Source organism: Butyrivibrio sp. (assembly GCF_017635265.1).
In the GTDB taxonomy this organism is placed as follows: domain Bacteria; phylum Bacillota; class Clostridia; order Lachnospirales; family Lachnospiraceae; genus Butyrivibrio.
The window spans coordinates 1-91,462 of the sequence record NZ_JAGBLU010000001.1 but is presented as its reverse complement, the minus strand read 5'-3'; the positions used below and the strand labels follow the sequence as shown (position 1 = coordinate 91,462).

Below are 91,462 nucleotides of genomic sequence, written 5' to 3'. Positions count from 1 at the left end.
CAAGAATGCATCAACCAAGCCATTTTAAATCGACTTCGTCGATGAGGCTTGGTTGACTCTTCACTCATATTCTCACGAAATCCGCAGTATATGCGGATTTCTGAAATTCAGTTCAAGAAGTCATACTTTTTTGCAATAACCCAATAAAATCCAATGATACCCATAGATTTGGACAGAGCGATTTAGTAGGAGCAATAGAGACAGTTAATACAAAATAAGAGCCACATTTCCTGTTTTGAATAAGCATGAAAGGAAATGTGGCGAATTATTTTGTATTTACTGTCTCTTTGCGAATACTACCCGAGCTCTGTCCAAATCTATGGGTATCATTGGATTTTTTTCTACTGCACAGATAATGTTTTATGTCCAATTTATCACATTGAAAAATACCCGAGTGAACAGAACTGTGCTTATGCTGTAGATTCATCTGCGTACGATTACAAGAAAGTGCAGTATTAAATGAAAAATACAGCAATTTTTGCAATGTGGATAAGGGGGAAATGTGATAGAATGTAAGAAATATGAAAGCTCTTACATCAGGTCAAGATTTGCAACTTTTCTGTTTAAAAATGAACTGACAAAGAATAAGTTATACCGTATTATGATATTGCGTGAATAAATGGGGTTTGTCCCATATATGATAGTAAAGTTGGAACGGAGGCAGATATGGAACTTAGAACAGCAAGTTCACCAAGAGATGCTAAGCTTTATGATACTCAGAGATTAAGAGAAGAGTATCTTATCGATGATCTGTTTAAACCGGATGAGATCAAGCTTGTCTACAGTCATATAGACAGAATTATCACCGGTTCAGCAGTACCTGTTAAAGAGGAGCTTAAGCTTACAGCTGGAGATGAACTTAGAGCAGATTATTTTTTACAGAGACGTGAGATGGGCGTTATAAATATCGGTGGAGCCGGAGTTATCACCATCGATGGAAAAAAATATGATGTTGATTACAAGCAGGGCATGTATATTGGAATGGGTGCAAAGGATGTTTCTTTTGCAAGCTGTGATGCTGCAAAGCCTGCTAAATTTTACATCAACAGTGCTCCGGCACACAAGACATACCCTACAGTCCTTATTAAGAGAGAGGGAACTCCTTCAGAGGGAGTTGTCATAATAAAGGATGAAAATAAGAAAGAACTTGGATCTCTGGAACAGGCTAATCACAGAGTTATAAATAAATACATTCTTCCGGGGCAGGTTGAGACTTGTCAGCTTGAAATGGGCATGACAGAGCTTAAGCCGGGAAGCGTATGGAATACAATGCCATGTCATACACATGACAGACGTATGGAAGTATATCTTTATTTTGATATTCCTGAGGATGCACTTGTAATGCACTTCATGGGAGAGCCTACAGAGACAAGGCATATAGTTATGAGAAATGAGCAGGCTGTCATCAGCCCCAGCTGGTCAATCCATTCAGGATGCGGAACACAGGCATATACATTCATCTGGGGAATGGTCGGAGAGAATCAGGACTTCGATGATATGGATGATTGTGCTATGCAGGAACTTAAGTAATTTCCTTACGATGTTTTATCGGATTTGGCGTATTTATTAAGTTTTGCAGGCGCGATGCATGGGAGCAGAATTTCATTGTTGTTTCAATAATCAAAACAAAATTTTAGGAGGGTATTAAAATGCAGGATTTTTTAAAGAATTTTTCACTTGAAGGTAAGATTGCCTGGGTTACAGGTGCTTCTTATGGTCTTGGACTTGCTTATGCTGTAGCATTTGCAGAGAGCGGAGCAAGAGTAGTATTCAACGATATCAATCAGGAACTTGTTGACAAGGGAATGGCTGAGTACAAAAAGCTTGGTATCGATGCTTTCGGAGCTGTTTGTGACGTAACAAAAGAAGATCAGGTTCAGAACTTCGTTGCTGATGTTGAAAAGAACGTAGGAACAATTGATATTCTTGTTAACAATGCAGGCATCATCAAGAGAATTCCTATGATAGATATGACAGTAGATCAGTGGCAGCAGGTTATCGATGTTGACCTTACAGGTCCTTTCATCTGCTCAAAGGCTGTACTTCCAGCTATGATCAAGAAAGGAAGCGGAAAGATCATCAACGCTTGCTCAATGATGTCTGAGTTTGGTCGTGAGACAGTATCTGCTTATGCAGCAGCTAAGGGCGGACTTAAGATGCTCACAAGAAACATCTGCTCAGAGTATGGTCAGTTCAATATCCAGTGTAACGCTATTGGACCTGGTTACATTGCAACTCCTCAGACAGCACCTCTTCGTGAGAAACAGCCTGATGGATCAATGCATCCATTTGACAGATTTATCCGTTCAAAGACACCTGCTCAGAGATGGGGCAAGACAGAAGACCTTATGGGACTTGCTGTATTCCTTGCATCACCTGCTTCTGACTTTATCAACGGTCAGGTTGTATATATTGATGGTGGTATTTCAGCATACATCGGACAGGATCCAAGTAACCTCGATCCTTCAAAGTTCCAGGATGTTGACTAACAGCAGATAAAAGTTACAGATGCATTTGCGCTTGCGCAGTAATGCATCTGCAACTTTGAGATGCGCCATCAATGAGGAAAAAAGATAAACGAATGAATATGAGTTTATCGATTTCCGAATTGATGGAGCGATTACGCGAACGAAGTGAAGTAATCGCGGTGTTAGTCAAATGAATATATTAAATTTTTTTTAAAATAGAAAGGCAATAAAATGGATAAGATTTGTGAAGAACTTTACAGAATTGGTATTGTACCAGTAATCGCTATCGACGATGCAAAGGATGCTGAGCCTCTTGCAGAAGCTCTTATAAAGGGAGGACTTCCTGCTGCTGAGGTTACATTCCGTACAGCAGCTGCTGAGGAAGCTATCAGGATCATCTCTCAGAAATTCCCTGAGATGATCGTTGGTGCAGGCACAGTACTTAATGCTGAGCAGGCTGACAGAGCAAAGGCTGCAGGAGCTAAGTTTATTGTAAGCCCTGGATTTAACAGATCAAACATTGAGTACATTCAGTCAATCGGAGTACCTGTTGTTCCCGGAACAGCAACACCTGGCGAAGTTGAGCAAGCTATCGAACTTGGTCTTGATTGTGTTAAGTTCTTCCCTGCTGAGCAGAACGGTGGAATTGCAAAGATCAAAGCTATGGCAGCACCTTACACAAAGATGCACTTCATGCCTACTGGCGGAGTCAATAAGAACAACCTTAACGATTACCTCAGCTTCAACAAAGTATTCTGCTGTGGTGGTAGCTGGATGGTTAAGAAGGACCTCATTTCTGCAGGTAAGTTTGATGAGATCGAAGCTATGACAAGAGACGCTGTAAATGCTATGCTTGGCTTCAAGCTTAAGCACATCGGAATCAACCAGGATAGCGCTGAGGCTGCTGAGGCTGTTGCAGATAAGTTTGATGCTCTCTTTGGCCTTACAAAGAAAGTTGGCAATTCTTCTGTATTTGCTGGATCAGCTGTAGAAGTTATGAAGTCTAAGGGCCGTGGAACATGCGGACACATTGCTATTGGATGCAATAACATCGACAGAGCTGTATATCATCTTTCTAAGCAGGGCGTTAAATTTGATGAGTCTTCATTCTCATATGATGCAGACAATCATCTTAAGGTTGCTTATCTTGCTGATGATTTCGGCGGATTTGCTGTTCACCTTGGCAAGAATGAGTAATTTTGTTACTAAAACATTTAACACATATATCTAATCTACACTTTAGCGCAGTAATGAAAGGAATTAATTATTATGTCAAAGAAAGTTGTTACATTTGGTGAGATCATGCTTCGTCTTCAGCCTGATAACTATTTAAGATTCGTTCAGGTTGATCATCTTGAGGCTACATTTGGTGGCGGAGAGGCAAACGTTTCTGTTTCTCTTGCAAACTACGGACTTGATTCAGTTTACGTTACAAAGCTTCCTAAGCACGAAATTGGACAGGCTGCAGTTAACTCACTTAGAAAATATGGCGTAGATACATCTAAGATCACAAGAGGTGGCGACAGAGTAGGTATCTACTACAACGAGAAAGGTGCTTCACAGAGAGGCTCAAAGTGCATCTATGATAGAGCACATTCAGCAATTGCTGAGGCTGTTCCTGCAGACTTCAATTGGGATGAGATCTTCGAAGGTGCTGAGTGGTTCCACTTCACAGGAATTACTCCAGCTGTAAGTGATTCACTTGCTGAGATCACTCTTGAGGCTGCTAAGAAGGCTAAAGAGCACGGACTTACAGTTTCATGTGACCTTAACTACAGAGGTAAGCTCTGGAGCAAGGAAAAAGCCGGAAAGGTTATGGGCGAGATCTGTAAGTATGTTGACGTTTGTATCGCAAACGAAGAGGATGCTGCTGATGTATTTGGAATCGCTGCTTCTTCTACAGACGTTACAACAGGTAAGCTCAACAGAGAGGGCTACATCGAAGTTGCTCAGAAGCTCACAGATAGATTTGGATTCAAGAAAGTTGCTATTACACTTCGTGAGTCAATCTCAGCTAATGATAACAACTGGAGCGCAATGCTTTACACAGATGGACAGGCTTATTTCTCAAAGAAATATGCTCTTCGTATCGTTGACCGTGTTGGTGGCGGTGATTCATTCGGTGGCGGACTTATCTACAGCTGCGTAAATGAGTTCGATCCTCAGGCAACAATCGAATTCGCTGTAGCTGCTTCAGCTCTTAAGCACACAATCGAAGGTGACTTCAACCTTGTAACTGTTGACGAAGTTAACAAGCTTGCAGGTGGAGACGGGTCAGGACGTATCCAGAGATAATTATTATTCTTGTGATAAAAGCCTTTTTAGTGAAAAAGAAATTCTTTTTCCTAAAAAGGCTTTTTCTGTTGAAACTAAATTGCCAAAAAACATAAAAATTCTATAAATTATCACAAAGAAATGGACCCTATTTAGTATAATGAAGTCGTAGTAAAGGTAGAAGATTAGGCGATAAAGGGGCTTTATTTTTGGCTATTTCAGGTTGGATAATTTTAAATTTTTACACGGCACTTTTATTGGTTCTTGTTCTTATATTTCAGGGAAAAACCAATAATACAAAGTCGGCGGAACGTTTTGTTCAACTGGTTGTTATGACCTTAATACTGGTCATAGCAGAAACTATTGGACATATCGGGGAACTATACCCTGAAAAATATGCAATAGGGATGAAGATTGGATACTATATTATTTATGCGTTGGATCCGGCAGATTATCTTTTTGCTATTTTATATATCAATTGCTGGCTTGATGAATCAAAAGCTAAATGTCAAAAAGAAGTTACATATATATACAGAGCATTTATGGGAATAAATTTTGTTTTGGTTACAGTATCTGTTCTGTTTAATTTGGATTGGTTCTATTATTTTGATGGTATTAACTATTTAAGAGGACCGTTCTTCCTTGTGAGAGGTATTCTTATTTTAGTGTTCTGTGTTTTGTTATCGGTATACGTGATACTTAACTTTAATGCAATTTATTCCGGATATCAGAAACCTATTTTGGCGCTGCCGCTGATTGCTTTGGCGGGCGGATGCCTGCAGGTTTTTTTCACAGAAATGAATATGACATATGGTTCGATAGCTATAGGGATTCTGATTCTCTTTTTCTACCTTCAAAGCAAAAACCTTGATATAGATTATCTTACAGGAGCACTTAACAGAAGAGGAATAGATATTGTTATGGAAAACAATATAAAAACCTCATTGTCCACAGGGCATCGGTTTTCCGCTATAATGCTGGATTTGGACAGGTTTAAAGAAATTAATGATACATATGGTCACAATGAAGGCGACTATGCTCTTAAGATAGTATCAACAATATTGTTTAAGGTTTTTTCTAACGAGGCTGCAATAGGAAGATTTGGCGGTGATGAGTTCTGTGTTATTTGCAGCATAGATTCTCAGGATGAATTGGAAGATCGAATAGAATTAATAGATGATGAGTTGGATAAATGGAATTACAGAGGTGAAAAACCATATAAACTTGAAGTTAGCATGGGAAGTATGATTTATAATCCTGCTGAGTCCATGTCAGTAAAACAGTTTCAGATAGCTATAGACGAGCTCATGTATATCCAAAAAAGAAAGCATCATTTAGCTGACAATAGAAGGTGATAAGGCATGAAATTAGGTAAAACAACAAAACTGGTGATTGTTTTTCTGTCGCTGTTTGTTATTCTGTTTGTCGCATATTATACCGTTGACATCATTGCGAACAACTACGTATCTGCTTCTTATGAAGAAAACATAAGTCTTACCGGTGCCAGATTGTCTGATGAGTTCTATTCAAGTATGACAAAGGCTGCTACCTGGGAGAGCGCGACGGGGTATGCTTCACAATTTGATTTTGAGGTATATAACACGGGAAATAGTAATCTGTCAAATTGGATAATTAAGATTGAGCTGCCAAGTGGTTCCAAACTCGAAAACTATTGGGGAGTTGAAGCGGCTTTTGACGAGAGCAGTTGTTTTTTGTATCTGAAGCCAACATACTACAACAATGTTATTTATTCAGGTGAGAATATTGTTTTTGGAATAATAGTAACGATGGATGAGGTGTTTACACCTACGGAGATCAGTATAAAGGGATATAAGATATCTTCAGAGCTGACGGATATGATAAAGAGAATTATATTGCTGCTCATTATAGTTCTTATTATCGTATTTGTCGGGCTTTTGGTTACAAGGGTCAATGTCAGAAACTACAAAGAAAGACAGAGAAATGATGTAAAAATTATTCTGCAATCAATGAATACCTTCATTAATTTCATTGATGCAAAAGATCCCTATACAAGAGGCCATTCCAGAAGAGTTGCCATGTATGCCGCTGAAATTGCCAAAAGAATGGGACTTTCAGAGGATGAGATTCAAAATATATATTATGCAGGGCTCTTGCATGATGCAGGAAAAATTAGTGTTCCCGATGCGGTGCTCAATAAACCCGGTAAGCTCTCTGATGAGGAGAGAAAAGCTATTCAGAATCATACGGTAGCAGGCGGTAAAATGCTGCTTCAGTTGTCATCTCTTAGAGGGGTAAGGGAAACAGCTCTTTATCACCATGAGAGATATGATGGAACAGGATATCCGGATGGTCTTAAAGGCGATATTATTCCTTTATATGCCAGAATAGTCGGAGTTGCTGATTCTTATGACGCTATGTCGAGTAACCGTGTGTATAGAAGGCATTTGAACAAGGATGAGATAATAGAAGAGATTCAAAAGGGTGCAGGAACGCAGTTTGATCCATCTATAGTTAAATACATGGTTGATATGATCAATGACGGATATGTAAACGTAGTTAAGATGGAAACGGCGGAAGCGGATGACGATCATGAAAAATTCCACCTTACTGAGGATGATATCCCAGGCGTATATATGGGCTTTCAGCAATGAGCTGAGAGCCCATTTTTTTGCTAAAGTACTGAGAGCCCATTTTTTGCTAAAGTAGTTGACAATAAAAAGCATATTTCGTAATATTAATTTTGAAATCGGTTTCAGACAGTCCCCAAGACGGAGTTTCTTATGGAAAAAGAAAAGCTGAATACCGCAAAAACCATAACAATCTATGATATTGCCAAGGAGGCAGGAGTTTCTGCGTCCACTGTTTCTCGCGTACTTACAGGAAGCGCGTCTGTCCGCAAGGAAAAGAAAGAAAGAATCCAAAAGATAATTGAAAAGTACAATTTTAAGCCCAATGCACTGGCAAAAGGGCTATCTGATACATCAACAAAAACTATCGGAGTAATAGCGGCAGATATCAGGAACCCTTTTTATGCAAGCTTGTTTGTCTCATGTGAGTTGGCCGCAGAAGCTGCGGGGTACAGTGTTGTTCTTGCCAATTCATTAGGTGTTAAAGAAAGAGAAGTCAATCAGCTTGACTATTTGATGCAGCAGAGAGTGGATGCCATCATTCAGATAGGCGGAAGAGTAGATGACCTTGTTACCGATGATTCTTACGCTGAAAAGCTTAGGGATATATGCAAAACTACACCTGTTGTAGTTACAGGAAAGATAGATAAAGCTCCCGTATACAGCGTCTCAATTAATCAGACAAAGGCCATGGATATTATCATGGAACACCTGATAGGACTTGGACATGAGAAGATAGCAATGGTTGGCGGACTTATGAGAGTTGTGTCAACATATAATAAGTATAACAGCTACGTGGAAAATCTAAAAAAGCATGGCATTGCTGTAAAAGGAGAGTATGTCATTAATGGAAATTACGATCCTGTTTCCGGATATGAAGGTACGAACAAGCTGCTTGAATTAAGTGAACAGCCTACAGCCATAGTTGCCATAAATGACTTTGCTGCTTCCGGAGCTCTCAGGAGTATAAGAGAACATGGACTTAGAGTGCCTGAGGATATATCAGTAGTAAGCTTTGATAATACTTACACAGCAGATATTCTCTCACCAAAGCTTACAAGTATTGATTATGATTATGACCATTTTGGAAAAATGCTGGTAGATACAGCCATTGCAGTAATCAAAGGACAAAAAACAGATGATAATCAGATGGTTGAGCCCAGGCTGGTATTTAGAGAAAGTACAGGAAAGGCACCTGATTAATCATTTTCAACAAAAAACAGGCGGAGTTATTAAAATAACTCCGTTTTTTTGTTGCATATTGCCAAAAGTGCAATCGGTTTCAAAAAATGCATTGAAATAATATGTCAATTATGATTAAATATTATTATGAAATCGGTTGCATAAGGTAAAAATGCACAATATGGGGACTGTGCCGTGATGATTGCAACCAAAAAGTTTTTTAGTAGGAGGATATTATGTTAAAAAGAAGCAAGACAACTTCTACAGGAGTCAGGAAACGCGGTGTTTTGGAAACACTATGGAGATACAGAGTTCTGGAACTTATGTGTTTGCCGGCAGTAGTATTTTTCTTTTTGTTCAGTTACATGCCTATGCCGGGCATATGGGTGGCTTTTGTAAAATACAATTATCGTAAAGGAATTTTCGGAAGTAAATTTGTAGGACTTCAGAATTTTGAATTCCTTGCAGAGTCGGGAAAGCTCTTTTCCCTGACAAGAAACACAGTACTTTACAACCTGGCGTTTATTATTCTTGGTAATCTTGTTGCGGTTCTTATCGCTATATTGTTAAATGAGATCAGAGCCAAGATGTTTAAGAAGGTATCACAGACACTTATGTTTTTACCTTACTTTATTTCTCAGGTTTTGGTTGGTCTTTTGGTTTATTCCCTTTTGAACTATGATACAGGATTTGTAAATGAAATCCTTACTGCACTTGGAAAAGCAAAGTGGCAGCCATATTCAGATCCAAGCGTATGGCCATGGCTCATTGTCCTGATCCACTTGTGGCAGCAGACAGGTTACAATTCAGTTGTTTACTTTGCTGCTATTTGCGGAATTGATGCAGAGATCATTGAGGCTTCAAAGGTTGATGGTGCTAATGCTTTCCAGCGTATCAGATACATTATCCTTCCATCACTTCGTCCTACAATTGTTATTTTGCTTTTGTTTGCTCTGGGTGGAATTGTAAGAGGTAACTTCGGACTGTTCTGGAACATAATCGGTTCTAACTCAGTTCTTTATGAGACAACGGATATTATTGAGACTTTCGTATATAGAGCTACAATGTCAGATTTCAATTTCTCAACTGCTTCAGCGGTTGGTTTCTACCAGTCAATAGTTGGCTTTATTATAGTAATGCTTGCTAACTTTGCGGTTAAGAAGATAGATCCTGACTACTCTTTATTCTAAAAAAGAAGGAGAAATTGAGAAATGGCAAAAAGTAAAGATATGGAGTTTGAAGTAGGAAACTCCAAGATTAAACTTGGAAAATCGGATTACGTTGTAAGAGGACTCGGTTATGTGCTTGTTACTCTTTATGCAATAGCTTGCGTATTTCCTTTCCTCATTATTATTGGAACATCATTTACAAGTGAATCATATATAAGAGCTCACGGAGTTCAGCTCATTCCAAGAGATGTAACTTTGAAAGCTTACGAGATGGTAATTGTCAGCGGAAATATCTGGAAGTCATATGGTCTTACAATCATGATGACTCTGGTAGGAACAGTTTGCGGTCTTCTTATTATCGCCATGACCGGTTATGCACTTCAGAGAAAAGACTTCCCGCTTAGAAATGCAATTTCTTTCTACATTTATTTCACAAGTCTTTTTAGTGCCGGACTTGCACCATATTACCTTTTGATGACACAGACATATAAGCTTCTCGACAGCTATCTTGCGGTTTTACTTCCGCTTATGATGTCACCTTGGCTTATTATTCTTATGAAGAATTTCATCAAACAGATTCCTCATGAGATTACAGAGTCGGGAAAAATTGACGGAGCAGGAGATATGACAGTTTTTATTTATCTTATCTTGCCTATGATTAAGCCTGCACTTGCTACAATAGGTCTTTTCCTTGCTCTTGGTTATTGGAATGAGTGGTATCAGTCATCACTTTTCCTTACAGCTAAAGTAACAGTTAAGCCGCTTCAGTACACACTTTATGAAATTGTCAATAAGCTTGATGCACTTCGTAATTCAGTTGCCGGACAGTACGTAACACTTACAGATATTCCTGAGCAGAGTGTAAAGATGGCTAACGCAGTTTTGGCAACAGGACCTATCGTACTTCTTTATCCATTCGTTCAGAAGTATTTCATTGGTGGTATTACGGTTGGTGCTGTTAAGGGCTAACGCATTTTTTATTACATAACCATTTTGCGGACGCTTTCGCTCCGTAGAATACGCAGCAGTACTAAGCCTGTAAAAAACACAGGCTAAGTACCGGCGTATTCTAAGGCTCGCAAAATTGCTTATGCAAAAATAAATGCTCGCCGTTAACTGCCACATGATTTTATGTGAATGAACTCTGCATTTTGCGGATTCAGATACTTATTTTCTTATTATCAAGAAGGAGGAAAAAAATGAAGAAAAAGTTATTAGCAACATTACTTAGCGCAAGCCTGGTAATGGGAGTTGCTGCTTGTGGCTCATCTACAGCAGAGAACACAACAACTGGTAGTGACACAACTGCTACACAGACAGAGTCAACAACAAGCACAGAGAGCACAGATTCATCTGCAAGCGCAGACGCTGCTGCAATCGACACATCTGAACACGTTGTTATCAATTACATGACAACAGGAGATCCGCCGGAGGCAGGAAGCGAGAAGGAAGCTAACCTTAATGAGATGCTTGATCAGCTCAATGCGATCCTTACAGAAAAGGTTAATGCAGAACTTCAGATTTACTATATTCCTTGGACAGATTATCTTTCAAACTACAACCTTACACTTGCTCGTATGGACGGTAGTGTAGACCTTGTAGGAACAGCATCTGACTGGCTTGATGCTTGGCCAAATGCTAAGAATGGTGCTTTCCTTGAGCTCTCAGAGGATATGCTTAAGACATATGCACCTCAGACATGGGCAAGCGTTCCTGCAGATCACTGGGAACTTTGCAAATACAATGGTGAGATCTATCTTATCCCTGAAGACAATTATGCACAGTGGACAAACCACGGCTGGATCTATCGTCTTGACTGGGCTAAGGAAGCTGGTCTTGCAAATGGCGTTCACAGCTGGGAAGACATGACAACATATGTTATGTGGTGCAAAGAAAACAAGCCAGATCTTAAGTATGTTTGGGATTCAGACGGAACACAGTATTCACAGATGGCTAACGGCTGGATCGCATCACATACAAACTTCGTAGCAGTTGATGGTATCTGCTCAGGTGCTCTTTGGGGTGGTACAAAGGATGACCTTTACACAATCACAACACCTGTAATGACAGAGACAGAGTCACTTGTTGAGTATGCAAAGCTTATGAAGGAATGGGCTCAGGCTGGTATCTGGCCAACAGACGTACTTAACAACACATCAGGAAGTAACCGTGATGAGTTCCGTGTAGGCGATGTTGCTGTAGAGCAGCACCATACACAGACATGGACAGATCTTTGCTCAGCAACTCCTGCAAACACAATTTTCCAGGATGATCCGGAAGCTGAAGTAGGATTCTTCTATTGGGGCGAAGAGACTCAGAACGTTGTAGCTCTTTCAATTACACACGGTGCTATGGCTGTTTCTGCAGGAAGTGCAAACCCAGAGCGTGCTCTTATGGTTTATGACCTTTTAAGAAACGATCCTGAGTGCTACAAGCTCTTCTGCTATGGTATTGAAGGAAAGTCATGGGAACTTGATTCTAACGGACTTCGTACAACACCTGCTTCATACAACTCAGAAACTGAGAACATCAACGGTATGACAAACTACTGGTGGGGCAGAAACGACGACCTTGAGATCAAGGACGCTACAAGAAACTGGGATGCTATCGATGCACTCTATGCTGAATATGACAAGATCAAGATTGACTATCCATATGGTCAGTTCGTTCCTGAAGTAGACAGCATCCAGGGCAAGATTGATAACTGTAACGAACAGTATACAAACTACATGAAGCAGATTTCTTTCGGCCTTTACAATGGAAGTGCTGAGGATATCGTAGCTGAAATGCAGGCAGCTCTTAAGACTGCAGGTATTGATGATGTTACAGCAGAACTTCAGGCTCAGTTCGATGCTCTTTATAAGTAATCATTAGGAGCAGACCTAAAAACATTAAAAAAGGGAATACTGTTGATTTAACAGTATTCCCTTTTATACTACAAGGAATGAATTTTTATGATATAATGAACGCTCCGCATTATGATTTTATTTTTATATATTTATATTTTGATGAAAAAAATGTGGGTATATAAGGATAAAAACTTAATTATAGGAGATTGTTATGGGAAAATTTGAAATCAAAGATACGTTTATTCTTGACGGTGAACCTTTTAAGGTTATATCCGGTTCTTTTCATTATTTCAGGACTGTTCCTGAGTACTGGAGAGACAGGCTTGAAAAGCTTAAAGCTCTCGGCTGCAATACGGTGGAGACATATATACCATGGAATCTTACTGAGCCTAAAAAAGGTGAGTTTAATTTTGAAGGACTCTGTGATGTGGAAAAATTCATCCAGACTGCCACAGAGCTTGGACTTTATATTATAATAAGACCTTCACCATATATCTGCGCAGAGTGGGAATTTGGCGGTCTTCCGGCATGGCTTTTAAAGGACAGAAATATGCGCCTTCGTGTAAGTTATAAGCCATTTTTGGATGCTGTGGAGGATTATTATAAGGTTCTTTTACCCAAAATCACAAAGTACCAGATTGACAATGGCGGAAATATTATTCTCATGCAGATTGAGAATGAGTATGGATATTATGCCAATGATCATGAATACATGAAATTTATGTCAGATCTTATGAAAAAATATGGTGTAACAGTGCCGCTTATTACATCTGACGGACCATATCATGAAAGCTATCGAGGCGGATTTGCCGAAGGTGCGCATCCTACAGGGAATTTTGGCTCCAAAACGGAAGAGAGATTTAATGTAATAAAGGAATACACAAAGGGTGGACCGCTTATGTGTGCTGAATTCTGGGTAGGCTGGTTTGATCATTGGGGCAACGGCGGTCATATGAAGGGAAATCTTGTACAGAGTACTGAGGATCTTGACAAAATGCTCGAACTTGGTAATGTTAGTATTTACATGTTCCAGGGAGGCACTAACTTTGGATTTATGAATGGCTCCAATTACTACGACGAGCTTACTCCCGATGTTACGAGCTATGACTATGATGGGATTCTTACAGAGGATGGCCAAATTACTGAGAAATACAAAAAATATAAAGAGGTCATTTCAAAGTACGTGGATGTTCCTGATGTTAAGCTTTCAATGGATATTAAGAGAAAGAGCTATGGCAAACTTACTTGCTCGGAAAAGGTAAGTCTTTTCTCAGTAGTTGATGATCTTAGCACTCCGGTACACCTGCCATATACTGTAAACATGGAGGAACTTGACCAGAGCTACGGCTATATTCTTTACAGATCAAGACTTCATTCAGAAGCCGGCATAGCAAAGCTTAAATTGTGGGAAACTGCAGACAGAGCCAATGTATTTGTGGATGAAAATCCTCTTATTACGCTTTATGACCATGAACTTGATGAAGAACATAATATTCCTATGGAGAAATACCTTGCCTGCAGTCAACCGGCGCAGATGCTTGCCGGAAAGTTCATGATGGAGAATGGACTAACTCCCGAAACTGCAGCAGCCGCAATCGGTGAGGCAGGGCTTTCTACAGGAACACTTGAAGGTCTTAATGAGAAATTTGATGTCCTGGTTGAAAATATGGGAAGAGTAAACTTTGGACCTCGTATGGAGACACAGAGAAAAGGAATCGGAAGATGCGTTCAGATCAATGGACATATCCACAATGACTGGGACATTTATACACTTCCTCTTGATAATATAGAAAAAGTTGACTTTACCAAGGAGTACAAAGAGGGAACTCCGGCCTTTTATCGCTTTACTTTAGATGTAAAAGATAAAGCAGATACATTTTTGGACTTTGAAGGATGGGGAAAAGGTGTTATATTCTTAAATGGGTTTAATCTCGGAAGATTTTGGGAAATTGGTCCGCAGAAGAGATTATATATACCTGCACCGCTTCTTAAAGATGGTGAGAATGAGATCATTATCTTTGAGACAGATGGCAAACATACAGATACTATAGAATTAAAGGATGAGCCATCCTTATAATCCCAGAGAGGACATATGGATACAAAAAGAATAACACTAACTAATAATTGGAAATTTCACTACGGAGAGTGCGAAGATGCCTGGTATAAAGGCTATGATGACAGCAGCTGGGAGGATGTAACGGTTCCCCACGACTTTTCTGTAACTTCACCTTTTTCCAAGGATTATTCAAGCGGCACAGGCTATCTTCGTGGAGGAATAGCATGGTACAGGATAAGTATCCGTATTCCGGAGGAATACAGAGGGAAAAAGATAACCCTTATATTTGATGGTATATATAAAAACAGCTATGTATGGGTCAACAGCTATTTTATGGGTAAAAGACCTTATGGCTATTCTGAGATAGCTTATGACATTTCAGGACAGGCCAGCTTTGGTGAAGAACTTACACAGGTAAGTGTAAAAGTTGTTCACACAGATATAGCTGATTCCAGATGGTTTACGGGAAGCGGTATAACACGTAAGGTTACTCTTATGATTTCAGAGCAGGTAGCTCCTGTAGTTGGCGGAATTTTCTTTAAGTGTGACAGTGTTGAAAAAGACGGCAAGAAAACAATTGCCAAAGTTTCTGTCAGAAATGAGATATATTGTGGTGTGTCGGGGATTGGCAAAAAAAAGAAGACCAAGGTCATTTCTCAGAGTACGCTCCTTGACAACGATGGGAAAATAGCCCTTGTGATGCAGGGAGAGTTGTCTGCATCAGAGGGAAAAACAGAAATAATAGGTTTATCGGGGTCTTTTAAAAGCCCAAAGCTCTGGGCTCCGGATTCACCATATCTTTATACCCTGGAAACCAGATTGTCAGTGGACGGAAAGAGCTATCTTGTTGATACCAGAAAAGTAGGCATAAGAACCTTTTCTTTTGACCCTAATAAGGGATTTTCATTAAATGGAAAGAGCATGAAGTTTAAAGGTGTCTGTGTTCATCATGATGGCGGATGTTTGGGCGCTGCCATGAAAAAAGAAGTGTGGAGAAGACGACTTGAACTTTTGAAAAAATCAGGTTGTAATGCCATAAGATGCAGCCATAATCCTCATATGCCGGAACTTTATGATTTATGTGATGAAATTGGTTTTATGATGATGGATGAGGCTTTTGATGAATGGGAGAACCCCAAGAATAAGTGGTCAACGGGGCATAACGTTTATCCGCCAAAGCATCAGGGCTACTATGAAGACTTCCCTATGTGGCATGAAATTGATCTCAGAACCATGATAAGAAGAGATAGAAATCACCCATCAGTGATTCTGTACAGCATAGGTAATGAGATAGATTATCCCAATGATCCGTATTGTCACCCTATGTTTTCTGAAATGACCGGAAACAATGACAACAATAAGCCTGCAGCCGAGAGGCAGTATGATGTAAATAAGCCAAACATGGAGCGCCTTTCAGTTATTGCCAAAGAGCTTGTTTCAATAGTTAAGGATGAGGATTCAACAAGACCTGTAACCGTTGCGGCAGCATTTCCTGAGCTTTCCACAAGGATAGGCTTTATTGATGAACTTGATGTAGTTGGTTATAACTATAAAGAGCATTTATATGAGCAGGATCATAAACGTTTCCCAAAAAAGACATTTTTGGGAAGTGAAAACGGACATAGTCCTGAAGCATGGAAAGTTGTCAAGGACAATGATTATGTGTGTGGACAGTTCTTATGGACGGGAATTGATTATCTGGGAGAGGCTTTGGGATGGCCTGTAAGAGGATCATCTGCCGGATTTATTACGACTGCCGGTTTTGCCAAAGAAGAGTTTTATGAGAGAAGCAAACTTTGGGGTGGCGTAGGACTTACCAAAAAGCAATCCGATGAAGTTACTGTAGAACTTTGGAAACCTGAACTATGTTGTGATATGAATCTAAAGTCGGAATTCATAGAAAATCACAAAGAGATAGGATACATTTATCAGGTTCTTGTAAAGGTTCCTGAGAATCTTCCTGAAAAGGATATTCTTGTTCAGGTAACGGGAGCCGGAGAACTTGCAGGAATTGATAATGGTGATTTATCAGATCTTACACCGTACACAGCCAATTACAGAAAGACACTTGGCGGAGAACTTGTAATCTATATTAAGAGACTTGCTACAGGCAAAATAAATGTTGCTGTCAGAGAGGTTATGGAAGAAAAGTCGAGTGTTCTTGCCAAAATAAATATTTGAATTAAAAAGCTCACGCAAGGCACAAGCCGCGTGAGCTTTTTCAGTAGTCTACCTTCATCATGCAAAGACCTTGAGGCGGAGCTGTGGGACCGGCTTTTTGGCGGTCACAGGCACTAAGAATTTCTTTTACGGAATCAACGGGGATACTGCCGTATCCGACCTCTAAAAGAGTCCCTGTAAGAATCCGTACCATGTTCTGAAGAAAACCATTGCCATGGAAATAAATACGGATGTAATTGCCGCTTTCTTCGATGTTTATGGTATCTACACATCTGACTGTAGATTTTTTCATTTTACTGTTACCGCAAAAACTTTTAAAATCATGGGTGCCCACAAGAAATTCAGCGGCTTTTCTCATTTTTTCAACATCCGGTTTGCTATCAAGGATAGTTACATACTTTCTGTCAAAAACGGGCTTTGAATTACCGCACCAGCATGTGTATCTGTAAGTTTTTCCGAGAGCATTATATCTGGCATGAAATCTGTCTGAACAGGCCTTTACTTCGTTTACGCTTATATCTTCAGGAAGATATTTGTTCATATAGTTTTTGATTTCTTCTTCGGTAAGATCGGTGTCAAGAAAAGCATTGGCACAGGTTGCTCTGGCATGGACTCCAGCATCTGTTCGACCGGCGCCTATCAGATTTACCGGTTCATTTTCTGAATTCGTCATTCTTGTTAGTACAGATTCTATCTTGCCCTGAATGGTCATTTCTTTATTTGGCTGCCTTTCCCATCCATAGAATCTTGTTCCATCATAACTTATGATAAATTTGTAGTTTCTTTTCATAAAAAAACCTCGTAAAATAGTGGTGGACAATAGCAAAAACTAATGCTATTATAACATACGTTGCACTAAAAAATGTCAGTTCGAGACCTTCCTGACATAAAACAAAACTAAAGGAGAATTTTATATGCGTAACACAAAGGTATTATTTATCACTCAGGCTGCAGTGATTGCGGCTCTCTATGTCGTTTTGACATTACTTGCCAATGCACTGGGACTTGCCAATCAGGCTGTTCAGGTGCGCTTTTCGGAGGCACTTACCATTCTGCCTTACTTCACGCCGGCTGCTATTCCGGGACTTTTCATTGGATGTATTCTCAGTAACACGCTTACCGGATGTATGTTCCTTGATACTGTATTTGGCTCACTTGCTACTTTGGCTGGTGCTGTTGTTACATATTTTATCGCAAAGAAAGTTAAAAATCCGGTTGCCAAGTGGCTTTGCCCGATTCCACCGATTGTTGCAAATATGATTGTGGTTCCTCAGGTTCTTATACATGTTTATGAGGCACCGGGAACACTTTTGTTCTTTACACTCACTGTTGGAGCAGGAGAGATAATATCATGTTATGTTCTGGGAATGATGCTTCTTTTGGCTCTTGAGCCCAGAAAAAGCGTTATTTTTAAAGAGAATGATTTAGCTGCATAATAGATTTGAAAGAAATTGTTTACTACGCTATAATCTATAATTGTAACAGATATTTTCTGTTCAAAAATTGTATTGTGAGGTCGTTATGTCATCAATTATTCAGAATAATCAGGTCTTTAATAATGAGATACCATTTTGCAGAGTTTATAGCGTAGAGAGCAAAAAGCAACTTGAAGAGAGATTCCTTGCACACAGAATTTCTTATTTTATAGAGTGGCAGGATAAATCTTTTTTCCAGAGATTGTTTGATAGAAGCGGTAGTAAGATCGTATGTACTTTTAAGATCAACAGGGGAGAGATAGCTCGTGCCAAGGCTCTTGCTCAGGGAATAGAAGGAATTAAGTTCAAGGACTATGGTGAGGAGAAAAATACTGAGCGCATTCGCAAGAGAAGCGATTCAGTTGTTAAAGAGAGCGATGGACTTGAGATGCCTGAACTGAAGTTTGAGACCAGTCAGGATGATTATGAAGAGTGAGATAGTTGAAAAGGGGATTAAATAATCCCTTTTTCTTTTGCTTAAAAGTAGGAGAAAATATGGCTGAGAAGAAATTTTGCGGAAATAATAAAAAATCATTATCGGGAAAAGAGGGTGGAAATAGAAAGAAACCGGCCTTCAAGAGGGATAATGAGATAAGAGAAAAATCATCGGTTAAAAGAAGCAGTCCGGAAAGAAAAAATGTATCGGCAAATGGCAGAACGACCAAGGCAGTAAGATCAGGAAAAACGGATACCGGGCGAAATAATGAAGCTCATTCTGTAAGTCGTTGCCCGTATTTTAAGAAGTGCGGTGCATGCCAGATGATTGACACTCCGTATGATAAGCAGCTGAGGCAGAAGCATGCTCATGTAAAGGAACTTCTTGAGCCATATACTAAAGTGGCTTCTTTTGTTGGAATGGAAGAGCCTGAGCATTACAGATGCAAGGTTCATGCTGTTTTCACTCATGATAAAAAGGGTAATCCGCTCTCTGGCATATATAGAGAGGGAACTCACGAGGTAGTGCCTATTGATTCATGTCTTTTGGAAGATCAGAAAGCAGATGCTATTATAGCGACTATTCGCGGAATGCTTAAATCCTTTAAGATCAAGACATATGATGAGGATAATGGTTTTGGACTTCTTCGCCATGTGCTTATCAGAATTGGGAAGAACACCGGAGAGATTATGGTAGTTCTGGTTACGGTTTCTCCTATTTTTCCTTCAAAGAATAACTTTGTAAAAGCTCTTAGAAAGGCTCATCCTGAGATTACAACAATTGTTCTTAATGTAAATGATAAGCAGACCAGCATGATCCTTGGTGACAAGGAAAAGCCTATGTATGGGCCGGGATTTATCTATGATATCTGTTGTGGAATGAAGTTCAAGATAAGTCCCAAGTCTTTTTACCAGGTGAATCCCGTTCAGCAGGAAGTTTTGTATAAAACAGCGATTGAAATGGCTGAACTTAAAGGTGATGAGGTGGCACTTGACTGCTATTGCGGCGTAGGAACCATTGGAATAATCGCAAGTTCTCACGTAAAAGAGGTAATAGGAGTTGAACTTAATAAAGATGCTGTTAAGGATGCTAACCTCAATGCCAAAATAAATAATGTTGATAATATAACATTTTATAACAATGATGCCACGATATTTATGCAGCAAATGGCAGCATCAGGAGATAAGGTTGATGTAGTGTTCATGGATCCGCCAAGATCAGGCTCTACACCGGAATTCATTGAATCACTTAAAATCCTGTCGCCTAAAAAGGTGGTATATATCTCCTGCAGCCCTGACTCCCTTGCCAGAGATCTTGGTGTTTTGAAAAAGAATGGATTTAAGGCTGAAAAAGCCATTCCGGTGGATATGTTCCCTTTTACAAGGTCGATAGAGACAGTGGTTTTGTTGACTAATCAAATATAATAAAAAAGCATTCCGTTTTTTTATATGTGTCCTGAATTTTGGGTACATATCATTTCCGGAATGCTTTTTGTGTTTTATTATTTTATGCTAACGTTTCAAAAGATGGTGCTTCCTGAATCTGAAGGTGTGCGGTTTTATCATAGTAGTATGCAGATTGCTTAAACATATATGCTGTGTTTGATGACTGAATAGTGTTTATCTTGCTGTAAAGTGTTGATATCTGTTGCCTTAAAGCTGCAGCTGCTGCTTGAGAAGATGTAGTATTGCTCTTTGTAAGAGCGTTTACCTTTGTGCTTATTGACTGAAGCTGCATCTGATATGTACTTAATCCTTGAATTCCTGAAGTCATAAATAATCCTTTCCTTGCTACGATACAAGGAAAGGATAATAAACAAAACTTAAAATAACTTAAAAAAATAATTAACTTCGTAAAGAAATGAAAGACTTCCTGAACTTAATTTCAGAAATCCGCGTATACGACGGGATGTATGCATTCTTGAATGTTACAAGCATTTCTATGAGCTTTTTATACTAAAGTTCCGTATAGATGTCCGTCAAATTCTTTGAAGTATGTTTCTTCAATTTTTCGCATGAATACTGTTATGTCTTTATCGCCAAAATATAGCTCCATACGAATTGAACCAACGCTTTCGCCGATCAGATGGAAACGGATATACAGCACGTTTTCACGAAGGAAAATACCGCCTGAGACATATGGATTGTTGTAAATTGGGAACATTCCTTCTTCCATATGTTCAAGGCCAAAATCCAGTTTGATGCTCTCAATATCGCTGCCATTATTTGGCCTTCTCGTAAATAGTAAATAAGATTTGCCATCCCTTGAAAGATTGATGGAAAGATTTTCAAATCCCTGCTTATTTTGGGATAGAATATATTTTTTATCTTCACCAGTATTTATATTAAAAAAGTGATTGAGCAGCAATTCACTACTTATTGAAGGATTGCCGATTTTTCTTCCGACAGGTAGTCGCGGCGGTGCAATTGAAAGTTTATCTGCGTAATCCAAAAGGTTTTGATAATCTTTAAGAGTATCGTTATCGGTTTTTGATCTTTCGCATTCAACTCCAGGTAAAAGAAACTGATATATGCCATCGTAAATAATCTGATTGCCACCTTGGATTCCCTGCGTATCAGCGGTAGTGATTATCAGAAGATTTTTGTCGGGAATACTAATTCCCAGCTGACCACCCATACCATACAGTAGGTATCCGCCTTTTTCGTTTTGCCAAATTTGCATTCCATAGCCCTGAGCTTCACCGGGAATTGGAGCAGTCATGACAGTGTCGTTTAGGTTTGATGTTGCGAGTTCTATAAGGTTAGAAGGCAAAAGATTCCTTTTTTGCCCATCATTGCAGATGACAGTACCTTTTCTTTCAACAAGGTAAAGGATTTTCAAAAAATCCATAGGAGTTGCCATAAGGCCGCTTCCGCCCATTGATACTCCAAAGGGATCTTTTACCATGTACGAATCGCTGCTAAAATCCATGTAGTCAAATACGTTTTCTTTTAAATAATCCAGCATTGGCATCTGCGTTATTTTTTCAACCAGAGCGCACAGGACATGGGCTGCTGACGTGTCGTAATGGAAAACAGTACCGGGCTTGTGAGTCGGCTCTACTGTGAAAAAGCTCTTTACCCAGTCTGATTTCATATCTACCTTATAAGTAGTTGAAGCATGACAGGTTCTCATTTCAAGCATATTTCTTATGGTTGTGTCTTTTATCCATTGATGAGTATTTTTATCTGTATATTCAGGGAAATAGTCAGTTATTGAGTTGTCTAAACCAATCAGTCCTTTGTCGATCAAAAGAAATATGGCAAGTGCAGTCATACTCTTACTGATTGAAAACATGCGATGAAGTGTATCCGCTTTGTATGGCGCATAATACTTTTCAAATATGAGCTTGTCATTTCTCATTATTAAAAGAGAGTGCATGGGGATTTCTTTTTGGTCAAGAAATTCCAAAAGTTCTTTTATGGATGAAGATGTAACATCTACATCTTCGGGATGTGCTCTGTCAAATGAAAACATACGATTACTCCTGTAATGTTTGATTATGTTGTGAACACTTACATATTATCACGTAAATTGATAAGTAGAAATAAATAATAAGAGCAAATTACAAAGTGGATTTAAAAACATTATTTTTTAGAAAAGAGAAACAACAATACATACTATCTTGTGCAATCAAAAAAATACCTTGTATGAAAGTGAGTGTTTTGTAATTAAAAAATCCTTTCTCTTTGTATGAGGGTAAGTATCCTGCATTTGCAAAAAAAAATCGTGTTGTATGAACGTAAGTGATTTGCTTTTGTTAAAATACTATTGTTTTCCGTGAGCAACAGAAAATAAAATAGAATTGATTATAGTTACGAAGGCTTACGCTGGATGCGTAAGCCTTCTGCTTTTAACAATTTAATTATGATCATCCATTTTTATGATATAGCCATAGGACCTGGCAACGTCCGCCACCCTGACTGAACCTGATGGAAACGCCGTCTATTTCTTGCCGACGGTGAGGATGATGGGAACAGTAGATTATCACTCACCGCCCTGCACAACATTGTAGCGTTTCCATCAGAACCCGTAAAGGGCAAGCACCTAGCGGTGTGGCTGGTTATTATGCCTCAGGCTCCGAATCCAGGAACAGTAAAGGATAGATGATAATTTGCAAGTTCGATATGAGGAGCTTATCTCTTCAATTTAACATACATTGCCTTACTGCCTAAAAGATAGATGTATGATCAAGCATGCAAAACAAAGAGGTATAAGCGACTATGCGTTGCAATGTCTATGGCCAGCTGTGCATATAAGATAACTCTATTATAAACAGCCTGATTTAGCTTATAAAACAGGACTTGACCCATTTTATATAGAGCATTGCGGGTAAAAAAAGCAAAATCCAAGTATTTACCCATGATTTAGTGTAAACTACTACCCATGTCAAGGACAGTATTTGAAATTTACACCCATTTTTTAGACCAGCATCTTCTTTGGATATTCTCCGGTTTTTATGTATCTGTAGTATTCATTTGGGGATAGTTTATTAAGACTAAGTTTATATCGGTCATTGTTGTAGTAGTCAATCCAATCATCTATGGCATTTCTTATGTCATTTACAGAATTCCATTTACGTGATTTTATGCCAAGCTCCTGTTTCATATGTCCAAAAAAACTTTCCTGTGGTGCGTTATCCCAACAGTTACCCCGGCGAGACATTGATTGACGTAAACCATAATCATTGACTATTTCCCTAAATGGAACGCTTGTGTAGTGGCAGCCTTGATCACTATGTATAAGCGATGTGGCTCCTATTGTTGAACCATGTTTTTTAAACAATAATTCTACAGTCATAAGTACAAAATCTACTTCAAGGCTTTCACTCAATACATGCGACAATACCTGATCTGTGTATGCATCAATGATTACTGACAAATATACAAAGCTGTTATTAAAAGAAATATATGTTATATCAGTAAGAAATATCTTGCGAGGACCATGGATTCTGAATTCTCGCTTTAGCAGGTTATCAGCGATGGCATTTGTTTTAATTGCTTTTGCCATACGTCTGTAAGGATTTGCTTTTCTTATAGGACAGAAAAGTCCATACTTTCGCATGAGACGTCTTATTTTTTTATGATTCATTCTTATTCCCATGTGCAGCAGACGCATGTGTATGCCCATGACACCTTTGTTATATCCTCTATAGTCATAAGCCTTCTTTATCAATTGGAAATCCCTATAATCTCTGATTTCTTTGCTGGTTCGCTGGTCCTTGTTTTTACACCAACTATAGTATCCAGATCTTGATACTCCTGCCCACTTACATAGTTTACTGACTGAGATACAGCAGTCTTCCTCGTGCGTGGCATTATATATTAACTTGAATTGTCTGACGGCAGATGATACTTGCCTTCCCGGATCATTTGGCTTTTTTTTAAAAAATCAAGTTGCTGTTCTAATAGGGTTACTCTTTTTTCAAGTTTTCTATACTCCGATTCTGTGTGTAGTTTTTTTGAATCAGAGCTAGCTTTTTTGGGGAGTTTGGGCTCAATCAATCCCCCTTTAGATGCAGCTTCTGTACGAAATCTTTTAATGGCAGATTTGCGTATATCACGAGTAAAGATATTCTTTCTATATCCAGCGGCTTCAAAAACTTTAACGCTGGTCATACCTGGTTTATCAATGTTCTCTAATACAAACTTTTTAAAAGCCAATGTAAACCTTATTGAAGTATCAGTAACTCGAAAAGTGTATGGATTGCTAAGTAATTCTGCTTTTTCAGCTTCAGTATAGTGATGTTTTGAACTCATAATAGTTATGCTCCTAATAATGAAAGGATAACATCCTGATGTGGTCATTAACAATAACACAATTGTCCGAAAACACGGTATTGCCTTCAAAAAAATGTATAAAACAGATTTTAGGCTGTATTTTAAATGGGTATTACCACATGAAAGTGGGTCTAAAGTGAATTGGTATGTGTCCACTCTATAGGTAGTAGTTTAGTGAATGATTTGGGTAAAGGAATAAAAAGAGTTATTTTTACCCGAGAATTATTTAAAAAGCTTGGGCAAATATGAAAAAAATAATAGATTTACCCAATGAATGTTTGATAACTCGGGTAAAAGTCAGAGAAAATTAAATATTGCCCATGGGCACTAATAAAACACGGGTAAAAGGTCAGAAAATTAAAAAATTACCCGTAGGTAGAAAAGTGTCCGCCCCAACTGTTCCCATCATCCTCACCGTCGGCAAGACAAGTGCCAGCGTTTCCATCAGAACCAGTAAAGGGTGGCGCACGCAGTCAATCCACTTACGCACATGCAAAGGGAGAGTACTTCCTGTATTTACAAAATTTTTTTGATTTACCATAAACTATATTGACATACTACGACAGACGTTGTATATTTACTGTGACAGACATACTACGACTGACATAGCATGACTGACGTAGTACGACTATCGTATAGAATCTGAGTAAGGAGGGAGAGGTAGATGAAATGACAGAAATCAGTAGTGATGTCATCAGAGGGTACAATGACACGATTATTCTTTTTATTCTGCTGGATGAACCTTCCTATGGGTATGAGATATCAAAGAGAATAAGGGCTCTTTCGGATGATAAATATATTATAAAAGAGACCACGCTGTACTCTGCTTTTACCAGAATGGAGAAAAACGGTTATATCGAATCTTATGTCAAGAGTGCTGAAAATGGTAAGAAGCGCACTTATTACAGAATCACAGAAAACGGAAAAAAGTATTATAAGGAAAAATGTGAGGAATGGAATCTCACAAAAGAAGTTATAGAGCGATTTGTTAAAGAAACAGATTAAGTATATATGGGGAGAAAAGAATGGATACTATAAAAAAATACCTTGAAAGCATGTTTGAACATCTTCCAAAGACAATTGAGGTAATGAGAGCTAAAGACGAACTTTATTCAATGATGGAAGATAAATATAATGAACTCATAAGTGAGGGTAAAAAAGAGAATGAGGCTATCGGAATAGTTATTTCCGAATTTGGAAATCTGGATGAACTTGCAGAAGGACTTGGTCTTAACAAGGTACTTGATGATCTTGTTTCATCTGACAGAAGATATGTTTCACGTCAGGAAGCGGATGATTATGTTGACGCAGCCGTATCCAGGAGATTTCTTCTTTCACTTGGAATACTGCTGTGCATTCTTTCACCTGCGGGACCGATTCTTTTAGATTCCATAGCAACAGCTACAGGTTTGTCTTTTTTTACAGGAATAGGAGTAGCATTCTTGTTCCTTTGTGCGGCAATAGGTGTTGGATTCATTGTTTTTTCGAATTATTCAACCAAAAGCTGGAGCTTTTTGAACAGACAGCCTTGCTATATTGATGATGAGACTATTGACTATCTGAAAAGCGAAAAAGAAGAAAGTCAGACTGTTAAGGGGATGATATTGGCGGTTGGAATCATGTTATGTATTGTGAGTGTCATACCGGTTATAGTTCTTGATTCTGCACTTAATATACCAATCATTTCAGATGGAGTGGGACCATCTATGATGTTTACCCTTGCCGGTGTGGGCGTGTTTCTCATAGTGTTTTCAAGTGGCAGAAATATGGCTTATAAAAAGCTTCTTTCACTTAATAAAAAGGTATTTCCTCAGGAAATATTCAGGGCGTTCTCTGAAGCGTCGAGCAAGTCATCAGATGAAAACTCCTATGTGCATTCAAGCAAGTCTTCGGATGAAAGATATTATGCACATTCAAACAAATCTTCCGGCAGCTCTGACAAAACCGTTCATATTGAAAGAGTTTCAGGTGAAGTGGTTGAGAATGTTGATAAGAACAAAACTTATAATTCACATAAGATGCCCGAAAAACCTGAGGATCCAACTGAGAAAAAAGTAAAGAATTTTATCAGAGCAATGGTTGCTGATTATTGGAAATCAGTCCTTTGCATATACATTATTTGGAGTTTCTTTACTTTTAGCTGGGGATCATCATGGATAATCTGGCCATTGGCAGCTATACTCAGAAAACCGATTGAGAATTATTTTTTTAACGATAAGCATTAAAGCCTGAAGAAATGATGAAAAGAAATATTTGCCATAAAAATAGCTTTACCTTATTATTAATATTGCGTTAATCGCAAAAACGAAATAAAATGTGGGGTTATTTATGACAAAGAAAATCTTTTCATCATTTCTTCGGGCGCTTTTATGTGCTTTTTTTGTACCGGGTGTCTTTTCTTTCTTTTTTATTTCTGCAGATGCTGCGGGAACAGGGAATGTTTCTATCGGCTCTGTAACAATTTCGGGTTCTAATGTAAATATTTCCGTATCGGCATCAGATCTGCCGGATTCTGACGATGGAAAATTTTATCTTTTTGCTGAGAAACCTTACCAGGGGACAGTGGCAGGGGCTCCTTTAGCATCGGCAGCTATTGGAACATCAGTATCTTTTCAGGTTCCGCTTAATATCAAAAGTGAAAATTGTCATTTGTATGATAAGTTTCAGGTGGCTGTCTTACAAGGCGGACAATACATAGCTGTGGCAGGTGCCAAATATATAACAAATCCCGAGGCACTTGCAACATCATCTCCTGCAAGAAAGAATAATGGAAAAAAGGGGCTTATTCTGGATGGAGCAAAGATCGGAAATGGTAATACCGAAAGCGCACAGCTGGGAGTTCAGCAGGCTGCTTATAATATAAATCTTGAAGATGTTATTGGCGGAAATGGACAGGTTGTTTATGTGTATAATGGAAAAACATATAATTTTGATTCATCTTACCTAAGCCAGTATGATCATTGCATAAGAACCTGTACAGCGCAGGGGATGGGAGTGACGATAGTTCTTTTGAATCCCAGGTCTTCAGGTGAGGAGTTTATGATAGCGCCAACTTCAAGAGGCGGCAAAGCTCTTCATTACATGATGAATACCTCTGAAGATAAGGGGCTTGAATATCTTGAAGCAGTGGTTTCATACCTTGCTTACAGATATAATGGGCAGAATGGTTTTGGACAGGTGGATAACTGGGTTATCGGCAATGAAGTTAATGCCAAAAATGTCTGGAATTATTCTTCTGTAAATGATCTTATGACTTATGCGCAGCTTTACGCTGATGAACTCAGGATTTGTTATAATGCAATCAAAAGCAGGAATGCCAATGCGTATGTCTGCATAAGTCTTGATCAGAACTGGACTCAGATCCACAATGCAGGTTCATACTATTCTGCAAGGGCTACCCTTGAAGCTATAAATGCCTGTATAACCGCTCAGGGCAATATTGACTGGGGCCTTGCTGAACATCCTTATAACTATCCTATGACATGGACTACGTTTTGGTCTCCCAAAGATGAAACTGCACAGGCAATGATCAGGCATGACGTAAACACTCCGTATCTTTCTATGGAGAATATAGAACAGCTGACTGATTACATGTGTCAGCCTGCCATGCGAAATTCCAAAGGTGCTGTAAGACCTATACTTTTAACCGAAATCGGATATACTTCAACACAAGGAGAAGAGGCTCAGGCAGCAGCTATTGTGTATGCTTATCAGAGAGTAGCTGCAAATCAGTATATTAAACTTATTGCATTTAACAGACAGACAGATTATCCTTTAGAAGTATCACAGGGATTGTCTGTTGGACTCACCAGACAGGATGGAACCCCAAAGCTTGCTTTTGAGTTTTTTCAGCAGATGAATGGTCCGAATGCCAATGCTTATATACAAAGATCAGCAGCAATTATGGGAATTTCCGACTGGAATGCTGCTATGAATGCGAGATAAAAATGAGAATAATTGATTATTACAATTATATAATGACGGCTGCATACGTTTGTTTTGGCGTAGCAGCTGTTGTTATTTACAAAAACAGAACATCAAAGAATAATTGTGAAATAAAGGATTTGACTGCAGGGACGACCAATATTCTTTTTGCGCTGACAATGATAATTGCTTCGGCTTTAAGATTGTTTATGCTGGGAAGCGTGCCTTATGGCCTGCAGCAGGATGAAGCGTCAATAGGATATGAAGCGTTTGCTCTTGCCCGTTATGGCATAGACAGAAATGGCTATGCATACCCTGTTCATCCCCTCGCTTTTGGAAGCGGCGGAAACAGCGAGCTTATGATTTATCTTAATATGATATCGGTAAAGCTCTTTGGCACAGGAGTTGTCAAACTAAGACTCCTTCCGGCAATACTGGGAATCCTTACGGTTTTTGTTTTTTTCTTTGTGTTAAAAGAAATCTTTTCATATTCGGGTTTTGATGGGAAAAAGAACGTGTTGGCTCTTATGGGAACAGCTTTTTTGGCACTATGCCCATGGCATGTGATATTAAGCAGATGGAGCCTTGACAGCAATATAATGCCCTTCCTTCAGATAATAGGACTTTACTCATTTCTTGTAGCACTCAGGAAAAAAACGATAAAGAGTTTTGCTTTTTGCGCAGGGCTTCTGGCAGTGGGAATGTATGGCTATGGCGCAGGAACAATGATAATTCCGATGTTTATCTTGATTGCGTGTGTATATGCACTTATCAAAGGAGTGTTAGGTGTAAAGGAGGTCATTGTTTCAGGAGTTGTCTTTATGATGATTTTTATGCCCCTCTTTTTATTTTATGCAGTTAACTATCTGGGGCTGCCTGAAATTGTGACTGATTATTTTTGCATAAACAAACTTACTGCAACCAGAAGCGGAGAGGTATTTCTTACATTGGATTCTTCGCTTCCCGGAAAGCTCTTAAACAATATTAAAGTATTGGGACTTGTGCTTACGGTCGGAAATGATGAAGATATGCTATGTCATTTTTATCCGGGCTATGCGACTTTATTCGAGTTTACTTTTCCTGTTATTTTCATTGGCATTTTTATAATTTTTAAGGACTTTATAAAGGGACTTAATAAGAAAATCACAGAAAAAGAGAAGTGTGAATATTATTGTAAAAACGCTGCATTTGCGGCATTTATAGTTGCCAATGTCATTTTATCCGTTGCTGTTGAAACAGATATAAGCCGAATGGTTACATTTTTTATTCCGCTTATTTATGCCTTTGTGAGAGGCTTTGACTTTATCTATTCAAACAGCAGGAAAATCGCAATTATTATTTTGAGCACTTTACTGCTTGCCGATGTTTCGTTTGTAAAAGACTATTTTACGGATTATAACAGCAAGACCATCAGCATATTTATGCCTACCTACGGAGATGCTGTAAAAAGAGCTTATGAAGTGGCAGGGGATGAGAGACAGATATACTCAACATATGATGGTTTATCGGCACCGTTTATCATAGCACTTTACTATACTGACTATGATCCGCACCTTTTTAATGACACGGTTGTTTATTATGATGACAGTGCAATGTTCAGAACTGCAAAGAGCTTTGGAAACTTCATATTTGCGGATCTTCCGGAGGATGTAACTGCAAAAGAGTACGAAGAAACAGTGTTTGTTGTATCAAGTGCTGAAGTGTCACTTTTTGAAAATGAAGACAATTATATTGTGGAAAATCTTGGAGCATATTCTGTGGTTTATATGAACTGAATATACCAAATCTAGAGCGCATAAAATGGCGGTTTATAGATAATTTATAAAGGTTAAAAAAGGATTAAAAATGCCTCCGGGTACTCGAAAAAAATCTGGTTTTCAATGATAATTATTACTATCAAAAAAATAATTTTGATGGAGGAAATGGCTATGAAAAAACAGATTTTTTCTATTATTATCACTTGTGGAATGTCTTTTTTTACTCTTTTTGGTGTTAATCAGTGTATATTTCCTTCAAATGTTGCATATGCGGCAACAGAAATTGAGAACGGCATAACTATTGAAAATGAGTATGTTATTCCGGATGAATTTGACTGGTGTACATATTATGTTCTGGTGGCAACCAATAATACAGGAAAAGATGTACGGATAAGTGCGGATTTTACCGCCATCAATCCTGATGGGGAAGAGGTTTCGCTTGTTCATGACAGAGCTGATGCTGTTAAGGATGGACAGAAATTTATTCTATACGGTCAGTTTTTGAACGAGAATATAAAGAATGCGTCAACCTATAAATACAATCTTGATTTAACCGAAACTGATAATTGTACATATACTTTGGTTGATGTTGATACAAGTACCAAAGAAAAATGTATTGAGATAAGCGCTACAAACTATTCGGAAAAAGATATTCAGGGAGTCGGAATCAGAACTCTTTTCACTAAAAACGGAAAGGCAGTAGCGTTTGACACGGTTAATATTGCGGATGTCGGATATACATTCCACGGTGGAAGCACCAATTCTCAGATGATTGGACTTAATGCCTCAGACTATGATAATTATATAATCACGTATATATCAGCAGGTTTTGAGACTGCTCAAACCTTTTAAGTATTTTGTATAACAAGCCCGGTCGGAACGCCGGGCTTTTTTCGTGCGCAAAAACATCTTTTTGACTTGATAAAACTATGCTATACTATACGTTGGTTATATATAATTACAGAAAGAGATATTAGTTTGGAATGGGTTTCAATGAACCTAAAAAGAAGTACAGTAAAAGAATACAGAATCTGCGTCGAATGATACTTATTTCTGTTGCTGCTGCATGTCTTATTCCGACTTGTTTTTGTGTGATACTGGCCATTCGGTTTGACAGATTAAAAACGGCCTATGATCAGAATTTGGCTGATCTTGAATGGTACAGAGGCAGATTTGGAGACGAGATCACTCTTTTATCTCAGGACAGTGAAGATGTTGAGGACTCCGGAGATGTTCAAAATGAAGCATCACCTGTGACGGAGGAATTTGAGGCTGATTATTCAAATGTTTATGTCAGTGGGGCTCAGAATCCTGAGGATATAGAGGGGACAAGATATGTTTATCTCACTTTTGATGACGGGCCAAGTTCTTCCACCGGTGAGATATTGGACATTTTAGAGGAGTATAACGTCAAAGCCACGTTTTTTGTATGTGGCAAGCCTGATACGAAATACACAGATATTTACAAGCGGATAGTTGATGACGGACACACATTGGGTATGCATTCATACAGCCACAAGTACAGCGAACTATATGCTTCACTTGATTCCTTTAAAGAGGATTTTAAAAAGTTAAGGATATTTTTGTATCAGACAACGGGAGTCTGGTCGGAGTTTTACAGGTTTCCGGGGGGCAGCTCCAATGATGTCAGCAAGGTTAAAATGAGTGAACTTGTGGAATATCTTGACCAGCAGGAAGTGACTTTTTTTGACTGGAATGTATCTGCCGGAGATGATAAAGCAGGAGCAACAAGCGATACGGTATACGCCAATATAGTAAATAATATTCCCAAGTTTAAACACTGCGTTGTGCTTATGCATGATGCGACAGATAAAAAATATACCGTAGAGGCATTGCCTGAGATTATAGAAGCAATTCAGGCAATGGATGACACAGTGATAGTACCGATAACTGAGGATACGTTACCGGTTCAACATATCAAAAAATAATATTAGAAAATTGAAAACGGAGGATATCAGGATGGGATTTTTTTCTGAGCTTAAGAGCGATCTTTCTCAGGCAGTGAACACACTGATGCCGGAAGATAAGCCCTATGAGGCAGCAGGTCTTGATAATGAAAACGGGGCAGGGAATCAGCCTGTAAAGGCAGCTGATCGTGAAAAAGTTGATATCAGCAGTATGTTGGATCGTATTGATGATATCAAACTGGATGAAGCAGATTCTGAGGAAGAAACAAAAGAGGCTGTGGAGAAAGCCGGTGAAGCTTTTGAACCGGTTGAAGCACCAAAAGAGCCGGAAGCAGTCATTGAAAAAAGGGTTGCACCTGAAAAAGTTTCTGCAGATGAGGAAGTTGTTGAACTTGAGCAGAAAATCGAAGAGCAGACAGCTGCTGAAGTTAAGGGAGAAGAACCAAAAAGCGCCATAGAAATGGTGGCTTCATCAAATGTTAATGAGTATATTGCAGAGACGAACGTTTCTGAAAATAATACAAATAATGGGGGAAATGGAATGATGGATTTTGAACAGCAGACACCAACAGATGAAACAGCTAGTATTACCGAGGGTATGGTCATTACAGGTGACTTACAGACAACAGGATCTCTTGATCTTATCGGAAGAGTTACAGGCAATATTAAATGTCTTGGCAAGCTCAATATAACAGGTGAGATCACAGGTGATTCAGATGCTGCAGAAATCTATGCGGAATCAGCAAGAATTACCGGTGAAGTAAAAAGTAAAGGCAGCGTAAAGGTAGGACAGAGTACGGTTATCGTCGGTAATATCTTCGGATCCAGTGCAGTTATTGCAGGTGCTGTAAAGGGCGACATCGATGTACATGGTCCTGTTGTTCTTGACACAACAGCAATTGTTATGGGCAATATCAAGTCTCAGTCAGTACAGATCAACAATGGTGCGGTTATTGAAGGTATGTGCTCACAGGCTTATGCTGATGTTAATCCATCAGAGTTCTTTGAGGGACTTAAAAACAGATAATAGGTTAATTAAATGGAGAAATTATGAGAATATTATTAAAGCTCAGCGGTGAAGCACTTGCTGGGGACAAAAAAACCGGTTTTGATGAGAATACAGTAAGAAAAGTTGCTTTGCAGGTTAAACAGCTTTCCGATAAGGGAGTAGAAGTAGGAATTGTTATCGGAGGAGGTAATTTCTGGAGAGGCAGAAGCAGTGAGAGTATTGACAGAGTTAAGGCTGACCAGATTGGAATGCTTGCAACAATAATGAACTGCATTTATGTATCTGAGATTTTCAGAAGTGAGGGAATGATGACCAACATTCTTACACCTTTTGAGTGCGGCTCATTTACCAAACTCTTTTCCAAGGACAGAGCCAATAAATACTTTGCGAAGGGAATGGTTGTATTTTTTGCAGGAGGAACCGGACATCCATATTTCTCAACAGATACAGGTGTGGTACTCAGAGCCGTAGAGGTAGAAGCGGATTATATTCTTCTTGCCAAGGCTGTTGACGGAGTTTATGATTCTGATCCGGCGAAAAACCCTGATGCTAAGAGATATGATACAGTTACAATTGACGAGGTTATTGCCAGGAACCTTCAGGTTGTGGATATGACAGCTTCAATACTTGCAAGGGACAACAAGGTGGCTATGAGGGTGTTTGCTCTTCAGGAAGAAAACAGCATCGTCAAGGCAGCAGATGGTAATTTTAATGGAACAACAGTTACTGTTGATTGATATCACAGAATAAGGAGTGAAGGTATGAACGAAAAGTTAAGAGAATATAATGACAAAATGCAGAAGTCATTCGACTTTTTGAAAGAGGATCTTGCTTCTATCCGTGCAGGTAGAGCTAATCCACATGTTTTAGACAAGATTAAAGTTGATTATTACGGAACACCGACACCTATTAACCAGGTGGGCAATGTTTCGGTTCCTGAGGCCAGAATTATTCAGATTGCTCCATGGGACAAGGCACTTATTAAAGACATTGAGAAGGCACTTATGACTTCTGATCTTGGAATCACACCAAGCAATGATGGTGCAATTATCAGACTTGTTTTCCCTGAACTCACAGAGGAAAGAAGAAAACAGCTCGCCAAAGACATCAAGAAAAAAGGTGAAGATGCTAAAGTTGCTGTTCGTAATGTCAGACGTGACGGCAATGATGCTCTTAAAAAGCTTAAGGGTTCAGAAGTATCAGAGGATGAGATCAATGATCTCAACGATGAGCTTCAGAAGATCACAGATAAGTTTATCAAGGATATTGATGGAGCTGTAGAAGAAAAGAATAAAGAAATCATGACGGTATAAGGTTATGGAAGAAGAAAAGAAAATTCCCGCCCATGTGGCTATAATCCTTGACGGAAACGGAAGATGGGCTAAAGCAAAAGGCATGCCCAGAAATTATGGTCATATGCAGGGAGCAAAAGCTGTTGAGGATATTCTGGTAGTTGCCAGAGATATGGGCATAAAGTATCTTACGGTGTATGCTTTTTCAACAGAAAACTGGAGTCGTCCTGAAGCGGAGGTATCCGCTCTCATGACGATTTTGCGAAATTATCTTAAAACAAGTATAAAAAAATCCATGAAAAACAACGTTCGCTGTCGGGTCATTGGTGAAAGAAAGGCGCTTTCTGAGGATATTCAGGAGGCTATCAGTGAACTTGAGCAGGCAACAGCTGGAAACACAGGTCTGACATTTACCATTGCTATAAATTATGGCAGCAGGGATGAAATAAGACGAGCTGTTAAGAAAATTGCTGAAAAAGTTAAGGATGGAGAAATTAATCCCGAGGACATTACAGAAGAGATGATAAGTCGAAATCTTGACACTGATTTTCTCCCGGATCCTGACCTTATGATCAGGACATGTAATGAACAGAGAATCTCTAATTTCCTTCTTTGGCAGTGCGCTTACACCGAGTTTTATTATACACCTGTGGCCTGGCCTGATTTTGATAAGGAGCAGCTGCAAATGGCTGTGGATTCTTATGGAACGCGCAATCGTAAGTTTGGCGGACTTAAAAACTGATCAAGGTATAGGCTGGTGTAGAAATTGAAAACAAGGGTTTTAAGTGGTGTTGTTATAGGTTTGGTACTCGCCGGTGTACTTATTCCCGGTGGAATAGTTTTGGCGGCGGTTCTGTTTGCAGTTTCCCTCATAAGTTTTTATGAGCTTACTTTAGCAACGGGAATCCATCAGGAAAACAGCAAGTTAAATGCATTGGAAATCTGCGGATATATTGCAATAACAGTTCATTATGTCCAGATGCTTTTAGTCAGCAGCCATAAATATTTTATTTTTTCCATTATGTTTGCATTCTTTTTATTAATGGTCTGCTATGTTGTCAGCTTTCCAAAGTTTAAATCCATGCAGGCAATGGCGGCTTTCTTTTGCTTTGTATATGCTCCGGTAAATATGTCTTTTGTCTATTTGCTCAGGCTTCGCCCATATGGACAATATCTTGCCTGGGTTCCATTTATTGCCTGGGTATGTGATACGTGTGCGTATTTTGCAGGGAGGGCTTTTGGAAAGCATAAGCTGGTTCCGGTTCTTTCTCCCAAGAAAACTGTGGAAGGAGCTGTAGGCGGTGTACTTGGTTCAGTGGCGGTAGGAGCTGTATTTGGATATCTGCTCTACAAAAATGAAGTTCAGAATATTAATATAGTTTATATGCTTATGCTGATTACTTTTATAGGCAGCATAATTGCTCAATTGGGAGACCTTTTGGCATCCGGCATAAAAAGAGATCATAATATTAAAGACTATGGGAAGATTATTCCCGGGCATGGCGGAATAATGGACAGGTTTGATAGTGTGATTTTTGTTATTCCATGCATTTATTTTTTGTCAGTAATTATGGTTTCACATTTCTAATAAATATTCGTATATTAAACGCTGTATTAGAGAATTTACTCTAATACGGCGTATAGTTTTTTAATGCTATTTGTTTTACAGAGGTGACAAACTTATGAGAAAGATTGTTTTACTTGGAAGTACCGGTTCTATTGGAACCCAGACTCTGGATGTTGTAAGGAATAATAACGAAGAGCTTGAGGTTATAGGACTTGCGGCTAACACCAGAGTAGAAATGGTAGAAAAACAGGTCAGGGAGTTTAAGCCCAAATATGCGTGCATGTTTGACGAAGATTCAGCCAAGAAGCTCCGGGAAAGACTCTCAGATGTTGATATAGAGATATTTAGCGGAATGGAAGGACTTCTTGAAATTGTATCCGTTCCTGAAGCTGATACAGTTCTTACAGCTGTTGTTGGAATGATAGGAATAAGGCCTACCATAAAAGCTATTGAAAGCGGAAAAGACATTGCACTTGCTAATAAAGAGACACTTGTTTGCGCAGGGCATATTATTATGCCGCTTGCTGCCAAAAAAGGAGTTAAGATTCTTCCTGTAGACAGTGAGCATAGCGCAATTTTTCAGTCTTTAAACGGTGAACCCAAGGGAAGGCTTGAGAAGATTCTTTTAACGGCAAGTGGCGGACCTTTTAGAGGGAAAAAGAAATCGGAACTGGAAAGCATGACTGCTGCGGATGCTCTGAAACATCCTAACTGGGATATGGGACCAAAGGTTACTATTGACTCGTCCTCTCTGGTAAATAAAGGACTTGAAGTGATGGAGGCCAGATGGCTTTTTGATGTGAGTCTTGATAATATTCAGGTTCTGGTTCATCCTCAGAGCATAGTACACAGTGCTGTTCAATTTGTAGACGGCGCTGTTATAGCACAGCTGGGGGTTCCGGATATGAAATTACCTATTCAGTATGCGCTGTTCTATCCGGACAGAAGACCTATGAATGAGAAGAGGCTTGACCTTTTTGAGCTTGGAAGTCTGACATTTGAAAAGCCTGATATCGATACCTTCAGAGGATTGAAGCTTGCTTATGATGCAGCCTACGAAGGCGGCAGCATGCCGACGGTATTTAACGCAGCCAATGAAATGGCAGTTCGCAGATTCTTAAAAGGTGATATAAAATATCTTGAAATCTATGACATGATAGAAGAGGCTATGGAACACCACAGGAGAATAGATAACCCTGACGTTGATGCTATTCTTGCAGCAGAAAAGGAAACCTATGAGTTTCTTGGAGGCAAATATAATTTATGATTATCAGCATTATAATTTTCTTTATAATCTTCGGAATACTTGTGACTTCTCATGAGTTTGGGCATTTTATTATAGCCAAAGCCGGTGGAATAAGGGTCAATGAGTTTTTTGTGGGAATGGGTCCCACTCTATGGAAAAAACAAAAAGGAGAGACACTTTACAGCATTAAGCTTTTGCCTATTGGTGGAGCCTGTGTATTTGATGGAATGGATCCGGTTGAAGAGGAAAAAGAGGGATACGATGAACATTCATTTTTGAATGCACCGGTGTGGAGAAGAATAGCAACACTTTTTGCAGGACCATTTGCCAATTTTATAATTGCATATTTATTGGCGGTTATTCTTGTTAGCTTTTCTGCATGGAATTTCCCTGTTATCAATCAGCTGACCGAAGATTCTGCTGCTGCTGAAGCAGGAATGCAGGCAGGAGACAAGATAATAAGTGTAGATGGCGAAAAAGTATATATGGCCGGTGAAGTGACACTTATTTCACAGTTTGCTGAAGGTTCTCCTATGGAAATTGTGTATGAGAGAGATGGGCAGCAGTATGAGACTACACTTGTTCCCAAGTATAGTGAAGAAGCCGGAAGATATTACATGGGTGTTTATCTTGGAGAGTATGGCGAGATAAAGGGCGCTGCAGCACTTAAGTATGCGTGGTATGAAGTGCGCTATTATTTTAAGACTACTTACAGAAGTCTTGCTCTTTTAGTGAAAGGAAAACTTTCTGCAGATGATGTGTCTGGACCTGTTGGAATGGTAAAGATTGTTGATGACGCCTATGAGGAAGTAAGGCCCTTTGGACTGTCAGCTGTCATACTTACGATGATGTCCCTGACTGTTCTTTTGTCAGTCAATCTTGGAGTTATGAATTTACTTCCGCTTCCTGCTCTTGATGGCGGAAGACTGGTATTCCAGTTTATTGAGGTTATATTTGGAAAGCCTGTGCCTCCTAAAAAAGAAGGTTTTGTTCATATGATCGGTATGGTAGCACTTTTGGGATTGATGGTTTTTGTGCTTTTCAATGATATAACCAAGTTTACAAGGTGATAATTCAGCGCAGTTTAATCAAAAATCACCATTTCAGTAAACAAAAAAATGTAGTAAATTAACTGCTGTTTCGTTGCATTTCTATAATAAAACGGAATAGAAAGGATAAAATGTATGGCATATAGAGATAATACAAAAGTTGTGCATATAGGCGACAGAGTTATCGGTGGAGGCAATCCTATCCTTATTCAGTCTATGACCAACACCAGAACTGAGGATGTAGAAGGTACTGTTGCGCAGATAAAACGCCTTGAAGAAGCAGGCTGTGACATCATCAGGTGTACAGTTCCAAATCTTGAGGCTGCAAAGGCTCTTGGAGAAATAAAAAAACAAATACATATTCCGCTTGTCGCAGATATTCACTTTGATTATAAGATGGCTATTGCCGCCATGGAAAACGGTGCTGATAAGATCAGAATAAATCCCGGCAACATTGGATCAAAGGACAGAATTGCGGCAGTAGTTTCATGCGCAAAAGAGAGAAACATCCCTATCCGTGTAGGTGTAAACAGTGGTTCTCTTGAGAAAAATCTCGTGGAAAAGTACCATGGAGTGACAGCTGAGGGACTTGTTGAGAGCGCTATAGACAAGATAGGTATAATAGAAGATCTTGGCTATGACAATATGGTAATCAGTATTAAGTCATCCAATGTCATGTTGTGTGTTAAAGCCCATGAGCTTTTGGCAAAACAGTGCAAATATCCCCTTCATGTAGGAATTACTGAGGCAGGAACTGTGTATGGAGGTAATATTAAGTCTTCAGTTGGACTTGGAATTATCTTAAATGAAGGTATCGGAGATACTATAAGAGTCTCTCTTTCAGGTGATCCTGTAGAAGAGATCAAGACAGCCAAGATGATCCTCAGAACTCTTGATATCAGAAAAGGCGGAATAGAAGTTGTATCATGCCCAACCTGTGGAAGAACAAAGATTGATCTTATCGGACTTGCCAATCAGGTAGAGACAATGGTTCAAAAGTATCCTCTTGATATCAAGGTTGCAGTAATGGGATGTGCTGTAAATGGCCCCGGAGAAGCAAAAGAGGCTGATATCGGAATTGCAGGCGGTGATGGAGAAGGCCTTCTTATAAAGCATGGCGAGATTATCAAAAAAGTGCCTGAGGATCAGCTACTTGCCGTTCTTAAAGAAGAGCTTGATAATTGGGCTGTGAGAACCTAAAGAGGTATTTCAAAGTCTGGTTCGAACGTGTTCCGTACATGTAATATTTAGGAGTTTTAATGGGGAAGAAGTTTTTCGAAGTTTTTCCTGGTCTTAAGCTTGATGACCGAACTCAAGAGATAATGGAGCAAACTGAGGTTGTTAAGGTCTCGACCACAAGAAAACAGGATTTTATCAGAATATATATATGCAGCAATGCTCTTATCGATAAGGCAGATATTTATAAGACAGAGCAGGGGATAAAAAAGCAGCTCTTTAACGGACAGGATCTGACTATAAAGATCTATGAGAAGTTCAGTCTGTCTGCTCAGTATACACCGCAGAATCTCTTTGATATCTACAGAGAGAGCATAGAGATGGAATTAAAAGACTATGACCATATGGAGTATAGTCTTTTTCGTGCTGCAGATTTTGAGTATCCCAATGATGGAAATGTAATCATCAGGCTTGAAAACAGCGTGGTTGGCAAAAAGAAGGCTCCCGATCTTATCAGAGTTTTATCAAAAATCGTAAATGAAAGATGTGGTTTGTCCGTAGCTATTTCTCCTGAGTTTGTGGAAACTCAGAAGGAGACAAAAGAGCCTGATTATACTGACGAGTCAGCCAAAATGGCTAAAAAACTGGAAGATTTTGAGCAGAAGTCCGAGGAAAAGAAGAAACAGGCTGCTGAGAAAAAAGCTCAAAAGGCTGCTGAAGAAAAAGTTCAGAAAAATGAGGAACCTCAAAAGAGTGCAGCAGAAGGGACAAAGGCTGGATTTTCAAAAGGCAAGTGGACTCCAAAGAGAGACTTTGGCGGAAGCTACAAACGAAGTGATAATCCTGATGTTGTATTTGGACGAGACTTTGATGATGAAACAATGAAGCTTTCTGAGCTAATAGGAGAGCTTGGCGAAGTTACAGTTCACGGTAAAGTAACAGCTTATGATCAGAGAGATATCAGAAATGAAAAGAGTATCATGATCTTTGACATAACTGATTTTACAGACTCTATCACTGTAAAGATGTTTGTAAAGACAGAGGATGTTCCTGATATCACAAAGGATATTAAACCCGGAGCTTTCCTTAAGATCAAAGGTATCGCTGCTGTTGATAAGTTTGACCATGAGTTGTCACTTCAGTCTATTGTGGGAGTAAAAAAGATCCCTGATTTTACTACGAAGAGAGTAGACAGGGCAGAAGTAAAAAGAGTAGAACTTCATTGCCATACCAAGATGAGTGATATGGATGGCGTTTCTGAAGTTAAGGATATAGTTAAACAGGCCTATAAGTGGGGAATGCCAGGTATTGCCATAACAGACCACGGCGTTGTTCAGGCTCTTACAGATGCAAACCATGTCTGGGAAGACCTCTTTAACGATGAGAAAAAGAGGAGAAAAGAAGCCGGTGAGCCACCTATCGAGAGACAGGATTTCTTTAAACTGATCCTTGGAGTAGAGGCATATCTTGTTGACGACCTTAAGGAAATTGTTGTAAATGACAAGGGACAGCCACTTCGAGATACAACCTTTGTTGTATTCGATATTGAGACCACAGGTTTTTCTCCTATAAAAAACAAGATCATTGAGATCGGTGCCGTAAAGGTAAGAAATGGAGAAATCATTGAGAGATTCTCCGAGTTTATAAATCCTCAGGTGCCTATTCCCTATAGAATTGAAAAGCTCACAAGCATTACTGATGAAATGGTAATGGATGCACCCACAAGGGAGGTAATTATCCCTAAGTTTGTGGAATTTTGTAAAGATGCTGTATTGGTAGGACATAACGTTGGATTTGATATAAGCTTTATCAACCAGAATTGTCTTGAACTGGGAATCCCTGCTGACTACACAACAGTTGATACTTTGTGGTTATCAAGATACTTCTTCCCTCTCCAGGCCAAGCACACTCTTGATGCAGTAGCCAAGACTTTGGGAGTAGTTCTTGAACATCACCACAGAGCTGTTGATGATGCAGAGTGTACTGCGCTTATTTTTAACAAGTTCCTTCCAATGCTTGAGGAACAAAAGGCAGTAACGCTTACCGATGTAAATGTTCTTGGAAAGCCAACCAAGGAAATGATAAGACATCTTCGTCCTAATCACTGTATTATCCTTGCAAAGAATACATTGGGAAGAGTTAACCTTTATACCCTTGTCAGCGAGTCCCATATTGACTACTTTAGAAGATTTCCTCTTATTCCAAAGAGTGAGCTTTTAAAGCACAGAGAGGGACTTATTATCGGAAGTGCATGTTGTGCCGGAGAGCTTTACGGTGCAGTAGTAGAGGGGAGACCTCCGGAAGAAATAGCAAGAATTGTGGATTTCTATGATTATCTTGAGATCCAGCCTGTGGGTAACAACCATTTCATGGTGGATTCAGAGCGATATGAAGACATCAACAGTGATGATGACATAAGAGAGATCAACAAAGAAATAGTTAAGCTCGGCGAGCAGTTCAACAAACCTGTTGTTGCTACCTGCGACGCACATTTCTTAAATCCTGAGGATGAGATATACAGAACGATCATCATGGCCGGAAAGGGTATGAATGATGAAGAGCCTGCACCTCTTTTCCTAAGGACTACTGACGAGATGATGGAGGAATTTGACTATCTCGGTGGCGATAAGGCAAAAGAAATTGTTATAGATAATACCAGGAAGATCCTTGATATGTGCGAGAGCATATCACCGGTAAGACCTGATAAGTGTCCCCCTGTCATTGAAAACAGTGATGAGATCCTTACTAAGATCTGTTACGACAAGGCTCATGAAATTTATGGAGAAAACCTTCCTGAAATAGTTCAGGAGCGACTTGAGAGAGAACTTAACTCAATTATAAAGAATGGTTTCGCGGTTATGTATATCATCGCCCAGAAGCTTGTTTGGAAGTCAAACGAAGATGGATACCTGGTTGGCTCCAGGGGATCTGTAGGTTCCTCTTTTGTCGCATTTACATCAGGTATCACGGAAGTTAATTCACTTAGCCCGCACTATGTGTGCCCTAAGTGTAAATATAGTGACTTTGATTCTGAAGAAGTACTTAAGTATGGCGGTAATTCTGGCTGTGATATGCCTGATAAGAGATGCCCTAAGTGCGGAGCCATGATGAACAAGGATGGATTCGATATTCCTTTCGAGACCTTCCTTGGATTTAAGGGTGATAAGGAGCCTGATATTGACCTTAACTTCTCTGGTGAGTATCAGTCTAAAGCTCATAAGTATACTGAAGTTATTTTCGGTTACGGACAGACTTTCAGAGCGGGAACGATAGCTTCTCTTGCAGATAAGACAGCTTATGGTTTTGTTAAAAAATATTACGACGGAATCGGTGCCAGCAAGAGAAAATGTGAGATCAACAGAATAGTTCAGGGTTGTACCGGTATAAGACGAGGAACAGGTCAGCATCCCGGTGGAATCATAGTTTTGCCTGTGGGTGAGGATATTAACTCTTTCTGTCCTGTACAGCACCCGGCCAATGATATGACAACTGCAACCATTACGACGCATTATGATTATCACTCCATTGACCACAACCTGTTAAAGCTTGATATTCTCGGACATGATGATCCTACCATGATCAGATTTTTGCAGGATTGTACAGGCCTTGACCCCAAGACTGTGCCACTTGATGATAAAAATGTTATGAGCCTTTTCATGAACACTACGGCTCTTAATATCACTCCTGATCAGATTGGTGGAACAAAGCTTGGATGCCTTGGACTTCCTGAGTTTGGTACAGACTTTGCCATGCAGATGGTTATCGATGCAGGACCATCATCATTGTCCCACCTTATAAGAATTTCAGGTCTGTCACACGGTACTGACGTTTGGCTTGGTAACGCACAGACTCTTATTCAGGAAGGTAAGGCTACGATTGATACCTGTATCTGCTGTCGAGATGATATTATGATCTATCTTATTCAGAAGGGTCTTGATAAGTCTGAATCCTTTAAAATCATGGAGGCTGTTCGTAAGGGAAAAGTTGCCAAGGGGAAAGAAAGCAACTGGGCCGACTGGAAAAAGGATATGACAGACCACGGCGTTCCCGACTGGTACATCTGGTCCTGTGAAAAGATAAAGTATATGTTCCCCAAGGCGCATGCGGCAGCTTACGTTATGATGGCATGGCGAATTGCATATTTCAAAGTATATGTTCCGCAGGCTTTTTACGCTGCCTGGTTCAGTATAAGGGCAAAGGCTTTTAACTATGAGCACATGTGTCAGGGAGAAAATCATTTAAGAGCTATTATGCGCGAGTACAACAATAAAAAAGATGAGCTTACCAATGCTCAACAGGCTGAATACGGTGATATGAGGCTGGTTGAAGAAATGTATGAGCGTGGGATTGAGTTCCTTCCTATAGACATCTTTAAGGTTAAGTCAAGGGACTTCCAGGTTATCGGAGACAAGATTATGCCTGCTCTTACAAGTATTGACGGAATGGGTGAGAAAGCTGCTGACCAGATTGTGGAAGCGGCCAAAGATGGTCCTTTCCTTTCAAAGGATGATTTTAAGCAAAGGACCAAGTGCCCGCAAACTGTACTTGAAAAGATGTCAGACATGGGACTTTTGGGAGATATCCCGGATTCCAATCAGATAAGTATTTTTGATCTGATGAAGTAAGGGTGGATTTGCATAAATGTAGCGGAATAATTCTTTTCAATAATATCTGAAATTGGCAAGGAGGCATAGAATGGAAAGAAGTGAAAATATGAGAAAGACTCGGAGCGTGTTTGCTTTAATAAACTTTGCCCTCTTTCTTATCCTTATTATTTTAGTAAAAAATGTAGACGTGGCAGCAATCGGACCTGAAGGAACTTCGATAGGCTTATCACACGTAAATGGAATTATCCATGATTTTTTTGGAATAAATATGGGCTGGTATAAATTGACGGAAATTTTTGGAGTACTTGCAATACTGGTAGTTGCAGTGTTTGCGTGTCTTGGAGTGATACAGCTTATTAAGAGAAAAAGTATTGTTAAGGTTGATAAAGAAATTCTTTGTCTTGGCTGCCTGTATGCGTTGGTTCTTGTGACTTATGCATTTTTTGAAAAGGTGATTGTCAATTACAGGCCAATAATTGAAGCGGGAGCGGAACATGTAGAAGCATCATTTCCATCATCCCATACAATGCTGATTGTTACTATCTTCGGAACGCTGATGTATGTGCTTGAGAAATACATTAAAAATGAGAAGGTTGTAAAGTTTTGTAAGGTAGCATGCCTTGTGATAATTGCGTTTACAGTTGTCGGAAGACTTGTATGCGGAGTTCACTGGTTTACTGATATTTTGGGCGGGTGTTTGATAAGTCTTTGCTATATTAGCCTTTTCTCTAATGTTTATAACAGGTTGTAATAAATAAATAGTTAAAAAAAGCCGGGATCGTTTAAGAGATTCCGGCTTTTTAAAATTAATAAAAAGTTAATTGAAATATCGTAGAATTATAGTTTTTTTTTGATAGAGTTATATGTAGAGGGTCTGTGTTTTTGGGAATATATTAGGAGGTAACAAAATGTGGAACAAAGTGTTATCCTGTGGAATAGTTATATCAATGATATTAAGTATTTGCACGGGATGTGGAAAGCAAATTGATAATTCCGAAGATGTAGGTCAGGCTGCAGATAGCGCATCGGCTTCTGCTGTTGAGGCAAATACTGAAAATTCAGTAAGTGGTACTACCTGGCCAACCACACTTACCAATTCTGTGCATAACAGTGCAGCACCTGATTGGATTGAGTATAATCAGTTGATATTTAATATAAAAAATACCACGGATTATAAAGAGCGAGAGGCAATGATGCATCGGGCTGAAGACATATTAATGTCAACAGGGGCTGTTGTTCCACTGTATTATTATAATGATCCTTATCTTCAGAAGGCATCAATTGATGGAATTTATTCTTCATTGTTTGGTACAAAATACTTTATGTATGCAAAAGGATGTACTGACAATATCTTAAGAGTAAGTCTTTCGTCTGATCCGACTTATCTTGATCCTGCGCTTAATTCCTCTGTGGACGGCGCATGTCTTGTGGCTAACACTTTTGCGGGTCTTTACACCTATAATGCTGATGGTGAGTGCATTCCTGCGCTTGCAGATGAAGCTAACCCGTATGAGGTATCGGAAGACGGGCTTAACTATACTTTCCATTTAAAAAAGGATCTGAAGTGGTCTGATGGTTCACCTTTAACAGCATCTGATTTTGTATATTCCTGGAATAGAGCAGTTACACCTTCCGTTAATGCTGATTATGCGTACATGTTCAGTAACTTTGCAGGGTATGATGATGGAAAAGTCAAGGCAAAGGCAGTTGACGATACAACACTGACCTTCACTTTAACATCACCTTGTGCATATATTCTTGATCTTATGGCATTCCCGATTTTCTTTCCTGTGCATCAGCCTTCAGTAGAAGCTGCAGATCCTGACGGAGTTAATCCGGGAGCCTGGGCGGAACATGTGGGATTTGTGGCAAGTGGTGCGTTTACACTACAGTTGTGGGAGCCCGGAAACAGAATGGTCTATGTGAAAAATCCGTACTTTTATGATGCCGAGAATGTATCGGTAGATGAACTTGTTTTTGTTCTGACATCGGATGAAGAAGTGATTTTTAGTCAATACAAAAATGGAGAAATAGATTTTGCGGATTCTGTTCCTACGGATGAAATAGCAGGCTTTATCTCATCTTCAGATCCGGAATTTCATATTGATCCGAACCTTGGAACATACTACTTTGCTTTTAATGTAAACAGTCATTTGTTTGACGGAAAGACATCAATGCAGGCTTCAGCCATGAGAAGGGCAATAGGGCTTTTGGTTGACAGAAGCTATATCGTAGAAAAAATCGGCCAGACAGGCCAGACTATAGCAACTTCGTTCATACCTGAGGGAATGCTTGACGGTAATGGAGGAGTGTTTAAAGCAAATGACGATAGCTATTCATTCCCTGATTCTTCATCTACAGGCTATTATCCGGCAGAGAAAACAGATGCAACAATTCAGGAGGCAAAAGCACTTTTAGAAGAAGCAGGTTATACCTTTGATTCAGAAGGAAAGCTTTCGCAGGATACGCCCATAGCATTTGAATTTCTGACTAATGACAGTCAATCTCATGTTTTGGTGGCAGAAGCCATTAAAAGAGATCTTGCTGAAATTGGAATCGAGATGACAATAGTAAAGCAGGAGTGGAGTACCTTCCTTCAAAACCGTAAGGACGGCAACTATGATGTTGCCAGAGAAGGATGGCTTGCAGATTTCAATGATCCCATAAACATGCTTGAAATGTTTATTACTGACTCAGGTAATAATGATCCTCAGTTTGGCAGAGAGCCATATGTAGAAGAAGAGTAAGGAGGGGACACTGTAATGTTAAGAAAAATGAACCTGCTATCCAAGATGCTTTTGGGAATAATACCGGCTGTTGCACTGGCACTGATTATTGTAACTGCAGTCAGCGTTAACAAATCATCGGATGCTATAGAAACATTGACCGAGCAAAAGGCTGAAGAATCTATTATGGCAAATGTCAGTGATATCAATGCAACACTTATGACACTCAGGTCAACGGCGACAACTCTTGCCAATACAGTTGGCGGAACGTACAGCTCCACAGATCTTGATGTATATCAGGCAATTTTTAAAAAAGCTGTTTTGTCAAATGACGTTATATCAGGATCAGGAATATGGTTTAAACAGGGCGTATACGAGCACAAGACGTATGCCGGGCCTTACTGGTACAGAGATGGAGATACAATTACATACACTGATGAGTATTCAAATGCTGATTATGACTACTTTAACCAGGAATACTACACAGTGGCAGCTTCTCTTTCCGAGGGAGAGTCAAACATAACAAATCCGTATTATGATCCTTCAAGCGGTAAAGTAATGGCAACGTGCTCTGCTCCGATATATGATGTGGCTGGCTACTATTCGGGATGCATTACTGTAGATATATATCTTGATTCGATTCAAAGCATGGTATCAGGTATTTCACTTGGCAAAAATTCAGCTCCGATACTATTGGATTCTAATGGAGTGTATCTGTATGATGTTGATTCTGAAAAAATTTCTACTGGTTTAAATATAGCAAATGACAGCAATACAACGCTTGCCGCTGCCAGCGCAAAGATAATGTCTGAAGATATTGGAGTTACATCTTTTATCCAAAATGGAGAGAAGTATCTTTTATTCTACGGTACTGTACCTGATGTGGGATGGAAGCTGGCTGTTACGCTTCAGGAGAAAGAAATGAATGCAAGCGTAATTGCCATAAGGTCATTTTTGATTCTTATATGCGTTATAGCACTTGTGGTTTGCGGAGCTATAATAATCGGCCTTGCGTTCTCAATAGTAAAGAGTGTAAACAATGTAAAGGCATTTGCAGGGAATCTGGCTCAGGGCGACTTTACAATTGAACGTATATCTTCTAAAAGTGATGATGAGTTGGGGCAGATGTCGCAATCTCTCAATAACATGTATGAGAGCAATAAATCCGTTATCACACAGGTTTCAGAAGAATCCGAAAGAATTGGCGATGCATCATCCAATCTTGGAAATATGGCTGAGCAGTTAAGTAATGATTTCCAGATGATAAGAAGTAATATGACAGGTGTAAATGATGCAATGATGAGCGCTTCTGCAGCAACAGAGGAAGTAAATGCTTCCATAGAAGAAGTTAATGCGTCTGTACAGATGCTCTCTGCTCAGGCTGATGAAACCAGAACACAGGCTGACGATATTCAGAAAAAGGCTGCAGATATTGAAGCAAAATCAAGAATGGCAAGTGAACATGCAACTGCTATAGCTTCTGAAAGAGAAAGAGATGTAGAAGAAGCCAATGAGCAGGCAGAGGTTGTTAAAGAAATAGGTTCCCTTGCTGATTCTATAGCCGAGATAGCAGATCAGATCAATCTTTTGTCATTAAATGCGTCTATTGAGGCTGCAAGAGCCGGCGAACATGGTAAGGGATTTGCAGTAGTGGCATCTGAGATCAACAAGCTGGCAGGTGATACAGCGGAGGCTGTAGGCCAGATCCAAGGGACTGTAGAGAATGTTCAGGCTGCATTTGAAAATCTTTTAAATGCTACCAATGAGCTATTGAAGTTCCTTAATGAAACCGTTAAGTCTGACTATGATAATTTTGTAAATGTTGCAAGGGAATATGGCAGCGATGCAGAATCTTTTGGGCAGCAGTCGGGATCAATTGCTGAAATGGTCAATACTATACGCGGTGCTATGAATGAAGTCAGCTCGGCAATTCAGAATATTACCGAATCGACACAGGATACTGCATCAAGAAGTTCAGAGATAACAGATACTGTAAACACAGTTTCCGGTGTTGTTGATAATGTATCGGATATGTCTGTGCGTCAGCAGGAGATATCCAGAAGTCTCTCAAGCGTTGTAGGAAAGTTCAAGCTTAGATAATGTATATACCCCAAAAAAGAGTCAGGCGAAAAGTTCTGACTCTTTTTTAACTGACACTAATAATAAATTGTGCTTGAATTATTTGTAAAAAGCTGATATATTTCTGATGTTTTCATTTATGGTTTTTATGTTTTGATTAGAAAAGGTTTTTGATGGGTAGAAATAAAGTCACGGTTGAGTATTTGCTTGAAAATCCTCAGGAAATAAAGTTTGCGTTTCAACCGATTATTAAACTGGAAGACAATTCAATATATGGCTACGAAGCTCTTATGAGACCTGAACTATATACACCTGTTGAGTTTATAAAAGCTGTAGCCAATATGGATAAGCTTTATCTGATAGAAGAGATTACCAACTATTACGGAACAAAGCATTTCATGGAGGCAGGGCTTGAAGGAATGCTCTTTATGAATTCTTTTCCATCGGTGTGCATGAGAATAGAGCAGACCAAACAGGTTGCAGCACTAGGCGGTGAAAAAATGATGAATCGTCTGGTGTATGAAATGCTTGAATATACCAAGCTCGAAAAATATGCCTGGGAGATGAAAAAGGTTGCTTTTAATATAGAGGGAGCGACTCCATTGATCGCCATAGATGATTTCGGAACTGGCAGCAACATAGACAGGGAATGTCTTGATTTTTACAGACCTGATCTTGTTAAGATCGATAGGAAATATGTATCCGGTGTGGATAAGGATTTTAACAAGCAGCATATTGTAAAAGAAATAATAGAAGAACTGAGGGCGAGGGATATTATTATTCTTGCAGAAGGAATTGAGACTCAGGGAGAACTTAATTTCTTTAAGAGCATGAAAATTGACCTTGCTCAAGGGTACTTTTTAGGTGAACCTAAGATTTTTTGATCTTAGGTTCTTTTATCAATAAGCATAAATTAAGGAGATGAGCAGATATGAAAATTGTTGTAGCAGATACAGACAGCGTAGGATCAGATATGGACTATACACTCTTTGATGAGCTTGGAGAGTGTACCTATTACGATGATAAGATAACAGATGACAATGCGGCAGAAAGACTTGCAGGCGCCAAGGTGCTTATGATCAATAAAAGTGCAATATCAGACAAGATTCTTGATGCGGCTCCGGATCTTGAACTTATCTGTGAGTTTGCTACAGGATTTGACAATGCCAATATTGAAGCCTGCAACAGGCATGGTGTAAAGGTAGCTAACGTGGTTGGCTATTCAACCATGTCAGTGGCACAGCATACATTTTCACTTCTTTTTTATCTGATGGAGAACTCCAGGCACTATGATGAGTTCGTTAAGAGTGGAAAATACGCTAACCAATCTCATTTTTGCTGCCTTGATATTCCTTTTAATGAACTTGATGGAAAAACCTATGGAATAGTAGGAATGGGAAACATCGGCAGAAAGGTTGCTGAGATAGCAACTGCTTTTGGCGCAAAGGTTATATTTTACTCTGCATCCGGAAAAAGCACATGTACAGATTATGAGAGAGTTGAGTTTGATGAACTCTTATCCCGTTCTGATGTTATATCATTGCATTGTCCGCTTACAGACAGAACCAGAAATCTCTTTGATAAAAATGCTTTTGATAAGATGAAGAAAAACGCTATCCTTATAAATGTAGCAAGAGGCGCAGTAGTCAGTGAGCAGGATCTTTATGATGCCCTTACACAGAAGAAGATCGCAGCAGCAGGTCTTGATGTATTAAGTCCTGAACCCATGGCAAAGGATTCTCCACTTCTTAAGATACAGGACAGTGGAAAACTATTTGTAACACCTCACATGGCGTGGGCAAGTACTGAGGCAAGAAAGAGATGCCTTGAAGAGGTGAAGAAAAACGTAGTAGCCTGGCAAAAAGGTGAGATGAGAAATATAGTTAATCCTTGAGAAATGATGCTAAGATTTGTACGGGATAACGATTTTTTAAAAAAATTTAAAAAAGTGCTTGCATTTTTATTTGCAATAAGATATTATAAACAAGTCGCCGCGATACGGCGGCGACAAAAGAACTGATAAGCCTCGTTGGTCAAGCGGTTAAGACGCTGCCCTCTCACGGCAGAATCAGCGGTTCGATTCCGCTACGAGGTATTGACTGTTTATAACAGCCCAACCCGAAACCCAGATTGCTTCGCAACCTGGGGATTTTTGTGTAATGGGAACTTTTTACATTCACAGGAAGTTGAGAGGATACTTGCTAGTAACCAGACAGTAATGTCATGATGGCTTTAGGCATCGACATTTACTTGACGGAATGCCGTTTTTGTGGTATTGTCGATATGGTAAATGTTAAGTGGGCTTGAAGAAAGCCCACTTTCTTTATGTCAGCACATAAGAGGGTAATGAATGAAAAAGAATGAAATTGAAGCAAAAGTAGAAGAAATGCTTGTTCCAATTGCAGAAGCAAATGAAGTGAGCATCTACGATGTAGAATATGTCAAGGAAGGCGGGGAATGGTACCTCAGAGCTTACATTGACAGGGAAGGCGGCGTGGATATCAATAAATGCGTTGATGTCAGCCATGCACTTTCGGATGCACTTGATAAAGATGATTTTATAGAGGATGCCTACATTTTGGAGGTTTCAAGTCCCGGACTTGGCAGACAGCTTAAAAAGGACAGGCATTTTGAAAACAGCCTCGGACAGGATGTTGAACTTAAACTTTTTAAGGCAAGAGACGGTGTTAAGGAGTTTGCCGGTACACTAAAAAGCTATGACAGCAATAGCGTTACCGTAACTATAAATGATAAAGATGAAATTTTTTCCAGAAAAGAGATATCAGTGATTAAGCTTGCTTTGGATTTTTAATCCAGGCAGAAAAAGGAGATTACGATGAGTAAAGAACTAATGGATGCCCTTGACCTTTTGGAAAAGGAGAAGAACATCAGCAAAGATTCTCTGTTTGATGCAATTGAGAATTCACTTATCACAGCATGCAAGAATAATTTTGGCAAAGCTGAAAATATCAGGGTTGAAGTGGACAGAAATAACTGTGACTTCAAGTGCTATGCTGACAAAGAGGTAGTGGAACTTTTCGATGATGTCATGGATCCACAGATTGAGATTTGCCTTGATGATGCCAGGAAGATTAGTAAGAAGGCACAGGTTGGCGATATTGTAGCAGTTCCGCTTAATTCCAAGGAATTTGGACGTATTGCCACACAGAATGCAAAAAATGTTATTTTGCAGAAGATTCGCGAAGAAGAGCGCGGCGCAATCTACAATGAATATTTTGAAAAGGAACATGATATTGTAACAGGTGTTGTCCAGAGATTTATCGGCAAGAATGTAAGCATAAACCTTGGACGTGCAGATGCTATCCTTAATGAGAATGAGCAGGTAAAAGGTGAGGTTTACAGACCGACATCACGTATCAGAGTATATGTTCTTGAGGTTAAGAACGGCTCAAAGGGACCAAGGATTCTTGTATCCAGAACTCACCCGGATCTTGTTAAGAGGCTTTTTGAACAGGAAGTTGCAGAGATTCAGGACGGAACAGTAGAAATCAAATCTATTGCCAGAGAAGCGGGAAGCCGTACAAAGATTGCTGTTTATTCCAACAATCCTAATGTAGATGCAGTAGGTGCTTGTGTAGGTGTTAACGGTGCAAGAGTTAATCTTATTGTAGATGAGCTTAATGGCGAAAAGATTGATGTTATCAACTGGGATGAGAACCCCGGTAATCTTATTCAGAACGCACTTTCACCTGCTAAGATCGTAGCAGTATTTGCTGATCCCGATGAAAAGAGTGCCAAGGTAGTTGTTCCGGATTATCAGCTTTCACTTGCTATTGGTAAAGAAGGTCAGAATGCAAGACTTGCTGCACGACTTACAGGATATAAGATTGATATAAAGAGTGAGACACAGGCTAAGGATGCTCCCGGATTCCGTATGGAAGATTATCTTGATGATGAAGATTATGATGAGTATGAGGAAGGCGAAGATGTTGCAGAGTCTTCTGATACTGAAGTAGAGGAATAATAATGCAGAAAAAGATTCCGATGAGAAAGTGCGTTGGATGCATGGAGATGAAGGAGAAAAAAGAACTGATCCGTGTCATTAAATCACAGGATGGCAGGGTATCTCTTGATCTGACAGGACGAGCTAATGGCAGAGGAGCATACATCTGTCGGTCAAAGGATTGTCTTAGCAAGGCTTTTAAGAATAAGGGTCTTGAGAAATCTCTTAAGTCGCAGGTACCGGAAGAAGAACGTCTAAAGCTTGAAAAGGAGCTAAGCGGAATTGGATTCTAAAGGAAAAATACTTGGTGTTCTGGGGCTTTGCCAGAGATCCGGAAAGCTTAAAAGCGGTGAGTTTGCCTGCCTTGAAGCTATAAGGAAAAAGACGGCGGTTATAGTTATTGTCAGCGAAGATGCCTCAGACAATACCAAAAAAGAATTTAGTGATAAATGTAAGTTTTATAAGATCCCGATTTATTTTTTCGGCAGTATGGATGAATTGGGGCATGCAATAGGTAAGGATGTTCGAACGAGTTTGGCTATTACTGATGCTGGATTAGCGAAGACGCTCATAAAGAACTTACTTTCAGAAAAAAGTATGGAGGAAATGTGAATGGCAAAAATTAAAATATCCGAACTTGCAAGTGAGCTTGGATGCGACGCAAAGGAGCTGATAAGTGTTTTGCAGGAGAAAGGCATAGAAGCAAAACGTTCGAACAGTTCAATAGAAGAGGCTGATGCAGAAATAGCAAGAAAGCACTTTAAAGGTTCTGCGAAAAAAGCTGATGCTTCAGATAAGGAAGAAAAGAAAGCCCCTGTTAAGAGTGATGCTCCAAAAACAGAGGAAGGTGCTTCTAAAAATTCAGCTGTGAAAACTGATAGTGCTGATACACCAAAGAAAAAGAAAAAGATTATTATGGTTACAAATGCCGGCAATTCAAAGATGGGTGGCTATCATAATAACCAGAATGGAAATAATAGCGGAGCTCAGAGCAATAATAATCAGCGCCGTGATAACAGAAGCGGTTACGGTAATAACAATAATGGCGGAAATAACAGAAGGGGCGTATTTGCTCAATCTCAAAATGCCTACCATCCGATTAAGCCATTGACTGCTCCATCACAGCTTGAAAGTTATAATACACCGATTAGTAAGAGTACCACTCCAAAGCCTGCACCCAAGAAAGAAAGTGCTCCACAGACTGTTGAGAACAAGCAGGCGGCCATGCAGCCACAGCAGGCAGCTGCTCCTGTGCAAAGCGAGGCACCAAAGCCTGTAAGCGCTGCTCCTGTTCAGAATGAAAAGCCCAGAGATAATAGAGATAATAGGGATAATAATAGAGACAACAGAGATAACAGAGACAGCCGCGACGTAAGAGACAACAGGGATAATAGAAACAATTCCGGAAGAAATGACAGAGGCGATAGGAATGGATTCCAGAATAGAAATAATGGACAAAATGGCGGATTCCGCAGAGATAATAATCAGGGCGGATTCGGTCAGCGCGGTGGTCGTGACGGTCAGATGAACGGTGGACAGCAGGGCGGCAAGTTTGGCGGAAGAAACGACAGAAATGATAGAAATAATAAGTTCGACAAGAACCAGAGAGGCGGCTTTGCTGATGCAGCTCCTGTAAAAGAAGGTGCAGGTCACAGAGACGAAGAAAGACGTCGTATCGGTCAGGAAAAGGACAAGAGAAATAAAAAGGATCTTGCTTATGAGCAGGAAGAGATGATGCCAAGAAGCAAGAGGGTAGGCAGATTTATTAAGCCTGAAGTCAAGAAGGTAGAAGAGCCTGAAGAGCAGATTAAAGTTATTTCCATTCCGGAGAAAGTTTCTATCAAGGAACTTGCTGAAAAGATGAAGATGCAGCCTTCGGTTATCATCAAGAAACTCTTTATGGCTGGTCAGATTTCTACCGTAAACACAGAGCTTACTTATGAAGAGGCTGAAAACATTGCTATTGAGTATGATATCATCTGCGAAAAGGAAGTTCCCGTTGATGTTATCGAAGAGCTTCTTAAAGAGGACGAGGACGCGCCTGAGACACTTAAAAAGAGACCACCTGTTGTCTGCGTAATGGGTCATGTTGACCATGTTAAAACATCACTTCTTGATGCCATCAGTAAGACAAGTGTAACAGACAGAGAAGCAGGCGGTATCACCCAGAGAATCGGTGCTTACACAGTATCTGTTAATGATCAGAAGATTACATTCCTTGATACACCGGGACACGAAGCATTTACAGCTATGCGTATGCGTGGTGCTAATTCTACAGATATAGCAGTACTGGTAGTTGCTGCTGATGATGGTGTGATGCCACAGACAGTTGAAGCTATTAACCATGCTAAAGCTGCCGAAGTTGAGATTATTGTGGCTGTAAACAAGATTGATAAACCAAATGCCAATATTGATAAAGTTAAGCAGGAAATGACAGAGTATGGTCTTATTTCAACAGACTGGGGCGGAACAACAGAATTTGTGCCTGTATCAGCCAAGTCAGGTGAAGGTATTGAAGACCTTCTTGAGACCATCATTCTTACTGCAGATATTTTGGAACTTAAAGCAAATCCTGACAGAATGGCAAGAGGTCTTGTGCTTGAAGCAAGACTTGATAAAGGTCGTGGTCCTGTTGCCAATGTTCTTGTTCAGAAGGGAACACTTCATGTAGGTGATTTCATTTCCGCAGGTGCAAGTTCAGGTAAGGTTCGAGCTATGGTTGATGATAAGGGTAACAAGCTTAAGGAAGCTCGTCCTTCACAGCCTGTTGAGATTCTTGGTCTTTCTGATGTTCCAAATGCAGGTGAAGTATTCCTTGGACATGAGACTGATAAGCTGGCTAAGCAGTATGCCAATACATACCTTCAGCAGCACAAGAAAGACCTTATTGAAGAGACCAAAGCAAAAATGTCTCTTGACGATCTTTATTCCAAGATTGAAGAAGGAAGACTTCAGGAACTTGATATCATCATCAAGGCTGACGTTCAGGGTAGCGTAGAAGCGCTTAAACAGAGTCTTCTTAAGCTTTCCAATGATGAGGTTGTGGTTAAGGTTATTCACGGTGGTGTTGGTGCCATCAACGAATCAGATGTAACACTTGCTGCTGCATCCAATGCGATTATTATCGGATTTGATGTTCGTCCTGATGCAACCGCTAAGAGCATGGCTGAACACGAAGGCGTTGAGATTAAGCTTTACAAGGTTATTTATCAGGCAATCGAAGAGATTGAATATGCTATGAAGGGTATGCTTGCTCCTATCTATGAGGAGAGAGTTACAGGACATGCTGAAGTCCGTCAGATATTCAAGGCATCTAAGGTTGGTAATATTGCCGGAGCCTTTGTTAAGGACGGTGTTATCAAGAAAGATTGCAAGGTTCGTATCTCAAGAGAAGGAGAACAGATCTTTGAAGGTGATCTCGCATCACTTAAGAGATTTAAGGATGATGTCAAGGAAGTTAAGGAAGGCTTCGAGTGCGGTCTTGTATTTGATGGCTTTGACCAGATCCATGAAGGTGATATGGTAGAAGCTTATGAAATGGTAGAGGTACCCAGGACATAAGTGATACGTATATCACGGAGGTAACAATTATGCGTAAAAACAGTAACAAGAATAAAAGAATTAATGGCGAAGTAATGAAAGTTATTTCAGAAGCCATTCGTTACAGTAAAGATCCGAGGATCAGCGCTTTTACATCCGTTATGGATGTAGAAGTTGCTCCGGATCTTAAGACATGCAAGGTATGGGTAACTGTAATGGGGGATGAAGAGGATAGACTTCGCACGCAGGAAGGGCTTAAGAGTGCTTCCGGATATATTCGTTCCACATTGGCAAAAGAGCTTAACATGAGATACACTCCGGAACTGCGTTTCATAATGGATGATTCAATTGAGTATGCGATTAATATGTCCAAAAAGATTGATGAAGTTACAGCCAAAGACAATGAGGCCAGAGCAGCTCGCGGTGAGAGTACAGAAGATTCTTTTGACGAAGAGGATGAAGAGTAATAGTTGCTGTTCAGGGACTGAACAGTAACCGGCAATAAGCATATTTACAGGAAAGAGTAGGAAGATATGAAGATAGATGAATTTATGCAGGGAGTAAAGACAGTAGGTATTAGTGGTCATATAAGACCGGATGGGGACTGTGTTGGATCATGCATGGGGATGTATCTATATCTATCCAGGAATTATCCTGAAGTTGAAACACATGTTTTTCTTGAGGATATTCCACCTGAACTTGAGTTTATAAAGGATACAGATAAGGTCAATAAGAACTATACAACGGATATAGAAAGTTATGATCTTTTTATTGTTCTTGACTGTGGCAAGGATCGTATTGGAAATGCTGAGAAGTTTTTTGATACAGCAAAAAATACTGTAAATATTGACCATCATATAAGTAATCCGGGAACCGGTAATGTGAATTATATTGTTCCGACAGCAAGCAGTGCATGTGAGCTTGTATATACTGTCATTGACACAGCAAAGATGGATGAAGACATTGCCAAATCTCTTTACACCGGAATGGTTACAGATACAGGAGTTTTCAAATATTCCTGTACTTCTCCCAAAACAATGGAGATTGCAGCCAGACTTATAAGCTATGGATTTGATTTTGGAAGCCTCATTGATCATGTATTTTATGAGAAAACATATCTTCAAAATCAGATTCTTGGAAGAGCGCTTCTTGAGAGTATTCTTCTTATGGACGGTAAATGCATAGTATCAGTGGTTTCAAGACAGACCATGGATTTTTATGGTGCGACCAGCAATGATATGGATGGAATTGTTAATCAGATGCTTCTTACTATTGGTGTTGGCTGTTCAATTTTTATGTATGAAGAGGAGCCAATGACTTACAGAGTAAGTCTTCGCAGCGACGGAAGTGTAGATGTTTCGAAGGTTGCCAAGATTTTTGGCGGCGGCGGACATATGAGGGCTGCCGGTTGTACAGTTAATGGTACTCAGCACGATGTTATAAATAACATTACAAAGTATATTCAGCAACAGTTATAATAATATAGCCACAAGATATTATGTCTTGTGGCTTGTTTTGACTAAAATATTTAGCCAAAAACCTCAAATATGAAATGAGAAAATCGATATGAATAAATATAATGGCTTGATAAATATATATAAGGAGCCGGGCTTTACATCCAATGATGTTGTTGCAAAACTGCGTGGAATCCTTAAGCAAAAAAAGATTGGGCATACAGGAACTCTTGACCCTGATGCTGTAGGAGTTTTAGTAGTATGTTTGGGTACAGGTACTAAGCTGGTAGAAATGTTGACAGACCATGACAAAGAATATATTGCAGTTTGTAGACTTGGGACAACAACAGATACTCAGGATATGTCCGGAAATGTTTTAGAAGAGAAATCTGTAAATGTTACAAAGGCTGAGCTTCATGAGGCTGTGCAGGCTTTTGTTGGTGAATATGATCAGATTCCGCCGATGTATTCAGCTATAAAGCAGGATGGAAAAAAGCTTTACGAGCTTGCAAGAGAGGGAATTGAAGTAGAGAGAAAAGCCAGAAAGATACATATCGGTGCTATTACTGTTCTTGATGATTCCCATCTTGAAAGCGACCATATTTTCACAATGGAAGTTAAGTGTTCAAAAGGAACTTACATAAGGACTCTTTGCCATGACATTGGCCAAAGGCTTGGATGCGGAGCAGCAATGCAGCATCTTACAAGAACCAGAGTTGGAGCGTTCAGCCTGGAAACTGCGGTCACTCTTTCGCAGATTGAACAGATGCGTGATGAAGGTACACTTTCTGAAATAATCCAGTCTCCTGAATATATTTTCAGGGATCTTGACAAGATACATGTCAAAGATAGTGCAAGAGTTCTTCTGGAAAATGGAAACAGCTTCAGAAAGGATAATATCCTGAACGAAGACCCAAAGGGAGTGAATGACAAGGAATTCGAAAAAGAAATGTTTACAGATGGCAATATGATCAGAGTTTATGCTGAAGATGAGACATTTTTCGGAATCTACAGATATGATGAGAGAACGAGAATGTTTAAGGTGGATAAGTTCTTTTTTGAAAAATAATATATTGGTGGTGATTTGATTGGAAATAATAACCAGACTTGATGAACTTAATATAAATAGTAAAACTGCCATTGCCATGGGAAAATTTGACGGAATACACTTGGGGCATAAAAAACTTCTGGCAAAAATACTTGAACAGAAGCAGGATGGTCTTAAGGCCTGTGTGTTTACGTTTGAGCCCTCACCGGAAGAATTTTTTGTAGGGCATACTGTGAGACAGCTTTTTATCAGAAATGAGAAAAGACGCGCTTTTGAAAAGCTGGGAGTGGATATTTTGGTTGAGTTTCCGCTTACAGAAGCTACTGCTGCAACAGATCCCGAGGACTTTGTAAGAAATATTCTGTGTGATGATCTTAAAGCGGTGTATATTGCTGCGGGAAGCGATGTTTCTTTTGGTGATAAGGGAAGAGGAGACCAGCATCTTCTCAGAAATCTGAGTAAGGAGCTTGGATTTGAACTTGAACTTATCGACAAGGTCATGCTTGACGGATCAGAAGTCAGCTCCACAAGGGTAAGAAACGAAGTGGCAGATGGTAACATGGCTGAGGTAAAAAGACTTCTTGGGACAGAATACAGTATCAGCGGAATTGTTGAACATGGAAGGCACATCGGGCATACAATAGGGGTGCCTACAGTCAACGTCCTTCCTTCTGCCAATAAGCTTCTTCCCCCCTTTGGGGTTTATTCAAGTATTGTGGTCATAGATGATAAAGAGTACAGAGGCATGACCAATATCGGAAGAAAACCTACGATATCTGAAAAAGAGGCTGTGGGAGCTGAAACATATATCTATGATTTTGATGAGGATGTATACGGAAAGGCTATAACAGTCAGGTTAAAAGAGTTTTTGAGACCGGAGATGAAGTTTGACAGTATTGAGCATCTCAAGGCTCAGATAGAAAGTGATCTGAAAAGAGCTGCAAACTGAGTATGAAGTCTGGCATTCTCGAATTAAAAATTCAAGAATGTGTAAGATGAAATTGGGGGATTGTTAAAAAGGAGAAGAGTATGGAAAATCTGCAGATAGCCACAAATGCCGTAATACCTTTTATGGTTTATATTTTACTTGGAATGATTGCCAAGAAGAGCGGTGCTGTAAAGGAGAGTTTTTTAAAGGAACTTAACGGAGTTGTTTTTAAAATCTTCTTCCCGTTTATAATGTTTAATAATCTCTATGATGTGGATTTTAACAGGTTAAGTGATGCGGGATATGTGGCGTTTGCGTTCGCGGCAACACTTATAGTTATATTTGCCTGTTTTTTTATTGTTCCGCTTTTTGTAAAAGAAAATCCAAGACGCGGAGTTGTGATGCAGGCAATTTTCAGGAGCAATTCGGTTCTCTTTGCAATACCGCTTACTGAAAGTGTATTTGGAAAAGAGGGAGCTGTAATGGCCAGCATTATGGTCGCATTTATAGTGCCTCTATACAATATTGCTTCTGTAGCTATTCTTGAATATTTCAGGGGAGGCAGGGTTTCGTTTCCGGTACTTTTGAAAAACATCCTGAAAAACCCGCTTATTATTGGCGCTATTGCAGGTGTGATCTTTAATATTCTTCCTGTGACTATGCCGACCAGTCTGGTTAAACCTATAGCTGAGCTTAACAATATGGCTACGCCGTTGTCACTTTTTGTACTTGGAGGAAGCCTTCATGCAGCCAATATAAAAAGAGATATTCGTCCTCTCTGCATAGGGATTGCTCTTAAACTTGCCATTATTCCAAGCATAATGGTGACTGCAATGTCTCTTATCGGCATAAGCGGAGCTGAACTTTTTGTGGTTTTTTGTATGTTTGCAACACCTGTTGCTGCAGCATCCTACCCAATGGCTCAGAGCATGGGAGGAGATGCGGACCTTGCAGGAGAATACGTTTTACTTTCAACGCTTTTATCAATAGTGACTATATTCTTCTGGATACTTATTCTTAAGAACTTTGGAATGATGTGATTTTAGGTGGAGCAAAATCTATTATTATCGTATTGGTGAAAATATACAATTAGATTCGGCCTGTTTTTGTGTATAAATACCAATAAAAAAATCAAATATGTAAAAAAAGGAGCAAAACATGACAAATCGTTTTTGCTTCTTTTTTTTGTGCAATTATAAGATGGTAACAGGATTGTGAAGTTCGACGCACGAAATAATCCGTGTTATTACTTATGGCGCTTATATCATAAGATACCAGGATTCGGAAGAGAAAAGAGGTTTGAGATGTTTGAGATTGCACGACTGACAGTTGAAGGTCTTGAAAAAAACATTGTTACCGATGAATATAATCCCCATATTTCATACAAGGTTGTATCTGACGGGCAAAATGTCAATGTAGCAAATTGCCATATTGCGGTAAAAGATGCAGATGGAAATGTTATGTGGGAAACAGATACTACTGAGCAGATTGAGATTGCCTATAAGGGAAAAAGGCTAAAACCATCCTCTGAATACAGAGTGGATATAGCAGTAAAGGCTGATACCGGAGAAGAGGCGGCTTCTTCCACAGAGTTTGCAACGGGACTTATGACAGATAAATGGCCCGGAACATTTATTACTGACGGAAGTTATTCTTTTACGGAAAAGAGAATTTCACCTGAACCCATGAACTTTAAGAAAAAAGTTAAGGCAGCAGGGAAAGTAGTAAAAGCTTACGCTTATGCAACAGCATTAGGAATATATGAGATGTATTTTGATGGTAAAAAGGTCGGACAGAGATATTTTGCTCCCGGTTTTACATCTTATAAAAAAAGGCTTCAATATCAAACGTATGATGTGACTGATTATTTCACTCAGGGAAAAGAAGTTGAAGTAAGTTTTACTGTATCCGGCGGCTGGGCTGTAGGCTCTTTTATCTATAGCAGAAACAACAGATTTGCTGCTGACAGGCAGGCACTTTCAGCTTTATTTTATTTTGTTTATGACAATGGTGAGGCAGATATAGTCGGAACTGATTCTACATGGCTTGTAACAAGGCAGGGAAAAGTAAAAATGGCTGACCTTTATGATGGCGAAACATTTGACAGCACAGTTGACACGAGCAGAGCTGTCTGGGTAAATGCCACGGAAGAAAAGCTTAAATACAGTCCCAAAATAACAGCAGAGAGCGGGGCACCTGTTACGGAGCACGAAGTTCTTTTACCTGTAACTGAGCAGATAAATAAAAATGAGATTATATATGACTTTGGACAGAACTTTGCGGGAATTGTGAGATTTACAGTAAAAAATGCAAAGAAAGGCCAGATCATTGAGATAAAACATGCGGAAATCTTAAATCCTGATGGGACATTAAATACAAGCTTTTTAAGAAGCGCCAAGGCTACAGTAACCTATATCTGCAGTGAAGGCGAGCAGACATTTAGCCCCTCATTTACATATATGGGATTCAGGTATGTGTCTGTTAAAGGTGTAAAAAAAGAAGATTTTGAGATAAAGGCAGTAGCTCTTTATTCGGATATGAAAGACAGAGGAAGCTTTGAATGCTCTGATGATATGCTAAATAAACTTCAGTCAAATATCCGATGGTCAACAAAATCAAATTTTGTTGAAATACCTACGGACTGTCCGCAAAGGGATGAGAGAATGGGATGGACAGGTGATATAGCTGTCTTTGGTACAACAGCGTGCTTTAATTTTGACACCGGAAGATTTTTGAAGAAATGGCTTGGGGATGTAAGAAGTGAACAGCTTCCCACAGGAGGACTTCCCAATACGGTTCCTGCCAATGGCTTTGGATTTCCTGTAACAATGCCGACCATGGCAATTGACTGGTGGGGAGATGCCTGTGTACTGGTTCCGTGGGCTTTATACATGTCAGACGGGGACATAAGCGTTCTTCAAGATAATTATGACATAATGAAAAAATATGTGGGAGCATGCAAAAGATGGGCGGCGCTTTTTAGCTTTGGCAAGAACAGATTCATCTGGCATACACCTTCGGTATTTCATTTTGGAGACTGGGTTGCGCCCGATGCCCCAAAGATGCAGCAGTGGCAGAAGAGAAGTAAATGGACAGCTACGGCAAGTCTTTTTAACACCAGCAGTATTCTTTCAAAAATAGCCGGGATTCTGGGCTATGAAGAGGATGAAAAAGAATATAAAAAGCTGTCCGAAAATGTCGCAGATGCTTATGAGAGCATTTTTACTGACGGAAACGGGAAACTGAACGAAGAATTCCAAACGGCATATGTGCTGCCGATACAGTTTGGAATGTTTAAAAAGGAAAATCGAAAAAAAGCTGTGGACAATCTGGTAAAGCTCATTGAAAAGAGTGATTACTGTATTGGAACAGGCTTTCCCGGGACACCGTATATTCTTTTTGCTCTTGCAGATAACGGTCGGGCAGATGTGGCTTATAAGATGCTGCTTAATACTAAATGTCCGAGCTGGCTGTATGAAGTTAAAACCGGTGCCACAACTATATGGGAAAGATGGGATGGTCTTGATGAAAACGGCCAGTGCCCTATTGGAGATGACGGCACAGATAATATGATTTCCTACAATCATTATGCTTCCGGGGCTGTTGGTGATTTCTTTTATAAGCGAATTGCAGGAATCGAACCTATTGAAGCCGGATATAAAAAGTTCAGGATAAAACCTGTTCCCGGAGGAAATCTTTCCTATGCAGAGGCAAGTATTGATACTTCTTACGGAGTAGTGAGCTCCAAGTGGCATATAAATGATTCTGATTTTTCCATCGAGGTAGAAGTTCCTGTGGGATGCAGGTGTATTTTGGAACTTCCTGATGGAAAGACCTATGAATATGGCAGTGGAAGATACAGAGCCACAGCAAAGATATAAGTATATACGGAGGATGAAATGTTAAAGGAAATTGTTGAATTGCCGGCACTAAAGACAAAGATAAAAAGTCCGGAAGTAAAGCTTAATGAAAAAGCGCTTGGATACCTGATCGGACCATTTTGCGCACTGATATCCAATGCAATCTTTGGTTCATACCTCAACAGATATTATTCAGATGTTATAGGGTGGACAGACACCGCAAGATTTGGAACATTTTCAGGTCTTCTTCCTATTTTGTCAGTGATATTTGTTATCATTGGAAATCTCTTTGTGGGAAGAGTTATGGACAGCACCAGAACCAGTCAGGGTAAGGCAAGACCGCTTCTTATATTGTCAATGCCGCTTATAGTCATTGCAATAATAACTCTTTTCATGGTTCCAAAGGATAGTGCACCGATTTTTCAGATGATATGGATTGCTGTTTCATACAATCTTTATTATGCGCTTGCCTATCCATTTTATTACACAGCTCACAGTGCTCTGGTCTCACTTTCGACCAGAAACAGTGACGACAGGGGACAGCTTGCTACATTTTCAAACGCAGCAGGTGTGGCTGCGGTTGGAGTAGGCGCCAGCATACTGGTTCCGATTCTTTTACAGAATTATTTGTTTGTTCCCAAGGCTGATGGAGGAATCGATGCGGCTGCAAGCTACAATAACTGGAAAATAGTTATGCTTGTGCTTTGCATTTCGACTCTGATCGGAATAATCATTGAGTACTTCTTTACAAGAGAAAGAATTACGGAAGAAACCTACGGACTTGAAGAAAGTACAAAAAAAATACCTCTTTCTCAGCAGATTGGAGTGTGCATAAAGGAAAAGTACTGGTGGATCATTATTCTGTACTTCCTCTTATTCCAGTTTGGTGGACTTGTAAAAAACGGATCCATGAACTACTACTGCACATGGGTATTTGAAGGCATTGACGGCGGAACTGCCATGGGACTTCTGGGTGCAATCGGCGGAATACCAACGGCCATTGGAATGGTTCTTGCATGGCCTATAGCCGGTAAGCTTGGAAAGCAAAGAGCTGTAACACTTGGTCTTTTGATATCGGTTATCGGCGGACTTGTAAGCTTTATAAATGTACACAGCTTTGTCATTGTTACTATCGGAGTGATCTTAAAAGGAATCGGTTCAATACCTGCTATGTATGTAACATTGGCTCTTTTAGCGGATGTACTTGATCATTTGGAAGCCAAAAACGGATTTAGGTCTGATGGATTTACCATGGCTGTATACGGGGCAATCATGGTAGGAATGACAGGACTTGGAAACGGTATTATAAATGTTTTTTTGACGGCAGCAGGATATGATGCAACCTTATCGGTTCAGAATGCTTCAGTTCAGAACATGCTTGTTCTTTGTTATTTGGGAATTGAACTTATCTGCTATGCAGTAATAGTGGTTCTTATGAGCTTTTTGAAAGTAGAAAAACATATAGAAGAAGATCACAGGATAATACGCGAGCGTCAGGAAAAAGAAGGCGCAGCGTTAAATAAATAAGGGAGGTTAACATGAGTAAAGGTAAAAAAATTTCGCTCTACAGAGGCTTGACTGCCAGTGGAGCAGCGCTTCTGGCACTTTCAGTATCGGCAACAACTGTGGTGAATGATCACAGAACCGATATAGATAAGTTCCTTGGAACATCAAGCACAAAAATCGTAACGGATGAGGATGTGGATACATCGGATATGTACACATATTCATCGGATTATTCAAACACAACAGAGCTTGTAAGTGCAATAGCTGATGTTGGAGAAAGAATGAGTGAGGAAGGAAGCGTACTATTGAAAAACAATGGTGCACTCCCACTTTCGGCTGATGAGACAAAAAAGGTAAGTCTTTTAGGCTTCTCAAGCTACTATCCTGTTCAGGGTGGTGATATGGGTTCCTCACTTACCGTAAATGTCGGAACAGACGCAGATACAGTAGATTTCGTCGGAGCACTTACTGCAAAAGGTTTTGTAATAAACACAGAACTTCAAAATGCTTATGAAAAGCTCAAAGAAACCTTTAAAACAGAGGTAGAGACCTGGGGCGGAACATCAACTTATTACAATATTACTGCTCCTTCAATCGGTGCACAGTTTACAAGCAAAGAGCCTTCTATAGAGGCACTTAATGGGGCAAGTTCCGGCTGGAAGGATTCCCTTGCAAGCAACAACGTAATGATTGTTACCATTGCAAGAAGCGGAAGTGAGAACAAAAACTATACACCGGGACAGGATGGAGTAGATTCCACTCAGAATCTCAACCAGACCGATCCGCTTGGTCTTTCCGATGATGAGAGAAATCTGATTCAGGCAGCGATTGATGCCAAAAATGTAAATGGCGGTAAGGTCATAGTTATTTTAAATAACTCAAGCGCCATGGAGGTACAGGAACTTCAGGATAATGAAGGAGTAGATGCAATCCTTCAGGTTGGTCTTCCGGGAGGATATGGATTTTATGGAGTTGCTGATATTTTGAGCGGCGAAGTAAATCCTTCAGGACATCTTACAGATACATATGCTGTAGTTGCGGCTAATTCTCCTGCAGCTCAGAACTATGGTGACCTTAGATGGACAAATGCTGATGATACACTTTATATCAATGATGCACTTGTAGAGGCAGAGGGTATATACACCGGATATAAATATTATGAGACACGTTACGCTGATGTGGTTTTAGGTCAGGGAAATGCATCTGATTCAGTTGGCAGCAGCACAGGAAGTGCATGGAACTATGCTGATGAAGTAACATATACATTTGGATACGGTCTTTCATATACAACCTTTGAACAGGTGATTGACAGTATTGATGTTGATACAGCTGCCAGAAAGGTAACTGCCAGGGTTACTGTTACTAACACAGGCGATACAGCCGGAAAAGATGCTGTCCAGCTCTATGTATCACTTCCTTATACTCAGTATGATATTGAGCATGGAATTGAAAAATCAGCTATTCAGCTTCTTGATTTTGGTAAGACTGAAATTTTGGAGCCCGGAGCATCTGAGACTGTAACTATTGAAGCTGACATGGACTACATGACAAGCTGGGATAGTACCGCTTCAAATGCAACAGGAACAACAGGCTCTTACATTCTGGACGAAGGTGATTATTACTTCACAGTTGGTAACGGAGCACACGAAGCTCTTAACAATGTACTTGCAGCGCAGGGAAAGACTGTTGCCGATGGTATGACAGAAGAGGGCAATGCTGAAAACGTAAAGATTTGGACTTTATCAGAATTTGACGGTTCAACTTTTGCAACAACAAAAAACGGAACAGCAGTAGAGAATCAGCTTTCTGATATGGATCTCAACAACTGGCTTCCGGGTACTGTAACATACCTTACCAGAAATGACTGGGCAGGAACATGGCCCAAGACTTATGAAGGTCTTACAGCAACCGATGAAATGCTGGAGATTCTCGATAATGATACATATGAGATTACAGCAAACGGTGATCCTTCATCTGTAGTATTTGGGGCTGATAACGGTCTTAAGCTGGCAGATCTTAAGGGTGTGACTGATGTAGATGATGAGAGATGGGACCTTCTTGTTGATCAGATTACTCTTTCAGAAGCTTTGATAAGAACCGGCTTTGGTGGAACAAGTACCAAGACAATTGATTCAATTTCATCACCCGAAGTAATTCAGAATGATGGTGCCAATGGTATTTATTCATATCCGCTTAGTCAGTATGCCAATACCGATACATCTTCTTCAGATCCTTGTGCTATCGATGCCAATGATAAAAATGCTTCTTACAAGGCAGGTGTAATGGCAAACGCAACAGTAATTGCACAGACGTTTAGTAAAAAACTTGCTTCTGAGTATGGTGCTGTTATGGGTAACTATTCACTTTGGTCAAACCTTACTATCTGGTGGGGAGTATCCAATAATATCCACAGACTTCCTTACAATGCACGTAATCATGAGTACTATTCAGAAGATCCTGTACTTTCATCCTTCATTGGACTTGCTGAAGCAGTTGCAGCACAGAAGTATGGCGTAATTGTTGCTACAAAGCATCTGGCATTTAACGATACTGAAGTTAACAGAAGTGGTGTTGCGGTATTTATGACAGAGCAGAAAGCCCGTGAGCAGGAACTTAGAGCAACTCAGGCTCCTATAGAAAGCGGTAAAGTACTCGGTGTAATGACAGCATTTAACCGTGTAGGCTTAACTCCTGCCAATGCTCATTCGGGACTTCTTAATAACATCCTTCACAATGAATGGGGCTTCTACGGACTTATGTCTGAGGACTTCATCATGGATCCTACATATGTTGTTCTTAAGGAAGCAGTATTAAACGGTGTTACAATGTCATGTAACACAGGTGACAACACTATGGATGCGGTTTCTGCTGTTTACTCCTACTGGACAGAGGAGAATGTATCTAAGGATGCAACTATGTTACAGGCTCTTAAAAATGCAATGAAGATGCAGAATTATGCTTTGGCTAATTCCAATGCAATGGATGGTCTTGTTTCAAATTCAAGACTTGAAAGTGTAAGAACATGGTACGACAATCTTCTTACTGCACTTTCAATAGTATTTGGACTTATGGTAGTTTGCGGAATAGGCATGTATGTAAATACAGCCCGCAAAAAGGAAGACTGACAGGAGGCAGAGTATGAATAAGAAATTAGGAAAAGGAATGGTAACAAGCTGCATAACGCTGATCCTTGCAATTATAGGATTTGTAGCTTATATAATAAATGCAAATACTGCATATTTTTCAAACCTTGGTAAAAACACAACAGTTATTGCTTCACTTGCAATAGCAATAGCAGCTTTGATCATTTGGATGACACTCGGAAAAGTGTCACCTTCATGGACAGACATATTACCTGTAATAGTTCCGGCTTGTCTGTTTGTTGGCGGCATCACACTTCTCAACACCAGAATAAACGGAATGGCCGCTATCATGACATTCACTAACAACGCCCAGAACATGTCAGACATGTCCAGCGCCGTTGTAGCAATAGTTGCGATCATAGCTGCAGCTATATTTGGAATCATAAGCGCATTCTTCGATGTGAAAAAAGTAGCAGAGAACTGATAAAAACGCCCTATAGGCATAAAAAAGAATCACTCCCCGAACCTGTGAGTTTGAGAGGTGATTCTTTTTTATGCTGTTGCTATTTTTTTTCAGCAAAGATTCTATCTGAGTAGAGGGAGAAGCGGTAGTCGGTTTTGTAGGTTGATAAGGCACTCTCTGGAACGAATATGTTGGCAGAAGTGCCATCTAATAGGTGCTGTCCTATCTGAATTGAAGATGGGACAGTATTTTTTATGTGGATTTCCTTTAGGGAAGAGCAGCCGTTAAAGGCGTAGTCCTCTATCATGGAAATGTCTTTGTCTACTGTTATGGAAGTTATGGTGGTGTTATTTGAATAGGTGCCTGCTGTAAGAACCTTCGTTTCTGTGCCCGATTCATATAGAAGGGGCGGCTTTGAAGGAATTTCAATGGCGGTCAGTGAGGAATCGGATAAATATGCTTTTAGATTCCTGATAAGCAGCCTTGTGTAAAAAATCTTTCCGCTGCTGTTTAAATGAAAATTTGTATCATAGAACCATTCCATATCCATGATGCTATCATTGGGATTGCCGATAATATTGATTGTAAGAGCATTTTTAAGGAAAAGACCATATTCATCAATTGTGCTTTCAAAGTCCGGAGCATCAGCTTTTGTAACCGCAGCCTTATTGGAGGGACAATAGGCCAAAACAAGAGTGGCATTTCTTTTTAAAGCTGATGCACCGCATGTATTTAAGTAGGTTATGTATTCGTTTGTTAATGAACCCTGTTCATAAGAAATAGGAGTATCGGTATCCAGACCGTTTATCATTATGTTTTGTGAGAGATTGTCGGCAATGTCACCATATTCATTAAATGCAGATTTTCTGTATACTGAATCAGGATCGGGGGCTGAATCTGTCACAAACATTTTTATCTTCCGGGCGGCGAATTTTGGAAATGCTGCTGCCATAAGAGAAATGTTTTTTTCTGATCTTAAAAAGAAAGGAAGCATGTTAAATGCGCCGTCAACAGCCTGCCAGGCATATTCACTTCCGAGATATAAAGATAAGGTCTGAGGATTTTGTTCAGGGGCGAAGATTATAATATCTCCGTCATGGCAGTAGGAAATTGCCATATCAAGAACGGTTGCAGTTCCAAGTCCTGCGTACATTCCAAGGTTTATAATTTCATATTCCGGGAAGTTTTCTTTTATCAGTGAGCTGTCAATGTCAAATGCCATGGCACTTCCGCCCACTATGATGATTCTTTTTCCGGTGGTATTTTTTAACCGGCTGTATTTGTATTTTAGTTCTCCCATATAGCTGTTTTCATATTGGGATGGAAGGCAAAGCGTGGACAATAGCAGAAAAACAGGAATAAACAGTATTGTCCACAGGTAGAATAACTTATTTTTCATTGTTATCATCCTTAAAACCTAAAGTAGATAAAGGAATTGGTGGTGCCAAGTTCTATCTGGTACATTCGTATAAATATTATTATGATAGCCATAATAAATAAAACTACGCGGTATTTTTTGCTTATATCCACAACTTTCGGAAATAGATAAAGCAGTGCAATACTAAGAAGAATACAGATGATGCCGGGACCTTTTGGAATTTTGGTCAGAACAAATATATTAAAAATTTTTAGGATTGGGTTATCCCAGCCTGTTTTAAGCATTTTGATCATCGTAAGGGCTGCATTTGTATCGGGCGCTCTAAAGAAAATCCATAAAAGGTTAACTATCATAAAGTTTATAAAGACTGCCGGCCATTTGGGAAGGCTATTGATAGCTTTTTTCACAGGCGGTATATCTTCAAAAAGAACAATTATACCATGCCCCAACCCCCACAGGATGAATTTAAGACCGGCACCGTGCCAGATTCCGCTTATAAGGAACACGACAAGGGTATTAATTATAAGCTTAAATTTTCCTTTTCTGCTTCCGCCAAGAGGAATGTAGATGTAGTCGGTCAGCCATTTTGTAAGTGTTATATGCCATTTTTTCCAAAATTCGCGAAGAGATGCAGAAATGTAGGGGTGATCAAAGTTGACACTTAATTCTATTCCAAAGAGTCCGGCACAGCCCCTTGCAATGTCGCTGTATCCTGAAAAATCCGCATAAATCTGCATTGAAAAAAGAATTGATGCAAATAATACTACAGGTCCGATCCAAAGAGAAGGATCACTGTACACCTTATCAACAAGGGGAGCTAAAAAGTCGGCTACAGCGACTTTCTTGTAAAAGCCCATAAGCATCAGGATGAGTCCCTCTTTTAAATGCTCAGAAGATTGAACTTTGCATTTTTGCAGTTGAGGAATCAGATTTTGCGGGCGTTCTATTGGTCCTGCCACCAGCTGAGGAAAGAAGGATACAAAAAGTGAGTACCTGAAAAAATTGGCTTCAGCTTTGCAGTCTTTTTTGTAGACGTCAATCATATATGAAAGGGTCTGGAAGGTATAAAAGGAAATACCCACAGGAAGGGTAAGCCCCAGCCCCATATATTTGTAAATTATAAGAAAACCAAGAACCGGTAATATTCCGGCTGTAAGAATAAAAAAATTTCTTCTTTTTTCAAGTATGAGTCCATAGCAGTAGGAAATGACGGTAATGGCAATAAGAACCCAAAAGGAACCCGGACTTCCGTATATATAAAAGCTCCAGCTGGCTAAAAGCAGCAGATAAGGGCGTAGCTTTTGGGGAATAAAGTTATACAGCCCCAAAATAAGAGGCAAAGCACATAAAAAAACAGGAGATAGAAAGTTCATTTGTTCTTAAATCCTTTTATGAGTGTATGAAGAATAAGTATCAAAAGCACTACGCCCATTAAAACCAGAGCTATCTTAAGATAAGAAAACTCCATTATGAGCATAATCAGGATCAGTATAGGAACTGTAAAAAGAAGCAGTCTGTCAAGCATTGAGTGTCCTCCGCTTAGCTTTGGGTATAGGGTATAAGGTCTTTTAAGATATTTTCGGTTCTTATGCGGACACCTTCAGTTGAAAGGTGGTTATCTGTTTCAAAAAGATATCTGCCTTTAAAAAGTGAGTCCTCAATATCTGATATTACAGGAAAATCAAGTGCGCTTTTAAGGTGCTCATTAAGTTCACGGCGATTTTTTGGTGTGCTTTCAAGAGAGACTGCACTTTCGTTTCTCGGAGCATAGGTAAAAAGAAAAGTAATGCCTTTTTCTGTGAATTTGTAAGCCTCTTTATTAAGGGCGTCAGTGTACTCTTTTGGAAATGCTGAAACTGTATAGTCAACAGGCAGATCATATACAGGAGAATCGTCTTTGGCATTTGGTCTGAATAAACAATAGTCACCCTGAATATTATAAGTCTTTTCATCTACCGGGTTAAAGTTTTCATCAAAGTCGGAAGGCGACAGATCGTAGCTTTTTGAAGTGATGCCGTGTCTGTTTGATAGAAACTCCCCAAAGGCGGAAAAGACGCCTGCATAATTCCTTATATCAAGTTTCTCAATAAGGGAATAGTTTTCTTCAATAAGGTTAAAAAATTTATCGTCAAATTTGTTGGTGACGCAAAACTGTCGTTTTGATGCGTCAAATTCGGGTGAATCAAGAAGGATGTCCCCCGGATTCATATGTTCAAGAATAAGATCAAGCTGTGGCAGGGCATTGGTGTAAGCAAAAACGCCCATGTTGGCAACCTTGTATGCCGGGAGCTCTTTTTCCAAAAGTTCACTATCATACCCAAAGCGGGTGGAAGAACCTGAAAAAAGAACAAGCTTTTTTTGACCGGGATATTCATTTTCAAGGAGCTTTAGGTAATCCATTTTGTCCGGAAAGGTTGCGTAGTATGAACCGCAGTAAACAGGGGATACTGCGGCATTAATCCGAAGAGTTTTTATGTTGCTGCATTCTTTAAAGGAGTAGTCGGATATTTTTTCAAGGCTGTCAAAAAGGATGATTTCGTTTAAGTTGCAATTTGTAAAGGCGCCATTTTCTATAACTTTTACAGAAGGAGGTATGACAACTTTTTGGGCAGAAAGGTCTGTAAAGGCATTTGAAGCCAGTTTTTCCACCGGAAGGCCGTCTATTGTGGATGGAATTATCAGCTCTTGTACCTGTCCTTTAAAACCTGTAATCTTAAGAGCGCTGCCTTCTTTTTCGTATTTAAAAAGTGAGGTTTGAGTCCATTTTTCCCATTGTCCGTATAATGTTTGGGAAGTGATGATGTTTTTGTCTGCACGGCTTCCAAGTGAAATATAAGTACCGCTTCCGTTTTTTTGTGTGTTCCAGGAAGTAAGAGTGTACCCTGCACAATCAAACAGAGAGCTGTATCTGCAGGTGTTTATTCTTATATGACTGTCATCCGGATATTCTTTAAAGCAACTGTCTTTTTTGTCGGATGAAATCGGAAAGTTAAGATCATACTGTGCGCAAAGCTCATATTGCGAGGTGTAGACAGTGACAACTGTCCCGTACTTTACATTTTTAAGAGTGAGGTTATAAGAATAATCTTCTTTTTCCAACAGATAGTCTTTGAAATCGCACCCTGTGACTTTGTAGCCTTCTTTTGGAGTTATGGTAATTGAAAGATCGCTGTTATAGGCAGTTTCGTAAAAACTTTCGGACAGATCAAGATTTTGATTATCTTCTATTACGATTCTTACAGTATCAGTAGTGTCTGAACAGTCAGAAGTGGTAGAATTACATGAAGTAAGAAACATTAGAAAAAAAGCTATTAAGTTGACAAACAAAAGAATTTTTTTCATGAGACAATTATCTAAAAAAACACTTCTACGGTCAATAAATTTCGTATATCATAATAGGGCGGAATGCGTTTTGGGGAGGTTAGTGTGTTAAGTATTGCGGTAGTTGACGATGATAAAAAGTACAGAGAACTGCTTTTGGATTATCTGAAAAAATATGAGTCCAATTCCGAAAACAGATTTCTTATAACAGAGTATAAAGACGGAAGCGATCTTACTACAGAGCTTTCCGGGAAAACCAGCTCAGGCTTTGATATTATCCTGCTGGATGTTGAAATGAAGTTTATGGACGGAATGGAAACAGCCAGAATCATAAGGCAATATGACAGGAACGTGGTCATCATATTTATAACCAACGCTCCACAGTATGCTATATCGGGATACGAAGTGGATGCCTTGGACTATGTACTAAAGCCGGTTAATTATTTCCCTTTTTCCCAGACAATTGAAAGGGCAATCGGAAGGCTCAAGGAAAGAGAGCATAAATATATTTTGCTCTCAGGAAACGGATATGCCCATAAGATAGACCTCTATAACCTTATATACATAGAGGTGGCAGGAAGAGAGCTTGTTTTTCATATAAAGGGGAGTAATGACCTTACTATCAACTGTTCCATGAAAAAGATTGAAAGCAGGATACAGGGGAAGATGTTTTTTAGGTGCAGTCAGGGCTTTATAGTAAATCTTGAGTACGTAGATGAAATTGATGGAATGGATGCTATTGTGGACGGAAGAAAGATTCCTGTAAGCAAGGGACAAAAGAGGGCATTTGTGGATGCACTGAATAATTATATGAGCGAAGTCAGAGGTTGATAATGGGACTGGAGATTAGCGGTAATATTCCGAGAATATGTACTGCAGTGGCAGACTGGTGTGCCTGCGTGCTGTTTTTGCAGCAGATGCAGCACAGATTTGAATTAAAAAAACATATATTGTTAAGTGTGCTGTTTTTACCTGTTATTTCATCATACATGGTTTTAACAGGCGGTAATGACGGTACTTTGTTTAATATTTTCATGACTTTTTCCGCACTTTTGATGTTTGGATTTATACATGTTATGAGCAACTCGGGAATTTATACGTCTGTTTATTATTGTTCGAGAGCTTTTTTGCTGGCAGGCTTTTCCTCTTCTTTTTTTTGGCAGATATACAGGTTTGTTGCTGATCAGAACAGCCTGATAAACGAATTTTGGAAAATGCTTATTATAATGGTGGTGGCGTATGCTGTCATATTTGGAATGTTTTTCCTTATTGGAGGAAAAGATTTTGATGAAAGCTCTTTTCCCAGAATAAAACCGATGGAAGCAGTGGTAAATGCACTTGTTGCATATTTCATCTATATATTGTCGTCACTTAGCTATGCCAATGTTAATTCTCCTTTTGTGGGTACTTCGCAGGCAGACCGCTTTAATGTAAGGACTCTTGTATATCTTGCAGGAGTTGCCATCCAGACAGCCTATCATTATCAGCAGCGGGAGCTTAACGCGGAAAAGCAGAGCATTGCCATGAGAAATATGCTGAAAATGCAGTACAACAATTATCGCATTGGCAAAGAGAGTATAGAGGTCGTTAATCAGAAGTATCATGATCTTAAGCATCAGATTGCGGTACTTAGATCGCAGTCCGATCCGGACAAAAGAAACGCTTATCTGGATAAAATGGAAGAAGAGATAAGAACCTATGAAGCCCAGAATAAAACAGGCAATGAGGTTTTGGATATTATACTTACTACCAAGGCACTTATATGTCAAAAGAACAGTATTCAGTTATCTGTAGTGGCAGACGGAAAGCTTCTGGATCATATTGATGAGATTGATATCAGTACAATCTTTGGAAATGCTATAGACAATGCCATTGAAAGCGTAAAGAAAATAGGAGATATTCAAAAGAGGCTCATACATGTGACAGTTTCGGGACAGAAGGGATTTGTGCATGTGCTTGTCAGCAATTATTATGAAGGCGAGCTTAAAATGGTAAACGGTGTGCCAAGAACCACTAAGAAAAACAAGGAGTATCACGGCTTTGGAATAAAAGGTATAAAAGAAACAGTTTTAAAGTATGATGGAAGCACCACAATTAAAGCAGATAATGGTTGGTTTGAGCTTCGTATTTTGATACCGCTTAAAAAATAATGAACTGCGTCCTACAAATTTGTAGGGCGTTTTTTCTTTCCATAAAACAGCAGATTATGTCAAAATAATGACAGTTTACGTTGGCGTTCAGTTTAATGATTTTTTTGTATTAATATATAATAGTCAGATTGTACCGATATGTCTTTGGAAAGGAACGATTATGAAGAAAATTGATTTTAACAAGGATTGGACTGTTAAAAAGACAGATGTTTATGATGAGGAGAAAAAAGTTACTCTTCCTCATGATGCGATGATTTATGAAAAAAGGAGTGAGGATAACCCCGGGATTCATAATATAGGATATTTTGAGGGTCATGACTATGAGTACAAGAAATTCTTTACGCTTGATAAGGAAGATGAAGGAAAAGAATTCATTTTTGAATTTGAGGGAGCTTATCATGATCCCGAAGTGTTTATAAACGGAGAGAAAAAGGGAGGCTGCAATTATGGGTACAGTGATTTTACAGTTAAAGCAGACAACCTTTATTTTGATAAAGAAAATGAAATAAGAGTTACTGTAAAAAATTCCGATCAGCCAAACAGCAGGTGGTATTCAGGTTCAGGGTTATACAGACCTGTTTGGCTTTGGTGCGCAGAAAAAGAACATATAAGACTTGACGGAATAAAAGTAAGAACAATAGAAGCTACTGCCACAGATGATAAATATACTGTTGGAAATGCTGTAATCGGTTTAACCATCCAAGTGACAGGTGAAGGGAAGAATATAACTTACAGCATCTATGATGAAAATAAGGCTTTAGTTAAAGAAGGAGCACTTGATGCTGACATTGAAAAAGAAATAAGTTTAACAGACGTAAAACTCTGGAGCGCAGCCATGCCCTCACTTTATACATTGAAGGTTACATATGGCAGCGATACACAGGAAGTTACATTCGGAATAAGAAAGCTTACCTGGGACAGAGAAAACGGAATAAGAGTAAACGGCAAAAGAATAATTTTAAGAGGAGCGTGCATTCATTCAGATAATCAGCTTTTGGGAGCGATAACTGATCCGGATGCGGAGCTTCGACGTGTAAGACTCCTTAAAAAGAACGGATATAACGCTATAAGAAGTGCTCATAACCCATGTTCAAAGTACCTGCTGGAAGCATGCGACAAGCTTGGAATGTACATGATGGATGAATATGTTGATATGTGGTATATACATAAGACTAAATATGACTATGCACTTCATGTTATGGACAATTACAGGTTTGATTTAAAGTCAATGGTTGATAAAGATTATAACCATCCGTGTGTTGTCATGTACTCAACAGGAAATGAAGTGGCTGAGACAAGTCAGAAGAAGGGAATAGATTTTACCCAAAAAATGACTGATTACCTTCATAGTCTTGATGACACCAGACCTGTAAGCTGTGGAGTAAATATATTCTTTAATTTTCTTTTTTCCGCAGGCTTTGGAATTTACAGCGATGAAAAAGCCGAGAAGGATGCCCAAAATGCAAAAAAGAAGAAAAAAGCGGTTGGAAGTGAATTTTATAATCAGATGGCAGGGATATTCGGTGATACATTCATGAAAATGGGTGCGGCTACATACCCGTGTGATCTTAAGACGAAAGATGCATTTGCCAATATGGATATTGCCGGATACAACTATGGAATACTCAGGTATAAGGGGGACCTTAAAAAATATCCTAAAAGACTGATACTTGGAAGTGAAACCTTCTGTAAGGATGCATATAAGTTTTATGAATTTGCAAAAAGAAATCCAGGCCTTGTAGGTGATTTTGTATGGGCCGGAATGGACTATCTGGGAGAAGCCGGTATTGGTTCATGGGAATATAATGACTATGCACCAAAAGGAGCAGATAAAGCAGGCTGGCTTGCCGCCGGAAGCGGAAGACTTGATATTACAGGAAAACCCTTGGGTGAAGCTTATTATACAAGAGTAGCATTTGACAGGGTAAAAGGTCCGATAATTGCAGTAAGTCCGGTTTATCAGACAGGAAAACATTCACCTTCAGCATGGAAAATGTCTGATGCCATAAGAAGCTGGTCCTACAGAGGATGTGAGGGCTATGATGCCAAGGTTGAAGTATATGCAAGGGCGTCAGCTGTGGAACTTTTTGTAAACGGAAACAGTGTAGGAAAGAAAAAAAGTACAAACGACTGCATATTCAGATTCAAAACAAAATATGAAAACGGAACTCTTGAAGCCGTTTCATATGATAGTAATGGAAACGAAATAGGAAGAGATTCTTTAAAAACGGCAGATGTACATACAAAACTTATGCTTTTACCGGAGGAAAAAGAAGTAATGAAAGGCCACCTGTCATATGTGAGACTAAGATTTGCAGATGACAACGGTATCTGGAAACCAATGGAAAAGCATAGGGTAAAGGTGACCGTAGAAGGCGGAGAACTTGTTGCTTTGGGAAATGCATGTCCCTATAATCCTGATGGCTATACGCTGGATGAAACATTTACTTATTATGGAGAGGCAATGGCAATAGTCAGAGCAACCGACGGTGAAAAAATCCTATTAAAGGCTTTTTATGACGGAAAAGAAGAAAAGGTAGAGATTCCTTGTAAAGTGGGATAAGGCAAATGAAAAAAACGACAGTTTTTCTTTCGGTAATTTTAGGACTTGTGATTGTTATTGCTACAATAATAAGTATGTATAGTAATGCAACATACATGGTTTTTAAAAATCTTACAGCATATAAAATAAAAATGGATGAAAGCACAAAGTGGGATGGCGGAAGCACCTATGCCAAGACCTATTATGCGTCGGATTCCCAGGCACAATATCTGGATCTTTATGTTCCTGACGCAGAGTCTGAAAGCCTTCCCAAGCTTTTTGTTCTGATTCACGGAGGCGGTTTTATTACCAATGACTCCCAGTCAAGGCAGGCACAGTTAATGTATAGATATTTTAGAGACCATGGCTATGCATGCGCTTCCGTAAATTACAGACTTGCTCAGGAAGAACCCTTTCCCGGAGCGTTATCGGATGTGAAGGCTGCTATAAGGTTTCTTAGAAGTCATGCAGATGAATATGGCTATGATGCCGAAAAAATAGCTGTATGGGGCGAATCTGCCGGAGGATATCTTGCTGTTGCTGCGGCGGTTACAAATGATGATGAGTTTATGGATGTGACCTATATTGACCAGGCGGAGAAAGAAAGCAAAAACGGAAAAGTCTCTGCAAAAGTATCCGTATGCGTTGATTATTACGGGGCAGTTGAGCTTGGCAAAAAAAATGAAGATTGGAAAACACTTAAAGTTCCGCAGTTTATTATTGATATAGCAAATAGCTGGCTTCATACACAGACTCTGGAAGGCTATGAGGATGTGGAGTCCTTTTGGCTTAGAAAAGACACAGGGACCATGACGGATGAGGATATTAAGGCTTTTGATATATATCATTATGCATCAGAGAATCTTGATTCTGGTAGCAATATAAAGTTTTGGCTTTCCCATGGAGACTGCGATATAACAGTTCCTATCATGCAGACAGAAAGGTTTTACAATTATATTACAGAACTTATAGGGCAGGAAAATGTAGAATATACTGTAATTAGTGGGGCAGGTCACGCAGGGGATATAATGTATACAGATGAAGAATTATCGAGGATAAAGAATTATCTGGATGAAAATCTATAAAAATGAGAGGGTCCTATGCTTAAGCTGGCTATTGTTGATGATGATGCGGCATATCGCGCTGAAATTAAACAACTTCTCAAGAAGTATGAACAGGATTATGGGGAAAAGTTCATGATATATGAGTATACAGACGGAGATGAACTTATTGAACACTATGAACCTGTTTTTGATATTATTCTTCTGGATGTTGAAATGCAGTTTATGGACGGTATGACCGCAGCCACCGATATTAGAAAAGTTGATAATGAGGTTATTATTATTTTTATAACAAATATGCCTCAATATGCCATTAAAGGATATCAGGTAGGAGCCCTTGATTATATTTTAAAGCCAATAAGCTATTATCCGTTTTCTCAGACTATGAAAAGAGCTATTGGAAAGAAAAACAGTGCTGAAAAAAAATACATTATTGCGTCTTTGCACGGAATGAGACAAAAGATAGACGTAAGTACCATCAAATACGTGGAGGTTCTGGATCATGACCTTATTTTCCACACGACAGAAAATGATATAAATTCGAAGGGATCTCTTAAAGAAGTTATTAAAGAAATAAAAAGTGACATTTTTTTTCTATGTAATAAAGGCTATTTGATTAATCTTGAATATGTGGATGAGGTTGACGGAAACAATGTTATTATCGGAAAAGACACATTACAGGTTAGCAGAGCCAAGAAAAAACCTTTGATTGAAGCAATAAATAACTATATGAGACGAAGCGGAGGATAACATGGAAATAGGAATAAAGCATGTTTCATATATAGAAAATACTCCGGGCGTTTGGTATGCCATAGCGTATCTTCTGTCTTCGCTTGTCTTTTTATCATCCAATCATAAAAAGATAAAAGGCGTGTTCAAATGGGTTACGCTATCGCCAATAGCAGTTTTTTTCATGATTTTCATGCATGCAACAACAGGTGTTTATGGAATAAGCTTTGTGCTTGTGATGATAACTGTTTTTATGATTCTGTACAGTATTTTTGCACTGAATATGGAAGGGGATTTCTATAAAAGAGCCTATTACACAGTCAGATCCTTTATGTATGGTGAACTCATGGCTTCTATTGGCTGGCAGGTATACTATTACGGAGTTCAGATAGGAAAAGCCGGGAAAGGTTTTGGGACACAGGCTCTTGCGATGTTGCCGGATTATTTATTGTTTGTTTTGATCGCTGTTATTGCTGAAAAGAAACATGCAAAGAGAAACAGAGAGACGATCATTTCAAGAAGAGCTTTTTTTACTGTTTTTGCAATAGGTCTTTTTATCTATATTTTAAGTAATCTTTCTTATGTTGTTTCAGGAACTCCCTTTACAACAGTAAATACCTTGGAACGATTCATAATAAGGACATCTCTTGATTTAATGGCGGTGGTTTTATTTTATATGTACCATGAACTTATGCAGCAGATGTCAGAAAATATAGAATCGGAAACCTTAAAAAATATGCTTCAGATGCAGTATAGCCAATATCAGATTTCCAAGGAATCAATAGATTTGGTTAATCGTAAATATCATGATCTTAAGCACCAGATTATCGTGCTTAAGTCAGATATCGAAAATAGCAAAACCTCCGAACATCTGGATGAAATGCTGGAGGAAATAAAACGATATGAGAATCAGTATGTAACCGGTAACAATATTCTTGATACAATTCTTTCTGCCAAAGCATTAAACTGCCAGGCAAGAGGAATCGAACTCAGATGTGTTGTGGATGGGGAGGCGTTATCATTTATTGATGCAATGGATATCAGCGCACTTTTTGGTAATGCTCTGGATAATGCAATAGAAGGCGTTGAAAAAGTAAAAAACAGTAACGAAAAGCTTATTCATCTGGTAGTAGAGAAAAAGAAAGGCTTTACCAGTATTTTTGTCGAGAACCGATATGAAGGGCATATTAAATTCAGGCATAATCTGCCTGTAACCAATAAGCAAAATACCAATATACATGGTTTTGGGATTAAGAGTATGAAAAATATTACAGAAAAGTATGGAGGCTCGATCGGAGCAGAAGCAGAAGACGGATGGTTCAAGCTTCAGATATTGATTCCATATCAGGAGGAAAAGCGTGAATAGTAAAAATAAAGATATTTGGTCAAAACCGATATTGGCATCGGCAGTCAGATCGGAAAATGTAAAAATACCGGAGATGTTCATAGGCTATCTTGTAGGACCTTTTGGAGCACTTTTATCATCGGGTATTTTTACAAGTATGCTTCAAAAATATTTAAATGAAGTTCTTGGTTTATCTAACGGGTTCTTAACAGCGCTGCCTCTTATATCAACAATATTTATAATTATCGCAAATCTGATAGTAGGTCAACTGATTGAGAAAACTAAAGTGATGGCCGGAAAAGCCAGACCGTGGATTCTTTTATCCGCAGCTACTTTGTCTGTCGCATCAATACTTATGTTTGTTGTTCCTGCCGGAGAAACTGCAAGGATGGTATGGATTGCTGTTTCCTATAATTTATATTATTCGGTAGCTTTTCCTATTTACAATACAGCCAATTCCACAATGGTTCCTGTTTCAACCAGAAACGGAAGCCAGCGAAGCACACTGGCATCTCTTAGCAATATAGCAGGTCTTGGAGTAATGGGAACAGGCTCAATGGTATTTCCGATACTTGCTTCCAATATATTAAAAAATGATCAGAGCAAATGGCTCATGGTAATGATCTTTGTAGCGATAATTACTGCGCTTACAATACTCCTGCAGTTTAAATTTACCAGAGAAAGGGTAACAGAAGAAGATCTGGTTGACGGAAAACAAGGACAGGAAGAAAAAAGAACAGTCACCATCAAAGAGCAGTTGGCAGCGGTTATGTCAGAAAAATGGTGGTGGATAATAATTGTTTTTTATATGCTCTTTCAATGGGCAGGAGCTATAAAAAACGGCGCAATGACACAATTTTGCGAATGGGTAGTAAACCTTAATATTGTAGGCGGCGACTGGGGGATTGCTCAGACAATCCTGTCAATAGCAGGGGCAGTACCTATGACTGTCGCAGTCGTTATTGTAATGCCTCTTTCAAATAAAATCGGAAAGGCTAAGACTACATTTATATTCCTTATTATCGGATTTTTTGGAGGATTGCTTGCAGGTCTTTTCCCTACAAATCTTGTGATTGTCGGAATTGGAGTAGGACTTAAATGTTTTGGTTCATCACCTGCATGTTATCTTATTCTTGCAATGATTGCAGATGTAATTGATCATATTGAGTATAAGAGCGGAATAAGAACCGATGGGCTCACAATGTCTATATATTCATCGCTTATGGTTGCGGCTTCTCCAATAGGAACATCAATTATGAATGGGCTTTTGTCAGCAGCGGGATTTGACCAGACACTTGTATTTGGAGAGGGCGTTCAGATTGCATCTGCAAGGTCTGCTCTTGTGGTTTCGTATATATGGATAGAAACAATATGTTACGGCATTTGTGCTTTTCTTATTTTGGCCTTTACGGTTGAAAAGAATCTAAAAAATGAACAGGATGAAATAAAAAAGAGGAAAGGAATCGCTTAATTGCGGTTCCTTTTTACAGTTTATGATAAAAAAGCGACAGATGGCGAAAAAGACGTTCAAGGTTAAAAATTCCGGCTAATATTAGGATATAGAGCATTAAAACTATAATTCAGGAGGGTATTATGAGCAAAGGAAAAAATGGATGGAGAGGTCTGACCGGTATATCAGCTTCTGTCCTTGCGATGCTTTTTGCAGGGCTAAACATAGCTAATGCCAATGTGGGCTTCATCAATGCCCGCTTGGGGACAACAAATAACATTGTTGTTGACAGCGGAGACGGAACAGAGGATACGATATATTACAAGTCGGAATTTTCAACACTTGAAGAGATGGTCCTGGCAAAAAGAGCACTTGCAGAGGAAATAGCAAGTGAAGGAACTGTTCTTTTTAAGAATAATGGGGCGCTTCCACTAAATATAAGTAGTGAATCTGTCACTTTATGGGGACTTAATTCTCATTTTCCAACACTTGGAGGAATGATTGGTTCATCAACAACAGTTGATACAGAAAATGGTCAGCCAAGTTATGGGATAGAAGAAGCTTTTTTAGAGAGGGGATTTAATCTCAATCAGACAATGATAGATCTGTATTCTTCTGAAGCTGTTCTTGCTTATGCGAGAAGAGGATTCGGTCAGACAGGACACGGTCTTTCACCGGCATTTACGGCAACATATGTAAATCAGTCCGAGTACCCTGTGGGAGAGATTCCTGCAAGTTTATACACGGATGATATTTTAAAAAGTGCTGATTCTACTGCGGCAATAGTGGTAATATCCCGTGATTCATCTGAAGCCGCAGATTATTATCCTACAGAAGTAAATACTACAGAAGGGGACTCATATGAAAGGCCTCTTGCTCTTTCTGATTATGAGAGAGATATGATAGCACTTGCCAAAGAGCATAGCACTAAGGTGATTGTGCTCATCAATGCGGATAATGCTATTGAAATAGAAGAGCTTAAAAACGATGATGAAATTGATGCTATTGTGTGGGCAGGAGAACCCGGAGTATATGGATTTCTTGGAGTGGCTGATGTCATTTCCGGAGAAGTTAATCCATCCGGACATATTTCAGATACTTATGCTGTAGACTCCACATCTTCACCTGCCATGGCAAACTTTGGAATGTATGAGTATACAAACTCATATAATCAGGGAGGAAATCTTACAGAGAATGACAAGGCTGACTGGTATCTTGTAGAAAATGAAGGAATCTATGTGGGTTATAAGTACTACGAGACCAGATACGAAGATAGTGTTTTAGGACAGGGAAATGCAGATTCTTCAGTCGGCGCGACTCAGGGAAACAGCTGGGTATATGAAGATGAGGTAACTTATCCGTTTGGATACGGTCTTTCATATACGACATTTGAGCAGAAGCTGGAAAACGTTAATGTTTCAGTCGGAGGTGAAGGCAGTGCCAGTGTAACTGTAACCAATACAGGTGACAGAGCGGGAAAATCTGTTGTTCAGCTCTATGTACAGGCTCCTTATATTCAGGGAGGAATAGAAAAGTCTGCTATACAGCTTATTGGATATGGCAAGACAAGTGTACTTGAAGCAGGTGCTTCCGAGACAATAACTGTTTCATTTGATCCACAGTATATAGCAAGCTATGACGACTCAAACGGTGGAGCATGGGTACTTGATGCAGGAGATTACTATTTTGCAATAGGTAATGGTGCTCATGAAGCACTTAACAATATTCTTGCTCTTAAAACAGGAAGTGTTGAAAACCTTGTTTCAACTACGGATGATGAAGTCATAGACGAAACATGTGCTTTTAAGTGGACTCTTTCAGCAAAGGACGATACAACATATTCGGAAAATGTAGAGAATCAGCTTCAGTTTGCTGATATTAATACGCAGATTCCGGGTACTGTTGAGTATACAACCCGTTCTGACTGGACAGTGGGATGGGAGACTGTTGACCCACTTACACCAACTGATGAAATGATGGTTGGTCTTACAAACTCAAGATATGAGCTTACGGTAAACGGAGACGGTGAGACCTGGGGAGTTGATCATGACCTTAATCTTATTGATCTTGTGACGATAGAAGATGGAAAGATTGTATCTGTTGCAAGTCTTGATGATCCGCTGTGGGAACAACTGCTTGAGGAAATTACTCTTGATGAGGCGATACAGTTTATAGAAAAAGGTGGAGATGATATTGAGAATATCGACTCAATACTTCTTCCAAGGTTGTATGAAAATGATGGCCCTTTGGGATTTACCTATGATCAGGTCAGTGGATATTATGTGAGATGGACCAAGTCAGATTCTTCAAGACCGACTTATGTGGAAAAAACTGATGATTATGCCACATGGTCAGATAATGTAATGCCTACAGAGCCTGTAGTTGCAGCTACATTTAATGATGAACTTGTTGTAAGAGAAGGTGAGCTTCAGGGTGAGGCAGCTCTTTGGACAAAGGAGACAGGAGTGATAGGACCCGGCATGAATCTTCACAGAGTTCCTTATAATGCAAGAAATCATGAGTACTATTCTGAAGACTCAATGCTTACAAACCTTATGGGTGTTGCCATTACGTCAGGTATGAAGTCAAAAGGACTCCAGGCCCAGCCCAAGCACCTTGCATTTAATCATCAGGAAACAAACCGTTCAGGTATGTCAACATTTATTAAAGAGCAGGCAGCACGTGAGAATGAACTTAGAGGATTCCAGGGTGTTATGTCACTTAATACAGCTGCTACTGTTATGACAGCCTTTAACAGAATCGGAACTCAGTTTGTGGGAGCCAGTGAAGAGCTATTAATCAATATAGCCAGAAATGAGTGGGGCTACACAGGTGCCTTCGTTACAGATATGATCAACGGTGCCGATTACATGAACTGGAGAGATATAACATTTGCAGGAGGCGGAAATTGTCTTACTACATCAGCTTATGAAACATCCAAAATAGGAACTATGGCTGCTTCAAAATCGGAAATAGCAAAAGATACAGCATTCCAAAAGATGATGAAGAGTAACATTAAGTATTGGCTGTATAATCTTGCTCAATCCAATGGAATGAATGGAATCAGCAAAACCATGGATATCAAATATGTATCCACATGGTGGCAAAACGCTATTTATGCAGCAATTTCACTATTTACTATTATTACGATAATAGGCGCTGCTTTATACTTTAGATCTGTACGCAAAGGAGGGGAAGAAAAGTGAAAAACAAAGGAATAGGTTTTTATCTTACTTTGGTCGCCTGTGTGCTGGCTTTGGCGGATATAATTGTATATACTCAGGTTATGTACAAGATGCCATCTGTCTTTGTTGTACTGGCGCTTGCAGTAGTTATTGAATGTGTGGCAATTTTTGTGAATAATAGGATTTTGAATAATCTGCTTCCTGTAATACTGGCAGTTCTCTTGGGCTTTGCTGCTGCTCATTCATTCTATGTGATGGTCAATCAGATTGGATATGTTGTTGCGGCTCTTGATACCATTGATACAATAATAAGCTTTATAATTTTTGTATCAATTGCAGTGATAGGAATGATTCTCTGCTGGGTTTCGGGATTTATGAAGCAGGAAGCAGAATAAAAAAATAAATATTATAAGGAAATCCGTTTTATGAAAAAATATTCCTTTAATCCGTATCTGCCAAGTTATGAGTACATCCCTGATGGAGAGCCTCATATAGTTGGAGACAGAGTTTACGTGTACGGATCCCATGATCTGTTTGACGGTATTTCATTCTGTATGGGTGATTATGTATGTTACTCGGCTCCGCTTGGCGATTTATCGGATTGGCGATATGAAGGCGTTATTTTTAAAAGAGAACAGGATCCGTCAGCAAAAGGCCCCAGATTTCTTCTGGGGCTTGCTGCGCCTGATATGGTGCAGGGGCCTGATGGAAGATTTTATTTGTACTACTTTATGGGTGGAACCAAAAAAATTTCTGTTGCGGTTTGTGATACACCTGCCGGAAAGTATGAGTTTTACGGAGATGTACAATACAAAGACAAAACACCTATAGGTCACAGGGGAGAACCATTCCAGTTTGATCCGGGTGTATTTATGGACGATGATGGAAAACTTTATCTGTACACAGGCTTTGCTTTAAGAAATAATCCTGTTCTTCTTATGGGCAGTAAACCAACAGATTATGGTCCAATGGTGTTTGAACTTGATTCGTCAGACATGTTTACCGTAAAAAAAGGACCTGCTTATATTGGCGTTGGTGGTTTTAAAGACGGAAATAAAAAAGGCTATAAGGGACATCTTTTTCTGGAAGCCAGTTCCATGAGGAAATTTGATGGGAAATATTATTACATATACAGCTCCATGGAAAGCCATGAGCTGTGTTATGCAGTCTCTGATAAGCCCACGGAAGGATTTACCTTTGGCGGCACATTGGTGTCCAACGGTGATATAGGTCTTGCTGATATTACCAGTGTTAAAAGAGCTATGAATAACACCGGCAATACCCATGGAAGCCTTATTAAGCTTAATGGCAGGTACTATGTCTTTTATCACAGACAGACCAATAGAAAACAATCCTCAAGGCAAGCCTGCGTAGAGGAAATCAGGTTTGAGAACGGGAGATTTTATCAGGCGCAGATGACAAGTAAGGGCTTTACCATCGGCGCGATTAAAGGAACAGGAAGTTTCCCGGCGTATATTGCATGTAATCTTTACGGCAAGGATGGCACAAGATTTTTATCAATGATAAAGCATCCAAAGAAAAATACTCCTTTTCTTACTCAGGATGGCGGGGACAGAGAGAATGGACCTGATCAATACATTGATAATTTCTGCGATGGAGCAGTGGCAGGATTTAAGTTTTTTGACCTTAGAGATACCAAGAGTATCAGAGTTTTCATTAAGGAGTCCGAGCCTCTTGATGGAGAAATTGTAGTGTATGGAGGAAAGAATGTTGCATCGCCGCTTTTGTCTGATGCTTATGTCAAGATGGACAGGAGTAAAATTATAGCAAGAATTTCAGTCAGATGTGCAAAGAAAAGGAAAGATGATAACTTTGGAGGAGATTTTGCCATATCCGGTTTATCGGAAAAAGAAGCTTTGTACATTACATATAAAGGAAAAGGAAGATTCAAATTTTTAAGCTTTGATCTATATTAAAATACTACTCCCGTCTTTGTATAGGATGGGAGTAATTTTATGCCTTTTATGTTAAAATAATGAGGTGTTATGAAATATTTTTTTACGGAGGTTTTAATATGGATTATAAAGAAAGATACAATGAATGGCTTGACAATCTTTCAGACAACGACCCATTAAAAGCAGAACTTATAGAGATTAAGGATAACGACACTGAAATTGAAGAGAGATTTTTCCAAAATCTATCCTTTGGAACTGCGGGACTTCGTGGAAAAGTCGGCGCCGGAACAAACAGAATGAACTTTTTGACTGTTGGAAAGGCATCTCAAGGAATTGCTGATTACATTGTAGCTTCAGGAAAAGAGAACATGGAAAAGGGTGTTGTCATTGCCCATGATCCAAGACATTTTTCAAAGGAGTTTTCAAGGCTTGCAGCCAGTATCTTTGCTGCTAACGGAATTAAGGTTTATACATTCCCTGACCTTAGACCAACTCCTGAGCTTGCATTTATGATAAGAAGACTTGGAACGGTTTCCGGAATTAACATTACAGCTTCTCACAACCCAAGAGAGTATAACGGATATAAGGCATATTGGGATGATGGATGTCAGGTTTCATCAGAAATCGCTGATGGTATGACTGAAAAAATAGATGCGGTTGATATGTGGAATGGCATTAAGAAAGGTGATTTTGATCAGTTTGTAAAAGAAGGAAAAATCACTATTCTTGATGAGAAGTATGACAGGGAATATCTGGATAAGATTGAAGGTATGGCTATTCACGAAGGAGATGAGCTTGACTTATCGATTCCTCTTGTTTACACACCTCTTAACGGATGCGGTTCTATTCCGTTCAGACAGATGCTTACTGACAGAGGCTTTAATAACTGGAAGATTGTTCCTGAACAGGAAAATCCTGACCCTGACTTTACTACAGTTGGATACCCCAATCCTGAAGATCCTAAAGCATTTAAGCTCTCAGAACAGTACGGAAAAGAGTTTGGCGCTGAGCTTCTTATGGCAACGGATCCTGATTCAGACAGATTTGCCATTGAGATAAGAAATGACAAGGGAGAGTATGTTCCGCTTAATGGTAATCAGACGGGATATATCCTCGTTAACTATGTCCTTGAAGGAAGAAAAGATGCAGGCACACTTCCTGTTAAGGGAGCAATGGTAAAATCTATTGTTACTTCAACTCTTTCTACTATCATGGCAAAGGCTTACGGGGTTGAAATGTTTGAGACTCTTACAGGATTTAAGAACATTTGCGGTAAGATTCCATATCTTCATGAGAATGGATATACCTATCTCTTTGGCTATGAAGAGTCCGTTGGATATGCGGTTTGCGAAGATATCCGTGATAAAGATGGTATTTCAGCAGGTATGCTTGTAGCTGAGGCAGCAGCCTACTATAGAAAACAGGGAAAGACTCTTTGGGATGTGCTTCAGGAAATTTATGCTAAATACGGCTTTTTTGCTGAGGATGAGCCCAATATCGTTCTTGAGGGAATATCCGGAGCACAGCGTATTCAGCGCATGATGAAGTGGTTCAGAGAGAATATTCCTTCTGAGGTTGCAGGAGCAAGGGTTGAAAAGGTAATTGACTATATAGGTGGTTATGAAGACATTCCTGCTCAGAATGCAATAAGAATCTTTCTTGATAACGGCTCATGGTTTGCTATCAGACCTTCGGGAACGGAGCCAAAGATTAAATTCTATTTTTATTCAAACAGGGACAGCAGAGAAAATGCTCTTGAGACAAACAAGAGGATTAAAGAGGAAATATTTGCTCTTATAAACAGCGTAGAATAAATAAAAGATAAAAAAATCTTCACATTTATGTGGAGATTTTTTTAGTTTCATTTTAGGTTCTTTTGGCAAAGTAGAAGGAAAGATTGTTTTTGCCGAAGGAGACTTTCATGAAGCTGAAAGAATTTATTGAAAAAAGCAGGGAGAAAAGGCTTGAGCGTCTGGAGGAAAGAGATGCCCAGAAAAGAGAAGACAGGCAAAACGGGGTAAAGTTGCCTGCAAGAATACTACGTAGGATAAAGAGAACCGGCGTCAAAACAAGAATTGTTGCCATAGCTTTGGCTTTAATTCTTGTTGTTGGCGCTATTTTTGGTGTACGGATTATCCTGAGGAAAAATTCGGGATCAGAACCGGGAAGGGATGGCTTTGGCCCCGGTGGAATGGACATGTCTTTTGGAGTGACAGCCAGTGGAATAACTACTGTTGGCATGGTGGAAGAGACTTTTGATGTTGATAGTCTGGAGACAACACTTGAGATTGAAGAAGTTTATCTAAACAATGGAGACGAGGTTGAAAAAGGAGCAAAAATCCTGAAGATTTCTGATGAAAGTCTTGAAAAAGCGCGGACTGAACTGGAACAGGCTGCTGAGTCGGCAGAATATGCATACAGACTGGGAGTAATAGATTATGAGGAGGAGGTATTGACTGCTGAGAGCACTCTGGAGCAGGCAAGCGTCAATTCCAAGTATGCAGAAAATGACTACAATAGCGACATTCAGGAGAAAAAGGAAGAGGTAGAAAATCTAAAAAAGCAGGTTGAAGAAGCCGGTGAACTTGTTGAAGAGTATACAGCGTCGGTAAATGATGACTATTATTACACCTACTATAATCTGGGAGAAATGGAAACTCAGCTTTATAACAATTTTACATTGCTTATGAAGTTTTATGATGAATGGAATATTGAAGTGCAGTCATTGTCAGAAACACATGACAGTAACTACGAAATATATGAGGCTTTTGAAGAAGAAGTTACGCAGGAGCAGGAAGAGTATGAGCAGGCTCTCGAAGATTATGAGGATGCAGTCAGAATCGCAGCAAACGGACTTGTAAAAGCACAGGCTAATCTGGAAAAGTTACAAGCGCAGCTATCTAAAGCACAGGTCGAATATGATGACGCACTTACAGCGGCAAATTCCACTAAAACAGAAACAGTAGCTCAGAGTGAAATAGCTCAGGCAACTTACGATACAGCAGTCGAAAAAGCTGAAGAGGAACTGGCTACATTGAAGGATGCAATGGATGATGCAGAGGATAATCTGAGTGCCTTCAATGAGTCCATAAGCGATGGATATATGTATACTTCAACAGCAGGAACAATAATGATGGTAGCTGTTTCCGAAGGCGGAAGTCTTTCTGCTGACAGTATGGTGATTGCATACACTGATGAGAGCACTATTTCCGTATCTGCTTCCGTTGAGCAGGATTATATTTCGCAGCTGGTTGTTGGTCAGGCGGCAACAGTGACATTTGAAGATTATGGAACTTATGAAGGAGTGATTACAGCTATAAATCCTAACACTGCTTCAAGCAGCAGGTCATCCGTAACTTATACGGTAACTGTTGAACTTAAGGGGGATGTCTCAAATCTTTCACAGAATCTGACAGCAACGGTTACATTTGATACTGATGAGGAGGATGAAAGTGAAAGTGGAGACAATTAAGAAAAAACTGAAAAATAAAAAGTTTCTTGCAAAATTCATTGGCATAGCAGCGTTGTTCCTTGTTGTCATTACTTTGGTGATTTATCAGCTTCTTATTTATCCAAGGCTTTCAACTGAAAGCTATGTATATAAAGAAACAACTGTTGTAAAGGGAGATATAGTACTCGGCATTGAAGAAAGCGGAACAGTAACCCTTGCTGAATCTGAGCTTTCATATGATCTGACTAT

71 protein-coding genes and 1 tRNA gene are annotated in these 91,462 nt (G+C 39.5%); 63 read left to right on the top strand and 9 right to left on the bottom strand.

Annotated features, from left to right (window positions below; genetic code table 11):
* The first annotated feature begins 666 nt into the window (after positions 1–666).
* The 12 genes from kduI (at position 667) to J6O61_RS00300 (ending at position 16,788) form a co-directional block, all read left to right on the top strand.
* Positions 667–1,530 carry a 5-dehydro-4-deoxy-D-glucuronate isomerase gene (kduI, locus tag J6O61_RS00355; RefSeq protein ID WP_292208202.1) on the top strand — a complete coding sequence of 288 codons (864 nt, stop codon included), beginning with the start codon at positions 667–669 and terminating at the stop codon, positions 1,528–1,530.
* Between the two features lie 119 nt (positions 1,531–1,649).
* Entirely contained in the window at positions 1,650–2,489 is an 840-nt protein-coding gene (locus tag J6O61_RS00350) for a gluconate 5-dehydrogenase (RefSeq protein ID WP_292208199.1), read from the top strand.
* A 210-nt stretch (positions 2,490–2,699) separates the two neighbouring features.
* Positions 2,700–3,665, top strand: coding sequence for a bifunctional 4-hydroxy-2-oxoglutarate aldolase/2-dehydro-3-deoxy-phosphogluconate aldolase (locus J6O61_RS00345; protein ID WP_022775592.1), 966 nt, complete (start codon positions 2,700–2,702; stop codon positions 3,663–3,665).
* Positions 3,666–3,737: 72 nt separating this feature from the next.
* On the top strand, positions 3,738–4,763 hold the full coding sequence (locus tag J6O61_RS00340; protein WP_022775591.1) for a sugar kinase: 1,026 nt from the start codon (positions 3,738–3,740) through the stop codon (positions 4,761–4,763).
* A gap of 311 nt (positions 4,764–5,074) precedes the next feature.
* The gene (locus tag J6O61_RS00335) at positions 5,075–6,097 is read left to right on the top strand and encodes a GGDEF domain-containing protein (protein WP_292208196.1); all 1,023 of its coding nucleotides are present in this window, start codon (positions 5,075–5,077) and stop codon (positions 6,095–6,097) included.
* A gap of 6 nt (positions 6,098–6,103) precedes the next feature.
* Positions 6,104–7,375 (top strand): HD domain-containing phosphohydrolase, encoded by a 1,272-nt coding sequence (locus J6O61_RS00330; protein WP_292208193.1) that lies wholly within the window; start codon positions 6,104–6,106, stop codon positions 7,373–7,375.
* Positions 7,376–7,504: 129 nt separating this feature from the next.
* Entirely contained in the window at positions 7,505–8,554 is a 1,050-nt protein-coding gene (locus J6O61_RS00325) for a LacI family DNA-binding transcriptional regulator (RefSeq protein WP_292208190.1), read from the top strand.
* 215 nt (positions 8,555–8,769) lie between these two features.
* A complete protein-coding gene (locus tag J6O61_RS00320; protein WP_292208188.1) occupies positions 8,770–9,723 on the top strand; it encodes an ABC transporter permease in 954 nt (317 codons plus the stop codon).
* 21 nt (positions 9,724–9,744) lie between these two features.
* The gene (locus tag J6O61_RS00315; RefSeq protein WP_292208186.1) at positions 9,745–10,671 is read left to right on the top strand and encodes a carbohydrate ABC transporter permease; all 927 of its coding nucleotides are present in this window, start codon (positions 9,745–9,747) and stop codon (positions 10,669–10,671) included.
* Between the two features lie 230 nt (positions 10,672–10,901).
* Positions 10,902–12,569: an ABC transporter substrate-binding protein gene (locus J6O61_RS00310; RefSeq protein WP_292208183.1), complete on the top strand. Its 1,668-nt coding sequence runs from the start codon at positions 10,902–10,904 to the stop codon at positions 12,567–12,569.
* Between the two features lie 193 nt (positions 12,570–12,762).
* A complete protein-coding gene (locus J6O61_RS00305; protein WP_292208180.1) occupies positions 12,763–14,628 on the top strand; it encodes a glycoside hydrolase family 35 protein in 1,866 nt (621 codons plus the stop codon).
* A 15-nt stretch (positions 14,629–14,643) separates the two neighbouring features.
* Entirely contained in the window at positions 14,644–16,788 is a 2,145-nt protein-coding gene (locus J6O61_RS00300; protein WP_292208177.1) for a glycoside hydrolase family 2 TIM barrel-domain containing protein, read from the top strand.
* A 40-nt stretch (positions 16,789–16,828) separates the two neighbouring features.
* Here J6O61_RS00300 and truA read toward each other — a convergent pair whose 3' ends face one another.
* Positions 16,829–17,578 (bottom strand): tRNA pseudouridine(38-40) synthase TruA, encoded by a 750-nt coding sequence (gene truA / locus J6O61_RS00295; protein WP_292208174.1) that lies wholly within the window; start codon positions 17,576–17,578, stop codon positions 16,829–16,831.
* A 124-nt stretch (positions 17,579–17,702) separates the two neighbouring features.
* Here truA and J6O61_RS00290 point away from each other — a divergent pair, with 124 nt between their 5' ends.
* The 3 genes from J6O61_RS00290 (at position 17,703) to rlmD (ending at position 20,123) form a co-directional block, all read left to right on the top strand.
* Positions 17,703–18,224, top strand: a complete 522-nt coding sequence (locus tag J6O61_RS00290) for a QueT transporter family protein (RefSeq protein ID WP_292208172.1) — start codon at positions 17,703–17,705, stop codon at positions 18,222–18,224.
* Between the two features lie 85 nt (positions 18,225–18,309).
* A complete protein-coding gene (locus J6O61_RS00285) occupies positions 18,310–18,699 on the top strand; it encodes a hypothetical protein (protein WP_292208169.1) in 390 nt (129 codons plus the stop codon).
* A 59-nt stretch (positions 18,700–18,758) separates the two neighbouring features.
* Positions 18,759–20,123: a 23S rRNA (uracil(1939)-C(5))-methyltransferase RlmD gene (rlmD, locus tag J6O61_RS00280; protein WP_292208166.1), complete on the top strand. Its 1,365-nt coding sequence runs from the start codon at positions 18,759–18,761 to the stop codon at positions 20,121–20,123.
* 82 nt (positions 20,124–20,205) lie between these two features.
* Here the strand turns inward: rlmD and J6O61_RS00275 are convergent, their stop codons facing one another.
* The 4 genes from J6O61_RS00275 to J6O61_RS00260 form a co-directional block, all read right to left on the bottom strand.
* Positions 20,206–20,472 (bottom strand): hypothetical protein, encoded by a 267-nt coding sequence (locus J6O61_RS00275; protein WP_292208163.1) that lies wholly within the window; start codon positions 20,470–20,472, stop codon positions 20,206–20,208.
* A gap of 177 nt (positions 20,473–20,649) precedes the next feature.
* Positions 20,650–22,176 (bottom strand): serine hydrolase domain-containing protein, encoded by a 1,527-nt coding sequence (locus J6O61_RS00270; protein WP_292208160.1) that lies wholly within the window; start codon positions 22,174–22,176, stop codon positions 20,650–20,652.
* A 945-nt stretch (positions 22,177–23,121) separates the two neighbouring features.
* Positions 23,122–23,991 (bottom strand): IS3 family transposase, encoded by an 870-nt coding sequence (locus tag J6O61_RS00265; RefSeq protein WP_292208204.1) that lies wholly within the window; start codon positions 23,989–23,991, stop codon positions 23,122–23,124.
* 32 nt (positions 23,992–24,023) lie between these two features.
* Entirely contained in the window at positions 24,024–24,458 is a 435-nt protein-coding gene (locus J6O61_RS00260) for a hypothetical protein (RefSeq protein WP_292208157.1), read from the bottom strand.
* A 690-nt stretch (positions 24,459–25,148) separates the two neighbouring features.
* On the opposite strand from J6O61_RS00260, the gene J6O61_RS00255 reads away from it, so the two are divergent.
* From J6O61_RS00255 to J6O61_RS00090, 35 genes are all read left to right on the top strand, one after another.
* Positions 25,149–25,484, top strand: a complete 336-nt coding sequence (locus J6O61_RS00255) for a PadR family transcriptional regulator (protein ID WP_292208154.1) — start codon at positions 25,149–25,151, stop codon at positions 25,482–25,484.
* Between the two features lie 20 nt (positions 25,485–25,504).
* On the top strand, positions 25,505–26,704 hold the full coding sequence (locus J6O61_RS00250; RefSeq protein ID WP_292208152.1) for a permease prefix domain 1-containing protein: 1,200 nt from the start codon (positions 25,505–25,507) through the stop codon (positions 26,702–26,704).
* Positions 26,705–26,807: 103 nt separating this feature from the next.
* Positions 26,808–28,424 (top strand): DUF5722 domain-containing protein, encoded by a 1,617-nt coding sequence (locus J6O61_RS00245; RefSeq protein WP_292208150.1) that lies wholly within the window; start codon positions 26,808–26,810, stop codon positions 28,422–28,424.
* Between the two features lie 2 nt (positions 28,425–28,426).
* Positions 28,427–30,178 carry an ArnT family glycosyltransferase gene (locus J6O61_RS00240; protein WP_292208148.1) on the top strand — a complete coding sequence of 584 codons (1,752 nt, stop codon included), beginning with the start codon at positions 28,427–28,429 and terminating at the stop codon, positions 30,176–30,178.
* Positions 30,179–30,331: 153 nt separating this feature from the next.
* On the top strand, positions 30,332–31,012 hold the full coding sequence (locus J6O61_RS00235) for a hypothetical protein (RefSeq protein ID WP_292208146.1): 681 nt from the start codon (positions 30,332–30,334) through the stop codon (positions 31,010–31,012).
* Positions 31,013–31,143: 131 nt separating this feature from the next.
* On the top strand, positions 31,144–32,109 hold the full coding sequence (locus J6O61_RS00230) for a polysaccharide deacetylase family protein (protein ID WP_292208144.1): 966 nt from the start codon (positions 31,144–31,146) through the stop codon (positions 32,107–32,109).
* A gap of 31 nt (positions 32,110–32,140) precedes the next feature.
* Complete coding sequence (locus J6O61_RS00225) at positions 32,141–33,115, top strand: polymer-forming cytoskeletal protein (RefSeq protein WP_292208141.1); 975 nt, start codon at positions 32,141–32,143, stop codon at positions 33,113–33,115.
* Positions 33,116–33,138: 23 nt separating this feature from the next.
* A complete protein-coding gene (gene pyrH / locus J6O61_RS00220; protein WP_292208137.1) occupies positions 33,139–33,834 on the top strand; it encodes a UMP kinase in 696 nt (231 codons plus the stop codon).
* A gap of 24 nt (positions 33,835–33,858) precedes the next feature.
* Positions 33,859–34,410, top strand: a complete 552-nt coding sequence (gene frr, locus J6O61_RS00215; RefSeq protein ID WP_292208135.1) for a ribosome recycling factor — start codon at positions 33,859–33,861, stop codon at positions 34,408–34,410.
* A 4-nt stretch (positions 34,411–34,414) separates the two neighbouring features.
* Positions 34,415–35,131, top strand: coding sequence for an isoprenyl transferase (locus tag J6O61_RS00210; RefSeq protein ID WP_292208132.1), 717 nt, complete (start codon positions 34,415–34,417; stop codon positions 35,129–35,131).
* A gap of 24 nt (positions 35,132–35,155) precedes the next feature.
* A complete protein-coding gene (locus tag J6O61_RS00205; protein WP_292208130.1) occupies positions 35,156–35,977 on the top strand; it encodes a phosphatidate cytidylyltransferase in 822 nt (273 codons plus the stop codon).
* Between the two features lie 94 nt (positions 35,978–36,071).
* Complete coding sequence (locus J6O61_RS00200) at positions 36,072–37,223, top strand: 1-deoxy-D-xylulose-5-phosphate reductoisomerase (protein WP_292208128.1); 1,152 nt, start codon at positions 36,072–36,074, stop codon at positions 37,221–37,223.
* Positions 37,220–38,272 carry an RIP metalloprotease RseP gene (gene rseP / locus J6O61_RS00195; protein WP_292208125.1) on the top strand — a complete coding sequence of 351 codons (1,053 nt, stop codon included), beginning with the start codon at positions 37,220–37,222 and terminating at the stop codon, positions 38,270–38,272. Before J6O61_RS00200 ends, rseP begins: the two co-directional genes overlap by 4 nt.
* Positions 38,273–38,386: 114 nt before the next feature.
* Positions 38,387–39,451 (top strand): flavodoxin-dependent (E)-4-hydroxy-3-methylbut-2-enyl-diphosphate synthase, encoded by a 1,065-nt coding sequence (gene ispG, locus J6O61_RS00190; protein ID WP_292208122.1) that lies wholly within the window; start codon positions 38,387–38,389, stop codon positions 39,449–39,451.
* 59 nt (positions 39,452–39,510) lie between these two features.
* On the top strand, positions 39,511–44,052 hold the full coding sequence (locus J6O61_RS00185) for a PolC-type DNA polymerase III (RefSeq protein WP_292208119.1): 4,542 nt from the start codon (positions 39,511–39,513) through the stop codon (positions 44,050–44,052).
* Positions 44,053–44,122: 70 nt separating this feature from the next.
* Complete coding sequence (locus J6O61_RS00180) at positions 44,123–44,785, top strand: phosphatase PAP2 family protein (protein WP_292208116.1); 663 nt, start codon at positions 44,123–44,125, stop codon at positions 44,783–44,785.
* 157 nt (positions 44,786–44,942) lie between these two features.
* A complete protein-coding gene (locus J6O61_RS00175; RefSeq protein ID WP_292208113.1) occupies positions 44,943–46,781 on the top strand; it encodes a peptide ABC transporter substrate-binding protein in 1,839 nt (612 codons plus the stop codon).
* Between the two features lie 15 nt (positions 46,782–46,796).
* Positions 46,797–48,860: a methyl-accepting chemotaxis protein gene (locus tag J6O61_RS00170; protein WP_292208109.1), complete on the top strand. Its 2,064-nt coding sequence runs from the start codon at positions 46,797–46,799 to the stop codon at positions 48,858–48,860.
* A 152-nt stretch (positions 48,861–49,012) separates the two neighbouring features.
* Positions 49,013–49,723 carry an EAL domain-containing protein gene (locus J6O61_RS00165; protein ID WP_292208106.1) on the top strand — a complete coding sequence of 237 codons (711 nt, stop codon included), beginning with the start codon at positions 49,013–49,015 and terminating at the stop codon, positions 49,721–49,723.
* Between the two features lie 47 nt (positions 49,724–49,770).
* The gene (locus J6O61_RS00160) at positions 49,771–50,733 is read left to right on the top strand and encodes a D-2-hydroxyacid dehydrogenase (RefSeq protein WP_292208103.1); all 963 of its coding nucleotides are present in this window, start codon (positions 49,771–49,773) and stop codon (positions 50,731–50,733) included.
* Between the two features lie 129 nt (positions 50,734–50,862).
* Positions 50,863–50,934: transfer RNA gene (locus J6O61_RS00155), tRNA-Glu, on the top strand.
* A gap of 255 nt (positions 50,935–51,189) precedes the next feature.
* Positions 51,190–51,651 carry a ribosome maturation factor RimP gene (rimP, locus tag J6O61_RS00150; protein ID WP_292208100.1) on the top strand — a complete coding sequence of 154 codons (462 nt, stop codon included), beginning with the start codon at positions 51,190–51,192 and terminating at the stop codon, positions 51,649–51,651.
* Between the two features lie 24 nt (positions 51,652–51,675).
* The gene (nusA, locus tag J6O61_RS00145) at positions 51,676–52,824 is read left to right on the top strand and encodes a transcription termination factor NusA (RefSeq protein ID WP_292208097.1); all 1,149 of its coding nucleotides are present in this window, start codon (positions 51,676–51,678) and stop codon (positions 52,822–52,824) included.
* Between the two features lie 2 nt (positions 52,825–52,826).
* On the top strand, positions 52,827–53,096 hold the full coding sequence (gene rnpM, locus J6O61_RS00140) for an RNase P modulator RnpM (protein ID WP_292208094.1): 270 nt from the start codon (positions 52,827–52,829) through the stop codon (positions 53,094–53,096).
* The gene (locus tag J6O61_RS00135; protein ID WP_292208092.1) at positions 53,086–53,415 is read left to right on the top strand and encodes a L7Ae/L30e/S12e/Gadd45 family ribosomal protein; all 330 of its coding nucleotides are present in this window, start codon (positions 53,086–53,088) and stop codon (positions 53,413–53,415) included. The genes rnpM and J6O61_RS00135 overlap by 11 nt, the downstream gene beginning before the upstream one ends.
* Positions 53,416–56,364 carry a translation initiation factor IF-2 gene (infB, locus tag J6O61_RS00130; RefSeq protein ID WP_292208090.1) on the top strand — a complete coding sequence of 983 codons (2,949 nt, stop codon included), beginning with the start codon at positions 53,416–53,418 and terminating at the stop codon, positions 56,362–56,364. It begins immediately after the preceding gene.
* 29 nt (positions 56,365–56,393) lie between these two features.
* Positions 56,394–56,810: a 30S ribosome-binding factor RbfA gene (gene rbfA / locus J6O61_RS00125; protein WP_292208089.1), complete on the top strand. Its 417-nt coding sequence runs from the start codon at positions 56,394–56,396 to the stop codon at positions 56,808–56,810.
* A 66-nt stretch (positions 56,811–56,876) separates the two neighbouring features.
* Positions 56,877–57,821, top strand: a complete 945-nt coding sequence (locus J6O61_RS00120) for a DHH family phosphoesterase (RefSeq protein ID WP_292208086.1) — start codon at positions 56,877–56,879, stop codon at positions 57,819–57,821.
* Between the two features lie 88 nt (positions 57,822–57,909).
* The gene (gene truB, locus J6O61_RS00115) at positions 57,910–58,866 is read left to right on the top strand and encodes a tRNA pseudouridine(55) synthase TruB (protein WP_292208084.1); all 957 of its coding nucleotides are present in this window, start codon (positions 57,910–57,912) and stop codon (positions 58,864–58,866) included.
* Between the two features lie 19 nt (positions 58,867–58,885).
* Positions 58,886–59,794, top strand: coding sequence for a bifunctional riboflavin kinase/FAD synthetase (locus J6O61_RS00110; RefSeq protein ID WP_292208082.1), 909 nt, complete (start codon positions 58,886–58,888; stop codon positions 59,792–59,794).
* Positions 59,795–59,874: 80 nt separating this feature from the next.
* Complete coding sequence (locus J6O61_RS00105; RefSeq protein ID WP_292208079.1) at positions 59,875–60,813, top strand: AEC family transporter; 939 nt, start codon at positions 59,875–59,877, stop codon at positions 60,811–60,813.
* A gap of 264 nt (positions 60,814–61,077) precedes the next feature.
* Positions 61,078–63,654 carry a family 78 glycoside hydrolase catalytic domain gene (locus J6O61_RS00100; protein WP_292208076.1) on the top strand — a complete coding sequence of 859 codons (2,577 nt, stop codon included), beginning with the start codon at positions 61,078–61,080 and terminating at the stop codon, positions 63,652–63,654.
* An 18-nt stretch (positions 63,655–63,672) separates the two neighbouring features.
* A complete protein-coding gene (locus J6O61_RS19400) occupies positions 63,673–65,160 on the top strand; it encodes an MFS transporter (protein ID WP_330613690.1) in 1,488 nt (495 codons plus the stop codon).
* Positions 65,161–65,171: 11 nt separating this feature from the next.
* The gene (locus tag J6O61_RS00095) at positions 65,172–68,264 is read left to right on the top strand and encodes a beta-glucosidase (protein WP_330613689.1); all 3,093 of its coding nucleotides are present in this window, start codon (positions 65,172–65,174) and stop codon (positions 68,262–68,264) included.
* 13 nt (positions 68,265–68,277) lie between these two features.
* Positions 68,278–68,706, top strand: a complete 429-nt coding sequence (locus J6O61_RS00090; protein WP_292208073.1) for a hypothetical protein — start codon at positions 68,278–68,280, stop codon at positions 68,704–68,706.
* Positions 68,707–68,785: 79 nt separating this feature from the next.
* Here J6O61_RS00090 and J6O61_RS00085 read toward each other — a convergent pair whose 3' ends face one another.
* From J6O61_RS00085 to J6O61_RS00070, 4 genes are read right to left on the bottom strand one after another with little or no spacing between them, the layout of a single operon-like run.
* A complete protein-coding gene (locus J6O61_RS00085) occupies positions 68,786–70,084 on the bottom strand; it encodes a leucine-rich repeat protein (protein WP_292208072.1) in 1,299 nt (432 codons plus the stop codon).
* 11 nt (positions 70,085–70,095) lie between these two features.
* Positions 70,096–71,436 (bottom strand): MBOAT family O-acyltransferase, encoded by a 1,341-nt coding sequence (locus J6O61_RS00080; protein ID WP_292208070.1) that lies wholly within the window; start codon positions 71,434–71,436, stop codon positions 70,096–70,098.
* Positions 71,433–71,588: a hypothetical protein gene (locus J6O61_RS00075; RefSeq protein ID WP_292208068.1), complete on the bottom strand. Its 156-nt coding sequence runs from the start codon at positions 71,586–71,588 to the stop codon at positions 71,433–71,435. The genes J6O61_RS00080 and J6O61_RS00075 overlap by 4 nt, the downstream gene beginning before the upstream one ends.
* A gap of 14 nt (positions 71,589–71,602) precedes the next feature.
* A complete protein-coding gene (locus J6O61_RS00070; protein WP_292208066.1) occupies positions 71,603–73,405 on the bottom strand; it encodes a leucine-rich repeat domain-containing protein in 1,803 nt (600 codons plus the stop codon).
* Positions 73,406–73,489: 84 nt separating this feature from the next.
* Between J6O61_RS00070 and J6O61_RS00065 the strand changes: the two genes are divergently transcribed.
* The 13 genes from J6O61_RS00065 to J6O61_RS00005 form a co-directional block, all read left to right on the top strand.
* Complete coding sequence (locus J6O61_RS00065; protein ID WP_292208065.1) at positions 73,490–74,215, top strand: LytR/AlgR family response regulator transcription factor; 726 nt, start codon at positions 73,490–73,492, stop codon at positions 74,213–74,215.
* 2 nt (positions 74,216–74,217) lie between these two features.
* Entirely contained in the window at positions 74,218–75,534 is a 1,317-nt protein-coding gene (locus tag J6O61_RS00060; protein ID WP_292208064.1) for an ATP-binding protein, read from the top strand.
* 160 nt (positions 75,535–75,694) lie between these two features.
* Entirely contained in the window at positions 75,695–78,097 is a 2,403-nt protein-coding gene (locus tag J6O61_RS00055) for a glycoside hydrolase family 2 protein (protein WP_292208061.1), read from the top strand.
* Positions 78,098–78,102: 5 nt separating this feature from the next.
* A complete protein-coding gene (locus J6O61_RS00050; RefSeq protein ID WP_292208059.1) occupies positions 78,103–79,161 on the top strand; it encodes an alpha/beta hydrolase in 1,059 nt (352 codons plus the stop codon).
* Between the two features lie 15 nt (positions 79,162–79,176).
* Positions 79,177–79,887: a LytR/AlgR family response regulator transcription factor gene (locus J6O61_RS00045; protein ID WP_292208057.1), complete on the top strand. Its 711-nt coding sequence runs from the start codon at positions 79,177–79,179 to the stop codon at positions 79,885–79,887.
* A gap of 1 nt (position 79,888) precedes the next feature.
* A complete protein-coding gene (locus J6O61_RS00040; RefSeq protein ID WP_292208054.1) occupies positions 79,889–81,232 on the top strand; it encodes a GHKL domain-containing protein in 1,344 nt (447 codons plus the stop codon).
* Entirely contained in the window at positions 81,225–82,682 is a 1,458-nt protein-coding gene (locus J6O61_RS00035) for an MFS transporter (RefSeq protein WP_292208051.1), read from the top strand. The genes J6O61_RS00040 and J6O61_RS00035 overlap by 8 nt, the downstream gene beginning before the upstream one ends.
* Positions 82,683–82,804: 122 nt before the next feature.
* Complete coding sequence (locus J6O61_RS00030; protein WP_292208048.1) at positions 82,805–85,867, top strand: glycoside hydrolase family 3 C-terminal domain-containing protein; 3,063 nt, start codon at positions 82,805–82,807, stop codon at positions 85,865–85,867.
* Entirely contained in the window at positions 85,864–86,241 is a 378-nt protein-coding gene (locus J6O61_RS00025; RefSeq protein ID WP_292208046.1) for a hypothetical protein, read from the top strand. Before J6O61_RS00030 ends, J6O61_RS00025 begins: the two co-directional genes overlap by 4 nt.
* Before the next feature lie 30 nt (positions 86,242–86,271).
* On the top strand, positions 86,272–87,783 hold the full coding sequence (locus tag J6O61_RS00020) for a family 43 glycosylhydrolase (RefSeq protein ID WP_292208045.1): 1,512 nt from the start codon (positions 86,272–86,274) through the stop codon (positions 87,781–87,783).
* A gap of 98 nt (positions 87,784–87,881) precedes the next feature.
* Positions 87,882–89,576, top strand: coding sequence for a phospho-sugar mutase (locus tag J6O61_RS00015; protein ID WP_292208043.1), 1,695 nt, complete (start codon positions 87,882–87,884; stop codon positions 89,574–89,576).
* 107 nt (positions 89,577–89,683) lie between these two features.
* Positions 89,684–91,234, top strand: a complete 1,551-nt coding sequence (locus J6O61_RS00010) for an efflux RND transporter periplasmic adaptor subunit (protein WP_292208042.1) — start codon at positions 89,684–89,686, stop codon at positions 91,232–91,234.
* Positions 91,215–91,462 (top strand): hypothetical protein (locus J6O61_RS00005; protein WP_292208040.1); only part of this gene is annotated, 248 nt, incomplete at its 3' end. The genes J6O61_RS00010 and J6O61_RS00005, both read left to right, overlap by 20 nt.

Bases quoted from the DNA above. Each gene is read 5' to 3' on its own strand.
- J6O61_RS00170 (WP_292208109.1), top strand. From the start codon at position 46,797: ATGTTAAGAAAAATGAACCTGCTATCCAAGATGCTTTTGGGAATAATA.
- J6O61_RS00010 (WP_292208042.1), top strand. From the start codon at position 89,684: ATGAAGCTGAAAGAATTTATTGAAAAAAGCAGGGAGAAAAGGCTTGAG.
- J6O61_RS00185 (WP_292208119.1), top strand. From the start codon at position 39,511: ATGGGGAAGAAGTTTTTCGAAGTTTTTCCTGGTCTTAAGCTTGATGAC.
- nusA (WP_292208097.1), top strand. From the start codon at position 51,676: ATGAGTAAAGAACTAATGGATGCCCTTGACCTTTTGGAAAAGGAGAAG.
- J6O61_RS00030 (WP_292208048.1), top strand. From the start codon at position 82,805: ATGAGCAAAGGAAAAAATGGATGGAGAGGTCTGACCGGTATATCAGCT.
- J6O61_RS00105 (WP_292208079.1), top strand. From the start codon at position 59,875: ATGGAAAATCTGCAGATAGCCACAAATGCCGTAATACCTTTTATGGTT.
- J6O61_RS00340 (WP_022775591.1), top strand. From the start codon at position 3,738: ATGTCAAAGAAAGTTGTTACATTTGGTGAGATCATGCTTCGTCTTCAG.
- J6O61_RS00305 (WP_292208180.1), top strand. From the start codon at position 12,763: ATGGGAAAATTTGAAATCAAAGATACGTTTATTCTTGACGGTGAACCT.
- J6O61_RS00290 (WP_292208172.1), top strand. From the start codon at position 17,703: ATGCGTAACACAAAGGTATTATTTATCACTCAGGCTGCAGTGATTGCG.
- J6O61_RS00345 (WP_022775592.1), top strand. From the start codon at position 2,700: ATGGATAAGATTTGTGAAGAACTTTACAGAATTGGTATTGTACCAGTA.
- frr (WP_292208135.1), top strand. From the start codon at position 33,859: ATGAACGAAAAGTTAAGAGAATATAATGACAAAATGCAGAAGTCATTC.
- ispG (WP_292208122.1), top strand. From the start codon at position 38,387: ATGGCATATAGAGATAATACAAAAGTTGTGCATATAGGCGACAGAGTT.
- J6O61_RS00020 (WP_292208045.1), top strand. From the start codon at position 86,272: ATGAAAAAATATTCCTTTAATCCGTATCTGCCAAGTTATGAGTACATC.
- J6O61_RS00350 (WP_292208199.1), top strand. From the start codon at position 1,650: ATGCAGGATTTTTTAAAGAATTTTTCACTTGAAGGTAAGATTGCCTGG.
- J6O61_RS00210 (WP_292208132.1), top strand. From the start codon at position 34,415: ATGGAAGAAGAAAAGAAAATTCCCGCCCATGTGGCTATAATCCTTGAC.
- J6O61_RS00045 (WP_292208057.1), top strand. From the start codon at position 79,177: ATGCTTAAGCTGGCTATTGTTGATGATGATGCGGCATATCGCGCTGAA.
- rimP (WP_292208100.1), top strand. From the start codon at position 51,190: ATGAAAAAGAATGAAATTGAAGCAAAAGTAGAAGAAATGCTTGTTCCA.
- truA (WP_292208174.1), bottom strand. From the start codon at position 17,578: ATGAAAAGAAACTACAAATTTATCATAAGTTATGATGGAACAAGATTC.
- pyrH (WP_292208137.1), top strand. From the start codon at position 33,139: ATGAGAATATTATTAAAGCTCAGCGGTGAAGCACTTGCTGGGGACAAA.
- J6O61_RS00300 (WP_292208177.1), top strand. From the start codon at position 14,644: ATGGATACAAAAAGAATAACACTAACTAATAATTGGAAATTTCACTAC.
- J6O61_RS00275 (WP_292208163.1), bottom strand. From the start codon at position 20,472: ATGACTTCAGGAATTCAAGGATTAAGTACATATCAGATGCAGCTTCAG.
- truB (WP_292208084.1), top strand. From the start codon at position 57,910: ATGAATAAATATAATGGCTTGATAAATATATATAAGGAGCCGGGCTTT.
- rnpM (WP_292208094.1), top strand. From the start codon at position 52,827: ATGCAGAAAAAGATTCCGATGAGAAAGTGCGTTGGATGCATGGAGATG.
- J6O61_RS00100 (WP_292208076.1), top strand. From the start codon at position 61,078: ATGTTTGAGATTGCACGACTGACAGTTGAAGGTCTTGAAAAAAACATT.
- J6O61_RS00255 (WP_292208154.1), top strand. From the start codon at position 25,149: ATGACAGAAATCAGTAGTGATGTCATCAGAGGGTACAATGACACGATT.
- J6O61_RS00270 (WP_292208160.1), bottom strand. From the start codon at position 22,176: ATGTTTTCATTTGACAGAGCACATCCCGAAGATGTAGATGTTACATCT.
- J6O61_RS00315 (WP_292208186.1), top strand. From the start codon at position 9,745: ATGGCAAAAAGTAAAGATATGGAGTTTGAAGTAGGAAACTCCAAGATT.
- J6O61_RS00055 (WP_292208061.1), top strand. From the start codon at position 75,695: ATGAAGAAAATTGATTTTAACAAGGATTGGACTGTTAAAAAGACAGAT.
- J6O61_RS00200 (WP_292208128.1), top strand. From the start codon at position 36,072: ATGAGAAAGATTGTTTTACTTGGAAGTACCGGTTCTATTGGAACCCAG.
- J6O61_RS00175 (WP_292208113.1), top strand. From the start codon at position 44,943: ATGTGGAACAAAGTGTTATCCTGTGGAATAGTTATATCAATGATATTA.
- J6O61_RS00075 (WP_292208068.1), bottom strand. From the start codon at position 71,588: ATGCTTGACAGACTGCTTCTTTTTACAGTTCCTATACTGATCCTGATT.
- J6O61_RS00090 (WP_292208073.1), top strand. From the start codon at position 68,278: ATGAATAAGAAATTAGGAAAAGGAATGGTAACAAGCTGCATAACGCTG.
- J6O61_RS00095 (WP_330613689.1), top strand. From the start codon at position 65,172: ATGAGTAAAGGTAAAAAAATTTCGCTCTACAGAGGCTTGACTGCCAGT.
- rbfA (WP_292208089.1), top strand. From the start codon at position 56,394: ATGCGTAAAAACAGTAACAAGAATAAAAGAATTAATGGCGAAGTAATG.
- kduI (WP_292208202.1), top strand. From the start codon at position 667: ATGGAACTTAGAACAGCAAGTTCACCAAGAGATGCTAAGCTTTATGAT.
- J6O61_RS00085 (WP_292208072.1), bottom strand. From the start codon at position 70,084: ATGAAAAATAAGTTATTCTACCTGTGGACAATACTGTTTATTCCTGTT.
- J6O61_RS00240 (WP_292208148.1), top strand. From the start codon at position 28,427: ATGAGAATAATTGATTATTACAATTATATAATGACGGCTGCATACGTT.
- J6O61_RS00015 (WP_292208043.1), top strand. From the start codon at position 87,882: ATGGATTATAAAGAAAGATACAATGAATGGCTTGACAATCTTTCAGAC.
- J6O61_RS00310 (WP_292208183.1), top strand. From the start codon at position 10,902: ATGAAGAAAAAGTTATTAGCAACATTACTTAGCGCAAGCCTGGTAATG.
- rlmD (WP_292208166.1), top strand. From the start codon at position 18,759: ATGGCTGAGAAGAAATTTTGCGGAAATAATAAAAAATCATTATCGGGA.
- J6O61_RS00245 (WP_292208150.1), top strand. From the start codon at position 26,808: ATGACAAAGAAAATCTTTTCATCATTTCTTCGGGCGCTTTTATGTGCT.
- J6O61_RS00250 (WP_292208152.1), top strand. From the start codon at position 25,505: ATGGATACTATAAAAAAATACCTTGAAAGCATGTTTGAACATCTTCCA.
- J6O61_RS00070 (WP_292208066.1), bottom strand. From the start codon at position 73,405: ATGAAAAAAATTCTTTTGTTTGTCAACTTAATAGCTTTTTTTCTAATG.
- J6O61_RS00060 (WP_292208064.1), top strand. From the start codon at position 74,218: ATGGGACTGGAGATTAGCGGTAATATTCCGAGAATATGTACTGCAGTG.
- J6O61_RS00235 (WP_292208146.1), top strand. From the start codon at position 30,332: ATGAAAAAACAGATTTTTTCTATTATTATCACTTGTGGAATGTCTTTT.
- J6O61_RS00335 (WP_292208196.1), top strand. From the start codon at position 5,075: ATGACCTTAATACTGGTCATAGCAGAAACTATTGGACATATCGGGGAA.
- J6O61_RS00225 (WP_292208141.1), top strand. From the start codon at position 32,141: ATGGGATTTTTTTCTGAGCTTAAGAGCGATCTTTCTCAGGCAGTGAAC.
- J6O61_RS00320 (WP_292208188.1), top strand. From the start codon at position 8,770: ATGTTAAAAAGAAGCAAGACAACTTCTACAGGAGTCAGGAAACGCGGT.
- J6O61_RS00260 (WP_292208157.1), bottom strand. From the start codon at position 24,458: ATGAGTTCAAAACATCACTATACTGAAGCTGAAAAAGCAGAATTACTT.
- J6O61_RS00050 (WP_292208059.1), top strand. From the start codon at position 78,103: ATGAAAAAAACGACAGTTTTTCTTTCGGTAATTTTAGGACTTGTGATT.
- J6O61_RS00180 (WP_292208116.1), top strand. From the start codon at position 44,123: ATGGAAAGAAGTGAAAATATGAGAAAGACTCGGAGCGTGTTTGCTTTA.
- infB (WP_292208090.1), top strand. From the start codon at position 53,416: ATGGCAAAAATTAAAATATCCGAACTTGCAAGTGAGCTTGGATGCGAC.
- J6O61_RS00040 (WP_292208054.1), top strand. From the start codon at position 79,889: ATGGAAATAGGAATAAAGCATGTTTCATATATAGAAAATACTCCGGGC.
- J6O61_RS00230 (WP_292208144.1), top strand. From the start codon at position 31,144: ATGGGTTTCAATGAACCTAAAAAGAAGTACAGTAAAAGAATACAGAAT.
- rseP (WP_292208125.1), top strand. From the start codon at position 37,220: ATGATTATCAGCATTATAATTTTCTTTATAATCTTCGGAATACTTGTG.
- J6O61_RS00160 (WP_292208103.1), top strand. From the start codon at position 49,771: ATGAAAATTGTTGTAGCAGATACAGACAGCGTAGGATCAGATATGGAC.
- J6O61_RS00330 (WP_292208193.1), top strand. From the start codon at position 6,104: ATGAAATTAGGTAAAACAACAAAACTGGTGATTGTTTTTCTGTCGCTG.
- J6O61_RS00080 (WP_292208070.1), bottom strand. From the start codon at position 71,436: ATGAACTTTCTATCTCCTGTTTTTTTATGTGCTTTGCCTCTTATTTTG.
- J6O61_RS00120 (WP_292208086.1), top strand. From the start codon at position 56,877: ATGAAGATAGATGAATTTATGCAGGGAGTAAAGACAGTAGGTATTAGT.
- J6O61_RS19400 (WP_330613690.1), top strand. From the start codon at position 63,673: ATGTTAAAGGAAATTGTTGAATTGCCGGCACTAAAGACAAAGATAAAA.
- J6O61_RS00325 (WP_292208190.1), top strand. From the start codon at position 7,505: ATGGAAAAAGAAAAGCTGAATACCGCAAAAACCATAACAATCTATGAT.
- J6O61_RS00165 (WP_292208106.1), top strand. From the start codon at position 49,013: ATGGGTAGAAATAAAGTCACGGTTGAGTATTTGCTTGAAAATCCTCAG.
- J6O61_RS00285 (WP_292208169.1), top strand. From the start codon at position 18,310: ATGTCATCAATTATTCAGAATAATCAGGTCTTTAATAATGAGATACCA.